Raw genomic sequence first — 114,346 nt, 5'->3', positions numbered from 1 at the left:
TGCCCACCGTCGCCAAAGTATTATCGACAATGTGCGGCAGCTTGATTTGAAAGGCAAACATCAGCAGCCCGACCAACATGGATAAGATGTTGATATTGGTAAAAATGGTTTTCCAAGCCACATTGCCTCGACCGCAAATCAACAGGCGCAGATGCGTCCAAAACAAAAACGTCTGCACCAAGATAAAACCAGTGGTGTAAATCACCCATTCCGGCCCAAAGACCGACATTACCAAAGGGATAATCAGGTTGCCCGAATTGCTGTACACCGTCGCCGCGTGTTCGAGCGCATCGAGTTTGAACAAGTGTTTAAACAACCTGCCTAAAACAATCAATACCACATGGAAAAACACCGCCAACATGACGGAAAGCTTCAGCCCTTCGATAATCTGCGGCGTATTGTCCATCTGAAAGGCATGAATCATGACAGACGGGCTGATCAAGTAAAGCGCGATGACCGAGAGCGTATAGCTGTTTTCCGATTTCAACAGCCCTGCCTTCACTAAGGCCACGCCCATCAAAACAATCAGCGTCAGCTCGGTAATTTTTCCGGCAAGCAGAAAAGAGGTTTCCATAACAAAAAAAGCGGCAAAAACGTTGATTTTACGCTTCTACCGCTTGGCATGCCAAATTCAGACGGCCTGAAGCCTTTTTCCAACAACCCGACATAATTTGCCCTACCGCAAAGCAAATCAATATAAATCTGTCCGTATATCCGCTATAATCAGCCATTTTCTTCAAACAGGAAACATCATGTCCCCCAGCCGTTTCAATCAAACGGGCCCCAAAATCGGCCTGAGCGTACGCCTTGCAGAAACCCAAGCTGAAATCGAAGCCGCCCAAAGATTGCGCTATCAGGTTTTTGCCCAAGAGTTAGGTGCGGAAATCGAAAGCGATGACGGCCGCGATGTCGATCCTTATGATGAACATTGCCACCACCTGCTCGCCTTTGACGATGCAACCGGCGAGGTAATCGGCTGCTACCGCCTGATTACCGAAGAAACCGCAAAAAAAGTCGGTGGCTGGTACAGCGAGCATGAATTTGATCTTGAGCCTTTGAAAGACATCCTGCCGCAAACCGTCGAACTCGGCCGCGCCTGTACCCACCCGGACTACCGCAACGGCGGCTTGGTCATGCTGTTGTGGACCGGTTTGGTCAAATTCATGAAAGACGAAAACCTGCGCTTTATGATTGGTTGCGGCAGTATCGAAATGCGTGACGGCGGCAACGATGCGGCCGGCCTGTATCATGCTTTGAAAGACAAATACCTCGCTCCGGCACAATGGTGTGTCAAACCGCTCAACCCGCTCAAATGGGACAGCATCACGCCGTCTGAAAATCCGCCTGTACCTGCCCTGATCAAAGGCTATCTCAAAGCAGGCGCGTGGTTCTGCGGCGAGCCTTGCGTCGATGAAGCGTTCAACTGCGCGGATGTGCTGATCATGATGGACATCAACCACCTTTCCGACCGCTACTTGCAGCGTTTTGCCCCTAAAGCCGATTCATAATAAAAGGCCGTCTGAAACTTCAGACGGCCTGCCTAATCTTTATAAAAACACACACAATGACCGCCAAAATCCGTTTTATCTTCCGTCTTCTCTGCATTGCCGGCTGCCTTTTATACGGCATGGCCGAAATGTTTTTTCTGTTTCCCTTTTACAGCAGCAAACGCAAACTGCGCGCGATCCAATTATGGTCGCTGCGCGTGCTCGCTTCCTGCGGCATGAAACTGCAAACTTTCGGCACGCCGCCGCAAGAAGATCGCGGTCAGCTGATTATCAGCAACCATATTTCATGGTTGGACATTATGGCGGTCAACGGTGCTTTCCCCGGCCGTTTTGTGGCTAAAGACGATGTGGCCAAATGGCCTGTGGTCGGTTATCTTGCCACACAGGCTCAAACGGTTTACGTCTCGCGCAACCGCGGCATCAAAGGCAATTCTGCCAAAATCGCCGGCGTAACCGAAGCGCTGAAAAACGGCGATACCGTCACCATTTTTCCCGAAGGCACCAGTACCGAAGGCCGTGAAATCCTGCCGTTCAAACCGAGCTTTTTTCAGACGGCCTATGATGCAGGCGTACCGATTATTCCGGCACTCTGCCGCTATCCGAATCCAGACGGCAGCAGCCCCAATCCGCACACTGCCTACTACGGCGACATCAGCCTCTGGCAATCTATCTGCATGGTCATCAGCCAGCCTTCCAACACGGTCGAACTGCATTTCCTCGATCCGATTGAAGCAGGAGAAGACCGCTACGCTACTGCGCTTCAAGTACACGCCCTGTTGAGCGAAAAGCAAAAACAGTTGGGTTGATCAAAAAAAGGCCGTCTGAATGTTCAGACGGCCTTTTCCATTATCTTATGCCTTAAGATGAATATTGAACCGAATCGCTACCGCTTTTCTTTTGAATAAATTCAATTTTGTAGCCATCTGGATCTTCAACAAACGCAATCACAGTCGTGCCGTGTTTCATCGGGCCGGCTTCGCGTACCACTTTACCTCCCATTTCTTTGACACGCTCGCACGCCGCGTAAGCATCATCGACTTCAATCGCGATATGGCCATAAGCATCGCCCAAATCGTAAGACTCGGTATCCCAGTTGTGGGTCAGTTCCAAAACAGTATGGTCCGCTTCATCGCCATAACCGACAAAAGCCAAAGTAAAACGGCCTTCGGGATAATCGCGGCGGCGCAGCAGTTGCATGTTCAATACGTTTTGATAGAAATCCAAAGAGCGTTCGAGATTGCCGACACGCAGCATAGTATGAAGCAAGCGCATGATTTTGTTCCTTTCTGAATTATGTTTGGTCATGGATTATAACACATCGGGCATTTACCCTCCCCAACTTAGAAAATGCTGATACTTAAACCTTGTGAAAATGAAGCGTATCCCTATCGCCAGTTGAATTTAATTTATTAACAAGCACACCGACTGACTAAATTGCTATAATCGCCACACTTACAACACAACACTTCAAACCGTCATGAAAACCTTTGTTCTTCCAGATACCCGCCCTTATCCGCAGAGCCCTATCAAAAACTACCTTCTGCTCAATGCCTATCAGCTGGCGCACAACTCCTCCTCCGCATCGCGCAAGCTTTCGGCCGGCCAACTGCAAACCGAAATCCGCACCATGCTCAGCCAAAACCATTACATCAACCTTTCATTGGCAATGACCATGGCGCCCGATGTCGGCACTTACACCAGCCTGATTCAAAGCGTAGGCGAAGTCCTGAAGGCAGAAAACGATAACGAAGCCCAATGGTTTGCCCTGCCTGTCGTTTTGGTCGCCGGTTGCAAAAAAGAACAAACCCTGCCGCTTACGCTGCCTACCGAAGCACTCTTCGCCTGCCTGCAAAACTACCCCAACCTGCGTACCCTCACGCAAAACACGCAATGGCTGCCTTACCTCGTCCAATCTACCGACTTGAGCAGCGTTACCCCGGGCGAGTGGTTCCAAGCCAAGCAAAACGATGAAGCGGCAGGCGCATTCCTGCAAAAATTCGAATACAAACCATTGACGCTGCCCGAAGGTCAATCCGTCCATGTTGTTTACGCGCTGGGCTACGGCAATAAAGACATTCAGACTGCCTTGGGCCTTAACCTGCAACAGGCAGGCCTGCCATTGATGCAGGTTTGGCAAGAGCATCTCGCCCTCGACGGCGTTACCCTCTTTACCAACCCGCTCTCGCCCAATACGCCGCTTGACGCGCTTACCGACGGCAGCCACACCCGCCAACGCATGGCCATGGACGTTTTTGCCACCAACGCCATCCGCGCCATCCGTATGCAAAGCCCGCGCGTCGGCGTTGTTGCCGCAGCGAAAGCGGACGGCAAGCTCCAGTTCAGCTTCAACGCGACAGACAGCGCGTTTGAAATCGTTCCGCAGACCTTCACTTGGGAGCTTGCATCAACCGACAATATCGCCATCGTTCAGCAAAACTTCCTCGACCTGATGGCCGAATGCCGAATCGAGCACCTCTACCTGCTGCACAACCCATTGGGCGAAAACGAGAACATCCCTACTTATGCCCAAGCGTTGAAACTAGAAGGCCATAATCCTTTCTTCAGCAATGTAAACTAAATTGAAAATGCAACACGCCAAGGCCGTCTGAAAACGGTTTAGCGTGTTGCATTGATTTTCAAACCTTACCGCTCATTTTCACGCATATGAAAACCCACAAAATCCTTTTCGTCTGCCTCGGCAACATCTGCCGCTCCCCTATGGCCGAATACGTCCTGCGCCACCGCGCCCGCAAAGCAGGCATGGGCAATGCCGTCATTACAGCCAGCGCAGGCACGTCAGGTTGGCACGACGGGGAAAACATGCACGAAGGCACGCGCCGTGTACTCAAACAACACGGCATCGACCCGTCAGGCTTTACCAGCAGCAAAATCAAACCCAGCGATGCCGAACATTTCGACTACATCATCGTGATGGACGACAACAACCTCAGAGAAACCGAAAAGCAGCTCGGCTTCCACCCCGGCAAAATCTTCAAACTGACCGACCTTATCCCCGATTCAGGTTACAACCACGTTCCTGATCCGTGGTACACGGGCGACTTTGACGAAACCTACCGTCTGGTCGATGCCGGCAGTTTTGCCTTGTTGGAAAAACTGAAACAGGCTTAAACCGACTTTAATAATAAAAGGCCGTCTGAACAGGTATTTGCAAAAGCCATGCTTTCGTGATTACCTGTTCAGACGGCCCTATTGATTACTGCAATCAACCTACACGATAAAACGCCAGGCTGCCCAATAAATTCGGCAGATGTTTAACCTGTCGGTTGCCCGTCATGACCGCACGCTCAAGCACGCGGATTTTGTTTTTGGCACACAGCAAATCAAAGTCTTTGAGGGTACACCAATGGATATTGGGCGTATCGTACCAATGATACGGCATCCGCTCGGAAACCGGCATATGGCCGCCAATGGCGATTTGAAAGCGGTTGCGCCAGTAGCCGAAGTTAGGGAAGCTGACAATAGCCTGCTTGGCCACGCGCATCAGGCAGCGCAGGATTTTTTCCGTGTTCTGCATCGCCTGAATGGTTTGGCTCAAGACAATCACATCAAAGCTTTGATCGCCAAAAGCCACCAAACCTTCTTCCAAATCGGCTTGAATGACGTTCACACCGCGGGATATGGCGGCAATCACGCTGTCGGTATCGATTTCAACACCGTAGCCGGTGCAATTTTTATGTTCCACCAACGCAGCCAACAGCTCGCCGTCGCCGCAGCCTAAATCGAGTACGCGGCTGCCTTCGGGTATCCAATCGTAAATGAGTTGCAAATCGTCGCGCAGATTCATTTTTGGCAGTCCTTGTAAACGTTGTTCATATAAGCGGCAACCGCGCGGATATAGGCTTCGTCTTCCATCAAGAACGCATCGTGGCCGTGATTGGATTTGACTTCAATGTACTGCACGGATTTTTGCGCGGCGATTAATGCCTTGACCAATTCATGCGAACGTTGCGGCGAAAAGCGCCAGTCGGTGCTGAAGCTGGCAACAAAAAACTTGGCCTGCACATTCTCCACAGCGCGCGTGAGGTTGTGGCCGTAATCGGCGGCCGGGTCGAAGTAGTCAAGCGCCTTGGTCATCAGCAGATAAGTGTTGGCATCAAAGCGGCCGACAAACTTGTCGCCTTGATAGCGAAGATAAGATTCCACTTCAAACTCAACGCCGTAACCATACTGATAACCGTCTGATTTTAAATCGCGGCCGAATTTTTTACCCAAGCCGTCTTCGGCAAGATAAGTGATGTGTCCCATCATGCGCGCGATACGCAAACCGCGTGAAGGAACGGTATGATGGCTGCGGTAATTGCCTTCGTGGAAATCGGGATCGGTCAAAATCGCCTGGCGGGCAACATCGTTAAACGCGATGTTTTGAGTGGAAAGTTTAGGCGCAGAAGCGATGACGAGCGCATGAGCAACGCGTTCAGGCAAAGAAATCGTCCATTGCAATGCCTGCATGCCGCCTAAGCTGCCGCCGACAATGGCCGCCCATTTTTGAATGCCGAGATAATCGGCAAGCATGGATTGGGACTTCACCCAGTCTTTGACGGTTACAACGGGGAAATCCGCGCCATATTCGCGACCGGTTTCAGGATTTTCGGATAAAGGGCCGGTACTGCCGTCGCAGCCGCCCAAGTTGTTCAAACCGACAACGAAAAAGCGTTCGGTATCGATAGGTTTGCCGGGGCCGACCATATTGTCCCACCAACCGGCGTATTTATCCTCCACGCTGTGCTTGCCGGCAACGTGATGATTGCCTGACAGGGCGTGGCAGATAAGAACGGCGTTGCTTTTGTCTGCGTTGAGCGTGCCGTAGGTTTCAATCATCAGGTCGAAACGAGGTAAGGTTTTGCCGTTTTCCAGAGCAAGCGGTGTGTCAAACGGGATTTTCTGGGGCGTTACAATGCCCACTGAGGCATTTGTTGTCATTTGTAATTTCCAAGTGAAGCGGCAAAAGGGGTATTATAACGTTTCGTCTTTGTTTTGTGCATGAGGCTTCAGACGGCCTGCCCTGATTAAAGGCAATATTTTTGGGAGAATGTGGAATGATAGGCAGGCTTTTGCGATTTTTTTTCTTTTGCGCCATAGCGGCATTGATTGTGAACCGTTTGTTCAGCCGTAAACAAAAGCGCACCATTCGTGAAATCGCCAAAATCAGCGCATGGGTATTGCTGGGCGCGGCGGCCGCTACGCTGTTTTGGTATCTGATGATGCTGTTTTTCAAGCATATTCCTAATTCTTATTGAAATAAAATATAAAAGGCCGTCTGAAAACCTTAATCCAACGTTTTCAGACGGCCTTTTGATGTCCAAATTTAAAACAGCTCTTCCGGAATCTTGCAAACCGGAATCGGGTTGACTTTGTGCTGCATGGCTTTGTGCAATCGGGTATAGATTGTCAAAACTTCGCGCTGTCTGCCTTCAAAATCTTCAGGCTTGTGGCTGTTGTACACGCTCATCGCCCATTCGAGTTCGGGATAAGATGCGCCCATTTGCTCTTCATCGGTACGCTCGATATCCCAAAGGCCGTCTGTCGGCACGGCTTTTTGAATGTCTTCCGATACGTCTAGCTCGGCTGCCAAAGCGTACACCTGAGTTTTGGTTAAATCGGCAATCGGGCTGATGTCCACGCCGCCGTCGCCGTATTTGGTGAAGAAACCGACGCCGAAATCTTCAATTTTGTTGCCCGTTCCCGCCACCAGCAAACCATGCAGCTGGCCGTAATAATAAAGCGTCGTCATGCGAAGGCGGCTGCGTGCATTGGCAAGTGCCAGCTGTTTGTTGGGAAATTCGGTTTCGCTGACATCAACGGTATCGGCAAACGTATCGAACGCCGGAGTCAAATCAACACTTTGCGCTTTTACGTTAGGATAACGCTTTTTCAGACGGCCCATGTGTTCTTGAGCGCGGTTGACTTGGTCAGATTTCTGACGAATCGGCATTTCCAACAACAAAACCGACAAACCGGTTTGCGCGGCAAGGGTGGAAACCACGGCAGAATCGATGCCGCCGGATATGCCGACGACAAAACCTTTGGCAAGCGCCTGCTCGGCGTAATCTTTGAGCCATTGAACAATATGGCGGATGATGGCTTGGGTTTGCATAGGGATAAATGTTCGCTTCAAATAAAACGAATGATAGCCTGATTTGCACTTGTCTGAAAGACGACAGGGTATAATACCCTTTTTATTTCTTGCACACACACCATGTCCAAACCCATCCTTCTGCGCTGGCTCGTCGTCTGCCTGATTCCGCTCGCCACCCTTTTGTGGTTTGCCCTCAACCCGCCCGAAGACAAAACGCAACACCTCATCAACGGCATCATCCTTGCCTGCGAAGCCACGTTCCTATTCAAGTTCGTCCTTTTTGACGTCATCAAACACCACCTCAAACAAGAGCCCGAATTGAAACGGCAAAGCATTTGGATGTTTATCCCGATTATTTTGCTGATTGTTTATTTATTCCACTATTTCGGCGCATTCTGATGTTTTCAGACGGCCTTGGGCATATTTTTCCATGAACACCACCCCACCTTATACCTGCTGGATTTTCTGCAACGTCATCGACAACTTCGGCGACATCGGCGTTTCATGGCGGCTGGCGCGTGTTTTGCAACGCGAACTCGGCTGGCAAGTGCATTTGTGGACAGACGACTTTCCGTCCCTTCAGGCACTCTGCCCTGACTTGGCCTCGATTCCCAATATCCATCAAGGCATCGGCATTCACGCTTGGCAAGCCGACTACGCCGAAGATACCGATACAGCCCCTACCCCCGACATTGTCATCGAAACCTTCGCCTGCGAACTGCCCGACAACGTTCAAACCATCATCCGCCAACACCAACCGCTTTGGCTCAACTGGGAATACCTCAGCGCGGAAGACAGCAACGAGAGGCTGCACTTAATGCCCTCGCCCCAGGCCGGCGGCATACAGAAATACTTTTGGTTTATGGGTTTCAGCGAAAAAAGCGGCGGCCTGCTGCGCGAACGCGATTACGCCGAATCGGCCGGATTTGATACGGAAGCCTTACGCCGACAACTCAAACTTCCCGCAAAAAACGCGTCCGAGTGGCTGCTTTTCGGCTATCAAAGCGATATTTGGGCAAAATGGCTGACTATGTGGCAACAGGCCGGCCAACCCATTACCCTGCTGCTTGCAGGTACACAAATCATCGCCAGTCTGAAAAACAGCGACCTAGTACCGCAAAATGCCCTGCTTGAAGACGGCGATGTGTATCAGAGCGAACACATTACCCTGATCAAAATCCCTTTTGTCCCCCAACAGGATTTCGACAAACTGCTCAACCTTGCCGACGGCGCTATCATACGCGGCGAAGACAGCTTTGTTCGCGCCCAGCTTGCCGGAAAGCCTTTCTTTTGGCACATCTATCCGCAAGAAGAAAATATCCATCTCGACAAACTGCACGCTTTTTGGGACAAAGCGCATCAGGTTTATCCGGATGTTGTCGCCACGGCACACCACCGCCTTTCCGACGAACTCAACAACGGTGATGCACTCAGCGACAGCCAGCGCCTGCAGGCATGGCAAACCCTGACTGCACACCAAAATGAATGGCGGCAAAGCGCGGCAAAATGGCGGGATGGACTTTTTGCTCAAAAAAGTGCCGTTGAAAAACTTGCCGCCTTTATTTCAAAGCACAAAAAAATACGCTAAAATAGCGCGTTTTATTACAACCGATTTGATTGGAAAACTACAATGAAAACAGCACAAGAACTGCGCGCCGGCAACGTATTCATGGTCGGCAACGATCCTATGGTCGTTCAAAAAACCGAATACATCAAAGGCGGCCGCTCTTCCGCCAAAGTCAGCATGAAACTGAAAAACCTGCTGACCGGTGCCGCTTCTGAAACCATTTACAAAGCCGACGACAAATTCGACGTCGTTATCCTGTCCCGCAAAAACTGTACTTACAGCTACTTTGCCGATCCTATGTACGTCTTCATGGACGAAGAATTCAACCAATACGAAATCGAAGCCGACAACATCGGCGACGCGTTGAAATTCATCGTTGACGGTATGGAAGACCAATGCGAAGTTACTTTCTACGAAGGCAACCCAATCTCCGTAGAATTGCCTACCATCATCGTTCGCGAAGTTGAATACACCGAGCCTGCCGTTAAAGGCGATACCTCCGGTAAAGTGATGAAAACCGCGCGTCTGGTCGGCGGCACTGAAATCCAAGTGATGTCTTATATCGAAAACGGTGACAAAATCGAAATCGATACCCGTACCGGCGAATTCCGCAAACGTGCTTAATCAGCCCGTAACACAAAAAGGCCGTCTGAATATTCAGACGGCCTTTTTATCAATCTACCTTATTGTTTCTTCAAGCCCTTGGCTGCAACAGTCGCAATCGTACCGTCAATGCCTTTGCTCTTAATCAGCTCGCCAAATTGGTTGCGGTATACCGTTACCAAGCTGGTACCGTCCACGCGGATATTGTAAATCTTATACGCACCGCCACTTTGGTAAAGCTGGTAGGCCACTTCATACTTGGTGCCTTTTTTGGTCTGAATTTCCGAGAAAACGTCAAACTTATTGCCGTTTGCCGTCATCTTCGGCAACAGGCGTACATTCGCATCCGCCGCACCAATCAGTGCAGAATGCGAGTACATCGCAATCACCATGTCTTTGAATGCACGGATAAAATCAGTTTTCTGTTTGGCAGAAAATTCACGCCATGGCGCGCCGACAGCCAAAGCCGAAATACGTTCATAATCCAAATAACGGTTGGCATACTGCTCAACCTGTTTCACACGTTGCGCTTCTGTCAAAGAAGTATTGCGTGCAATTTTCAGCACAGCATCAATATTCTGCTGCATCTGCTTTTGCGCAGGATGCGTTTCCGCCGCCACATAGGGCGCGGCAATCACCATCGGCGCGGCCACAATCAAAGTCTGAAGAAAACGGTTCATGACGATATCCATCCAAAATAAAACCGCATTTTAAAAACAATCTATTCCAAAAAACTTAATTCTTTGTAAAAGCAGTCATGAGCAATGAAAAATCCTGCAATCAAATTTCAGACGGCCTGATAAAAATAAGATAACATGTGAACACTATTTTAAAAGGAAAAAGCCATGCCCTACGTCAACATCAAAGTAACCGGCGGCAACGAAGCCCCGAGTGCGGAACAAAAAGCCGAATTAATTCGCGGCGTCACCGAATTACTCTCACGCGTTCTCAACAAAAATCCCGAGACGACCGTCGTCGTCATCGACGAAATCAATATGGACAACTGGGGCATAGGCGGTAAAAGCGTGACGGTTCGCCGTGCTGAAGCGCGCAATAAGTAAGCTTTGGACGTCTGAAGCTCTTTTAATTTACCCACAAAAAGAGTACATTTATCCCATTGTTAACAATTTTACGGAACACACATCATGGAGAAATTCCCTAAATCATCCAAACTGGATCACGTTTGCTACGATATTCGCGGCCCAGTTCACAAAAAAGCCCTGCAACTGGAAGAAGAAGGCAACAAAATCCTCAAGCTCAATATCGGCAATCCGGCTCCGTTTGGCTTTGAAGCGCCTGACGAAATTTTGGTTGACGTCATCCGCAACCTGCCGACTTCGCAAGGCTATTGCGACTCCAAAGGCCTTTACTCCGCACGCAAAGCCATCGTCCACTACTACCAAACCAAAGGACTGCTCGACGTTACCGTCAACGATGTTTACATCGGCAACGGCGTGTCCGAGCTGATCACCATGTCCATGCAGGCATTGCTCAACGACGGCGATGAAATCCTGATTCCCGCACCGGACTATCCTTTGTGGACCGCCGCCGCAACACTGGCAGGCGGTACCGTCCGCCATTATCTATGCGACGAAGAAAACAACTGGTTCCCCAACCTGGCCGATATGGAAGCCAAAATTACACCGAAAACCAAAGCCATAGTCATCATCAACCCCAACAACCCTACCGGCGCGGTGTACAGCAAAGAAATCCTGCTGGAAATCGCCGAACTGGCGCGTAAACACGGCCTGATTATTTTTGCCGACGAAATTTACGACAAAATCCTCTACGACGACGCCGTACACCACCATATCGCCGCACTTGCCCCCGACCTCCTGACCGTTACATTCAACGGTCTCTCGAAAGCCTACCGCGTTGCCGGATTCCGTCAAGGCTGGATGATACTCAACGGCCCGAAACATCATGCAAAAGGCTATATCGAAGGCTTGGACATGCTCTCGTCTATGCGCCTTTGTGCCACCACACCCATGCAGCACGCCATTCAGACGGCCTTGGGCGGATACCAAAGCATCAACGAATTCCTCCTCCCCGGCGGCCGCCTGCTCGAGCAACGCAACAAAGCATGGGAACTGGTCAACCAGATTCCGGGCATATCCTGCGTCAAACCCATGGGCGCATTGTATATGTTCCCCAAAATCGATACCGAAATGTACAGCATCCATGACGACATGAAATTCATCTACGACTTACTCGTACGTGAAAAAGTCTTGTTCGTCCAAGGCACAGGCTTCAACTGGATACGCCCCGACCACTTCCGTATCGTTACCCTGCCGCCCGTTCATCAAATCGAAGAAGCCATGGACAAACTCAAACGCTTCTTGCAAAACTACCATCAATAAACCTAAACAAAGAGGCCGTCTGAAAAAGCAAACCGCTGTTCAAACGGCCTTTTTAATCAAACAGCAACTTGGCAAAGCCTGCTGACATGCGTATAATCGACCTTACCTATCTGGGGGCGATCTTGGTTTCGACGGGGGTTGCAAAGCAGATGCGGGCATACCGGGGTCTCAGATTTCCCGTTAAACACTGAATTTAAATAGTCGCAAACGACGAAACTTACGCACTGGCCGCTTAAGGCCTGCCGTTGCAGCAGTTGGTCAATGGGCTGTGTAGCGCAAGCTACCGCAACGTCATTCTACATTGACTGGTTTTCTGTCGGGTTACTTGGCAGGAAACGAGATTTAAGGTAACTGGTTCTCTGAAGGCCTGTTGGTCGGCATGATGAGGACGAGATTCTAAATAGACACAACTAAGTATGTAGAACGCTCTGTAGAGGACTTTCGGACGGGGGTTCGATTCCCCCCGCCTCCACCAGATTTGAAGCGCAAATTTTTGATTTAAAAAGGTTTGCGCTTTTTTATAAACTTAAACAGGCCGTCTGAAACTTTTAAGACGGCCTGTTTTTGTCTCAAATATCTGAGTGAAAAAACTTTTTCTTTCGATACATTGCCAATAGTACTTTGCTTTAAAAAATTTCAGCCTTACATTTTTCTATCTGATTTCATATTCATTTTACGATGCGGCCTAACCGTTACACTCAATGGCAGATGATCTGACAAATGTTGCCAGTCTTTACTGTTGTGAATTTCAGAATCGATGACATCAAGATTGCGCGTATAAATGCGGTCGAGGCTGAGGATGGGCAGGCGCGAAGGGAAGGTTTTGGGGCGTTTGCCTGTATTATCGACAAATACTTCGTTCAAATCTAATGCACTGCCCAGCTCACGCGCTGATTTCTGCCGCCAGTCATTAAAATCGCCGGCAATAATCAAAGGGCTTTCCGGACGAATGTACCGGCCAACGTAGTCGCTGATGGCTCGGTATTGTTTGAGGCGGTCTGGCTCGCGCAGATTGAGGTGGACGCACAGACACACCAGCGGATCTTCCCAACCTTCGGGTACGACCTCACAATGCAACAGGCCGCGTTGTTCGAGTTTATTAACGCTGATGTTGAGGTTGTTTTCCGTTTTCAGCGGCAGGCGGCTGAGAATGGCGTTGCCGTGGTGTCGTTTGGGATAGACGGCATTTTTGCCGTAGCTGCGATGATAATCGAGGCTGTCGCCGATGATGTCGTAATGCGGTGCATCGGGAAAGTCGGTACGGCGGCTTCTGTTGAGATGTTGTCCTTGGACTTCTTGTAAAAACAAAACATCCGAACCCAATGCACCCAGCGCGTCAGCCATGCGGTTGACTTGCACTTTGCGGTTGAGCGCAGACATGCCTTTGTGCATATTGTAGGAAGTAATGGTAACTGGACGGGGAGACATGATGTGTGATGAAGCGGTTTATTTGTTTTAGTATAGCACCGGAGCGTGTGGTTTTACGGCAATTTTGGTTATACTTGTTTAAAAAATAAAACGGCGTTTTGACAGAGAATTTCCCAATCAAAACGCCTTCTGTTTTTCAGACGGCCTTGCGTCCGAATCAGTTGTTGATTACTTCAACATTGGTTTCAAAAGTAACAGTGTGTTGGTATTTAGATGCGGTTTTGCGTTTCGGATAAGGATATTTGGAAACGCTTTTCACTGCGCGTTCGTCCATTTCAGGATTGCCGCTGGATTGAATGATATTTACGCGGTCAACATCGCCGGCAGGTGTTGTGAAGACATCCATCAAAACGGTTTTAACGCTGCCGTTTTGCGCTTTCATGGCTTCCAGAGTTTCGGTATCGGCTGCTTGAGCAGTACCGAATACAGCGGCAAACAACAGGGCTGAGGCGAGGAGTTTAGTCGTTTTCATGTTTTAGTCCTTATTAGGGTTGTGATTAGGTTAAATATTTCAGACGGCCTGATTCGTCGTTATTTGAAATTCAAAATCGGCCAACCTTTTGCTTTGGCTTCTTTTTCCAGCTCGGCATCCGGATTGACGGCGACAGGTTCGTCCACAATACGCAACAAAGGCAAGTCGTTTTTGGAGTCGCTGTAAAAATAAACTTTACCGTAGCTTTCAAATGTCTCGCCACGCTCGGCAAGCCATTGGTTCAATCGGGTAATTTTGCCTTCTTTCAGGCTGGGCGTACCGACATAGTTGCCGGTATATCGGCCGTCTTCGCCGATTTCAAGCTGTGTACCGATAATGTTGTGAATGCCGAAAAGATGACAGATTGGAGTAATGATAAATTCGTTGGTCGAAGAAATAACCAACATTTCGTCACCCGCCATTTGATGGCTTTGCACCAACATACGCTGCATCGGAGAAATATACGGGACAATATATTCGGCCATAAACTCGCGATGAAACTCAGCCAATTCCTCCTTGCTGAAACGGGCTAAAGGCGCGAGATGGAATTTGAGGAAGGCATCGATATCAAGACAACCGTTTTGATAGTCTTGGTAAAACTTTTCATTTTGCGCCTCGGTTTCAGCCGCATCGACTATACCTTTTTTAATCAGGTATTGCGGCCAGGAGTGATCCGAATCGGTATTGATCAAGGTATTGTCGAGGTCGAAAATGGCAAGGTTTTTCATTGGGTTTCCTGTTGTTTTAAAAGCTGGCGCAAAAGCGGCAAAGTAATGCGCTTGCCCATCATAACGGCGTAGTTGTCGAGGGTATCGAGCATTTGCATCAGGCTGTCCATATCGCGCCGCCAATGGTTCAGCAGGTATTCGAAGATTTCCGGATCGATGGTTACCTGACGGGCGGCAGCCATGCTGACGAGCGCATCGATTTTTTCCCGGTCGGTCAGCGGTTTGACTTCGTAAACCAAGCAATACGCCATGCGTGTGCGCAGGTCTTCGCGGATAACGAGTTGCTGCGGCGTATATTCGGAACTCAAAAGCAAAAAGCCTTTGCCGCTGTTGCGGAAGCGGTTGAATATGGCAAACAGTAAAGCCTGTTCTTCATTATTAAGCTTTTCGATTTGGTCAATGGCAAGATATTCCGCATCCAATGCGGCTTCTGTCAGCGGCGTGGCGGCGGCATCAATATAGAGGGCATTTCGTCCGGCATCGAGCGCCTGTGCGACCCATGCCTGCAAGAGATGGCTTTTACCTGCGCCCTCTTCGCCCCAAACATAGATACATTGCCCATGTTTGTGCTGCAACACATACACCAGCTCGGCATTTTCTGTTCCCAAAAATTTGTCGAAGCCGGGATAATCATGGCTGGCAAAATCGAAGATGAGCTGGTTCACAAAGGCGCACCGGTTAGGTTGAAATCGGCTTTATTTTACGTTGTTTTGCCGTCCACCATCAAGGATAAAGGCCGTCTGAAGCCTATACCTGCAACATATCTGCACTTCTAAACATATCTTGACGCGCTTACGGCATTGGTTTTATTCCGCTTTGGTTTTACAATGTCGAACTTCTCGCCGAAACATTTGTCTGTTCTTTTTCAGACGGCCTTTTTATTTGGGGAACCCTAGTGATTTCTACCCTTATTGATTTCATCCTCCATATCGACCAACACCTTGTCCACCTTTCCTCCCAATACGGCCCGTGGATTTACGCGATTTTGTTTGTTGTGATTTTCTGCGAAACCGGTTTGGTCGTAACGCCATTTTTGCCCGGCGACTCGCTGCTGTTTGCTGCCGGCGGTATTGCGGCCATCGGCGGCATGAACATCCACGTCATGGTATTGCTGCTCTTAGCGGCCGCCATTCTAGGCGATGCGGCCAACTTTATGATTGGCAAATATTTTGGACAAAAACTGTTTGCCAATCCTGATTCCAAAATTTTCCGCCGTTCGTATTTGGAAAAAACCCATGCGTTCTATGAAAAACACGGCGGCAAAACCATCATCATTGCCCGCTTTGTGCCAATTGTGCGGACGTTTGCGCCATTTGTCGCCGGTATGGGCGATATGCACTACGCGACGTTTATCCGTTACAACATTATCGGCGCGGTGTTGTGGGTATTGTCGTTTTCCTATGCAGGCTACTTCTTCGCCAATATCCCCGTCGTCAAAAACAATCTGGGCTTAGTCATGGCGGCAATCATCGTGATTTCGATTTTACCTGCGGTAGTCGAAGTCATCCGTGCCAAACTTAACGCCAAAAAATAACAATCAATCGAAAAGTTTGAAAGTTTAAACACATCAAGGAATTGTCATGCCGTTGCTGTCTATTGAGTTTGCGGTATTCTTTATCGTATTTTTGCCCTTGTACTGGGCATTTGCGCGTTTGCCGCAAGTTCAAAACGTTTTACTTTTGGTTGCCGGGCTAGGCTGGCTTTACCGTATCGACCCTATTTTTGCCGCGCTGATTTTGGTTTACTCGTCTGTGGTTTACCTGGTCAGCGTACTGATGTTTTCTGAAAACGAGAATATCCGCAAATTTTGGCTGGGTTGCGGTATTTCGGCGGCATTGACTGTTTTGTGTTTCTTCAAATATTTCGACTTTTTCCGCCCGATTATTCAGCAATATACGGGGCAAAGCGCCGTCATCGATATCCTTTTGCCCTTGGGCTTGTCTTATTACACTTTCCAATCGCTGGCTTACTTAGTGTATTGCTACCGCAAGCCTAAAGGAGACCGTTTTGAATGGCACGAGCTCCTACTGCATCTGAGCTTCTTCCCCACCATCACATCCGGCCCGATTATCCGTGCGGCCGCTTTTAAAAGCATAGACGGCGAACAAGCGGGCGCATTGGCGCAAATCCGCACCAAACAAGCACGCCAGCTGATTTATCCGGCTTTGGCGGTCGGCCTGATTGTATTGGGCATTGCCAAAAAGTGGTGGCTTGCCGGCGTATTGGCAGAAGGCTGGGTATCGCCTGTTTTTGAAAATCCGGCCCAGTTCGACGGCTGGGGCGTGTTGTCTGCGATTTATGGCTACACCTTCCAACTCTTTTTCGACTTTTCCGGCTACTCGGATTTAGTCATCGGCTTGGCCATGCTGCTCGGCTTCCAGCTGCCGAAAAACTTTGCCGCGCCGCTTCGCGCCATCAACATCCGCGACTTCTGGGACAGATGGCACATCAGCCTGTCCACTTGGATTCGCGACTATATCTATATTCCTTTGGGCGGCAGCAAAAAAGGCTTCGGACGTACCCAACTCAATCTGATGATTGCCATGTTGCTTTCCGGCATTTGGCATGGCTACGGCTGGAGCTTTTTGATTTGGGGCGCGCTGCACGGTGCGGCTTTGGTATTCCTTAACTGCGGCGACAAAATCGTCGGCCGCAATGCCTTAGGCCGTCTGAAAATCGGCAAACCGCTCGCCTGGCTGTTTACCTTCCATTTCGTTTGTTTCGCTTTTGTCGTGTTCAACAGCGCAACGCTTGCCGATACGGAAATGCTGTTCAGCGCATTATTTGCCAATGACAAAGGTTGGAACGCGCCTCTGCCGACCGACCTCATGTTGCTGGGTACATTTGCGATGATGCTTTCGCTGTACCCGTATTTGCTTCGCTTATTTGAAGCATCGGTAAAAGGCTTGGACAAACTGCCTGCATGGCTGTGGTTTATTCCCATCACGCTTATCCTCGCCCTAATTATCATCTTCGCCCCGTCCGGCATTCCCGGCTTTATTTACGCCAACTTCTAAGGAGCAGAACATGAAACGCTTTATCTCCCTGTTTGTTTCTATTCTGCTCAGTGCGGTTGCGCTGACGTGGTTTGCCCAAAACTCCATCAATGCCTATTGGCAGCAGACCTATCATGAGAACAGTCCGCTTGAGCCTTTATCCGAATACGCTTGGTGGCGTATCGGTGCGGATTGGCAACAAAAAGCCTACGAATTTTCAGACGGCCTGAAAGCTTCACTGGAAACGGAAGACGCTTTGGCTTCGGAAGACTCTGGCATTGAAGCAACAAGGCCGTCTGAAAATACGGAAAACATTGAAGTATCCGACAATCAAAAAGACTCTGCTGCTTCCGATGCGACTAACAATACAGATACCACAGCCAGCGAGCCAAGCAATCAGGCTGATCAGTCGGCAACGCAGGTTGTATTGAAAAAAGGCAACAAAGTTTTCTTTGCCGGCGACTCGCTGATGCAGGGCGTTGCACCTTTCGTACAAAAACACCTCAAGCAAGAATATGGCGTACAATCGGTCAACCTCAGTAAACAAAGTACCGGTTTGTCCTACCCCAATTTCTTCGACTGGCCGAAAACCATCGAACAAACTTTGCAAAAAGAACCCGATATCCGCGTTTTGGTTGTATTCTTAGGCCCAAACGACCCTTGGGATTTCCCGATGGGTAAAAAATACCTGAAATTCGCCTCCCCCGAATGGGAGGCAGAATACCTCAACCGCGTCCGCCGTATTCTTGATGCAGCCTCCGCACATGATGTCCAAGTCATTTGGCTGGGCATTCCTTACATGAAAAAAGCCAAGCTCAATGAACAGATGCGCTACCTCGACAAAATCCTGTCGGGTACGGTGTCGCCTCAAGCCATTTGGTTGCCTACCGACAAACTGTTGAGCAATGGCGCAGAAGAATATGCCGACTCTGTCAAAGTAGATGGAAAAATCATCCGTTACCGCAGCAAGGACGGCATTCACTTTTCCGCAGAAGGCCAAAAACTATTGGCCGGAAAAATTATGGAAAAAATTAATTTTACACACGATACACAACCATGAAATTTAATAAAACCTTACTCCTCACGCTTCTCGCACTCCCTATTACCGCCTGCGCAACCAATGACGGCCTGTTAAGCAACTACGGCTCCAACCACCCTGCCTGGCTGAACAAACTGCAACAGCTCAACCATACTTCAGACGGCAAATTCCGCATTATCCAAGTCGGCGACTCCCACACCGCCGGCGACTATTTCACCGACCGCCTGCGCCGCCGTTTACAACAACAATGGGGCAACGGCGGCATCGGTTGGGTTTATCCCAACACCGTCAAAGGCCAGCGCATGGCAACCGTCCGTTACAACGGCAGCGGTTGGAACACCATCAGCAGCCGCAAATCATACAGCGATTTTTCTTTCGGCGGTATTGAAGCACGCGCCGATGGCGGCAGCGTTACCTTAAGCGCAGCCGACGGCAGCATGGATATGCAACAAATCTCCATTTTCGGCAAACCGGTTTGGTCAGAGCAAACCCTGACCGTCAACGGCCGCGAAATCCCTGCCACACAAAACGGCTGGCAACTGTTGCATACCAACGCTTCCCTGCCGATGACCCTCAGCAGCAGCATGCCTTGGCAAATCGGTTTCATTAATATCGAACGCCCCGGACGCGGCGTAACCGTTTCCGCCATGGGCATCAACGGCGCGCAGTTATCCCAATGGTCAAAATGGCGGCCGGGTATGTGGGAAGATTTGGCACAAACCAAAGCCGATTTAATCATCCTTGCCTACGGTACCAATGAAGCCTTTTCCGGCAATCTCGATATTTCCTCTACCGAACGGACATGGCGCAATTACATCCGTCAAATCAAAAACACCCTGCCCAACGCAGGTATCCTGATCCTCGGCGCTCCGGAATCTTTGAAAACCGCCTACGGCAGCTGCGGCAACCGTCCGGTCTTGCTCAGCGAAGTACAACAAATGCAGCAACGCGTTGCCCGTGACGAAAAAATCATGTTCTGGTCTTGGCAAGATGCAATGGGGGGCGCATGCAGCATGAAAAGCTGGATGGCTCAAGGCTTGGCAGCCAAAGACGGCGTTCACTTCTCTGCACAAGGTTACGAAACTGCAGCCGATAAGCTTGCCGACAGCCTGATCCGCTTTGCCCAATAAATTGGCCAAAGCCTAAGTATTTTTCATTAACAGTAAACAAAAGGCCGTCTGAAATTAATATTTCAGACGGCCTTTTGTGTATCACTTATTCAGCAAACTGCTTAATTTTTAAGCTAACATATTGCTGCTCATGCGTTGCGTTTGATTTTCCGTGAAACGAACCAATCCTGCCTGCTTGTCAAAGCCTAATGGCTTGGCGACAAGGCGGTTGGGCAGCTTGTTTAAATGATGGTTGTAACTTCCGGCTCTGCGGTTGTAAGTACGGCGTGCTGATGCAACTTCCGCTTCTGCTGCATCCAGCATTTCCATCAAACCCGCCAATTGCTCATCAGGATACTGTTTCAAAAGACCGTTGACGGCAGTTTGCAATTTTTTCAACGCATGATTCAATGCTGTTTCGGCTTCACACAGATGTTTGATTTTGGACTCGGAAAATGTTTTGGCAGTTTGCGCCAATGCAGTTTCGACTTCGGCACACATCTGCTGAACGTTTCGATCCGATGCAATGCCCTGCTCTTGCAGATGTTTGCTGTATGCATCCAATACATGACGGACGGCCTGATGTCGGCAGTCGAGCGCAATGCGCAAAGAGACAAAGGATTCGCGACAGTCTTTTTTGCGGTCTTTCAACTGTTGTTTGAAATACAATAAGACGGCGGCGATTGATACGAAGATAAGTGCAAGACTAATAATGCCCATAGTGAGTTCCCTAGTTATGATGCCACTCATATCGGTGGCTGATTTTATTAACATCGATTATAATCCAATTTCAATATTTTTTCCCAATTTTCATAAAAAAGGCCGTCTGAAATTCAGACGGCCTGAAGTTTATATTTCTATTTCAATGCTTTGACTTGATGTCAATAACCCACACTTCTGATTGCGAACCCAAACGCAAGGGAATGCCCCAGAAGCCGTAGCCCGAAGTGGTGAAGAAATGGCCGTTGCCGATCGCCTCATAACCGTAAGCAAGACGATAAAGCGTACGGACGATAAGGTTGGCAGGTGCAACTTGGCCGTTGTGGACATGGCCGGAGACCTGCACATCAATCGGCAGCCGGGCATGGGTTTCGATTGAAGTAGGACGGTGGTCCATCAATAAAACCGGTAATCGGGTATTTTGACCTTCTAAAAGCTGCTCCGCACTAGGACGCTTGCGATCCAAATCATCGCTCCGCCCTACCAGCAACACACCATTCACTTCCAAAACCTGATTGGCCAAAACCGTCAAGCCTGCAGCTTCCAATTCATGTTTGATACGCTTCTGATCGCGGAACCAGTCATGATTGCCCAAAGTGGCATAAACGCCCATCGGCGCAGTCAGCTTCTGCAAATGTGGTTTCATGTTTTCTTTAAGGTAGGCATCGACGGTATCGTCCATCAAATCGCCCGGCAGCAACACTATGTCGACTTTTTCCCGCTTCATGATGTCCGTCAACTTGTCCAATTGACGCGCGCCAAACAAAATCCCCAAGTGCAAATCGCTGGCCACGCCGATACGCAGCGGCTTATCCATTTTCTTATTGATGAATACAGTCTGATGGCGGACCACGGGCGTATAGGCGTTATACATCCCCAAACCGAGCAAACCGGCCACAAACAAAGGCGCAAACAGCCGCAGGCTTCGAGAAAGCGGTTGGCGTGCCACAAAACGGCGCAGCAAAAGATACAGGATAAATGTCACCAACGCGGCATACATCACAAACAGCAAGATTACCATCCAAAACGCCACCACGCGGAACATCATATGCCCCAACTCCAGCAGCAAGCCGATCAACAAGCCGTTTGTAATGAAATAGGAAATACCCATTAGCCAACGTCTGCCAACTTTGCCAATCCAAGGCGCAAACAGCCATTGCAGTGAACGCCCAAGCCCGAATGTAAACACTTGCAACAGAATGACGCTCACAAAAAACATCTTACCAAACATGACTTTCCGGCCCTAAAAAAATCAAAAGGCAGATTTTAGGCCGTCTGAAACTTTCAGTGTATAATCTCCCGCGTAAAAACCCATAATATTTTGAAAGGAATCATCATGAGCCACCCTCAATCAGCTATTATTCCTGATCACGCACAAGCCGGTATTTTTATCGAAGCAGACATTTCAGACGGCCGCAACGAAGACATCAAATCTGCCTGCCGCCTTTCTTTGGAATCCTTGGCCAAACTGAAAACCCGTTTTCCAAATGATATTTTGGGTTTGACCATTGCCTTTGGCAGCCGCGCATGGCAATCGTTCGGCCATACTGACGAAGGCAGCGAAATCAAACCTTTTCCTGAATTGGGCAACGGCCTCGCCCCCTCCACCCAACACGATCTCTATATCCACATTCAAGCCACCGAGCAAAAAGCCGCCTATGCCTTAGCTCAATCTGTTTTAGGCGCATTCGGCGACAGCATCCGCGTATCCACTGAAGAACACGGCCTGCGCCTGTATGAAGACCGCGGCTTGGACGGTTTTGTCGATGGTACGGAAAATCCGCAGGGCGATGACAATGTGCGCAATGTCGCCATTATTCCCGAAGGCAAGCCCGATACCGGCGGCAGCTATGTTTTGCTGCAAAAATACCTGCACGATTTAAAAAAATGGGATGCCGTCCCTACTGCCGAACAAGAAGCCAGCGTAGGCCGCAGCAAAGAAACCAATGATGAATTCAACGAAGACGTGCGCCTGCCCGACTCCCATCTCGGCCGCGTCAATGTCAAAGAAAACGGCGTTGACTTGAAAATTGTCCGCCGCAGCCTGCCCTTCGGCAAAATCAGCGGCGAACATGGTTTGATGTTCACTTCCTATTGCAACACGCTGCACAATATTGAAGTTCAGCTGCTCAATATGTTCGGCGATGCAGACGGCAAAACCGACTTACTGCTGAAATATTTGTCTAAAGCCGTATCAGGTGCTTACTACTACGCGCCTTCTGTCGAGCGTTTGCAAAATCTTTAACGGCTCACAGGCCGTCTGAAAAAACCTGCTTTTTCAAAGGCAGGTTTTTGTTATTTAAATTCCCTTAATATTTTTATGGTATTATCATAAAAATTTATCCCATTGTTGCTTAATAAACCCTGATTGCAGACAAGGATAAAAACCGATACGCCCCAAGCAGCTATTTTCGATAAAATAAACCCAATTATTATCCCTATAAAATTACGACACCATGTACAAATCCCGCCTTCTTCCCCTGCCCGTATTGATTCTCTCCGCGCTAAACGCCTATGCGGCCAATACACCGAATCCGCTTAATCAAATCGATAAAAACGTACCCAACCAATTCGACAAAGACTTCCGCGACAATCTCGATCAGATTCATTCGGTCGAAATCCAAAAACGCGAGCAGTCGGCATGGGATTTACAGAAAAAACAAGATAACGACACGGTTGCACAAGAGGTGCCGTCTGAAAACAATACCGAATGTTTGGATTACACCGGTATCGAACTTTCCGGCATTACGCTCATCGATTCCAAAAAGATTGAAGCCAAGCTCCCCAAATGCATCAATCAAAACAACATCAACCAACTGAACCGGGATATCGTTGCCGAATATATCGCTCAAGGCTATCCGCACACGCAAATCAAATTTGAAACCACGCCTGAGCGTGTTTTGAAATTAGCAGTCATCGAAGGCAAAATCCGTGAGATTACCGGCGGCTCCCGTACAGTCAACGTCGACACCCTCTTCCCCAATCATCAAGGCAAACCGCTGAACATTCAATACCTCGACCAAGGTATCGAACAGGCAAACCATGTTGCTGGCAACAACGTCAGCATCGATGTTTATCCGCATGATGACGGCACCGCCTCAATCCAACTCAACAACGATGCCGAAAAACATTGGGGCGGCAGCGTCACCATTGACAATAAAGGCAACAAACCCAATACCACGACACTGCGCGGCAGCCTGAATGTCGGCAGCCCGTTGGGATTGAGCGACTCCCTTTATCTAAACGGCTATACCAATCTAAACAACCACGACAGCCATTACAGTCGCGGCGGCAGTATGTTCTATCAAGTTCCTTATGGTGCATGGACATTCAGCACTTACGCCGCCGCGTCGCAATCGCAAAGCATCTTAACGCCCAGCGTAACACGTTATGCCTACCGCTCCCAATCCAAAGCGGCAGGAATCAAAGCAGACCGCGTATTCTCACGCAGTCAAAAACATATTACCTCCGCCTATATCGGCATCGATTATGTGAAACAGACTGCAAAATTTGCCGACAGCAAACTGGAATTGCAAAGCCCGGAAGTCTATTCGACACAAGTCGGCCTATCGCATACAGCCATCCTGCCAAACGGCATTTGGCTCAACAATATCGGCGTGGAACAAGGATTTGCGAAAAATACCGAACACACGCCATTCGACAAGCGTTATACCTCTGTATCCTTGCAGAGCAATTTGATTCAAAACCGTCCATTGGGTAAATGGATCGTGCGCAACCATCACCAAATAGACGCCCAATATAGCCCGCATGATTTGTTTGCCGCCAAAGAAATGGACATCGTCGGTTATCAAAATGTACGCGGTTTCCGTTCAACTTCTTTGAGCGCAAACAGCGCAGTCTTGTTGAGCAATACCGTTTATTTCCGCCGCAATACGCCCCACGGCATCTATATCGAGCCTTATCTGGGCGCAGACATCGGCGTTGCCAAAAACAATAACGAAGGTTCGCAACGTGCCATGGGCTTAGTGGCAGGTTTGAATTTGGGCAAGGCGGACAAATGGCAGCTTTCTGCCGACTACGGCAAAGGTTTTGCGCGCATGCCCAACCAATCAAACAGCGAAAAACAGGATCATGTGACTGTTTCTTTACGCATTCCATTTTAAAGTTATGTAAATATATATCCTTTTATCCAATATATAAACCGCCCATCTTACCGTTATTAATTTTCCATTAATATCAATGAGATGGGCGGTTTTTATTTGCATTTGAAATAGTGCACACAAGGCCATACTGGTGGTATGATTGTAAAAAAATTCATAACAATGTTAATACATTCAAAAATTTCCTCAACAGAAATCCAATACCCGATATGGGATTTCTGATTCAATCTCCATCACGATAAATAAGGATTAAAATCCATGAAAATCGACACTTTATATCAGCCTAAGCTCTCAGCTTCCGGCAAAGTAACTGTCGCCGTGTGCTTTGCATTCCTGGGAAATGCAGCGGTAGCCGCCAATATCGAAGCCATCGGCCAAACTTCGGTACAGCAGCAACACAATGTTGACATCGTCAACATTGCCGCACCGACGGCTCAAGGTCTTTCTCACAACCAATATAACAAGTACAACGTTTCCCAACACGGTGCCGTTTTGAATAACGCCCTGTCTGCCGGTAAATCCCAACTGGCCGGAAACCTGTCTGCCAACAAAAACTTCCAAGGTCAGGCCGCATCTGTGATCTTGAATGAAGTGGTCAGCAAAAACCCTTCCCTGATCTTGGGTCAGCAAGAGATCTTCGGTATTGCCGCAGACTATGTTTTGGCAAACCCTAACGGCATTACCCACAACGGCGGCAGTATCCTGAATGCCAACCGCGCATCCTTGGTTGTCGGTACGCCAACCGTTTCAGACGGCGCGTTGAAATCTTTCAATATCAGCGACAATGGCAAACAACTGCAAGTAAACGGCAATTTGAGCGGCAACCGCGTGGTTGACCTGCTCGCGCCGCAAGTGGTTGTCGGCAAATCAGCCAACGTTAATGCCGCCGACGCCATCAATGTTTCTTCAGGCAAAAGCAACTTCGACTACAAAACCGCACAAATCGAAGCATTGGACGCTGCTTCAAATGCGCCGGTGCTTGACGGTCATATTTTCGGCAGTATGCGCGCCGGTACCATCCGCATCCACGCGACCGACAAACGCGCCAAACAAAACATTCAAAATGCCGCCATTACCGGTACCCGCTACCTGAATATCGACAGCAAAGGCAACCTGAGCATCCAGTCCGCCAATCTGACCGGCGCACAAATGGAATTGTTTGCCCGCGATACCGACATCAAAGGCACGGTTACCAGCCATTCTGCCAACAAATCTTCCAGCGGCAAAGAGGCGCAAAATGTTCAGCACTTCCGTTCGGACCGCAACAAAACGGAAACCTTTACCGCCAGCAATATCAATGCATCCGAGTCATTGACTTTGAACAATAGCGGCAGCCTCAACCTGAGCGCAGCCAACATCAATGCCGGCGCGCTGACTGCTTCTGCCACAGGCAATATCAATTCTAACGCGGTAAAAACCACCAACCGTACAGAATCCGACCACACTCAAAGCAAAGGCCTTTGGTACAACAACAACCTGAGCTCCTCTGCTGACGAAAGCCTGCATCAAACCAAAATCAATGCCGGTTCTGTCAATATTGCCACCACCGGCAAAGTTCAATTGGATGCGACCGAACTGAACTCGGCTGCTGATGCACGCATTGCCGCCCAACAAGGAATCGTATTAAGCAGCAACAGCGAAACCGACAGCAGCTCGACTTATGTCAGCTTCAAAAATGAAACTGCTGCCCTGAAAACCGGTATCGCTACAAAATCTTCCAAAAACTCTACCGCCCATCAAACCAAAATCTCCGCAGCCGGTGATATCGGTTTGATTTCCGAAGGCGATTTGAGCACTTACGGCGCAAGCATTGCGGCAAACGGCAATGTCGTTACCGATGTCAACAACATCAACTTGGGTACTCAAACCACCATCAACACCAACAGCCTCGACGACCAGAAAAAATACTGGGGCGGCCTGTTCGGCGGTGAAAGCCAAGTTCAAAACAACCGTACCGAAAACCTGCACGGCAGCAGCATTACTGCCAACTCAAACATAGTTTTGGGTGCAAAAAACGGCGTCAACGTTTACGGCAGTACCGTTGAAGGCCAAGCCGGTACATTCGTCAGCTCCAAAGCAGGCAATGTCGATATTAAAAACGCCACCAGCACCGATACTTCCGCACAAAGCGCGCGTAAAGGTACGATTTTCAATATCACTACCTCTAAAACCAGCAGCAACAGCAGCATTGAAAAAGTAACCGGTTCTACCTTGGTTTCCAATGCCGACCTGACCGTTGTTTCCAACAAAGACATCAATGTGATCGGTTCTGCATTGTTTGCGGCACAAAAACTGCAACTTTCTTCCGCAGGCGATTTGACCATTGATGCTGCAAAAGCGGTAGAAAACAAACAGGTCAACGAGTATTCCATCAAAGGCTACTCTGGCACCGAAACCAATAAAGAAAACGGCAGCGTGACTGCCAAAGCCGGTATTAAATTCACCGATACCCACACCGACACCCACTCTGTCGGCCTGAACGGCAGCATTTTGACCGGTAAAAACACCCAGTTGTCTTCCAACTCAAACGTTACCGTCAGCGGTAGCCAAGTCAACGGCGAAGAATCTGTCAACATTTCCGCAGCCAATGACGTCAATGTTGTTGCATCCAAAGGCAGCAACACTGTGACCGAATCCGGACGCGTAACTGATTTGGGCGTATCTGCTACTGCATACGAAAAAAATAACGTTGCAGGCGTCGGCGTATCTGTCGGCATTACCAGCACCAAAACAGATGCAACTACCGTAACGAATACATCTCATGTATCCAACATCAACACCGGCGGCAACGCCACCATCACTGCAAACGGCAATATTAATCAAGAAGGTACAGTGATTAATGCGACCGGCAATGTGGTTGAAGCTGCCAAAAACGTTACCCATGCAGCGGCACACAGCGGTGCAAAATCCGATGTGAAACAAAACGGCGGCGGTTTGGTCGTTTCTGCCGGCATCAGTACCAACAAAGGCATCGGCGGTGAAATCACTGCACAAGGTCAAGGCAACTCCTCGACCCACAATGAATCCACTGCAACCGTAACCACCATCAACGCAGGCAATGCCATCGTTTTGGCAAATGACAAAGTGTCTGATGAAGGTACAAAATACGATGTGACCGGTGCGATTAACATTGATGCAGGTTCATACCACAACACTGCCGCCCACAACACCAGCAACAGCAGCAGTAAACAAGGCGGCGCTTCTTTGACTGTCGGCGCATACACCAAAGATGGTTCAAACGTTGATGTGAATGCCAACCTGAACGTCAACTACGCTGATGAAAACAAAAAAGAATCTACCGCCGTCAAAGGCGATATGAATGCGACCAATGTTGTCATCAACGCCAAAGACTCTGCTGAAATCGCATCCAACATTACCGCCAACAACAACGTCAACATTACCGCAGGCAACGGCGTAACCTTCACCGAGTCAGCCAATACTGCCTCCAACCAAGGTACAGCTGTTAATGTCGGTATCGGCGCTGGCGCGACAATCAATGTTGAAACCGGTGTTGCCGTTCCTCACGTCAACGGCTCTGTCGGCGTCAACAAAACCGATAACGCTTCTTCTACCGCCGCAGGCGCGAATGTAGCGGCCGGCAATGAGATTAAAATCAATGCCAACAACGGCGACGTCAACCTGCACGGTACCAACTTGGTATCCAACAACTCCGTTGAAGTAGAAGGCAACAAAGTCAATACTTCCGGCGCGATCAGCAGCGTTAACGAAAAAAATCTGACCATCAATGTCAACGGCAGCTACGCTTCAGGCAAACCAAACGGCGGCATCAACGCCAAAGGTAAAAACGAAGCCAACGTAACCAATACGGCAAACACCATCCAAAGCGACAATGTTGTTATTACTACCGGCTCTCCAACCGGTTTGAGCGTCAACAATACGACCATCAACGGTAATAATGTTGCGTACTACTATGACGACAGTAAAGCTCCTGCGGCGAACCGTTATACCTATCGTCCTCGCCAACCAAGCTACGCCAAACGCCGTTTGCGCTACTAAGATGCGCTATTGAAGTCATTTAATAGCCATTAAGACATGCCGTCTGAAAACAGAAAGTTTTCAGACGGCATTTTTATCATCAATGCAAAACAACACACTATCTCTGTTATGATAATGCCTCGCTAATATTATTCCGTTCCTACCATGTCTTCCGCCCTTCCTTTTGACGCGCTCACACTTTCCATCGACGGCACCAACCTTATCGAAGCTTCTGCCGGTACGGGTAAAACCTACGGCATTGCCGCGCTCTTTACCCGACTGATTGTTTTAGAAAAAAAAGACATCGAGAAAATTCTGGTCGTTACCTTTACCAAAGCGGCGACGGCAGAACTGAAAACCCGTTTGCGCGCACGTTTGGACGAAGTGTTGCAGGTTTTGAACGAAATCCAAACTTTGGGCGGCGAGCCGGAACATATTTCAGACGGCCTGAACAAATATTACGAAAAAGAGAAAAAATCCCCCGATGACTTTCTCAATCGCTTGATTCCTTTGGCTTTAGGCGAGCAAGACGGACAAGAAAGCTGCCATCGCCTGATTCTCCGCCTCAAAGCCGCGCTGAGCCAGTTTGACAACTCCTCTATTTACACCATCCACGGCTTCTGTCAGCGCGTCTTGCGCGATTACGCGTTTTTGTGCGGCGCACCTTTGGATGTCGAGCTGTCGGACGACTCGCGCGAGAGGCTGCTGATTCCTGCACAAGACTTTTGGCGGCAGAAAGTGGCAACCGATGCCACATTGGCACAATTGGTTTTTGACCGGAAATGCACGCCCGAAGAAATGCTTGCCGAAATCAAAAGCTATACCGGCCGCCCCTATCTGAAATTCAGACGGTCTGAAGGCGATTTGAAAGAAGCCCAAGCCAACCTTCAAGAAACATGGCAAAAAGTTTGCGCTCAGTTGGAAGACTTGGAAAAAGCATTTTGGGCAATTTTTCCCAAACTTAACGGCCAAACCTACAAAAGAAAAACCTTTGAAAATGTTTTTACCGATTTAAAAACAAACGCCGAATCCAACCGTCTGCCCCGCCTGAGCAAACAAACGCTAGAAAAATTAAGCCTCTTCAGTATCGACACGCTCAACAGCAAACTGAAAAAAGAATATAAAACCGATGCCGATATGCCGGAAATTATTCAGCTGCAAGCCTTGGCCAATCTCGGTCGTGATTTGCAGGCAATGGAAAGCGCGGAAGAAGCGGTCTTCATCCGCCTGCAACTCGACCTCCTTTCCCACATCAATCAGTCCATTGCCGAACAAAAAAAATCACGCCGCGAGCGCGTGTTTGACGATTTGCTGCTGGACGTCCATCAGGCATTGACCACCAATGAACACGGCAACGCGTTGGCAAAAGCGGCGGCGGCAAACTGGGAAATCGCGCTGATTGACGAATTCCAAGATACCGACCCGCTGCAATACGAAATTTTCCGCCAAATTTTTATCGAACAAGGCTGCCCACTGTTTCTCGTTGGCGACCCCAAGCAGGCGATTTACAGCTTTCGCGGTGCGGACATTTACGCCTATCTGCAAGCTGCGCAAGATGCGGACAGGCATTACACCCTCGCCGTCAACTACCGCAGCCATGCCAAGCTGATTAACGGCATCAGCGCCTTGTTCAAACAAAAAAAACACCCCTTCGTCTTGGAAAATATCGATTACAGCGATGTCTCCGCCAGCCGCGCCGAAAGCCGGCTGTCGCCACACCGTCCCGCCATCCAAGTACGCTGGCTCAACACGGACGATCAGACCAACAAAGAGATTTTGCGTGGCCGTGCCGCCGAATATTGCGCCGATGAAATTGCCTTTGCGCTCAATGAAGCAGCCGAAGGCCGTCTGAACTTCAAAGGCCGCGCGCTGGAGTCCGGCGATATTGCGGTTTTGGTGCGCACCAACAACGAAGCGGCGATGATTGCCGGTAAACTGAAACAGCGCCGTATCCAAAGCGTGTTGCTGTCGCGCCAGTCCGTTTTCGATTCCGCCGAGGCAGATTCGCTGTCCGCGCTGATCGGCTTTTGGCTCAACCCAAGGCAAACCGACTGGCTGCGCTTTGTCTTGACCGGCGTTTTATTCGGCTATACCGCCAAAGAGATTTACGAACTCAACCATAACGAACACCAGCTGCTGAAATGGCTAGAGTCATCTGCCCAAGCCATGGAAAAATGGCGGAAAGGCGGCATTTTTGCCGCCGTGCAGCAGTTTGCCGCCCTACATGACATCGAAACACGCCTGCTCAAAGGCGGCAACGAGCGCAGCCTGACCAACTACTACCAAATTCTGGAGCTTTTGGCCGAAGAAGACAGTCAAAGCCGCAACCCTGCCGCCCTGCATAAATGGCTGAACGAACAAATCAGCCGTGCACGCAGCGGCCATTTCCCATCAGACGCGCAAACCATCCGTCTTGAAAGCGACGAAAAACTGGTCAAAATCGTTACCATGCACGCGTCGAAAGGTTTGCAATATCCTTTGGTGTACTGCCCCTTCGCGTGGGATACCAAAGACAATTCCAAAGAAAACTGGAAAATCCTGCATACTGAAAGCCACGAAACCGAGCTACTGGCAAAATCGCAAACCTCGGAAGCAGAACTAAGCCATCTTGCCGACGAAAAGACGGCAGAAGATTTACGCCTACTTTATGTCGCCCTTACCCGCGCCGAAGAACAGCTCAATATCTACGCCGCCGCCAACAAAAACTGTACGCCAAACAATCCTTTTGCCTATCTGCTCGAAGGTTTGTCGGATGCCGGCCGCGAGAGCGTCAGCCAAAGCTATAAAAGCGCGACAGACGTTGTAGAAATGCTTAAAACCAACTGGCAACGCTTTATCAAAAACGCGCCTGAAAATACGGAGTTTGCCTTCACGGAAGAAGCCCCGCCGGAAACCGTCTATCAATACAGCCGCCAGCAAGACCAAGCTTTTAGCGCACATAGCATTAAACGCCGCGATTTTGACTTTATCCGCCACACCAGCTTTACCGGTTTGAGCCGGCACACCAAGTCAACCGACGAACAACACGAGCCTTTGCAACCTGCCATCGATCCGGCAGAAAGCGCAGACCGTGCCATGCCGTCTGAAAACCTGCCGCCCCCACTTTCAGACGGCCTCGATATCCACCATTTCCCCCGCGGCACCAATGCCGGCGTATGTTTGCATGAAATGCTGGAAAAACTCGATTTCGCCGCCTCTGCCGAGAGCCAATCCGAAATGATTGCCGAAGTTTTGCAACGCCATAGCTTTGAAGACAAATGGCTGCCGACGGTAATCACCATGCTCGATACCTGCCGCCTTACGCCTTTAATCAACGAGAGCCTGTCACAGATTCCGACGACCCGACGCCTGCCCGAAATGGGGTTCACCCTGTACATGGACGATTTCAAACTGGACGACTTGCGCCGTTGGTTTGCCTCAAGCGAAGCAAACCTGCCGCCCGAATGCGTCCAAGCCGCGCAACTGCTTGATTTCCATGATTTGCAAGGCTATTTAAACGGCTTTATTGATATGGTTTGCCAAGATTCAGACAGCAATGTCGTTTTAATCGACTACAAATCCAACCATTTGGGCAACGATGCAAGCGCCTACACGCAACAGGCGATGAACGAAGCTGTGGCGCATCATCACTACTACCTGCAAGCCCTGATCTACGCCGTTGCCATCGCGCGCTACTATGCCCTGCGCGGCAAGCCCTTGCCCCAAATCGCCATCCGCTACCTCTTCCTGCGCGGCATGGACGGCTCGGATCAAGGCATCTGGAAATGGGACATCGATACCGCCCTGCTTTCCACTTTTGTTGAACGAAAAGCAAATACTTGATAAATCATCTTGTTAAACCGTCAAAAAGGCCGTCTGAAACGTTTTCAGACGGCCTTTGATTATTTGTGCAAACCGCATTCCTTACTGTCTTTGCTTTCCCACCACCATCGCCCGGCGCGGATATTTTCGCCCAGCTTGACTGGACGCGTGCAGGGTTCGCACCCAATGCTGGGATAGCCTTGATGATACAGCGCATTAAGCGGAACTTGGTGCTCGTGCGCATATGCCCAAACATCCTGCTCTTCCCAATCGAAAATAGGATTGAATTTGGCGATGTTGCGGCCTGTATCCAGCTCTTCAAAATTCAATTCGCTGCGCGTTTCGGACTGGCTGCGGCGTTGTCCGGTCAGCCATGCAGGCGCGTTGTGCAAAGCGCGGTTGAGCGGTTCAATTTTGCGGATATGGCAGCAACGGCGGCGCAACTCGACACTGTCGTACATCGCGGTCGTACCAAACTCCGCTTCAAATTCGGCGGCGGTTTGTCGATTGGGATAAAACACTTCCAATTCGGTTTGATAACGCGCATTGGTTTCGGCAATCAGCGAGGCGGTTTCGGGATTGAGTTTGCCCGTATTTAGCGTGATGATGCGGATGGGCAGTTTCAGACGGCACACGGCATCGGTAATGACCATATCCTCAACCGCAAGGCTGGATGCGAAGACGGCTTGCGGATAGCGTGCGGCAATGTCTTGCAAACGGTGCTCCAAAGCGGCTGCCAACTCAGGCAGTTGGCGGCGTTCGGCATCGCTGATTTCGGGGATTTTCCAGAGTTGTGGGCGGAATAAAGACATGGCTGGTTGTTCCTAATAATTTTCAGACGGCCTGTTGAAACGGCTGCCGATATGGTTATGGAACAATATTGTCCAGCGCCCTATCTTCAAACGGAAAGAATGCTTTTCTATTTCTTTATAACCAAAGCGTCTGCTGCTGGTTTTTCGGCAGCAAATGGCTCACGCCGATACCGATCAGGCGGAAGGCGTCTTCACGTTGCGGAGGTATGCGTTGCAGCAAAGTATGCGCTGCCTGAAGCAGCGAGGCGCTATCGGGAAGGACGGAAGAATACGTCAGCGAACGCGTGATAATGCGGAAATCGTGGGTTTTGAGTTTGAGGGTAACGCCTTTGGCTTCGACGTTTTTGCGTTCGATTTGCCGCCAGAGGTCTTCGGCGAGGTGCGGCAAATGGCTTGAAGCCTGCGCCAAAGACAAATCTTCGGGTAAGGTGATTTCGGTTGAGATTTGCAGGCGTTCGCGTTCGGCTTTGACCGGCCGCTCGTCGATACCGCGTGCCAAATCGTAAAGGCGGTAGCCGTAGCGGCCGAAATGGTTTAAAAGTTCGCCGCGCTCAAAACGGCGCAAATCGCCGGCGGTTTGCATACCGAGGGCATTCATCTTTTTCAGTGTAACTTTGCCGACACCGGGAATCTTACCCAACGGCAGGCTCTCCAAAAACGCCATGATTTTTTGCGGCGGCAGCACAAACTGCCCGTTCGGTTTGCGCCAGTCAGAAGCGATTTTGGCCAAAAACTTATTGGGCGCGATACCCGCGGAGGCTGTCAAACCGGTTTCTTCAAAAATTTCAGCACGAATACGTTTGGCCACTTCGCTGGCGTACGGGATATTTTCAAAATTTTGGGTAACATCCAAATAGGCTTCGTCCAAAGACAAAGGCTCGATCAAATCGGTATAACGCCGAAACACGGCATGAATCTGCGCCGACACTTGACGGTACAAATCGAAATGAGGCTGCACAAACACCGCCTGCGGACACAGCCTTTTCGCCGTTGCCACCGACATGGCTGAGTGCAAACCGAATTTGCGCGCCTCATAAGAAGCGGCACAAATGACCGACCGCGTACCGTCCCACGCCACAACGACAGGCAGCCCTTTCAGGTGCGGCTGCTCGTGTAGTTCTACCGAAGCGTAGAATGCGTCCATATCGATATGGATGATTTTGCGTTGGGACATGGGAAAAGGTGGATAAGAAAAAGGCTTATTGTAACAAAAGGCCGTCTGAAGTTTCAGACGGCCTCTATGTTTAAGCCTTATTTTTTACTGGAAAGCTGGTCAAACAATCCGCCGTCGGCAAAGAATTTTTTCATGATTTCTTCCCACGGGCCAAATTTCTCATTCGGATTAAACGTCTCAATCTCAGGGAAATCGGCTTTGTGTTTCGCCAATACTTCGGCATTGCGCGGACGCAGATAAAGATTGGCGGCCAACTCTTGAGCCGGTTCGCTCCAGAGGTTTTGCAGATAGGCTTCGGCAGCGGAGCGTGTGCCTTTTTTGTCGACTACGCTGTCCACGACGGCAACCGGTGCTTCGGAAAGAATGGTGTAGCTCGGATAAACGATTTCAAACTGGTCTTGGGTCAGCTTTTTGCTGACGTAGTTGGCCTCATTTTCAAAGGTAACCAAGACATCGCCGATATTGCGTTGACTGAAGGTCGTCGTTGCCGCGCGACCGCCGTTTTCAAATACAGGCGTGTTTTTCAGCAATGCGGCCACAAAATCTTTGGTTTTGCCTTCATCGCCGTTATTCACTTTCAAACCATAACCGTACGCACCCAAAAAGGCGTAGCGGCCGTTGCCGGTGGTTTTCGGGTTCGCCAAAACGATTTGCACGCCGTCTTTGGCCAAATCGCCCCAGTCTTGGATGTGTTTTGGATTGCCTTTGCGTACCAAGAAAACGACGTTACTGGTATAAGGCACGGCATTGTCCGGCAGACGGGTGTTCCAATCGGCTTTGACCAAACCTTTTTTCACCAAAAGCTCGATATCGGAAGTCTGGTTCATGGTCACCACATCGGCAGCCAAACCATTGGCGACAGCCAAAGCCTGCTTGCTGGAGCCGCCGTGCGACTGTTGGACTTCAACCGTTGCACCGCCGTTTTTCGCAGCATATTCTTTAACAAACAAAGGATTGTATTCTTTATAAAAATCTCGTGCGACATCATAAGAGACGTTCAACAGCTTCACATTACCGCCCTTGCCTGCGGAAGCGGCATTGTCGGCAGATTGTTCGTTTTTGGGAGAGCAGGCACTCAACGCCAGCGCGGCGGTCAATGCGGCAAAAGAAAGGGTACGGATATTCATGGTCGGCTCCTATTAAAAGTATGGCGATACTTTATCGGGATCGGAGGCAAACGGGAAATAATGTTTGCTTTTGGGTTTATCAGTTTTGGTTATATAAACCGAGGCCGTCTGAAATCAAAAAATAATTATTTATAACTATAAAATCTAAACCATATTATTTACAAAGTTAATAAAAAAGAGTACCGTTCGTATTCGCCGAATCATTAGGCGTTTTATTCAATAATCGAAAGATGGAGTGTAGAAACTATGAAACAATGGATGCTTTTAGGATTGCTGGGATTGGGCGCAGTGGCACAGGCACACGATGTTTGGGTGGCCGCACCGACACATCAGCCTGCCGGCCAAATCCTGCATGCGGATTTGGGTTACAGCCATGACTTCCCCAATGTCGAAAAAATCGCCGACGACCGCGTGCATATTTTCAAACCGCTGCAATTGACCGACAGCTCAAAGAAAACCGTTGATTTGGTGAATAAGGGCGAAAACTATCAATACGTTTCCAAAGCCGCCCTGCCCGCAGGCTCCTACTGGGTCAGCGCGACCTACCAACCGACTTTCTGGTCGAAAAACCAAGACGGCTGGAAACAGCAAACCTTGAAACAGCTGGCCGGTGCCACCTATTGCGAACAATCGCAAATGTTCGGCAAGAGCTTTGTCCAAGTGGGCAACGGCGCAGTTGATGAAGCTGTATTGACCCGCCCTATCGGCCAAGAGCTGGAACTGGTTCCGCTGAAAAATCCGAACGAAGTCAAAGCCGGCGGTATTTTGCCGGTCAAAGTCCTGTACAAAGGCGAGCCTTTGGTTAAAGCCACCGTTACCGCCAGCTCGGACACTTTGGCGGAAATGGACTTGGAATCAACCCATGACCACCGCGAGCCTCAAGGCTTCTCCGGCAAAACCGATAAAAACGGCGTGGTCAATGTGATTACGCTGATTGACGGTTTGTGGAAAATCAAAGTCGTGAACGAGACCGATTACGGCGATAAAAGCGTATGTCAGAAAGATAATACTTACGCAACGCTGATTGTGCCTGTCGGCACCAAACGCGCAGCCGCACGCCATGCCCACCATCATCATTAACAACCATTAAAAAAGGCCGTCTGAACTTTCAGACGGCCTTCATTTATTCTAATTCATAACCCAAATTTCTAAAAAAACGGGAGAATGTTTCCAACTCATCACCATTTAATTGGGTAAAACGGATACGGTTGCAGCCGGTCAAGACCACACTTCCCATCCAGTGCGCCCCAAAGACGCGCTCTAAAGGGACATTCCTCATTCGATTGATAAACGGTACTTCTGAAGAAAATTGTGTCGCAATATTCGGAGGCGCGAATTTCAGACCCAAGTCCTGCAATGTATAACGGTGTTGCGCCGTCAAAAACATATCCTCGTGGTGCAGCCGCACCAGCCATTCCATACCGGCAATTTTTCCGTCTTTCGGCGGCAAAGGCGGCCGGATTTCTACATTTAAACCCAGTTGCCGAGGCATGGTTAAAAGCCGCTTGCTGCGCAGGCTGAAACCGCCGTTCTGCGGCTCGTCCAAATTCGGGGAAGTCTGAATCAGATGCTGTTTGGCCAAATATTGGTCGGTCCCCTTCAGGAAAAACTGCCCGTCGGCTTCGGTTTCCAACAAAATCGGCAAAGGTGCGCCGATGTAGTCATATTCCCGATAGGCATCCTGCCAGTTTTGACCGTTCAACACCCAACCGTCATTTTGAACAATCAAACAATAATCGGTTTCGATGTAATACATCAGTTGGTACAAAACAAACAGATTGTATTCCAGATAACCGAATGGACGGCAAGGCTGATGCAGGATATTTTCCGGCAAACCTTGCGGACGGCTCGGGCTGATCAGCAATCCACGGCTTCCGGGCAATTCGGCGCAACTGCGGGCAACGGCGTACATCGTGCCCTCGGTATAAGAATCTGCGCCGGTAATACCCACCACAGTAATGTCAACAAAACTCATTATATGTTTCCCCTGTTTCAGACGGCCTTTGCCTTATTTACGACACCTTGTTGCAGATTTCTTTCAAACGGTACAAGGCATCCAAGGCTTCGCGCGGCGTGAGGTTGTCGGGTTGGATTTGCGCCAACGCTTCGGCCAACTCATCGGTCTGGGCATGGCAAACCGGTTCAATGTCCGGCTCTTCCTCATCCGCCCTATTTTCAGACGGCATGGCGCTGAAAATATCCAACTGCGGACGGTTGGCGGCGGCTTGGGCTTCGAGTTCGTCCAGATGTTTTTGGGCGGCTTTGAGGGCGCGGTTGGGCAGGCCGGCGAGTTTGGCGACGGCGATGCCGTAGCTTTTGCTGGCGGGGCCGGGTTCGATGTGGTGGAGGAAGACGATGTCTTGTCCTTGTTCGAGCGCGGAAAGGTGCATGTTGACTGCCGTTGCGTGGGCTTCGGGCAGGCGGGTCAGCTCGAAATAGTGGGTGGCGAAGAGGCTGAAGGATTTGTTTTTTTGCAGCAGATGTTCGGCAATGGCGTGCGCGAGGGCGAGGCCGTCGAAGGTGGAGGTGCCGCGTCCGACTTCGTCCATGAGGACGAGGGATTGGTCGGTGGCGTGGTGGAGGATGTAGGCGGTTTCGCTCATTTCGACCATGAAGGTGGAGCGGTTGGAGGCGAGGTCGTCGGAGGCGCCGATGCGGGTGAAGATTTGGTCGATGGGTCCGATTTGGGCGGCATCGGCGGGGACGAAGCTGCCGGTGTACGCCATAAGGACGATGTGGGCGACTTGGCGCATGTAGGTGGATTTGCCGCCCATGTTGGGGCCGGTCAGGAGCATGAGGCGGTGTTTGTGGTCGAGGCGGGTGTGATTGGCGGTGAAGTGGCGCACTTGTTGCTCGACGACGGGATGGCGGCCGTTTTCAATATGGATGACCGGATAGTCGGCAAACTCGGGGCAGACAAAGCCGCGTTCGGCGGCAGTAGCGGCGAAGGTGGAGAGTACGTCGAGGGCGGCGGCGGCTTTGGCGGCTTTTTGAAGCTGCGGCAAGGCCGTCTGAATGTCTTTGAGGAGGGCTTCAAACAGGCGTTTTTCCAATGCCAATGCCTGCTCTTGCGCGGTCAGGACTTTGTCTTCGAAGGTTTTGAGTTCGGGGGTGATGAAGCGTTCGGCGTTTTTCAGGGTCTGGCGGCGTTGGTAGTCGGCGGGGGCTTGTTCGGCCTGGACTTTGGAAAGCTCGATGTAGAAGCCGTGGACGCGGTTGAACTCGACTTTGAGGGTGGAGAGGCCAGTGCGTTCGCGTTCGCGCGCTTCGAGGTCGAGCAGGAATTCGTCACCGTGATTTTGGATGTGGCGTAACTCGTCGAGTTCTGCGCAATAGCCTTGGTTGATGACGCCGCCGTCTTTGAGCCAGACGGCGGGTTCGGGCATTACGGCGGCTTTGAGGGTTTCGGCGACGGGCAGGGTTTCGGGGAAAACGGCTTTGAGGGTTTCTAAGAGACTGCTGCCCTCGGCGGACAATTCGATTTCGGATAGGGCAAACAGGCTGTCGCGCAGGGCGGCGAGGTCGCGCGGACGGGCGTTGCCGACGGCGATGCGGGCGGCGATGCGTTCGATGTCTGCGATGTTTTTCAGACGGCCTTGCAGGGTTTCGTATTGCGAACCCAGCGCGGCAACGGCTTCTTGGCGGGCGCGGATATGGGCGCGGCTGCGTAAGGGGTGGTGCAGCCAAAGTGCTAAGAGGCGGCTGCCCATGTGGGTGGCGCAGCCGTCGAGTATGGAAAACAGGGTCGGCGATTTTTTGCCGGAAAGAGTTTGCGTGATTTCAAGATTACGGCGCGTGGCAGCGTCCATGCCGATATATTGGCTGTCGGTTTCGAGCGAAATGCCGTCGAGGTGTTGCGGCATCAGGTTTTGCGTCAGGCGGATGTAGTTCAACAGCGCGCCCGCCGCGCCGACGGCGGCTTCGTGTTCTTTGCCGTCCAAACCGAAGCCGTGCAGGTCTTGGCAGCCGAAGTATTCGGTCAATAATTTCGCGCCCGCGTCGGCGGCAAACTGCCATGAATTCAGGCGCGTGATGTTGGCTGAGGTTGCCTGAAAACCATTAGGCAGGCTTTTGCCTTCGGGCAACAGGATTTCCGCCGCCTGCAAACGCGCCAGCTCGTCGGCGAGTTTATCTGCCGTCGTCAGCTTGGTTTTGAATTCACCGCTTTGTAAAGATGCCCACGCAATGGCGACGTGTTTTTTATCCGCGTTCACCGCCGCGATGCGGTTGGTTTCCTTGTCTTCCAAAAACGCCGCGTCGGTCAGCGTGCCGGGCGTCACAATGCGCACGACTTTGCGCTCCACCGGCCCTTTACCCGCGCCGACTTCACCCACCTGCTCGCACACCGCCACGCTTTTGCCCATTTTAACCAGTCGCGCCAGATACTGCTCCGCCGCATGAAACGGCACACCCGCCATCTTAATCGGCACGCCGTCCATCTGCCCGCGCGTGGTCAGGGTAATGTCCAACAGCTTTGCCGCCTCCACTGCGTCATCCAAAAACAACTCGTAAAAATCGCCCATGCGGTAAAACACCAGCTTGTCGGCGTGTTGCGATTTGATGGCGAGATACTGCTGCATCATCGGAGAGACGGTGGGTTTGGACATGGGAAAGCCTTAAAAACGCAAAAGTGTTATTGTAACAAAAGGCCGTCTGAAAACCTAAATAAGCTTTCAGACGGCCTTTTATGTATGCCAAATAAGATTAATCATAAACGAAAATAATGTCCAAGTCTTTCTTCGGCAGGAAATTTTCTTTGACTGCTTGGAAGCGGTTCTGCCCTACTTTGCGCAAGGATTTGTCCCAGCAGAGTGACAACACAGTATTGGGCTCGCGGTCTATGGTCAAAGTGAATTTACCGATAGGTTTTGCCCAGTTGGCACCTGTGGTCAGGACATAGCCCAAATGGTGATAGACCTTTGAACCTCCTTTCACATTTTTAAAGTTTTTAAGGAAGTTTTCATCCATGCAGTACTCATCTATGAATGCTTTGCTGTCTTTGGCTTTAAGCGAAGGCAGGAAGCTGCCGCCGACCAGCGGGGTGTATTGGTGTTTGATTTCGGTTACAGAGTTGGCTTTAAAGGTTTGCTTCCAGCTGTAAATAATCTGCGACGACCAATCGGGCAGTTCATCCGTCTGTTTGGGCAGCATGGATTGGACTTTGGCGGAGCGGCAGGCTCCGATTTTGCTGCCGATTTTTTCACCGTCTTGCTTTTTCGTCCATGGGTGCATCAGTTCCTGATCGCTCAAACCGCATTTTTTCAAATCGGCGGTCACGTCCACCAGCGAGCCGTTACGCCGTTCAAAATAGGCGCGGACGTGGGCTTGCGGGCGGACAGGTTTGCCGTCGGCGTAAATTCGGAAGCTGTCAACCAAGCCTTTGGTGTCGGCAAAGTCGGAAACTGTAGCCGCAGGAACGATGGGCAAAGGAAAAAGAACCGTCTCGGTAATGTCTTTCGCTGTAGTATTTTTAAACTTGTAATGTACGCGGATTTGCTTTTCGCTGATGTGCAAATCTTCGCTCTGCATATCGATATGCGGATTTTTCAGATATTTGATGCCGCTTGTGCTGACCGTACCCATACTGTCATTGGCATGAGCAGCCCCAGTCAGCAGAAGGAGCAAGATTAAAGCTTTTTGTTTCATGATTTAACCCCTTTGAAACATGCCGTCTGAAAAACAGGTTTCAGACGGCCTTTAACAGCAGCTTGGTTTTAAGCCAAAGCCACTTCCAAATTATCAATCAGGCGCGTGGTACCCAAACGGGCGGCGGCAAGCACCACCAATTCTTTATCGCCGACATGAGCTACTGCCAAGCTGTGTGCATGGCGGATTTCAACGTAATCTACCACCCAGCCGGCATCGCTCAAACGGCGGATACATTCGGCTTCAAGCTGGGCGTAATCCAGATTGCCGTTTTTCAGGGCGGCGGCAATATTTTGCAACTCTTGATGGAGGCGTGGCGCCTCTGCGCGCTCTGCTTCGCTCAAATATTGGTTGCGGCTGGAAAGTGCCAGGCCGTCTGAAGCGCGGCCGGTATCGACCGGGACGATTTCGATATTGAAATTCAAGTCTTCGACAAAGCCTTTGATAATCGCCAGCTGCTGATAGTCTTTTTTGCCGAAACAGGCGGTATCGGGTTGAACAATGTTGAACAATTTGGTTACAACGGTCGCAACGCCGCGGAAATGTCCCGGGCGGAATTTGCCGCACAATTCGTTTTGCAGGTGCGGAGGCTCGACATTGAAACGCTGTTCCACATTCGGATACAGCTCTTTTTCATCAGGCGCGAACACGACGGCAACGCCCTCACCTGCCAATTTGTCGGCATCTTGCTGCAAAGTGCGCGGATATTTGTCGAAATCTTCGCCTTGTCCGAATTGCAGGCGGTTGACAAAAATACTGACCACAACGTTATCGGCACGTTTTTTCGCTTCGCGCACCAGCGCAAGATGGCCTTCGTGCAAATTGCCCATGGTCGGTACAAATGCCACTTTTCCGGCAGTTTTGCGCCACTCGCGCAATTCTTTAATCGTATGAATGATTTGCATGGTTTGAAAAATCCTTTATCTTTTCCGCTGTTTCATCAACGGAAATCACGCGCCGATTATACGCTTTTATTCATTAAAAAGGCCGTCTGAAATAAGTTTCAGACGGCCTGGAGTTTATTTTATCCGGCAAACGTATGTTCGACAGATGGGAACGTTTTTGCTTTGACTTCGTCCACATAGGCTTTAACCGCAGCTTGAACGCTGTCTTTACCCTGCATAAAGTTCTTCACGAATTTGGCGGTTTTACCAGGGAAAATGCCGAGCATATCGTGCATCACCAAAACCTGACCGTCGCAATCCACGCCCGCGCCAATACCGATGGTCGGGCAAGAAACGGTCTCAGTCACTTTTTTCGCCAATTCCGCAGGAACGCATTCCATCAATACGATTGCCGCACCTGCTGCATCATGCGCTTTGGCGTCGTTGAGCAACGCTTCCGCCTTATCGCCTCGGCCTTGTACTTTATAGCCACCGAATGCAAACACGGATTGCGGGGTCAGGCCGATGTGGGCGCAAACAGGGATACCGCGCATTTGCAAAAATTCAGTGGTCTCCGCCATCCAGACACCGCCTTCGAGCTTGACCATATGCGCGCCGGCCGCCATCAACTCTGCCGCCGCCGCAAATGCCTGCTCTTTACTCTGCTGATATGCGCCAAACGGCAAATCGCTGACAATCATGGCATTTTTAGTACCGCGAGCCACACATTCAGTGTGGTAGCACATATCCTGCAAGCTCACCGGCAAAGTGGACTGACGACCTTGCACCGCCATACCCAAAGAATCGCCGACCAGCAACACATCCACGCCGGCATTGTCCATCAGCGCGGCAAAGCTGGATTCATAAGCGGTCAGCATGGCGATTTTTTCGCCCTCTGCTTTCATTTTTTGCAAAGTGTTTACGGTAATCATGGTGTTTTGTGTGTTCCGCCCGACGGGCAGCCCTTTGTTGTAATGGAAACGCGGTATTATAAGGTCTGCTTTTAAAATATCAAAGCATAAGCAAAAGCCCGACTGCTTTCACAATCGGGCTTTTAATTGGTGCCGGCACCAAGAGTCGAACTCGGGACCCCCTGATTACAAGTCAGGTGCTCTACCAACTGAGCTATACCGGCTTACTGAAATGCCTTGCAGCACCATCAGTCTTTAACTGGTGCCGGCACCAAGAGTCGAACTCGGGACCCCCTGATTACAAGTCAGGTGCTCTACCAACTGAGCTATACCGGCAAGGAAGTCGGCATTATGCCGATAAGTTCCCATCTTGGCAAGCATTTTAAAACAAAGTTACTCACGAAATTATAAAAACCAATGATTTTAAAGAAAATTAAATACACACCTTATTTTCCAATCCAATACGCTCAAAGGCCGTCTGAAAACCGCCCCAGCGCAAAACATCATTGTTTCTGTTAAAATAACGCCTTTTACATCTTTCGTCTGCACCCATGCCGCCCCGCCATCCTTACCGCCGCCTGCGCCCTGCCAAATCCCATCTGCCCGAAGTTGGCATTTCCGAAGAAGGCAATATCCGTTCCCTGCACTTGGGCAGCGACACCATTCAAAGCTCCATGAATGTCGATCATCCGTCCGAGCTGGTGTTGTCGTACAGCCGCGCCATGATGGGTTGGCTGCTGTTTGCAGAAACCCCGCCCAAACACATCACCCAAATCGGCTTGGGCGGCGGCTCGTTTGCCCGTTGGATAGACAGCTATCTGCCCGATACCAAGCAAACCGCCGTGGACATCAATCCGCAAGTCATCGCCGTGGCGCGCAGCCTGTTTGAATTGCCGCACGAAGGCGAAAATTTTGAAATTATCGAGGCAGATGGCGCGGAATATATTAAAGTGTTCCGCCACAATACCGATGTGATTTTGGTAGATGGTTTTGACGGCGAACAGATTATCGATGCTTTGGTGGAAGAGCCCTTCTTCCAAGACTGCCGCAACGCCCTCTCTCCAGACGGCGTATTTGTGACCAACTGGTGGAGCGGCGACCAGCGTTACCAACGTTTTGTCGAACGCCTGCTCAACGTCTTTGACGGCCGCGTGCTCGAACTGCCGGCCGAGAGCCACGGCAACGTAGCGGTCATGGCCTTCCAAAGCAGCCCCAAAGAACAAAATCTCGACAACTTAAAAAAACGCGCCGAAAAATTAAGCGAAAAATACGGCTTGGACTTCAAACGGATGCTTGCTGATTTGAAAGCCAACAATCAAAACAACGGCAAGAATTTTTATCTGTAAACCGCTTCAGGCCGTCTGAAAAAACAAACAAGGACACACTCATGCTCAAACCCGACATCATTCAAATCCCCGGCCCGGCCGGTTTGCTGGAAACCATCTACCTGCCAAGCACACAAGAATCCGCCTGCGGCGTCGCCGTCATCAACCACCCCAATCCCCTGCAAGGTGGCACCAACACCAACAAAGTCATCCAAACCGCCGCCAAAGCCTTATCGCAACTCGGCTTCCATTGCTACCTGCCCAATTTGCGCGGCGTAGGCAACAGCGAAGGCGAACACGACTACGGCCGCGGCGAAACGCAAGACTGCATTGCCGTTATCGACTACGCCCGCGCGCAACATCCAGACGCACCGCAATTCGCCCTGGCCGGCTTCTCATTCGGCGGCTACGTTTCCACCTTTGCCGCCCAAGAACGCACGCCTGATTTGCTGTTGCTGATGGGCGCCGCCGTCCATCACTACACCGACCGCCCGGAACCATCAGACGTTCCCAACGTCGCCAAAACATTGATGATTCATGGCGCGGAAGACGAAGTCGTTGAAATCAACAAAGCCCTGACATGGGCAGAACCACAAGGCCTGCCGGTTGTAACCATTGCCGGCTCGTCCCATTTCTTCCACGGCAAACTCATCGTTTTACGCGATACGATCACACGGTTTGCACCGGCTTTATTAGGCTAAAATACAGCTACAAAATAAAACAAGGCCGTCTGAAAGCTTTTTCAGACGGCCTTGTTTGTATGAAAACCTTATTATCAAATATCAGGCTCAAGTATTCAGAAATCCATCAAGGATTTTCTACTTAACATCTCAATTCTGAGTCAACCAATACTGCAAACCAATCAAAGTCTTACCATCTTTGATTTCATCGTTTACCAATGCATTACGCACCTCGTCCTTGCTCATCAGGACAGTTTCTGTAATTTCATCCTCATCGTTGCTCAACTCGCTGCCCAAACGCACGCCTTGCGCTTGGTAAAGATACATTTTTTCATCACAAAAACCGACTGCGGTATAAAAGGAGTACAACAGTTTGACACTGTCGGCGACATATGGCGTTTCTTCCGCCAACTCACGCAAAGCGCATTCGGCAGGATCTTCGCCTGCAATATCCAATTTACCCGCAGGCAATTCCAACGTCGCCTGATCGGCTGCATAACGCCATTGGCGCACCAAAACAACTTTGCCGTCTTCCGTTTCCGCCAATACACACGCAGCACCCGGATGGCGGATCACAACCCGTTGGCTTTCGTTGCCGTTGGGCAGGCGCACCCGATCGCGGCTGATGGTAACAAAAGAACCTTCGTAGATTGGCTCACTGCTTAATTTAGTTTCTTTCAAATCCATTTTTTACCTCATTTCCAAATTATTAAAATATTAAAGGCCGTCTGAAATCCTTTTTCAGACGGCATAGATAAGCCTTATTCCCGAGCGCGTTCAATTTCAATACCGACCTGCGCCACATCGGGCAAGATACCCGGTTTCACAATACGGACGCGCACTTTGGCCGCACCAAAATCATTTAAAATCAATTGGGCGATATATTCCGCCAAAGCTTCCAGCAGTAAAAAATCCTGTTCGGCAAGGCTGCGGCGTACGACTTCGCATACTTCGCCATAATGGATGGTATCGCCGATATCGTCGCTCGTGCCGGTACGCTCGGGAACACTGATTTCCAAATCCAAAATCAAAGTCTGTTTACGCTCGCGTTCCCAATCATATACGCCGATTAAAGTATCGGCCTTCATGCCGTACAAAAAGATTTTATCCATTTGCCTGTCCGTTTTTTTGATAGAATAACCGTTCCCATTTTAAGTAAAGCACCCAAAATGTTCAATGTACTCGCCATTATTGCCGCCTATCTTATCGGCTCCCTGTCTTTTGCCGTCATCGTATCAAAATATTACGGCATGGACGATCCGCGCACTTACGGCTCCGGCAACCCCGGTGCCACCAACGTCTTGCGCAGCGGTAAGAAAAAAGCGGCCGCACTGACCTTGCTCGGCGATGCAGTAAAAGGCTTGGTTGCCGTCATCTTGGCACGCTGTCTGCAAGATGCTTTAGATTTATCGGATGCAACGATAGCCCTGGTCGCCATTGCCGCATTGGTCGGTCATATGTGGCCAATATTTTTCAATTTTAAAGGCGGCAAAGGCGTAGCCACCGCATTGGGTGTCTTGCTCGCCCTCTCCCCTGCAACCGCCCTGCTCTGTGCCTTAATTTGGCTGGTCATGGCATTCGGTTTCAAAGTATCCTCCCTCGCTGCACTGGTCGCCACCGTCTGTGCCCCAATCTTCGCCTTCTTCATGATGCCACACGCCTCTTGGGCATGGGCAACCGTATTCATTGCAGCATTGGTGTTGTACCGCCATAAAAGCAATATTCAAAACCTGATTCAAGGCAAAGAAAGCAAAATCGGGGATAAAGCCGGAAAATCTTAAAAGTGTAGATGGCCGTCTGAAAATATATTTTTCAGACGGCCTTTATAGTTTTTATTCACGCATAATCAGTCAATCTTAATATATTCCACCGACAGAATCTCTATAACCTCACGCCCTTCCGGTGTATTCAAGACAACTTCATCGCCTTCGCGTGCTTTAATCAGGCTGCGCGCCAAAGGGGAAATCCATGAGATTTTGTTTTTAGCAGTATCGATTTCATCTACGCCGACGATTTTGACGGTTTGTTCACGACCGTCTCCGCGCAATAAGCCAACGGTGGCGCTGAAAAAAACCTGGTCCGTGGCTTCGCGCGCTTCAGGGTCGACGACAACGGCTGCTTCCAAGCGTTTGGTTAGGAAGCGGATACGGCGGTCGATTTCGCGCATACGGCGTTTGCCGTAAAGATAGTCACCATTTTCGCTGCGGTCTCCATTGCTTGCCGCCCAGTTAACGATTTGGACGATTTCCGGGCGTTCTTTGTTGACCAGGTGATAAAGTTCGTCTTTCAATGCCTGCCAACCGGTAGGCGTGATGTAATTTTTGGTTTCGGTACTCATGATGTGTTTAAAACATAATTAAAGGCCGTCTGAACGTTAATTTTCAGACGGCCTTTATTGTAAGTCAATTTACTTTATTCTTCATCATCATCGCTATCACTGATACTGATGCTGTGTTCCATTTTGCTTGGATGAACTTTCAAGCCGCCACAACCTGATTTTTCGGTAGAGAGACGGTTTAGATACACTTCATCGATATCGCCGGTTTGATAAACACCGTTGAAACATGAAGAATCAAAGGATTCGATTTTTGGATTGAGTGCTTTGACTACTGCTTCCAAGTCTTCTAAGTTTTGGAAGACGATGCCATCCGCGCCAATCTCGGTTGCGATTTCTGCTGCGCTGCGGCCGTTTGCAATCAGTTCTTCACGGGTCGGCATATCGATACCGTACACATTCGGATAGCGCACTTCGGGAGCAGCAGACGCAATGTAAACTTTGCGTGCGCCTGCCGCGCGTACCATTTCAACGATTTCACGGCTGGTCGTACCGCGCACGATGGAATCATCCACCAACAAAACGCTTTTGCCGTTAAACTCGGTTTCCATCGGGCTGAGTTTTTGGCGCACTGATTTTTTGCGTGTTGCTTGGCCGGGCATAATAAAGGTGCGGCCGATGTAGCGGTTTTTAATCAGACCTTCGCGGTAAGGTTTTTCGAGATGGACGGCAAGCTCCATCGCGCTGGGTCGGCTGGTATCGGGAATCGGCATCACGACATCGATATCATCGACAGGCAGCTCGCGTTTGATTTTTTCTGCCAAAGATACGCCCATATCCATACGGGACTGATAAACGGAAACGCCATCGATGACGGAGTCCGGGCGGGCAAAATAAACATATTCAAAAAGACAAGGGCTTAATTTGGCTTTATCGCTGCATTGACGGGAAATAATCGTGCCATCAAAACCAATAAATACGGCTTCTCCCGGCTGGATATCGCGTTCCAAATCATAGGCAAGTGCATTAAAGGCAACGGATTCGGAGGCAACGGCATAAGATTTTTTGCCGGATTCGTCAATTTGCGAACCCAAAACCAACGGACGGATACCGAAAGGATCCCGGAAAGCCAGCATGCCGTATCCTGCAATCATGGCTACTACGCCGTATGCGCCGCGCACCAAACGGTGCACTTCAGAAACGGCGTTGAAAATATTGTCGATAGTGAGTTGGTAAGAAACTGTATTTTTAGAGACTTTGCGGCGTAATTCGTGTGCGAATACATTGAGTAGGACTTCAGAATCGGAGCTGGTATTAACGTGGCGCAGGTGTTTGTTGCATACGTTTTCATAGAGCTCTTCAGTATTGGTCAGATTACCATTGTGTGCCAAAACAATGCCGAATGGGGAGCTGACATAAAACGGCTGGGCTTCTGCGCTGCTGCCCGCATTGCCTGCAGTCGGATAGCGGACATGTGCAATGCCTGCATTACCGACCAAGTCACGCATATTACGGGTACGGAACACTTCGCGCACCATGCCCTTGCCCTTGTGCATATGAAATATATTGCCTTCGGCAGTAACAATACCTGCTGCGTCCTGACCACGGTGTTGCAACATCTGCAAACCATCATACAACATCTGATTGACCGGTTCATGACTAACCAAACCTAATACACCACACATATCGTGCTTCTCCGAGTTTGAAGATTAAATGGGTAAGCCGTCATTATAAAATAATTTAGATGAGTTTGCTCAAATTGTTGACAATATGATGCTAAATTTACGCAAATAAAAACGGATTCAGACGGCCTATAGGCCGTCTGAATCCGTCAAACTCAATCATCCAATTCTTCTACTTCAGCCGCTTTACCAGAAAGATGGGGCATTGCGGTACCTTTTCTAGGCAGATAAGGCATCGCAGCATCAGCAAGTGATTCAAAATACGGAATCGTATGGGAACTTTGCCACTCTTCCGTCTTCGGCAAATCGGTATGCGAAAAAACCATCACAGCCAGTGTTACCAAAATCACACCTTTCACTGCACCGAATACGCCGCCAAGCAAACGGTTGATGCTTCCCAAACCAACGGCAGACATCAAACTGCTCAACAGCGATCGTGCCAGTTTCTGCAACAGCCATGCCAGAAAAAACACAGCGGCAAAACCCATGGCAACCCCCAAAGAATGCGGCTCAACCGATTTAAAGACCACATCGGCAAACGGAACGGCAAGCGTTCTGGCTGCAATAAACGATACCACCCACGCCACCATCGCCCCTGCTTCAGCAATAATACCCCGTGTCAACGAGATAATGATGCAGATGACGATGACAGCGGCAGCCAACAAATCGGCAACAGGCAAATTACTCACTGGTCACCTGACCGGCAATGCCATGTACACGCAATTTGTTCAAATCGCGCTCTGCATCGCGTGCATTTTTATAACTGGCTGATTTCACGCGATACACCTTACCTTTATCGGTCATCACTTCAGTAATGGTCGAATCGATACCTGCGGCTTTCATTTTACGTTGCAGGCTTTGTGCGCGTTCTTTTTCAGCATAACCAGCCTGAATAGCGGCCTTTTTAGCAGGTTTAGCTTCTGCTTTTTCTTTTTCAGCTTTAGGTTTGGCTTTTTCAGACGGCTTCTCGGCAGTTTTTACCTTATCGGCTTTTTCTGCTTTGGCCGTTTCTGGTTTAGCTTTTTCATTTTTTGGTTTTTCAACTTTGGCTTCTGCTTTCTTAGTAGGTTCGGCCTTGTCTTTTACGCTGTCTTTGCTGTTTTTGGCAGATTTACGCTCGGCAATGGCTTTCTCTGCTTTTTCCAATTGTGCTAATTTATTGCGTTCAGCAGCAGCTTCACGCTCTGCTTTTTCAGCACGCGCTTGAAGTGCACGTTTTTTAGCAGCCAATGCGTTTTCTTTTTCATCCGCTTCCTGTTGGGCTTGTGCCTTGCGTGCCGCAGCACGTTGTTCTGCCTGGCGTTGGCGGCGTTCTTCGGCTCGGCGCTCCGCAGCTTCGCGTTTGGCGGCCTCAGCTCGTTGAATACGCTCAGACTCTTCCAAACCTTTAATATTGCCGTCATCCAAAGTATCATTAATCAAAACCAACGGCTCGCCGACATCTTCGGGAGCAGACTCACGGTTTGGCTTCAATACTTCAACCGGCGCATTGTCTTCTTCGTCGCCGGCATTTTGAGGTTTGCTTTGCGCTTCGGCATCCGCATGGCGGGCTGCTTCTTCAGCCATCGCAACATCCTCTTTATTCGGCTCTAAAACAACGGCCTTGCTCGGCTCATCAGCCGTTTTGACTTGGCTCTGACCGACAGGTGCTTCTTTAAACGGTGAATTTTTATCGTCGCCGGAAGTCAGTGCCAGACCGAACAGCATACCCGATGCCACCACCAAGCCGGAGGCTAAGACCAAGCGACGGCGGTTGCGACGTTTGAGTTGTTCGTAACCGTCTAAATCGTATCCGTTTGGAGTTTCTTTTTGTTTATTGTCGGACATGATAATTTCCTCGTTAGTGTTCTTTCAAAACAGCCATTACATCGGCAACAGTATGGAATGAGCCGAAAACAACGATTCTATCATTTTCGGTTGCTTTAGCCAAAGCAGCGCGGTAGGCAGCAGCGACAGTTTCAAAAACATTTACATTGTCGATGCCGTGTTCAGCCAGTTTGGCCTGCAAAGCCTCTATCGTCATGCCGCGCGGTACATCTAAAGGCGCGATGTTCCACTCGTCAAACTGATCTTTAACGATTTCCAGCACGCCATCAATATCTTTGTCGGACAACATACTGAATACAGCAGTACGTTTTTGGGCAAAGGCAAGGTTAATCAGACTGCGGCGCAAAGCACGGGCTGCGTGCGGATTGTGGCCGACATCCAAAACCACCAGCGGACGGCCGGGCAAAACTTGGAAACGTCCAGGATTCTCAACCAACAGCAAACCGCGTTTAATCGCGCCGATATCAACCGGCAATTGTTCGTTCAAACACTCCAACACCGTCAATGCACACGCGGCATTGGACAACTGATAGGCACCGCGCAAAGCAGGAAACGGCAAGGAATTGCGGTTACGGCTTTGGCCGTCTGAAGATTGCGGATGGAAGCGGTAGTTCCACTGTACGCTTTCCATTGATGCAAAATCAAAATCTCGCTGAACCATCAACAGTTTTGCGCCAATTTCTTCTGCGTGTTTGACCAATGATTCAGGCGCAGGATTCTGACCGCACACAGCTGGTTTGCCACCACGGAACACTCCGGCTTTTTCAAAACCGACCTGCTCAACGGTATCGCCCAAAAATGCCTGATGGTCCAAATCCACGCTGGTAACGACCGAGCAGTCGCCGTCAAATACATTCACAGCATCCAATCGTCCGCCCAAACCGACTTCCAAAATCATTACGTCCACATTTTCACGCATGAAAATATCGACGGCAGCCAAAGCATTAAACTCAAAATACGTCAGCGAAATTTCGCCGCGTGCCGCTTCGATACGCTCAAATGAGGAAATAATCAATTCATCTGAAACCGGCTGAGTATTGATGGCGATTCGTTCGTTGTAACGCAGAAGGTGCGGACTGGTCAGCGTACCGACTTTAAAACCGGCTTCTTTATAAATATGCGACAAATAGGCGCATACAGAGCCTTTGCCATTTGTACCCGCCACCACGACGACAGGACATTGCGGCACCAAATTCATGCGTTTTTTCACTTCTCCCACGCGTTCCAAACCCATATCGATAAGGCCGGAACTATGGGCAGTCTCCAAATGAGAAAGCCAGTCTTGTAATGTTTTCATTGTATTTATCGCTTCAAAAGGCCGTCTGAAACGGCCGTTTAATCTATATCTGCCGCAAGTTCTGCTTTGTCTTCTTTTTCACGGCACCAGCGCGCCCACACTTTCAGACGGCGGTAGGCATCGCGGTCGGCCATATCGGGCAAGATGCAGTGTTTGACTATTTTCCCGTCAACATTCCATTGCAAAAACAAAGCATAAACCGTCAACATACTGCTGTCTTGCAAAACCGCACTTCTTCCCTCTGCCTCGTTATTCAAATAAACCGTCGCACGGTATTGGCGGTCGATGATGATTTTTCTGACCGCATTTTGAGTCTGAAAATTAACGCTGCGCCAAGCATAGGCAAAACTGCCGGCCAATGCCGCCAAACCCAGCCACATCATCCAGCCGTAAAACTCGACAAGGCATAAGGCCAACGCCGAAAGGTGTAAGGAAACAATCAGAATTTTCAAAGAACGCGAGGGCTTTAAGGCCGTCTGAAAACTTCTCACGGCTTTACATCATATTGTCGAAAACAGGCGTAATGTTCAATTCCGCCTCTTCCATATCCAAAACCATATCGTGGATTTCGGTATCGAAAAATTCCCAAAAAGCCTTCAAGCTCATGTCTTGCGGCCATTTGCTTTTATCAATGTCCCAGCCTGCCAATTCGGCTTCAAAAATCTGCTGGTAGCGTTCGTCAAAATAGGAAATGACGGATTCGGGTTCGTCAAATTGCGGCACAAGGAATACTGAGCAGTTGGTGCGCAGTTGCTCGACGGTCAGGTCGGGCATATTTTCATCGGCGGATTTCAGCCATTCCAAAAAACGGGCGGTCGGCTTCAGCACAACAGCAGTACGGTCAACAAAATACATTATTTTCAACTTTCAAAATCATTCAAACCGATCATGCCGTCTGAAATTTCAGACGGCCCGAGTTTAATGTGTCATCACCTGTTGCAGGAATTGTTTGGCACGCTCGTGTTTCGGATTGGTAAAAAATTCTTCCGGCGTTTCATCTTCCAGAATCTGGCCTTTATCGACAAAAATCACACGGTCGGCGACTTCGCGCGCAAAACCCATCTCATGGGTCACACACATCATGGTCATGCCGCTTTCCGCCAAGTCTTTCATCACTTTCAATACTTCGCCGACCATTTCAGGATCAAGTGCGGAAGTCGGCTCGTCAAACAACATCACGCGCGGCTCCATCGCCAAACCGCGTGCAATCGCCACACGCTGTTGCTGACCGCCGGAAAGCTGGCCGGGCAGCGCGTCTTTTTTATGCGCCAAGCCGACACGTTCCAAAAGCTCCATCGCTTTCTTTTCCGCCTCTTCACGGCTTTGGTTTTTCACTTTCATCGGAGAAAGAATAATATTTTCCAAGACAGTCAAATGCGGATACAGATTGAACCCTTGGAACACAAAGCCCACTTCTTCGCGCACTTTGTTCAAATCGGTTTTCGGATCAGCAACATTGATGCCGTCCACCCAAATCTCGCCGCTTTCAATGCGCTCGAGTTGGTTTACCGTACGAATCAGCGTCGATTTGCCACTGCCCGAAGGACCGCATACAACGACCACTTCGCCTTGTTTGACTTCCAGATTCACGCCGTTGATAACGTGCAAATCTTTAAAATGTTTGTGTACATTTTTGAATTTAATCATTATTTCTTTCCAAACTGCCAAAATTTTCGGGGCTTAAGTTTCGCTTGCCGCTGCCAAAGCAAAGGAATGGCCGTTTCAAGCCAAAAACGGCAGCTGACTATGCCGTCGGAGGTTCCACCTTGATTGTACCGATTGACTTTAAATTGCTCTTCCCTATCGAGACGATGCCCGGTCAATACCCAAACTGCGCCGATAATTGCCGCTTCAAAACGGTGCCGCTCAGGCGGCATATCCTTACCGGAAAAATACTGCGCCAACTTGCGCCACAAATATGAATTACCTAGAAACCCCCATTGAATAGGAGGTTGCTTAAAAATTGCCATCACTGTTTCAGACGGCCTTTTGAACCAGATAATTGCTCAATGCCACATATTTTTCAGCGGCAATGTGTTCTGCCCTGTCCTGCGGATTGATGCCGACTGCCTGCAAATCATCATCGCCGGCAAGTTCCTTCAAATTATTGCGTATGGTTTTGCGGCGTTGATGGAAAGCCAGTTTCACCAGTTTGGCAAAATGTTCAAAATCTTCCGCTTTACCAATGCGGTGTTTCACCGGAATCATGCGCACGACGGCCGAATCTACTTTCGGCGCAGGATCAAAGGATTCAGGCGGTACTTCAATCAACATTTCCATATCGAAGAAATATTGCAGCATTACGCCCAGACGGCCATAGTCGTTGGTTTTCGGCTGCGCCACCATGCGTTCGACCACTTCTTTTTGCAGCATAAAGTGCATATCGATCACATCGTCTGCCACTTCGCTCAATCGGAACAAAAGCGGCGTGGAAATATTGTACGGCAGGTTGCCGACAATTTTTTTCTTGCCTTCAATGCTGTTAAAATCAAACTGTAATACATCGCCTTCGTGTATCACCAATTTGTCTGCAAACGGCAAGGTTTTCAGACGGCGTACGATGTCGCGGTCGATTTCGCAAACATGCAGGCGGTTGAGTTTTTTCGCCAAAGGCTCGGTAATGGCTGCCAAGCCCGGGCCGATTTCAATCACGATATCATCGGGCTGCGGTCTGACCGCATTGACAATATCGCTAATAATCCGCGTATCCTGCAAAAAATTCTGCCCGAAGCGTTTCCGGGCCTTATGTTCTTTCATATCTTTCTTCAAGCAAGCTGTTTAAGGCAGTATTGTAACTGAAACAGGCGTTTTTGTCGGCACGCTTTCAGACGGCATTTGCCTAATTTTAAGCAAACGGCGGCGCTTCCAAACCCAAAGATTTCAGTAGTTGCGCGGTCTCATAAACCGGCAAACCCATCACGCCGGTAAAACTGCCCTGCAAATGCTCGACAAATACGCCGCCCAAGCCCTGAATCCCATACGCACCGGCTTTGTCCATCGGCTCGCCGCTGGCAACATAGGCTGCAATCTCCTCAGCCGTCAACGTTTTAAAGCGCACTTCGCTCGTCTGCACCACATCATGGCGCACGCCTCGCCAGTAAACGCATACAGCCGTCAGCACTTGATGCGTCCGTCCGGACAAGCGTTCCAGCATATCGACCGCATCCGCCTCGGATTCCGGTTTACCCAAAATAGCCGCACCATCCGCCACCGTCGTATCCGCCGTTAATACAGCAAACTCAGGCTCTTGATCATGAGCAGTAAACCATTGCGCTACCGCTACCTGATTTTTCTCGCAGGCCATACGGCGCACATACTCTACTGCGGCTTCGCCTTCTTTGGGGGTTTCATCAATATCCGCAGGAAGGCGGCGTACCGTGAAACCTAAATTCTCCAAAATCTCACGACGGCGCGGACTGCCCGAGGCCAGATAAATTGCGTTCATTGTATTGAACTTCCTTATTTTGAAATTTTATGCTGTCCGAACAGGCGGACATAATGCGCAGCCGAATACGTCAAAAATGCCTTTTCCTCATCCGTCAGCGGACGCACTTGTCTCACAGGCGAGCCGACGTATAAAAAACCGCTTTCCAATCGCTTGCGCGGCGGCACCAAACTGCCCGCGCCTATCATCACATCATCTTCGACAACCGTATCGTCCAAAATAATTGAACCCATGCCCACCAAAACACGATTTCCAATTCGGCAGCCATGCAGCATGACCTTATGCCCAATCGTCACATCATCGCCGATAATCAGGGGCGAACCGTCAGGCTTCGCCGCATTCTTATGCGACACATGCAAAACGCTGCCATCCTGCACATTGCTGCGCTTACCGATAGAGATACTGTTCACATCGCCGCGCAATACAGCATAAGGCCAAATCGATACATCTTCCGCCAGCGACACTTCGCCAATCACTACCGAAGTCTCATCTACAAAACAAGACTCATCAACCGACGGCACATAATCCAAAAACGCACGAATAGGGTTTGCCATTTCCAATAATCCTTTTCTCAAAACCAAAACTGATCAGGCCGTCTGAAAACACGGCGTAAAACGATTTTATACTACAACAATATGAAATCAAGCCAGAAAATCATCAAAAGGCCGTCTGAAACAGTTTTCAGACGGCCTTTCATCATAAACCCTTTATCTTGGCTTACCACTATTTATCATTAACGCCTCATCTGTCTTTTATGGAATAATCGTCTTCATTTAATTCTTGGAGAAGCCGATGAACACACGTTCAGGAAATTATGCAGCGCCCCTGCTAGTCGTCGGCTGCGTCGTCTTCGGCTTGGGCAGTTTGATCGTCAAATTTGTCGATGTCGGCTCTTACGCCATCGCATTCTGGCGCTTGCTGATCGCCGCCCCTATATTCTTCCTGCTCGGGCGTTTTTTCAGACAAAAAATGCCCACGAAAAGAAAAACAGTTGGCTACGCAGTCTTATCCGGCGTTTTCCTCGCATTCGACCTCGCTCTGTGGCATGAAAGCATTCACGCCGTAGGCCCCGGCATTTCCACCTTGCTCAACAGCCTGCAGATTTTCTTTTTAGCCGCCATCGGCTTCTTCTTTTATTCGGAACGTCTAAGCGCCCTGCAAATTTTAAGTTTGATATTGGCTACCATAGGCGTAGCCTTAATCGGCAGCCCAGAATTCGGTCATAACAACAATGCCGCATGGGGATTTGTCAGCGGCGTAGTGTCCGGTGCTATGCTGGCCCTGTCTATGGTTTTCGTACGCAAAACCCATGAACAGGAAAAAGTCGGTTTGTTTCCACTGATGATGATTTTAAGCTTTGGCGGCGCAATGGCGCTGGTCATCCCATCTCTGCTATTCGATGCCGCCCATCTTTACCCCAAAACTTTAAACGATGTGATTCTAGTCTCCATCTACGGCATCGTTATGCAATGCTTTGCTTGGGCATTGATTGCTTACGCCATCCCGCTTTTATCCTTGTCACTGACCGGCCTACTACTGCTCTCCGAACCAGTTGCCGCCATGTTGATCGATTATTTCTGGCTAGATAAACCGATTAACGCCGTCCAATGGAGCGGCGCTACTTTGACTTTATTGGCGATTTATTTAGGTTCGTTAAAAGACAAAAAATAGATACCAAAAAGGCCGTCTGAAAAATTTCAGACGGCCTTTTCATCTGTTATTGCTTATTTAATACTGGTACCGATACGGCTGAGTTCGCCAAAGTTCATCCAAACAAAGAAGGCTTTACCGACAATCAACTTGTCATCGACAAATCCCCAGTAACGAGAATCGGCGCTGTTGTCGCGGTTGTCGCCCATCGCGAAATAACGGCCTTCGGGAACTTTACAAATAAAGCCATTGCCGTCTTCTGCGTACTCACAATTTTCCAAACCGCTCGTTTCAAGCGAGTAATTGCTTTCAGGCATTACTTCGGAGGTGTATTTGTTCAATACGGCAATGGATACGGAAGGCTGACCGGCTTCTTTGACCACATCAAAGTTTTTGCCGTTCAAGGCCGTCTGAAAACGCTCAAGCGTATGAATCATAGACGGATCGGTATCATCTGCGTATTGATAATTGCCGTTTGGTTTTTCGGGAATAATTTCACCGTTAACAGTCAAAACCTTATCACGATATTCCACAACATCACCCGGAATACCGACGATACGTTTGATGTAATTCATCTCAGGCTGAAGTGGGTAATTGAACACCACGACATCGCCTCGGGCAATATTGCCGACAGGGATAATGACCTTATTCAAAATCGGCAGGCGGATACCGTAAGAAAATTTGTTTACCAAGATAAAATCGCCTTTGACCAAGCCCGGACGCATGGAACTGGACGGAATTTGGAACGGCTCAGCAATAAAGCTACGCAATACAAAGATAACCAAGATGATAGGAAAAAAGCCGCCCATGTAGTCGGTAAAATGTGCATTGTCTTCGCCGGTTTCGCTTTTTTTCAGACGGCCTTTATGGATTGCCCAAACAATACCGGTGAACACGACAAACACCAGCAATACGGCGGTAAAGCTCATAAATTCGGACAAAATTCCGAATACGCCGACCATGCACAAGAGATAACTCCATTGCAAGCCGGAGCTCCATTCGCCGTTTTCCTGACGCTCTTTGCTGCTTTTGAAGTTGAGGACCAAGCCGGCCAGCAGTACAACGATTGCGCCTAAAGTCAGATTTATACTCATTATTTATCACTCACTTGCAGAATCGCCAAGAATGCGCTTTGCGGGATTTCCACATTGCCCACTTGTTTCATGCGGCGCTTACCTGCTTTTTGTTTTTCAAGAAGTTTTTTCTTACGCGTAATATCGCCGCCGTAACATTTCGCCAAAACGTTTTTACGCAGGGCTTTGACGTTTTCGCGGGCGATAATCTGGCTGCCGATGGCGGCTTGGACGGCGATGTCGAACATTTGGCGCGGAATCAGTTCGCGCATTTTTGATGCCAGCTCTCGACCGCGGTGAACGGCGCTTTGACGGTGCACAATCAGGCTCAAGGCATCGACTTTTTCGCCGTTGACCATAATGTCGAGCTTAATCAAATCAGACGGTTGGAACTCTTTGAAATGGTAGTCCAACGAAGCATAACCGCGCGAAGTCGATTTAAGCTTGTCAAAGAAATCCATTACGACTTCGTTCATCGGCAAATCATAAGTCAGCATGACTTGACGGCCCATGTATTGCATATTGACCTGAACACCACGCTTTTGGTTACACAAAGTCATGACGTTGCCGACATACTCCTGCGGCACAAGAATGGTCGCAGTGATAATCGGCTCAAGAATAGTTTCGATGGTGCTGATTTCAGGCAGTTTGGACGGGTTTTCAACTTCGATTTTCTCGCCGTTTTTCAACACGACTTCATAAACCACCGTTGGCGCAGTGGTAATCAAGTCCATGTCGAACTCGCGCTCCAAACGTTCCTGCACGATTTCCAAATGCAACAGACCCAAGAAGCCGCAACGGAAACCGAAGCCCAATGCTTGGGAAACCTCAGGCTCAAATTTCAACGAAGCATCGTTCAGCTGCAATTTTTCCAAAGCGTCACGCAAGGCTTCGTAGTCGTGGCTTTCCACAGGATAGAGGCCCGCAAATACTTGGCTTTGTACTTCTTGGAAGCCGGGCAGCGGCTCAGAGGCAGGGTTGGCAACCAAAGTCACCGTATCGCCGACTTTCGCCTGACCCAATTCTTTTACGCCGGTAATCAAAAAGCCTACTTCGCCGGCTTTGAGTTCTTGTTTTTGAACCGATTTCGGCGTGAATACACCCAGCTGCTCAACCTGAGTTTCCGCCTTAGTGCTCATAAAGCGCACTTTGTCTTTCAGCTTGATGGTGCCATTTTTCACACGAATCAACATAACTACGCCGACGTAATTGTCAAACCACGAATCGACAATAACCGCTTGCAACGGCGCATTTTCATCACCAGTCGGCGCAGGGATTTTGGCAACGATCTCTTCCAAAACATCTTCCACACCAATGCCGCTTTTTGCAGAACATTGCACCGCACCAACGGCATCAATGCCGATGATGTCTTCAATTTCCTGCTCCACGCGATCGGGTTCTGCTGCAGGTAAGTCGATTTTGTTCAAAACAGGCACAACTTCCACGCCCAAATCAATCGCGGTATAGCAGTTCGCCACGGTTTGCGCTTCTACACCTTGAGACGCATCGACCACCAAAAGCGCACCTTCGCAAGCCGACAGCGAACGGGATACTTCGTAAGAGAAGTCGACGTGTCCCGGAGTATCAATCAGGTTGAGCTGATACACCTGCCCATCGCGTGCTTTATAGTTGAGCGCGGCGGTTTGCGCTTTAATGGTAATGCCGCGCTCTTTTTCGATGTCCATGGAATCGAGCACCTGCGTACTCATTTCGCGCAAATCCAAACCGCCACAGTATTGGATAAAACGGTCAGCAAGCGTAGATTTGCCGTGGTCGATGTGGGCAATAATGGAGAAATTCCGTATGTTTTTCATATTGTTATTAAGATAAATGCAATTAAAGGCTGAAAGGCCGTCTGAAAAAACAGGGATTCGGTTTTCAGACGGCCTTAGAATAAGGTTGAATCGTTCCGTATTCTAACGGAAATTCAACGCTTTTGCATGATTTTATAGCGATTTGACAATCTCGGTCACCATCTTCGCCGAGCTGACGGCAGCCGTTTTCAAAAACTCTTCAAAGCTAATGTCCGCTTTCTCATCTGCCGAATCGGATACGGCACGAATAATCACAAACGGCACTTCCAACTGGTGACAGGTTTGCGCAATCGCCGCAGCTTCCATTTCAACTGCTTTTACGTCAGGAAAATGACTGCGAATTTCCGCAACACCTTCGCTGCTGTGTACAAAACGGTCGCCACTGACAATCAGGCCTTGCGTTACGGCCGCACCTTCAAACACTTGCGCTGCCTTTTCTGCTTGACGAATCAGGTTTGAATCCGATACAAACACAGCAGGAAGTTGCGGTACTTGTCCCCAAACATAACCAAAAGCCGTTACGTCAACATCATGATGCGCCACAGTTTCGCCGATAACCACATCGCCAACCTTCAGACCTTTACCCAAACCGCCTGCACTGCCGGTATTGATGACGCAATCCGGTGCAAACTGATGAATGACCCAAGAAGTAGAAACCGCTGCATTGACCTTACCGATACCACTCAAAACCAATACCATGCGTTTTCCAGTCAATTCGCCTTCATATGCCGAGAATTTACCGAAGGACACATGCTTGACATTGGCCATACTTTCACGCAAAAGCTCGATTTCCTGTTCCATTGCGCCGACCACGGCAATTGTTTGTACTGACATCTCGTTACCTTTCCATTCACTAATCGAGCAACATTATAACAGCAGAATTTAAAATCACAGGGATACTGAAAAATCTGCTATATTCCCAACACGACACTCAATTTAAAACAGATTGCCGCTCTAGCGGGCAAAACAGCAAATAATGATTGCTTCTGTTATAATTATTCTCAATAAAATAACTCTATTTTAAATATCTAAATTCTTATGTTTGACGAAAATACTCCGGGCGCAAAAGAAGAATTGTTCGCTTGGCTACGCCATATGAACAAATACAAAGGCTCCGACCTTTTCATTACCACCAATTTCCCGCCTGCCATGAAAGTGGATGGCAAAATCACACGACTGAGCGATGAGCCGCTGAGTGCTGAAAAATGTATGGAAATCGCTTTTTCGATTATGTCTTCCAAACAAATCGAAGAATTTTCTTCCACCAACGAATGCAACTTCGCCATCAGCCTGCCCGATACCAGCCGCTTCCGTGTCAATGCAATGGTTCAACGCGGCGCAACTGCATTAGTGTTCCGCTCCATTACCAGCAATATCCCTAAATTTGAAACGCTCAATCTGCCACCGATTCTGAAAGACATCGCCCTCAGAAAACGCGGTTTGGTTATTTTTGTCGGCGGTACAGGTTCGGGCAAGTCCACTTCCCTCGCCTCCCTTATCGACTATCGAAACGAAAACAGCTTCGACCACATTATTACCATCGAAGACCCGATTGAGTTTATCCACCAACACAAAAACTGCATCATCACCCAACGTGAAATCGGTGTAGATACAGAAAATTGGCCGATTGCATTGAAAAATACCCTGCGCCAAGCGCCGGATGTTATCCTGATTGGTGAAATCCGAGACCGCGAGACCATGGACTACGCCATTTCCTTCGCGGAAACCGGCCATTTGTGTATGGCGACACTGCACGCCAACAGTACCAACCAAGCGCTGGACCGCATCATCAACTTCTTCCCCGAAGAGCGCCGTAACCAGTTGCTAACCGATTTATCGCTCAACCTGCAAGCCTTTATTTCGCAACGCCTGATTCCCCGTGAAGGCGGACGGGGACGCGTAGCGGCTGTCGAGGTTTTGCTCAATTCGCCCATTATTGCCGACTTGATTCGAAAAGGCGAAGTCCACAACATCAAAGAAATGATGAAAAAATCAACTGGCATGGGCATGATTACTTTTGACCAAGCCTTATATGATTTGTATGAAAACGGCGATATCAGCTATCAAGACGCCATTAAAAATGCCGACTCCGCCCACGATTTGCGCCTAGACATTCAATTACGAAGCCGTCGTGCGCAAAATGCCGGTCCAGATTTAGAATTGATTTAAAAGTAAAAGCTTCAAAGCATAGAAAAGGCCGTCTGAAACCTTACTATGAGTTTCAGACGGCCTTTATTCCATCAAATAATCAAGCCTGTTTCAATTTTGCATCGGCATCACGCAATGCAGTGCGCAAACCTTCCTCGATAACCGGATGGTAGAACGGCATATCCAGCATTTGCGGAATCGTCATCTTCATTTGATGCGCCCAAGCCATCAAGTGTGCCAAATGTTCGGCAGCAGGGCCGACAACTTCCGCACCAATGAAACGGCCGGTTGCTTTCTCAGCATACAAACGCATATGGCCTTTGTTTACCAACATAACGCGGCTTCGGCCTTGGTTTCGGAAGGAAACTTCGCCGATGACAAACTCGTCAGGTTGATATTTCGCTGCAACTTGCGCGTATTTCAAACCGATAGTGGCAATTTGCGGACTGGTAAATACCACGCCGATTACGCTACGGCGCAAACCGCCCTCAATATTCGGGAAAATAGCGGCATTATGACCGGCAATTTTGCCTTGGTCGGCAGCTTCGTGCAGCAGAGGCAGTTGGTTGGACGCATCGCCTGCGATAAAGATATGAGGAATGCTGGTTTGCATGGTCAGCGGATCAGCAACGGGCACGCCGCGCGTGTCTTTTTCGATATTGATATTTTCCAAACCGATATTATCCACGTTCGGACGACGGCCGGCGGCAGCCAAAGCATATTCGGCATGGAACACGCCTTTTTCGCCATCTTGTTCCCAATGAACTTCAACATTGCCTTCTGCGTCCAATTTGACTTCGGTTTTGGCATCCAAATGCAAAGTCAACTCTTCACCAAAAACAGTTTTGGCTTCTTCAGCGACAACAGGGTCGGAAATACCGCCAATAGCACCTGCCACGCCAAAAATTTCAACTTTTACGCCCAAACGGTGCAAAGCCTGACCCAACTCTAAGCCGATTACGCCGGGGCCGAATACGGCCACACTCTTAGGCAGGGTATCCCAAGAGAAAACATCATCGTTCACAATCAAGCGATCGCCCAAAACTTCCCATTGCGGGAAAATCACAGGGCGTGAGCCGGTGGCAATCACAAAACTTTTTGCAGTGATTTGCGTATGGTCATCGATTTGGACGGTGTGTTCATCAACAAATTTTGCCGTACCCATAATACGCTTGTCGGCAGGCCACTCTTCTACATCGCTGACTACAAAACCGACAAAACGGTCGCGTTCGGACTTCACGCGGTGCATGACTTCTTCGCCGTTTACCGTTACGCTGTCTTTATCCAAATGCACGCCAAACGGATCGGTATGCAAAGCATGATGGCGCGCTTCTGCTGCGGCAATCAAGAGTTTAGAAGGCATACAGCCCACGCGCGCGCAGGTCGTGCCGAACACATTATTTTCAATCAGGTAAACATTGTCTGTATGAAGTCGGGCATTGCGAAATGCGCCCATACCGGCTGTACCGCCACCCAGTACTACCACATCTGCTTGAATCTTTTTCATATTTTATCCTTACTGTCTATATCCAAACCGATATTGCCATCAGGTTATCCGTTTTCAGACGGCCTAAACTTCACAAACTATCAAAATTTAAAAATCAATAGCCAATACCTAAATATCGATTTAAAACAATAATCTCAAATTCTACTTGCGAATATAGAGTTATTCAGAACGCCGAATTGTAAACGCCGTCTGAATAACTCTATATTTTATCTTTCAGACGGCCTGTTTAAACCGTCTCAAGCATACAGGCGATTAGTTTTTAGCCAAGTAAGCTTCCAAGTCTTCGCTACCGCCGATGTATTTACCGCCGATGAATACTTGAGGAGCAGTCATCTTGCCGGTAATAGCGCGTACGGAAGTAACAGTTGCATCTTTGCCCAATACGATTTCTTCGTAAGACAAGCCTTTGTCTTGCAGAGCTTTTTTAGCTTTAGCACAGAATTGGCAGCCAGGTTTGGTGAAGATGGCAACAGACTCTTGAGCTTTCCAGTCAGGAGCAATGTATTTCAACATAGTGTCAGCGTCAGACACTTTGAAAGGATCACCTGGTTCTTCAGGTTCGATAAACATTTTTTCAACCACGCCGTCGTTAACCAGCATGGAATAACGCCAAGAGCGTTTACCGAAGCCCAAGTCTTCTTTGTCAACCAACATGCCCATGCCTTCAGTGAATTCACCGTTGCCATCAGGGATCATGTAGATGTTGTCGGCTTCTTCTTCAGCAGCCCAAGCGTTCATTACGAAAGTGTCGTTTACAGATACGCAGTAGATTGCGTCAACACCGTTTTCTTTGAACGCACCAAACAATTCGTTGTAGCGTGGCAGGTGAGAAGAAGAGCAAGTTGGAGTAAATGCGCCAGGCAGAGAGAACACGACTACTTTTTTGCCTTTGAACAAATCATCAGTAGAAACATCTTTCCAAGTGTCGCCAACGCGAGTGTGGAATACTACGGAAGGTACTTTTTGACCGGTACGATCTTGCAAAGCCATTTTTAAGCTCCTTAAAAATTCGGGTTTGAGAAATGAATCAATGCTTGCATTTTAATGCAGGCCTATCGATTTGTATAATTTATAGTTCAAATAATATTAATTACATCAAACTATCAATTCAATTAAACCGAAAACAGCTATTCCTCTAAATGAAGGCCATCTGAAATAAAACAAGTGCCTGACTGAAATTATTTTTTAGGTAAGGGCTGAACGGGCGAATCCGAAGCCACAATTTCGCCGATGGCTGTTTCCGCAATATCTTTCAAAGCATAGCGGTCTTTATCCGGCATATCTGTCGGTTTGTATTGAGGCGAGAAATCCAAACGGATACAGATTTTCTTCATCGAAACAATGCGCCATAAAGATTGAAACAGGTTTACCTCCGCATAAGACGGCAAGTCCGTCCGTTGTCCTTCGCCATCATAATAGCGCAAGGTCACTGCTTGAATCGGCGCTTTCGCATCAATCGCCGATTGAAACAGGGCTGCTTTAAACGGCAAAATACCCAAGCCGGAAGAAGTACGCGCTTCAGGGAAGAAGCTGACATTCTGTCCTGCTTTCAATGCCGCGCAAATCGCCTGGTTAATAGGCTCGATATCTCGGCGGGAATTGCGGTTGATAAACACCGTGCCGGCATTTTTACCCATTTTCCCCAAAACCGGCCAACCGCTGATTTCCTGCTTGGCAATAAAACTGCTCGGATAAACGGCGCTCATGGCAAAAATATCCAACCAAGAAACATGGTTGGCCACTACCAATGTACCGCTCACATTGCCTTGAGGCGGTACGCCGATTTCCAATTCAATATCCAAAGCATCCAATGCGCCTTTTCCCAAAACAACCACAGCATGATTGCGTTCCTCTGCATTATTGCCATCGATGGCACGCAAATTCCGGCCGGTTCGGAACAACCAAGCCGCCAAACGGCAAAGTCTGCCCAGTCGTTTAAAAAAAGGAGCTTTTTGTTTAGACATAAAATTTCTTCTGTATGGTATTCATTATTTTCAGACGGCCTCTGACATTTAAGGCCGTCTGAAACTATTTCTGGCAATTTGGACAATAAAACGTTCCACGCTGCCCCAAAGTTTCTTTAAAAATCAGCCCGCCACATTGGACACAAGGCTCATTGTGACGGCCATAGACCGTATATTCCTGCTGAAAGTAGCCGCTTTTGCCATCGCTATTGACAAAGTCCCGCAGCGTACTGCCGCCCGTTGCAATCGCCCTTTGCAGAACCGCTTTAACGGTTTCCACCAATAATGCGCATTCTTTCTTGGTCAGCTTATTTGCCGGATGCAATGGCGAAATACCTGCCTTAAACAGACTTTCATTCGCATAAATATTGCCAACACCAACCACCACCGCATTATCCATCAGCGCTAATTTGACTGCACGCTTTTGGGTTTTCAATTTCTGATACAGGTAATTTGCATCAAAATCGTCCGAGAGCGGCTCCGGCCCCAGTTTTTCCAACAGCGGATGATGCTCGGCAATACCCTCATACCACAATACCGCACCAAATTTACGCGGATCGTGATAACGCAATACGGTGCCGTCATCAAATACAAAATCTAAATGATCATGCTTATCCGGCGTGGCGATGCGCTCATCATCGGCGGTAAAAATCCGCAAACTTCCGGACATACCCAAATGAATAAGTAAAATACCCGTTTCAAAAGTAATAATCAAATACTTCGCACGCCGACTGCATGCCAAAACTTTGTGCCCAGCCAAAATTTGCGCCAAGTTTGGATGAATAGGCCATCTCAATTTAAACTGGCGAATAATGACTTTTTCTATCTTCTTGCCATCAATATGAGGCGCGATTCCGCGTAAAGTCGTTTCCACTTCAGGTAATTCAGGCATCGTTATTCTCCAAATTCATCATTAATATACAGGCCGTCTGAAAACTATTCGGCCAAACGTGCCGTACTTAAAGCAACCGTATTGCCATCAAATGCAGATTCCAATTCAGGCAAAGGATGGACACCAATCAAATGTTTCGTTAACACCATCCCATAAACCGCTGCACACTGCGGCCACCACCTATCCCCTGCCTTTTCCATAAACCGCCAAAACTTCAAAGCAGAAGGCGAATTCACAGCAGGCAGATAATCCATAAACTGCCCATATTCTATTTCAAAACCAATATCCGCAATTTTTCGTTTCAACTCAGCCAGAGCCAAGCATTGAGATTTCAAAGGCAGCTTTTCCCCATCAAACCAAGAGCTCAACCCCCACAAAGATTTAGGGTTGAACCCCGTCAAAATCAATCTGCCTTCAGGTTTTAATATCCTAAACGCCTCTTGCAACACCAAATCTGCAGATGAAACTTCCAAAAGATGGGGCATCAATAACACATCCACGGAATGCGTTTCAAATGCCAACATTTCAGCATCCATCCGCACATCGCGAGGCACTACAAGCATGTTTTCAGACGGCCTCTGCCATACACCGCCCAATTGAACCGCCACCTGCCTATTCAAATACTGCAAATGCCGTCTGAAAAAATCCGCCTCTTTTTGAGCAAGATATTGTCCCATTGGCGTTTGCATAAAAAAAACTTCCATTAAAGGCCCCCTATGCATCCCGACTTGTGTGACAGAATTTTAACACCACGGCCACATCACACAAGCAAATTCCCTGCTCGACTTGACGTTTAAATGCTGAAACGATACTATCAAAAAGACGAAATTTTATTATATATTTGATAACTTTATTTACTATGGCAAAACTAAAAACCATCGCTCTGACCGTTTCAAGCCTGTCGGCGGTTTCCGCCACAGCCTACGCACAAAACGCTACACCCAACCAAGTCGGCATGGCCATGATGCGCCTCAACTCCGCCCTGCTCGACCAAGCCAAAGCACAAACCTTCGGCTCCGGCAGCTTATGGGCATCGTTGCGTAAAGACTTCCGCATCAACGAAGTCAATACAGAACTGGTTCGCCGCCATGAAAACAAATTTGCTGCAAACAGTGCATATTTCGACCGCACCATCTCCCGCAGCAAACCTTATATGTACCATATTGCCAATGAAGTTAAAAAACGCAATATGCCCGCCGAAATCGCTTTGCTGCCCTTCATTGAAAGCGCATTCGTAACCAAAGCCAAATCACACGTCGGCGCATCCGGCCTGTGGCAATTTATGCCGGCTACCGGCCGCCACTTCGGCTTGGAAAAAACGCCTTTGTATGACGGCCGCCACGACGTTTACGCCGCTACCGATGCTGCATTGAACTACCTGCAATACCTGCACGGTATGTTCGGCGACTGGTCTTTGGCGCTTGCCGCTTACAACTGGGGCGAAGGTAACGTCGGCCGTGCCGTAAACCGCGCCCGTGCGCAAGGTTTGGAACCAACATACGAAAACCTGCGTATGCCGAACGAAACACGCAACTACGTTCCAAAACTATTGGCAGTACGCAATATCGTTGCCAATCCGCAAACCTTCGGTATGAATATCAGCGAAATCAGCAATCAGCCGTATTTCAAATCTGTCAGCATCGACAAACCTATTGATAACAGCACAATCGCTCGTTTTGCAAACATCAGCGAAAGCGAACTGTTGGCACTCAACCCAGGTTTCAATGCCCCGGTATTTATCCCTAAAAACAATCGTCGCCTGTTGTTGCCGGTTTCTGCGGTTTCTGCATTTGAAAAGAACTACCGCAATGCCAATCCAGATACCCTGATGTCTTGGGATATTTATACTTCTTTGGGCAACAAGAAGCTTAACGCCATTGCCAACGATACCGGCATGAGCGTAGCCGAACTCAAACGCCTCAACGGCCTGAGCGGTAGCGCCATTTCTGAAGGCCGCAGCATTTTGGTGGCTAAAAACTCAGTTACCCAAAGTCAAGACATTATTAACTTTATCGACAAAGACAATACGCCGGATACTTACCAATCCAATATGCCGGCTATGTCGCCGATTATTGCTTCAAGCGTAGCAGAACCGGTTAAAGTTGCTCAAACTACCGTGACCAATATTGTTGCTCCTGTTGTTCCACAGTCCAGCAAACCGGTTGACTTTATTGCACGCAGCAAAACTGAAAACGTTACTTCCGTAGCGGTAACAGAAACCAAGGCGCAGCCTCAAGTTGCAAGTGCGGAAGTAGCCGCCCCTATTGTAGCCATGACCCATATTACTGCTGAGCCTGCTGCCACAAATGTTGCTGAAGCACCAAAAGCAGCTATCCCTGCCGACTTGACTGCACCGACTGTTGCCGCAAACGATGTAGCCCCTACTCCAGCAGTTGAATCTGTTGCTGTTGCTCCGGTTCAAGAAGAGCATGATGACCTGATGGCTTTGGTACAAAGCCAACCTGCGGAGGAACCTGCAGCGACTGTTGCTGAAGCGACTTCTGAAGCCAAACAAGTTCAAACTGTTGTGACTGCCGAAAGCGCTCGTACAGCACGTATCGCAGCCAATACCGCTAAACAACAACGCATCAATGCGCGTCTTGCCCGTGTAAATGGCCAACAAAACACACAAACTGCAGCACTTGCAGCAGGCACACACCGTGTGGAAGATGGTGATACGTTGTTTAATATCTCCAAACGTTACAACTTGAGCGTAGCTGATTTGATTATTGCCAACAACATCAAAGGCAACAATATCAGAAAAGGCCAAATCCTCCGTGTTACAGCTACTCCGGCAAAAGTCCGCAGCAACCCGGTTCAAAACGTTTCCTACACTGTACGTAAAGGCGATACCCTGAACACCATCGCCAGCCGTTTCAATGTTGATATTAACGATATCCGCCGTTGGAACCGCAATACCCGTACCGTATCTCCCGGTCAACGTTTGAAACTGATTGGTAGCTAATATTATCTTTAAAACAAAGGCCGTCTGAAAGATTCAGACGGCCTTTTTCTTGATGATAGATAATCAAGTTAATGTTTGATAACAAACAGAATAGTCTTTACTTAAAGATAAAAATATTTTTTGAAAATTACTGTATAAAAAAAGAGTGTGCAAAAACACACTCTCTTCTTCAAACGAATTGTCGTCAAACCCTATGCTAAATACCCTTATCCAAACATATGAATTCCGTAAAATATATTCCTATGCCGGTGAAAAAGCATCACAGAAGAAGGCATCTTCCGGTAAAGCGCAATTTTGAGTCAGCAAACTTTGCGCACTCTCGGTCATAGCTGGTGACCCACAAGCATAAACTTCGTATTGGCTCAAATCAGGATAATTTTGTGCGGCAACATTTTGCACGTACCCATTCTCCCCTTTCCAATCGGAATCAGGCTTAGAAAGAACAGGCGAGAATTTCGCATTTTTCAGACGGTCTATTAATGCTTCTGCTTCTTCCAATGCGTACAAATCCTCCTGCTGACGTGCTCCCCAGTAAAAATGAACCTGACGTTCGCTATTCTGATGAATCAAATCAAGCAAGATGCTGCGGATAGGTGCGTAACCTGTACCCGTTGCCAACAAAACAATCGGTTTATTGCTGTCCTGTTGCAAAGTGAATGTACCTAATGGCCCTTTAACGCGGACAATGCCTTTTTCTTTGATTTTAGGCTCGGCACCAAAAATCATTTCTGAGCATACGCCGTTTTCACGTTTGCGGATATGCAGGTCCAAAACACCTTCTTGGTCAGGAGAATTGGCAATTGAATAGCTGCGGCTGATATTGCCGGGAAGCAGCAAATCAATATATTGTCCGGCATAAAATGCAAATGACGGCGCTTTAGGCAAAGCCAATCGCAACAAAGCAACATCATGTTTGATTTCAATCGTTTCAATGCGTACAGGCAAAGTGCGCACCGGCAAAGCATTTTGATTAAAACCCGGCACATTGATTTTGAGGTCGCTCTTTGCAGTGGTACAGCACAATAACACTTTACCTTGTGCTTTTTCTTCTTCACTGATGGCTTTATCAATATGTTTGCCCATTTCAAATTCGCCACTAATCAACTCAGCCTTACACTGCCCGCAGGCACCACTTTTGCAAGAATGAGGCAAATTTAAATTCTGACGGGTTGCGGCAGCAAGAACAGTTTCGTCCTCATTCGCCGTAAATGTAGTTTGATCTGGTAAGGTAATGGTATGTGTCATGGTATTTAGAATAAATTTATTATCAAAAACAAAGGCCGTCTGAAAATAAAACCTGTTTTCAGACGGCCTATCCTATCTATCAAGCCAATTTGGCTTTAATCAACTCTTGAACCTGAGCCGGATTGGCCTTGCCTTTACTTGCTTTCATCACTTGGCCGACAATCGCATTTAAGGCTTTTTCATTACCGGAACGGAATTGCTCAATGGCTTTCGCATTGTTTGCCAACACTTCATCCACCATCGCTTCAATTGCGCCAGTGTCAGTAATCTGTTGCAAACCATGTTTTTCGATGATTTCGGCAATACCTGCTTCAGGCTCAGCCCACATCGCTTCAAAAGCTTTTTTCGCCAATTTGCTGCTTAATGTTCCATCTGCAACTTTAGCAACCAACTCGGCAAGGCGTGGAGCTGTAATCGGGCTTTCAGCCAATTCCAAACCTTCTTTGTTCAAGGTAGCGGCAAGCTCGCCGTTCATCCAGTTCGCCGTCAATTTACCTTGGCCGCAGGCTTTGGCCGCTTCTTCAAAATAGGCAGCTTGGGCGCGGCTGGCAGTCAACAGGCGCGCATCATAGTCAGACACGCCGTAATCGGCAACAAAACGCGCCGCCATTTCATGCGGCAACTCAGGCATTTGCTCTTTGGCCTTTTGCAATTGGCCGTCTGAAATAATGACCGGCAGCAAATCCGGATCCGGGAAATAGCGGTAATCGTGCGCATCCTCTTTCAAACGCATCACACGGGTTTCGCCTTTTTCAGGATCAAACAGCATGGTTGCCTGCTGTACTTTACCACCATCTTCCAAAATTTCGATTTGCGCTTCCACTTCATAATTGATGGCTTGTTCCAAGAAGCGGAAAGAGTTGAGGTTTTTGATTTCACGGCGTGTACCGAACTCGGCCTGACCTTTTGGACGTACAGAAACGTTGGCATCAACACGGAACGAACCTTCCGCCATATTACCGTCGCAAATATCCAGCCAAGTCACTAAACCATGCAACGCTTTAGCATATGCCACAGCTTCGGCTGCGGAACGCATTTCAGGCTCGGAGACAACTTCCAACAAAGGCGTACCGGCACGGTTCAAGTCGATACCGGTAGCACCGTTCAAACCTTCATGTACGGATTTACCCGCATCTTCTTCCATGTGCGCACGGGTAACATTGATGGTTTTAACCTCGTCACCCACTACGATTTCCAATTTGCCATGCTCAACAATCGGCAAATCCAACTGACTGATTTGATAGCCTTTCGGTAAATCAGGATAGAAATAGTTTTTACGGTCGAACACGTTTTTCTGATTAATTTTCGCATCCAAAGCCAAACCGAGTTTGATGGCTTTTTCGACGACTTCGCGGTTCATTACCGGCAATACGCCCGGCAACGCACACTCAACCACGCTGGCATGGGCATTAGGTTCGGCACCGAATGCAGTGGATGCGCCGCTGAAGATTTTGGATTGGGTGTTGAGTTGGACGTGGATTTCCAGTCCGATTACGGTTTCCCAAGTCATAAGGGTCTTTCTGTCGAAAAAAAAGTTAATCGGTTAAATGAGTGATTCGTTTTTCAGACGGCCTGAATAAAAAACCATAACAGGCCGCCTGTAAGATAAGTTTATTTCCTGCGGCGTTGGAAACCGGGCAGTTGCCAATGGAAATGGTATGCAGTCAGACGGAACAACAATCCGCCGGCAAAGAGCAGGTTTAACGTAAAAATATTAATCCAGCCCAAATGCCCGAACAGATAAATCAGCCCGCCAATCAAAATAGCCACGCTGCCGTAAAGGTCGGTACGCAAAATCATCGGTACATCATTGACCAAAATATCGCGCGCAATACCGCCACCAACGGCAGTCACAAAAGCCAAAGAAATAACGCCGAACAGATTAAGCTGCAAAGCCATACCGATTTGTGCACCGGTAATGCTGAACGCTGCCAAACCAATGGCATCGGCAATAATAAAAGCAGCGGCCAAATAGGTGCTGCGATAACGTTGCACCCTTATCAACCATGCGATAGCAAGCGTAGCAAACACAACAATCAGCGCATCGGTTTGCAAAAACACTTGCGGAATCCGGCCAACCAAGCCATCGCGTATCATGCCGCCGCCGACAGCCGTCAGTAACGCAGTAATGACGACACCGAGCACATCCAACCGCTTGTTGTAGCCGACCAAATAGCCTGAAATGGCAAACGCAGCTGTCCCAATGATTTGAATGAAGTCGGTGGCTGTCATGTTTTTAAATATCTACAATATGCAGCACCTCAATACATTCAGGCGCTTTTATATGGTTTATTTTCAGACGGCCTTGAATCATCAAGGCCCTAAAACATTATTCCGGCGCTTTGGTGTGCCAATCGCTGCTCAGCTGAACCTGATGTGCGGCACCCAAAATTTTGGCTTCGGAGAAATAGTTGCCGATAAATTGCACACCAATCGGCAGGCCGTTTGCGCTGAAACCGGCTGGCAGAGTCAATGCGGGCAAACCGGCAAGGTTCACGGCGATGGTGTAAATATCGGACAAGTACATTTGTACAGGGTCGTGAATGTCGCTGCCGAGTTTTGGCGCGGCAGTCGGTGCAGTCGGCGCCAAAATGAAATCACATTGACCAAAGGCCGTCTGAAAATCATTGGCAACCAGACGACGCAGTTTTTGCGCTTTCAGATAATAAGCATCGTAGTAACCATGACTCAATACATAAGTACCGATCATGATACGGCGCTTAACCTCGCTGCCGAAACCTTCGGCACGGGTGTTACTATACATTTCTTCCAAATCGCCGAATTGCGCCGCACGGTGGCCATAACGTACGCCGTCAAAACGGGATAAGTTGGTACTTGCTTCCGCAGAGGCGAGAACGTAATAAGCAGGAATCGACAATGATGTTTGCGGCAGGGAAACTTCAACAGTCTCTGCGCCTTGAGCTTTGAGCAAATCGATAACACTTTGCAAGGCCGTCTGAACATCGGCATCCGCGCCTTCGCCGAAATATTCTTTAGGCAAACCGATTTTCAAACCTTTGAGCGGCTTGTCCAAATCACGGGTGTAGTCTTCTTTGTCGCGCTCCAAGCTGGTGGAATCGCGCTCGTCAAAGCTGGCCATGGCGTTCAACAAAATCGCGCAGTCTTCGGCCGTTTGCGCCATAGGACCGGCTTGGTCAAAGCTGGAAGCATAAGCAACCATACCAAAGCGTGAAACCGTACCGTAAGTCGGCTTGATGCCGGTAATGCCACAATGCGATGCTGGCTGGCGGATAGAACCGCCGGTATCCGAACCTAACGCAGCCGGTGCCAAACGCGCCGCAATCACAGCAGCCGAACCGCCTGACGAACCGCCGGGAACATGCTCAAGATTCCATGGGTTTTTGGTTGCGCCGTAGAATGAAGTCTCATTGGTCGAACCCATGGCAAATTCGTCCATATTGGTACGGCCGAGAGTCACCATGCCGGCATCCAACAGGTTTTGCACCACAGTGGCAGTATAAGGAGAAACAAAGTTATCCAACATTTTGGAGCTGCATGCACTGCGCCAACCTGTTTGGCAGAAAATATCTTTATAAGCAACCGGCACACCGGTCAAAGCCGTTGCATTGCCGGCTGCGATACGCGCATCGGCTGCTTTGGCCTCAGCAAGGGTCTTATCTTGATCGATGGTCACATAGCCGTTGATGGCAGGGTTTTTCGCAGCAATAGCGGCCAAATATTCGGTCGCCAATTCGACTGCGGAAATTTGTTTGGATTGCAGCAGGCTGCTGGCTTGTTTGAGCGTGTAAGCGGTCATTGTGCCGTACTTTCTATAAAACAGTTTTTGCTTTCAAAACAGATATTGAAAACATCCGTTTAAATCAATAAATCGGGCCGTCTGAACAAAGTATCCTTTCAGACGGCCTTGCAATAGGGGCTTGCCGATAAGCAAAGGCCATCTGAAACCTTATTCTTCAATCACTTGAGGAACGATATACAGTCGGTTGCGCACTTCGGGGGCAACAGCCTGATATTCTGCGGCATGATCGGTTTCAGTCACTTTATCTTCGCGCAGGCGCAAAGCGGCTTCGTGCGGATGCGCCATGGGTTCAATGCCGTCGGTATTGACGCTTTGCATGTTTTCAACCATGGCGAAAATGTCGTTCAACTCGGCAAGCGTTTTGTTTTTTTCTTCGTCCGTTAAAGTGAGGCGCGAGAGTTTTGCGATTTTTTCCACATCATTTAAGCTTAAAGCCATAAAAAATCCTTGTCTGATAGCAATGCCTCTTAGGTTTGGGGTATCATTGCATTTCGTCTTCTATGAAGCGAAGAATTATAACCGAAAACCAAACAGGTTGGCATGGTGTTTTAATTCAGACGGCCTTTTAAGGGGGCATTTATCCGTCTTAAACCGTGTACCTGTTTTTCTTATTTTAAATAATGCTAAACACATCCGGGCTGGGCCGGAATTTCAGGAATCCTATGTTTCGTCTTTTATCTCGTTTCCTCTCCAATGATATTGCCATCGACTTGGGCACGGCCAACACGCTGATTTTTGTACGCGGCAAAGGGATTGTTTTGGATGAACCGTCTATGGTTGCGATTCAATCCGGCGCAGGCAATAAAAGTAAAATTATGGCTGTGGGCACGGAAGCCAAAAAAATGCAGGGCCGTGCGCCGCGCAATATTGAAATCGTCCGCCCGATGAGGGACGGCGTGATTGCTGATTTTGTGATTACCGAGCGTATGCTGGGTATGTTGATTAAAAAAGCCACCGAAGGACGGTCTTTGGTTCCGCCTCGTGTGGTTATCTGTGTTCCGGGCGGCTCTACCCAAGTGGAACGTAAAGCGATTTTGGATTCAGCGTTTGCCGCCGGCGCGGCAAGCGTACATTTGATTGAAGAACCGATGGCTGCCGCTTTAGGCGCAGGCTTGCCGATTGAAGATGCGGCAGGTTCGATGATTGTCGATATTGGCGGCGGTACGACTGAAATCGGTATTCTTTCACTGGGCGGCATGGCCTATTCTGCTTCTGTCCGCGCAGCCGGCGATGAATTCGATAAAAGCATCATCCATTACCTGCGCCGTCATCGCGGTGTCTTGATTGGTGAAGCTACGGCAGAAGAATTGAAGAAACAAATCGGCTCTGCATCGGGCTTTGAAACCGAAACAGCCATGCGCATTAAAGGCCGTGATCTGGCTGAAGGCACGCCTAAATCCTTGGCGGTTACATCAAATGAAATCCGTGAAGCATTGAGTGAAACGGTAAATCAAATCATCCGTGCCGTCCGTCTGGCTTTGGAACAGGCTCCACCCGAACTGGCCGGCGACATTGCCGACCGAGGCATTATGCTGACCGGCGGCGGCGCGCTTCTGCACGGTATTGATACCGTCTTAGCCGATGCAACCGGCCTGCCCGTCGGTATTGCCGACCAGCCTCTGAACTGCGTTGCCTATGGCGCCGGTAAGGCTTTGGACTATATCGGCAAATGGGATACCGTATTCACGGAAAACCCATAAGGTAGATGGTTATGGAACGCTCTTCTTTGCGCTTTGACGAGGCAAAAGGCCCTAAGCTGTTGCCTCGTTTTGTCGTTTATATCACGCTGGCTGCCGGCCTGATGGTGGCCGATTACCGCTTTTCATTGATGCAGCCTGTACGTGCGGCAGTAATGCCCATGCTCTATCCTGTTCAATGGCTGGCGAATCAACCTGTTCAACTTTATCAATATTTTGCCGACCTCTCCCAGTCCAAATCTGAGCTCTTGGAACAGAACCGCCGGCTTTTGGAAGAAAATGGCCGTCTGAAAATCGATTTGCAGCGGGATAAAGTCAATACCGATGAATTGCGCGAATTGAAAAAACTGTACGGTTTGCAACAAAAAGGCATTCACAACGTTATCGGTGCGGAAGTCATTTCCAATGGTAAAGATCCGCTTTCCGAAAGACTGATTATCGGCAAGGGCAGCCAAGATGGCTTGAAAGTTGGCGATGCGGTCATCGATCAAAGCGGTTTGATTGGCCTGTTGACACAAGTCCACACACAAAGCGCGGAAATTGAACTGATCTCAAGCGGACAAAGCATTGTCCCCATAGCCGTCAGCCGTACCGGCGAACGCAACTTGGCATACGGCAATGGCAACGGTTTGGATTTGCACTATTTCCCAACCGGCTCAGACTTGAAACCCGGCGATATTCTGCTGACTTCTGGTTTGGATGGTACTTATCCGGCGGGGATTCCCGTTGCAACCGTCAGCAAGGTTGTTCGCGCATCGGGAACGCCTTATTACGATACGCAACTGACGCCTTTGGCCGCTTTACGCAGCAGCCGTTTTGTCTTGGTACTTTCTTCCGGCCCTTCTTCCCCACGCTGATTTCATGAACGATTTTGACGATTCTTACCGTGCAGTACCGCTGCACATCATGGCGGCCAGTCTCATTGTGATGATGATACTGGACTTTATGCCGTTTTCCTTTGACGGATTCTTCTGGCTGCCTGAAATGACGGCACTGATGTTACTGTATTGGGCATTGCACCAACCGCAACGCGCAGGCATGGGACTGGCTTTTGCCATCGGTCTGATTGTCGATGCAGCAACCGCCGCGACTTTGGGATTACATGCCCTGTCTTACGTCGTGATGACTTATTTCATCTTAAACCGCCGCCGCCAAATCATGCTTTACGGCCATATTATGCAATTGGCCGCTGTCTTGGCTGCGCTGCTTCTCAATCAGGCCGTCTTAACTGTTGCCCGTCTGTTCCTCAATCATCAGGTCATTACTTTGCAAGGCTTTGTTGCCCCATTTGTCGGCGCATTGCTTTGGCCGATACTCAGCCAGCTGATGCTGATTGTGACCCGTATTTACCGCTCCCACTGAAAAGATGAAACCGATTCTTCCACGCCGTCTTTCCGGTGGTCAACATACCAAAAAACCTTCTGCTCAGGCTGCACAAGCCGACGCTTTATTGCGCCTGCTCGTTGCTTTTGTCCTGATTGTCATCTTCTTTTCCATCTTGCTGGCGCGGTTCTTTTACTTGCAAGTGACTCAACACAATGAGTTTTCCGGTCAGGCATCGAGTAACCGCATCACCCTGATTCCAACTCCGCCCGTACGTGGCGAAATCGTCGATATCAACGGCGTTCCTTTGGCCAAAAACTATCCAGTCTTTTCGCTCGAAGTTATTCCCAGCCGCATCGAAGGTAAGATGGAAGATGTCATTGAAGCATTGAAAAAATACGTCGATATCACGCCGACAGATTTAAAACGCTTCAAAAAATACCGCGAAAGCTATCGAAAATTTGAAAATATCCCACTCAAGCTCAGGCTGACCGATGAAGAGGCAGCCCGTTTGTCCGTGCATCTGCGCGAATTCAAAGGCGTAGAGGTCAACTCACGCACATTTCGCGAATATCCTTACGGCAAGCTGACCTCCCATTTCTTAGGCTACATCGGCCGTATTAGCGATAAAGACAAAGAAATTCTGGAAGAAGAAGGCCTGACTGCCCTCTATCGCGGCAGTACGCATATCGGCAAATCAGGCTTGGAAAAATATTACGAACACCAGCTTCATGGCATCCCAGGCTATCAGGAAGTCGAAAAAGACGCTTACGGCAATATCGTCCGCATATTGAAAAATGTCCCGTCCAAAATGGGGCAAACCTTGCGCCTAGGCATGGATATCCGCATGCAGCAGGAAGCCGACCGCATCTTGGGCGACCGCCGTGGCGCATTGGTGGCCATCAATCCGCAAGACGGTACTGTTTTGGCATTTGTTTCCAAACCTTCCTTCGATCCCAACCTCTTTATTGATGGCATCGACAGCGACACTTGGAAAATGCTGAATGACGATTGGAAAAAGCCTTTGATCAACCGCGTTACCCAAGGCCTTTATCCGCCGGGTTCTACATTCAAACCCTTTATGGGCATGGCTTTGTTGGAAAGCGGCAAAATCACTCAAAACACCATCGTCCCCGCTCCCGGCGCATGGAGCATACCCGGCAGCCGCCATATCTTCCGCGACTCCGTCCGCAGCGGTCACGGCTCGGCCAACTTGAGCAAAGCCATTCAAGTATCCTCAGATACCTTCTTCTACCGTTTGGGTTACGAAATGGGTATCGATAAAGCCTCTCCGTATCTGGCGCAATTCGGTTTCGGCCAAAAAACCGGCATTGACCTGCCCAGCGAATACGCAGGCGTTTTGCCCAGCCGCGAATGGAAAGCCAAACGCTTTGCCAAATCTTCCGACCCTACCGCCAAAGAATGGCGCGCCGGCGAAATGGTTTCTGTCAGCATCGGCCAAGGCTACAACGCCTACACGCCTTTGCAAATGGCACATGCGACAGCTTCTCTTGCCAATGACGGTGTCGTCCATCAGCCGCATTTGGTCAAAGAAGTATTGGATTTCGGCGCACGCAAAATTACCCGTATCAACCCCAATCCCGAGCGTCAAATTCCGTTCAAAGCAGACAACTTCGAATACGTCAAACGCGCAATGGAAAAGGTATTGAAACCGGGCGGTACGGCGCACCGTATCAGTGGCGGACTCGCCTATACGATGGGCGGTAAAACCGGTACGGCCCAGGTCGTACAAATCAAACAGGGCGGCCGCTACAACGCCGTAGCCCTGCGCGAACAACACCGCGACCACGCATGGTTTATCTCGTTTGCGCCATTGGAAAAACCTGAAATCGCCATTGCCGTTATTTTGGAAAACGGCGGTTGGGGTGCGTATGCCGCGCCATTGGCTCGTGAAATGACTGATTTTTATATGCTTCACGTCAAGCCGCAACAGTTTTCAGACGGCCTTGAGTCAGATTTAGCCAAAACTGAAACAACGGACAAACATCAGCCTATTCCCAGCATTTTCCAATCTGCCTACGGACTGACGCCGACAAGCCCTGCCTCACAGCCGGAGGTTCATCATGAATAACACATCAGCGTGGAAAAATTTCAAATCCACCATTGCAGCCCCGATTGACCCTTGGCTGTTTTTTGCCATGCTCGCCATCTACATCATGAGCCTGTTCCTGCTCTATTCTGCAGACGGGCAAGAGTTCGGACAATTGGAAAACAAAACCATCCATACTGTTTTGGGATTTGCCCTTTTATGGATTATCGCCGTATTCAAGCCGCAAACGGCTGCCAAAGTCGCCCTGCCTGTTTACATTGTCGGCGTATTACTGTTGATTGGCGTCGAAGTCGCCGGCGTTACCGTCAACGGCTCGACCCGTTGGCTGAGTATCGGCTTTACCCGTATCCAACCTTCCGAAATCATGAAAATCGGTATTCCCATGACTGTCGCGTGGTATTTCCAACGCTATGAAGGCCGTCTGAAATGGATACATTATATTGTCGCCCTCGTGCTGATTCTTGTTCCTGTCGCCCTGATTTTGAAGCAGCCAGATCTGGGGACGGCCGCGCTGATTATGGCTTCAGGTATTTTTGTCATCTTCTTTGCCGGACTGCCTTGGAAAGCCATTTTTTCCGCTATTATTGCCTTTGTAGCCGCCTTGCCGCTCTTGTGGAATTACGGCATGCACGACTACCAGAAAACCCGCGTCCTCACCCTGCTCGATCCAACCAAAGACCCGTTAGGTGCAGGCTACCACATCATCCAATCCATGATTGCCATCGGCTCGGGCGGTGTATGGGGCAAAGGCTGGCTCAACGGTACGCAAACCCATTTGGACTATATTCCCGAATCAACGACTGACTTTATTTTCGCAGTATTCGGCGAAGAATTCGGCCTGATTGGTAATATCCTTTTACTGCTGGTTTACCTTATCATTCTGGCACGCGGATTGTGGATTGCCGCGCAAGCTCAATCCCTTTACAGCCGTACTCTGGCAGGCGCGTTGACCATGACCTTTTTCTGCTATGCCTTTGTAAACATGGGCATGGTCAGCGGTATTTTGCCCGTTGTCGGCGTCCCCCTTCCCCTGGTCAGCTACGGCGGTACAGCTACACTTTCCATCATGGTGGTACTCGCCCTGTTGATGGGTATTGCCAATGAACACAAAAACCTCCGCCGTCGTAATATAGACAACGACGACCTAACTGCAAGCAAGGAATAATATGGAATTAGGTGTAGAAATCGGCAAACTTCTCGTTGCACTTCTTGTACTGATCAACCCCTTCAGCGCGCTCTCAATTTATCTTGACCTGACACAAAACCACAGCACCAAAGAAAAGCGCAGAATCGCGCGTACTGCCGCATTGGCTGTTTTCATCGTGATTGTCGTCTTTGCACTGGGCGGCGGTATCTTGTTGAAAGTACTCGGCATCAGCGTCGGCTCCTTCCAAGTCGGCGGCGGTATTCTGGTTTTGCTGATTGCCATCTCCTTAATGAACGGCAACGATAATCCTGCCAAACCCAAAATTGATTCCCATTCAGAAGAACATCAAAGTGCGCAACAAGTCCGCCGCAATGAAAAAGCCATTGCCGTCGTACCCATTGCCATTCCGATTACCATCGGCCCCGGCGGTATCTCTACCGTCATTATTTACTCCTCTGCCGCCAAAAATTACAGCGATATTGCCCTAATTATCATCTCCGGCTTTCTGGTCAGCCTGATTTGCTATCTCATCCTGATCGTTGCCGGACGCATCAGTAAACGCTTGGGCACGACCGGCCTGACCATCCTCAACCGTATCATGGGCATGATGCTTGCTGCCATTTCCGTAGAGATTATTGTTGCCGGCTTAAAATCTATTTTTCCCCAACTGGTCGCTTGAAGTACAATTATCACAATAAAAGGCCGTCTGAAACATTTTCAGACGGCCTCATAAAAACATAAAAACAAAGGAGCCAACCATGTTTCACAGCACCCATGTCTTTACCGGTGAAACCATTTGCCGCCGACCGGCACAAAACTACACTGAATTTACCGACGAATTAAACCGCCTCCAAACCCTTCAGCAAACCTTCGCTCAATCAAGCATTACCGAGCGCACCGCCCTCTTACAGCAATTTGCCGACAGCCTTACCCAAAACCAAGAACGCCTTGCTGAAATGGTTTGCGAAGAAGTCGGACGCTGCCTGCACGAATGCCGTGCCGAAATCAATAAATCCATCGAGCTTATCCGCTACTACGTCCGTCTTGCCCCCGAACTGCTAGCCCATAAAACCATCGCTACCCAAGCCAGCCTCAGCCAAGTCCGCTTCGAACCTTTGGGTGTTGTTTTGGCGGTTATGCCGTGGAACTACCCTGTTTGGCAGATTTTACGATTTGCCATCCCTGCCCTGTGCGCCGGCAATGCCTGCGCAGTCAAACCTGCGCCCAGTGTCGCCCGCGTCAGCGAAACCCTATTCAGCCTTATCCCCGAAGGTTTGCCACTTATCGGCGCATGGTTAAGTCATGAAGACACGCTTAAAGCCATTGAAGATACTGATGCCATGGCATTTACCGGTTCAACCCATACCGGCCGCCTGCTGGCCGCCCATGCAGGCAAACATCTGAAAAAAACCGTCCTTGAACTGGGTGGCAGCAATCCGTTTATCATTCTGCCCGATGCCGATCTGCAACGCGCAGCCATCGATGCCTGCTATTCGCGCTTTCGCGATGCCGGACAATCCTGCAATGCCGCCAAGCGCATTGTTGTTACCCAAGATATTGCCGAACAATTTATTCCGCTCTTCCTTGCCGAGTGTGCCAAACTGCAAACCGGCAATCCCAAAGACTTGAACACCACCCTTGCCCCGCTTCACCGCCAAGACCTGCGTCAAACCGTTCACGAGCAGGTTCAAGATGCGGTTGCACACGGTGCGCAATGCTTGAGCGGCGGCTATATCCCTGAGGGAGAAATCTGGTTTTACCCTGCCACGGTATTGGATCAAGTCAATCCAAACTGCCGCGTTTGGCACGAAGAAGTCTTCGGCCCGGTTGCCATGATCTTACGCGCCGACAATCCGGATCACGCCGTTGCGCTTGCCAATGACACACCTTTCGGCCTCGGCGCCTGTATCTACACAGCCGACACGGCAAACGCATGGCAATATGCCGAAAAAATCCAAGCAGGCTCTGTCTTTATCAACCGCCACACCAGCAGCGACCTGCGCCTCCCCTTTGGCGGCGTCAAAGCTTCAGGTTATGGACGTGAGCTATCAGAATTCGGGCTGTACGAGTTCGTCAACGTCAAAACCTATTGGCAAAAATAAACCGTTTCATTAACTCAGGCCGTCTGAAAACCCAATTTCAGACGGCCTGATGTTGTTTAAAAAACTGGCAAAAATATTGTATTTAATCCCGTATAAACCCTGCAAAATCAAAGCCGCTCAAAAATAGAAACCTATCTTAAAAAGCAATCCATATTCCCCAGTCCATTTTGAAGCAGCAGATTATCATGTTCTTCATTCCGATTGCTGCATTAAGCCATTTCTAAAATACCCAATAAACAAAAATGCCGTCTGAAATACAACTTTCAGACGGCATTTTCAATCAAATACTACTTACCGGATTACAATTTCAAACCGGCCAGTTTAGCAGCATACGCATCCAAATCAGCGATTGGACGGGTAGCCACGCCGCTTTCCATTGCTGCTTTAGCAGTAGCCGTAGCAACGCGAGGCAACAGGCGGGAATCGAATGGGGTAGGAATCAGGTATTCCGCACCGAATTCAAATTTCTTACCGTAAGCGGCAACCACTTCTTCAGTTACCTCTTCCATCGCCAAATCAGCCAAAGCGTATACGCAAGCGCGTTTCATTTCTTCATTGATGGTGGTCGCGCCGACATCCAATGCTCCACGGAAGATAAATGGGAAGCACAATACGTTGTTTACTTGGTTCGGGAAGTCTGAGCGGCCGGTACCGATCACCACATCCGGACGGGTTTCTTTTGCCAAAGGAGGCAGAATTTCCGGATTTGGGTTTGCCATAGCGAACACGATTGGTTTTTCGTTCATGGTTTTCAGCATTTCAGGAGTCAGCAGGTTGGCACCGGACAGACCCAAGAAGATGTCTTTATCTTTAACGGCATCAGCCAATACGCGTTGGCCGTTATCTTCAATGGCATAGAACTGTTTGGACTCGTCCATACGGTCTTTGTCTTCGCGGGTTTTGTAAATCACGCCTTTGGAGTCGCAAACGGTCACGTTTTCGCGTTTCAAACCCAAATCCAGCAATTGGTTCAAGCAGGCAATCGCTGCGGCACCTGCACCGGAGCACACCAAAGTCGCTTCTTCAATTTTGCGGCCGGTATAACGCAAAGCGTTCAGTACAGCGGCAGCGGTAATGATGGCGGTACCGTGTTGGTCGTCGTGGAATACAGGGATTTTGCAACGTTTGCGCAATTCGCGTTCGATATAGAAGCACTCAGGCGCTTTGATGTCTTCGAGGTTGATGCCGCCGAAAGTCGGTTCCAAAGAAGCGATGATGTCTACCAATTTTTGCGGGTCTTTTTCATCGATTTCGATATCGAATACGTCAACACCGGCGAATTTTTTGAACAATACGCCTTTGCCTTCCATTACAGGTTTACCGGCCAATGCGCCGATGTTGCCCAAACCCAACACTGCTGTACCGTTGGAAATCACGGCAACCAAATTGCCTTTGGCAGTGTATTTGTAGGCAGTTTGCGGATCGGCATGGATTTCCATACAAGGAGCGGCTACGCCCGGAGAGTACGCCAACGCTAAATCTTTAGAAGTGGCCAGAGATTTGGTTGGGGTAACGGAGATTTTGCCCGGCACGGGGAATTCGTGGAACTGCAGGGCGGCTTCTTTTAATGAATTTTCCATTTATCGATCCTGTTTGCGAGAGAGATTTTACAGCGAACAAGTCTGAAACAGGCTGCTTCAGACGTTTAAAATTTCTAAAGTCGGGTTGTTAACAGACCGGCTTTGTAAGGGACCGTAATTTTATCATGTTCTTTTGGTGGCGCATACCGATATTTATTACATTTGTTTTGATATTTCGTTTTATTTAGTTTTATGTCTAAAAACTTCTGTAATAATATTTCTTCGCCACACTACCCTTCTTTCAGACGGCATTTTATTTAAACTTAAACATTCAATCCAAAATGACTGTCCAGCGCGGTTTCAATCTGATTTTTTACCGCGTCCAGACTTTGGCTGCTGTCGATGACGGCATAGCGTTCCGGCTGTTCGTTAGCACGTTGCAGATACACTTCGCGCACCCGATTGAAAAACTCGGCTTCTTCTTGTTCAAAGCGGTCTTTCTCACGCGTTTGGTTGATGCGCGCCATCGATACTTCCAAAGGCACATCCAACAGCAAAGTTAAATCTGGACGGAAATCGCCCTGCACCCAATGCTCAAGCGTGGCAATATCTTGCAAGGGAACACCGCGTCCACCGCCTTGATAGGCAAACGTTGCATCGGTAAAGCGGTCGGAAACGACATGCGTGCCGTTTTTCAGGGCAGGCAGAATGACTGTTTCCAAGTGTTGCTGCCTGGCTGCAAACATCAGCAGGGTTTCGGTACGCAGGCCGACTTGGGTGGCAGGGTTGAGCAGGATTTCACGCAATGCTTCTCCGGCCGGAGTACCCCCCGGTTCGCGCGTAAACAATACGGGCAGTTGGTGTTTCTCAAACCATGCTTTCATTACTGCGAGGTTGGTGGACTTGCCTGCGCCGTCTATGCCGTCAAGGGTAATAAATCTAGGTTTCATATGGATATCGTCAATTTAAAGGCCGTCTGAAACTGGGATTATAAATGTTTCAGACGGCCTATTCGGTTTATTTCTTCAAAATATATTTGCGCACGGCAGCGTTGTGTTCAGAAAGATTGTGGCTGAACTCGCTCAAGCCCGTACCATCCATTTTTGAGACGAAATACAGATATTTTTCATCAGACGGATGACCCGCTGCTTCAAGCGCGGCCTTGCCGGGAAGCGCAATCGGCGTCGGCGTCAAACCGCTGCGCGTATAGGTATTGTAAGGCGTATCGCGTTGCAGGTCGGCTTTGCGGATTCTGCCTTTATACGCATCGCCCATGCCATAGATAACGGTCGGGTCGGTTTGCAGGCGCATGCCGATATTCAGGCGGTTGACGAATACTGCGGCCACATGGGCGCGGTCGTCTTCGTGTGCGGTTTCTTTTTCAATCAGACTCGCCATAATCAGCATTTCGTACGGATTTTTATAAGGCAGGCCGCTTTGACGGTCGTCCCATGCTTCTTGCAGGTTTTCCCGCATTTTACGGTAGGCGATTTTGTAAATTTGAAGATCGCTGCCACCAGCATCAATTTCGTAACTATCCGGGAAAAACTGTCCTTCAGGATTGCTGCTCAAGGCATCGGGCGCCACTTCAGCCATTAGTTTTTCATTACTCCAACCGCGCGTATCGTGGGCAATGTCGGCAGTATTGTCGATAATACGGCGCATTTGGGCAAAACGCGCGCCTTCCAAAATTTGCACGCTGACCGAATCAGGACGGCCTTTTTTAATGCGTTTTAAAATGTCCCAAGCCGATACTTTGGCAGACAGGCGGTAAGAGCCGGCATTGAGTTGGTTGTGCACGCCCATCACATATGCGGCAGCTACCAGCACATAACGGTTATAAACAATGCCGTCTTGAGCCAGTTTGCGGCTGACGGAAGAGATACCTTGGTTTTTGGTAATGGTAATACGGTATGGTTTGCCGTTGTCTTTCGGAACAAACAACAATGCGGCAACCACGGCGGCAAATGCCGTCAAAAATACGGCCAGCCATTTCAACAATTTTTTCAACATGGTAGGATTCTTGGTTTGTGAACGTGTCGGGCAACAGTATAACCGAAAACAAGCACATTAAGCCTGCCACCTTCCCCAACGTATGTTTTCCTATCCCGAAAGGCCGTCTGAAACCATGAATTCCCCTTCAAAAAACACTTGGCAAAACGGCCGTTGGCTGAATGCACGCCAAACTCATTCGCCCAATTTCAGCCCGCGCGAACCGGATGAAAACGTCTCATTGGTTGTCCTCCACAATATTTCCCTCCCTCCTTTTGAGTACAACACAGGGGCAGTGGAAAAATTGTTTACCAACCAAATCAACCCTAACGAGCATCCTTTTTTCAGCATCATCCACACCTTGCGCGTCTCCAGCCATTTTTTCATCAGCCGTAAGGGCGAAACCGTCCAATTCGTTTCCTGCGACGACATGGCCTATCATGCCGGCGTATCGTCGTTTCAAGGCAGAGAAAAATGCAATGCCTTTTCCATCGGTATCGAATTGGAAGGCTGCGATTTCGAGCCTTTTACCGAAGCACAATACACCAGCCTACAAGCCTTGCTGACCGCCATTTCCGAGCATTACCCGATTCAGGCCGTTACCGGCCATCAAGACATCGCGCCGGACAGGAAAACCGATCCTGGGCATTTCTTCGATTGGCCACGCCTTCAAAAAGCAGGTTTCCCCATCCGGCGCGGATAACTTTCAGACGGCCTGAAATGATTGGCAGACATAATGCTGTCACAACCGTTTATTTTCGTTATAATTCAGCTATTCATTCGGACGCATAAAGTCCGGCTCCAACGAACTTCCCATGCAGCAAGATTCCGCACCCTGAAAAAGACGGAATGCTGCCTTTTTAAAAAGTGATTACTCCATGATTTTCATCGTCTTAGCCCTCGCCGCTCTTTTGGCGGTCATCGGTTACAACATGTACCAGGAAAACCAATACCGCAAACAAGTGCGCGAACAATTCGGCCATTCCGATAAGGATGCGCTTTTGACCAGCAAAACCAAGCACGTCCGCGACAGCAAAGAAACTGGCGGCCAAGGTTTGTTTATCAAGAAAAACAAAAAAACCGAAGAGGCATTACGCAACCTGCAAGAGCAAGATGAAATCTACGCGGCAAAAGCCAAACTGGCTCATCCTGCCCAACTTAAAACCGATGTCGAATTGACTGTGGAAGACGACTTTTCCGCAGAAGAAAAAATCCAACACACTGTTATCGGCTTAAACAACGAAATTACCATTAGCCCTGCCGAAGCCGCTTCTGCTCCGGTTGAAACCGCTTCCGAACCTGTGGTACAAGTACCATTGATCAGCTTGGACGAATTGTCGCAAGTCGAGTTGCCTTGGTTTGACCCGCGCTTCGACTACATGGCCTACATCTCCCTGAAACAAGCCCAAGAATTGCACGCCCTGCCGCGCCTTTCCGGCACACACCGCTTCCAAATCATCGGTTGCACTATGGACGACCATTTCCGCGTTGCCGAGCCGATTCCGGGCGTTTACTACCAAGGCTTCGTCATAGGCTTGCAAGCTGTCAGCCGCAACGGTTTGGCAGCGCGTGAAGAGCTGCAACACTTCGACCAACAGGTTGATGCTTTTGCCCAACTGATGGACGGCAAAGTTTTGCATACCGACTTGGATGCGTTCACCGAAGTCGCACAAGCTCTCGACCAATTCTGTGCGCGTGTTGACCAAACCATCGCCATTCACTTGGTTTCCCATTCCAACATCAGCGGCGTAGAATTGCGTGCCGCCGTGGAAGAAACCGGTTTCAAACTGGGTGAAGACGGCGCGTTCCACTTCTGCGACAACAACAACCCTCAATTGTTCTCCATCCATACTTTGGACAACAAACCGTTTACCAATCCTCTGTTGGACAACCAAGCCTACCGCGGCTTCAGCATGCTGTTGGATATTCCGCATGTTCCTGCCGGCGAAAAAACTTTCGACAAATTTATGGACTTGGCTGTCAAACTTTCCGGCCAACTCAGCTTAGATTTGGTTAACGACCAAATGGAAGAAGTTTCCACCCAATGGCTCAAAGACGTACGCAACTACGTTTTGGCCCGTCAGGAAGAAATGCTTAAAGTCGGTATCAAACCCGGCAGCAAACAAGCCCTGCGCCTGTTCTCTTAAACTTCCCCAATCAAAAAGCGGATATGCAATGACGGCATATCCGCTTTTTTCAGGTAAAATCCCTTCATCTTCAATATTCATCGATTTTCAGACGGCCTCTCTATCATCAGGCCGTCTGAAAACTCTATTTCGATTGCTCATGAATCCGACCGCACAACGTATCAAATACCTGACCGACCTCCTCAACCGCTACGCCTACGAATACTACACCCTAGATGCGCCCAGCGTACCCGACGCCGAATACGACAAATTGTTCCGCGAGCTCGAGGCATTGGAGCGAAACTACCCCGAGTTCAAACTGCCCGACAGCCCGACCCAACGTGTCGGTGGCGAGCCTTTAGCAGGCTTTGCCGAAGTACGCCACGAAATACCGATGCTGTCACTGACCAACGCCTTTTCGCCACAAGACGAAAACGGCGTGTTTGACCATGCCGAAATGTACGCTTTTGATGAACGCGTTCGTGGCGGATTAAACGGAGAAAAACCAGAATACGTTATCGAACCTAAATTTGACGGTCTGGCCATCAGCCTGCTGTACCGCGACGGCGTATTGACTCAAGCAGCAACCCGTGGCGACGGCACCACAGGCGAAGACGTTACCCAAAACGTCAAAACCGTATCCAACATCCCCCTGCGCCTGCATGGAGAAAACATTCCCGAGCTTATCGAGATACGTGGCGAAGTACTGATGCTTAAAGCCGATTTTGCCGCCTTAAACGCACGACAGGCTGAAAACGGACAAAAACCTTTCGCCAATCCGCGCAATGCCGCCGCCGGCAGTCTGCGTCAACTCGATTCACGCATTACGGCACAGCGCAAACTGCATTTCTTCCCCTATTCCATCGCCCGACAACAAGGCGGTTTTGTCGCGGAAGAACACCTGCAAGAGTTGAGCTACTGTAAAGAGCTTGGCTTCAGCCTGCCTGACGGTAATTTCGGCTGTTTCAAAAATATTGACGAAGTATTGGCGTTTTACGAGCAAATGCAGCAAAAACGCCCTACTCTGCCGTACGAAATCGACGGTATGGTGGTCAAAGTCAATAGCTTGGCGCAACAAGAAAAACTGGGGTTTATCTCACGCGCACCGCGCTGGGCCATTGCCCACAAATTCCCTGCCGAAGAAGCATTGACCATTGTCGAAGCCATTGATGTACAAATCGGGCGCACCGGCGCAGTAACCCCCGTCGCCCGCCTGCAGCCTGTATTTGTCGGCGGCGTTACCGTTACCAACGCCACCCTGCACAATCAGGACGAAGTATCTCGAAAAGACGTGCGCGTTGGCGACACAGTTGTTGTGCGCCGCGCCGGAGACGTGATTCCCGAGGTGGTGCGCGTAATTTTTGAACGTCGCCCAATGCAGGAAACCAATATTTCCGTTTCAGACGGCCTGCAAGACGATTTGTTTGCCGAAACACCTTCTGAAACCCAAGCCGAACCGCTTCACAAACCCTACCACCTGCCCACCCATTGCCCTATCTGTCACAGCGAAATCGAACGCGAAGAAGGCGAAGCGGTTGCCCGATGCAGCGGCGGTATGCTTTGCCAAGCACAACGCGCACAAGGTTTAATCCACTTCGCCTCACGCAAAGCCATGGACATCGACGGACTTGGTCAAAAACAAATCGAGCAGCTTGTCGCCCAAGACCTCGTCCGCCATTTCGCCGACCTCTACCGCCTCGATATTCCGACCCTGCAAAAAATGAAGGAAACAGCGGATAAAGCGTCAGCTAGTGAAGAAGAACCATCAAACAGTGAAATTGGAGACTTTGAAGGCGAGACCGGCAATACTCTGCTTGCCAAAAACAATAAAAAACAGCCGACCAAATGGGCAGAAAACATCCTTGCAGGCATAGAAGCCAGCAAAACGCCTGAACTTGCGCGCTTCCTTTTTGCCCTCGGCATCCGTCACGTTGGCGAACGCACCGCCAAAACGCTGGCACAGGCATTCGGCACACTGGAAAACGTCCGCCATGCACCAGAACCCATCCTCGCCTGTCTGCCCGATATCGGCACGGTGGTTGCTCGCTCCATTGCCCACTTTTTTGCCCAAGAAGCGCAACAGGCGATGATCGACGAGCTACTGGCTGTAGGTGTTGCCCCACAAAGCCAGGCTGTCACTATCTCGCCGCTGCGCCATGCCGAGCCACAACGCTGGATTGCCCGCCTGCCTGATTTTAAAATCAGCGAAACCAAAGCACTGGCCTTGTGGGAACTTGCCGGACAAAACATAGAAGGTCTGCAAACTGACAAAGCATTACCTGCCGATTGGCAGACATGGCGCAGTAAACCGCAAAACGCAGCCCTGCTTGAAAATATGAAAACTTTCTTTGCTCAAACGCTGTCTAATCTTCAAGATGAAACTATTTTAGACGGCATTAACGAGGCCATAGCAGGTAAAACCTTTGTATTGACAGGGACTTTACCCACGCTCAAACGTGACCAAGCCCAAGCCTTGATCGAAGCCGCAGGCGGTAAAGTTTCCGGCAGCGTATCCAAAAAAACCGACTACGTTGTCGCCGGAGAAGCTACAGGCAGTAAATTGGAAAAAGCCCAAGCTTTGGGCGTGGCCATATTAACCGAAGAAGAATTACTGGCGTTGCTGGGATAAGACAGTATCTATGACCAATTCTCCTTTTCAAACCGCCTGATACTTTATCATGTGGTATTATTGTTACATACGACTACATCTTTACACTTTTTGGGGTATAAACCCATAGTTAAAATAGGATAATAATATGAAACCCATTAAAAAATGCGTCTTTCCCGTTGCCGGTATGGGTACCCGTTTCTTGCCTGCGACCAAAGCCAGCCCCAAAGAAATGCTGCCTATCGTGGACAAACCTCTGATTCAATATGCAGTTGAAGAAGCGGTTGAAGCCGGCTGTACTGAAATGGTGTTCATCACCGGTCGTAACAAACGGAGTATCGAAGACCACTTCGACAAAGCATACGAGTTGGAAACCGAATTGGAATTGCGTCAAAAAGACAAACTGTTGGCGCACGTTCGCGATATCCTGCCTTCCAACATTACCTGCATGTACATCCGTCAAACTGAAGCATTGGGTTTGGGTCATGCCGTATTGTGCGCACAGGCTGCCGTTGGTAACGAGCCTTTCGCCGTTATTTTGGCAGACGATTTGATTGATGCGCCTAAAGGTGCATTGAAACAGATGGTTGATGTGTACAATCAAAGCGGTAACAGCGTTTTAGGCGTTGAAACCGTTGACCCTTCCCAAACAGGCTCTTACGGTATCGTTGAAGTTGAAAACCTGAAAAGCTATCAACGTGTAGTCAATATTGTTGAAAAACCAAAACCGGAAGAAGCGCCTTCCAATCTTGCTGTTGTCGGCCGCTACATCCTGACTCCGCGTATTTTTGACTTATTAACCAACCTGCCTCGCGGCGCCGGTAACGAAATCCAACTGACAGACGGTATTGCGCGCCTGCTCGACCATGAGTTTGTGTTGGCTCATGCATTTGATGGCAAACGCTACGACTGCGGCAGTAAATTGGGTTACCTTGAAGCAACCGTGGCTTACGGTTTGAAACACCATGAAACCGGCGAACAATTCAAAGAATTACTCAAGCAATACGCTTAAGCCCAGCCATTATAAAAAGGCCGTCTGAAATTTCAGACGGCCTTTTTCTCACACTTATTTCTTCCAATACGCCGGAGTAAACAAAATTAAAACGGTAAAAATCTCCAAACGTCCCAACAACATCACAGCCGTACACAGCCACTTCTGCACATCGCTCAGCGCGGCATAATTATGCGACGGACCGACAGCACCCAAGCCCGGCCCTGCATTGGTAATACAAGCAATGACTGCCGTAAAGGCGGATAAAAAGTCCAAGCCTGCCGCCATCAGTAAAAAGCTGAATACGATGACCGTCATAAAGTAAATAAAGATGAACGACATGACGGTCAACGCCATGCGATCCGGAATGGAGCGATTGTTGACCTTTACCGTACGAACCGCACGCGGATGCAGCAAAATCAACATTTCGCGCAAGCTGAATTTAAACAATACCAACGCACGCACGTTTTTAATACCGCCGCCCATAGAGCCTGAGCTTGCCAAGACGTTCGACAGGAAAAACATCCACAACGACACAATCAGCGGCCATTGTGCAAAGTCGGCATTGGAGAAACCGCTGGCCAATCCGATGGACACAAAGTTGAAGCTGACAAAACGCAAAGCTTCGCCAAGGCTTTGGTACACGTCCTGCTGCCACAGATACAATGCCGAAATCAAAATACTGCCCGACAAAACCAGCAGCATGGTGCGGCATTCTTCATCCTTCCAGTACACCTGCAAAGAGCGGTTGCCCAGCGCAGTAAAATGGCTGGCGAAATTGATACCGCCCCAGACAGTAAAAAACATCAACGTCCATTCGACTGCCACAGAATCAAAATAGGCAACGCTGTCATCATGTGTCGAAAAACCGCCCAAGGCCACTGCCGACATCGCATGGCACAAGGCATCAAACCAACCCATACCGGCAATATGCAAGGATACAAAGGCGGCAGCAGTTGTCAGCGCATAAGCAAACCACAGCCGTTTGGCCACTTGCGAAATGCGGGGCGCCATCTTACTTTCTTTATCCATACCCGGAATTTCCGCTTTGAAGAGCTGCGTCCCCCCCACGCCCAACATTGGCAAAATTGCCACAGCCAGCACGATAATACCCATACCGCCAAGCCAGTTGAGCATGTGCCGCCAAAAATTTACCGACGGATCCAGCGTATCCAAGCCGGAAATCACTGTTGCCCCCGTTGTCGTCAGCCCCGACATCGCTTCAAAAAACGCATCGGTGAAACTCATGGACGGCATATAGAAATAAATCGGCATCGCCGCCACGACGGCAAAGGCCAGCCACAGCATCAATACCAGGGTAAATCCGTCACGCGGCCGCAATTCACGGTTGAAACGCAAAGTCAGCACCCAAGTAACGCACGACACCAACAATACCGTCAAAGCCGTATAGGCAAACACGATAAACGCGCTGTCGTGATAAAAATACGACATCAGTGTCGGCACGGCCAACAGTAATGAAAACAACAGCCCCAGCTTGGACAATACATGGACAATCGGCATCACCTTGCTTACCGCACCGCCCAATCTGAAACCCTTATACAAATACATCATATCCCTATCATCAGAAAATAAAATATTCAGACGGCCTCATGAAAAAAAGGCCGTCTGAAACCGCATATTTTATCAAAATGCCGCAACCCCGTGATAAAGAAAAACCAAAAAACACTTGCCTGCTCTTTTTCTAAGAGTATAATGTTATACCATAACACTTACTGGAGAAAGAAATGAAACCCGATATCCACCCAGACAACTATCGTACCGTCCTGTTTTACGACAGCGGTGCAGACCAAGGATGGCTCATCCGTTCATGTGCCAATACCCACGGCAAAACCATGGTTTGGAAAGACGGAGTAGAGTATCCCCTCTTCTCTCTTGATACCTCTTCCGCGTCCCACCCCGTATACACAGGCAAACAACGCAACGTCAATATCGAAGGCCGCGCCAGCAAGTTCAACCAACGTTACCAATCCATGATGTCTTCCTTCAGAAAGGATAAATGATGCAAGTCCTCTCATCCCTGAAAACTGCAAAAAAAACGACACCGCGACTGCCAAATTGTCCGCCGAAAAGGCAAAGTGTACGTTATTTGCAAGAGCAACCCCCGCTTTAAAGCACGCCAGCGTTAAGCTGTCCTATCCTTCTTTCAATGTAACTCTCTGAATTTTCCGCACTTTCGTTTACCTCTAGCGCAAGTGCGGCTTTTTTTCAAACGGCATTAATCATTTATATCAAAACTACAAAGAATCCTGCCATACTCCCGGAAACAGGAAGAAAAAGTAAATAATGGTTATCCCTATTGTGAAGCCATAAAGATATTTATAACATGCCGCTACATTCTTCCTTCAACACTGACCATAGGAGTCAAAAATGAAAGTAAAAGCCCTGCTTGCAATTGCCGCCGCCATGAGCCTCGCTGCCTGTGCCGCACCCGAAGCCCATCAACATGACCATGGTCACCGTCACGAGCACAATCATGACCACGGCCGTACACACGATCATGATGCCCGTGTTCAATCATTCAGCTGCGAAAACGGCCTGTCTGTACAAATCCGCAACCTGAGCACCGATCAAGTTGAATTACGCCTTGACGACAAAGTTGCCACCCTGTCTTCTGCCGTTGCAGGTTCAGGCGAACGCTATGTTGCCAACCAAGGCCTGTTCGGCAAAGGCGCTGAATGGCATCAAAAAGGCAGCGAAGCATTCTTCGGCTTCACTGACCCATACGGCAACAAAGTAGAAACTTCTTGCTCTGCCCGCTAATTTCTACTTAGCAATAGAATAGCTAAAGGCCGTTTGAAACCCGGATTTCAGGTTTTCAGACGGCCTTTAATTTTATGGCTGATCGGGCTTGGGGGCTTGTTGGTTAATTTTTATCAGTTCCCGTACCCAATCGACTGTTGCAGTACTTTCCCAAGAGGTAAATTTTGCCGTGGGAGAGTTGTTCATACATACGCCTTCAAACAATAATCCGTTTAAAGCTAGGTTGGCGGTAACTTCTGGTTTGGAATGGGCATATTTTCTAAATTTCTTTGCATAGACAATATAATTTACCCCTTCATCCAAAATATCGAATGTTACGATAGGCATGGCATTTTTCTTAAGTTCTCTTTTCTGATGTTCGATATATTTGAGGCTTCCCGATAACCGCTGTTCGTTTGGAAGTTTTATTAAAGAAGGATTGAGTAGTTCCATACTCACTAAAAAACATGTTTTTTCAACCAAGCCCGGGGAACATACTTTCGTAGAGTAGCGTCCGCTTCCCCTTGTATTGCATGATGGTTCGGGATAAATATAATATGCCCTCGCAACCTTCCCTACTTGCTGAATCTGGTCGAAAAATTTTTTTACTTCTTGAAATTCTTTTTTTTCAAAATCAATCGGTACGCCATTTTGAGGAGTAATCACATTAATCGAAATATTGTGAACCTGGATTGTTTCCTGTAACGGTTCAACCGGTTGTTGTTGCTGATTATTGCAGGCAGACAATAGGCTTATGGCGAAAAGCAACATCCTCTGTTTCATCTTCATCTCCATTTTTGTCAAACAAAGGCCGTCTGAAAACCTATTTCCAAAGTTTTCAGACTGCCTTTATCTTAGACCAAACAATTAAGCGTAATGTCTTTCTTCGCCTTTACCGTCAACGTTTTCGGCACAACGTTTACAGATGGTTTCATGGCCTGCAACTGCGCCCACATCGTGGGTATAGTGCCAGCAGCGTTCGCATTTTTCACCATCGCTGGCTTTAGCGGTCACAGCAAGTTCATCACCTACTTTCACTTCTGCTTTAGACACCAGCAAAGCAAAACGCAATTCTTCGCCCAAAGTGTTCAGATAATCGGCAATTTCTTCCGGAGCCGTAATTTCGGTTTCGGCTTGCAATGAAGAACCGACGGTTTTATCCGTACGCAAAGGCTCGATGGCAGCAGTTACTGCTTCGCGTGCTTCGCGAATTGCCGTCCATTTTTTCACCAATTCGGCTTCGGCTTTTTCATTGATAGATGGAAACTCATGCCATGTATGGAAGAGGACGCTGTCTTCTTCGCCGCCACCGATGATGTCCCATGCTTCCTCGCCGGTAAAGCACAAAATCGGAGCAATCAGCAGAACCAAACTGCGTGTGATGTGATACAGGGCAGTTTGCGCGCTGCGGCGAGCATGGCTGTCTGCTTTGGTGGTGTAGAGGCGATCTTTCAGGATATCGAGGTAGAACGCGCCCAAGTCTTCCGAGCAGAAAGAAACAATGTCTTTTACGGCAAAGTGGAAGGCATAACGCGGATAGTAATCTCCTGCCAGACGCTCTTGCAGCTGACGTGCCAATACCACGGCGTAGCGGTCGATTTCCACCATGTCTGCCTGCTGCACGGCATCTTCAATAGGATTGAAGTCGCTGAGGTTGGCAAACAGGAAGCTCAAGGTATTGCGGATACGACGATAGCTTTCAGTTACGCGCTTAAGGATTTCTTTGGAAATCGCCAATTCGCCGCTGTAATCGGTAGATGCCGCCCACAGGCGCAGGATGTCTGCGCCGAATTCGTTGTAAACTTCTTGCGGTGCAACAACGTTACCGATGGATTTCGACATTTTGCGGCCGTTTTGGTCAACCACGAAACCATGGGTCAGCAGCTGTTTGTATGGTGCACGACCCATGGATGAGGCGCAACCGGTCAACATAGAGGATTGGAACCAGCCGCGGTGTTGGTCGCTGCCTTCGAGGTAGAGGTCGGCAGGCCAGTCTAATTCTTCGCGCTGTTTCAAGACGGAATAATGGGTCGAGCCTGAGTCGAACCATACGTCCATGGTATCGGAAAGTTTGTCGTAATTTTCGCAATCTTCCGCGCTCAAGAGTTCGCTCTTATCAAGAGAGAACCATGCTTCGATGCCTTTTTCTTCGATGCGTTGTGCTACTTTCTCCAAAAGCTCAGCAGAGTTCGGATGCAGCTCACCGGTTTCTTTGTGAACAAAGAAGGTCATCGGCGTGCCCCAGTAGCGTTGGCGCGAAACCACCCAGTCAGGACGACCTTCAATCATGGCTTCCAAACGCGCACGACCCCATGACGGGAAGAATTCAGTGTCATCAACGGCTTTGATGGCTTTGTCGCGCAGGGTTTTACCGTCAGCACCTGCTTTGTCCATACCGACAAACCATTGGCCGGTCGCACGGTAAATCAACGGCGTTTTGTGGCGCCAGCAGTGGGCGTAGCTGTGTTCGATTTTACTGCTTGCCAAAAGGTTGCCGGTTTCTCCCAGCCATTGCAGGATGACGGGATTGGCTTCCCAAACGCTCATACCAGCGACACGAGGTGTTTCGCTGATGTATTTGCCTTCGGCGTTGACAGGGTTGTAAAGCTCGATACCGTATTTATTGCAGACAGCGTAGTCTTCCAGACCATGCGCAGGCGCAGTGTGCACCAAGCCGGTACCGGCGTCGGTGGTAACGTGTTCGCCGTTGAGCATGAGGATATCGCGTTCGAGGAACGGATGGTTCATGTGCAGGTTTTCCAGCTTGTCGCCGGTGGTTTCTGCCAATACTTTCAGGTCGTCTGAAGCGAAGCCGTAGCGTTTGAGCGCATCTTCTGCCAAATCTTTGGCCAACACCAATTTGCCTTTAGGCGTATCAATCAATTGATACACCACGTCTGCGCCAGCTGAAACAGCTTGGCTCGCAGGCAAAGTCCAAGGCGTGGTTGTCCAGATAACGGCAAACGCTTTGCCTTCGATGTCGGACAAACCGAATGCGGCGGCAAGCGCGGCATTGTCTTTAAACGGATAGGCAACGTCAATCGCAGGCGATACTTTGTCTTTGTATTCCACTTCTGCTTCCGCCAGTGAAGAGCCGCAGTCCAAGCAGAACTGAACCGGTTTCGCGCCGCGGTAGAGATAGCCGGATTTGTAGATTTCGCCGAGCATACGCACGGTATCGGCTTCGGTTTTGAAATCCATGGTCAGGTAAGGATTGTCCCAATCGCCCAACACACCCAAGCGGATAAAGTCTTTTTTCTGACGGGCAATCTGTTCGGCGGCGTATTCGCGGCACAATTCGCGGAAACGGGCTTTGGGCATGTCTTTGCCGTGCAGCTTCTCTACCATCACTTCGATGGGCAGGCCGTGGCAGTCCCAGCCCGGCACATAAGGCGCATCAAAACCGGCTTGGGTTTTGCTGCGGATAATAATGTCTTTGAGAATTTTATTGACGGCATGACCGATGTGGATGTCGCCGTTGGCATACGGAGGACCGTCGTGCAGAATAAATTTCGGACGGCCTTTGGCGATTTCACGCAGTTTTTGGTAGCGTTTTTGCTCGTACCAGCTTTTCAGCCATGCAGGCTCGCGCTTGGCAAGATTGCCGCGCATTGGAAACGGGCTCTCGAGCAGGTTTACGGTTTTACTGTAATCGGTCATTTTCTAATCTCTATTGTTGCGGTATTTCGGTTTCAGACGGCCTGATTGCTCATTTTAAAAAGAACAGGCCGTCTGAAAGAATTCAAAGGACTTATTGTAGCCCAATTGTCTTGATTTTATAAGCGTATAGAAGCGTTTCTATGGTTTCCAAACCTTTGCATCTTCCATATCTTGCAAAATTTGGGTTTTCAATGCTTCGATACTTTCAAATTTTTTCTCGTCACGCAGTTTGTGCAGGAAGCGGACGAAGATGCGCTGGCCGTACAAATCGCCGTTGAAATCGAACAGGTGGACTTCCAACTTTTGCGAACGGTTGTTGCTGACAGTGGGGTTAAAACCAAAGCTGGCCACGCCCCGGCGCGTACCGAATGCGCCGTCAGCTTCGACGACAAATACGCCGCTTAGCGCATAATGATACGGGGGAAGCTGGACGTTGGCGGTAGGCGAGTTGATGGTGCGGCCGAGTTTTTGCCCGTGCTTGACCTTGCCGCTTAACACGTAATCGTGCCCCAACAGTTTTTTGGCGTATTCCAACTTGCCGTCTGAAAGGGCTTGGCGGACGGCGGTACTGCTGGTGCGGATGTCTTCAACGATAACGGACGGTGTGCACTCGGTTTGCATATCAGGCTGTTGTGCCAAAAGTTCGAAACAGCCTTCCCGACCCGCACCGAAACGGAAATCATCGCCAATCAGCAGATAACGCGTATTGAGCGTTTTTCGCAAAAGCCGGTCGATAAACGTTTGTGCGCTCATCTCGGAGAAAGTTTGGTTAAAGCGCAAAACCCAAATGGCATCCACACAGCCGGTTTCACGCAAAAGGCGCAATTTAGTACGCAGCGGACTGATGCGGTAAGGCAGCTTTTTCCCGGCTTTACGCGCAAAAAACTCTTTGGGCTGAGGCTCAAAAATAACAACGACAACAGGCAGACCGCGCCGGTCTGCCTCTCGTTTGAGTTTTTGCAGGATATGTTTGTGCCCGAGGTGTACGCCGTCGAAGTTGCCAATGGTTACGGCGGCTCCTTGCGGAAATTGGGGCGGATGTCGCTGTCCAAGCCAGATGTTCATGGGTAGTTGGTAGTGTGTTTGAATAGGCGGCTATTGTAAACGTTATTGCCGTTTCAATAAACCTTAGGCCGCCTGAAACCAATAAATATATGCTTTCTGACGGCCCTAAGGTTTGTTAATACCTTACCACCACCAAGGATAACGGCCAAACGGATAACCCCAATCGTCGTAATAGCGATAGTAGCGGGCTTCGCGCAGCTGTTCTTGGGAAATATAGTTTTGCCATGCCATTTTGTAGCAGGCTTGGAACATCGGGTCGGAAACTTTGTCGATATATTTGAGGCGGAAGGCTTTTTGTTCCGCAGTTGCCACACCGGGTTTGCCTTCTTCGTCAAATTTGCGGCGGATCAGTGCGGCTGTTTCCTGATCGCATTGGGCGGCAAGATTGACTTGAAGATCCTGCTCATAGCGTTTCTGCGCTTGGGCGCGTGCGGCTTTTTGCTCGGGCGTGGTGGCGCAGGCGGCCAGCAATGCAACGGCGCCAAACAATAAGGTCAGACGGATAGGATTCATCGGATGTTTCCTTATGTTTATATCTTTCTATTAATGTACGCCCTCATTGTGTAATGGGCAAGTGTGGCAACTTGGGAACACTTTAGATTATTTGTTCTTATCGGCAGACAGTTGCATATAAAATACACCCTGTATGAATGTTTAACTCCAAACCCACTCGATGAACGCTGACAAACCGCCCCACTCCTACCGATTGCGCCACCACAGGCAACACACGCCGCCGTTTTGGCAGGCGGACCGCCCTTATCTGCACGAGCACAATATTTCCGATGCCCGTTTCAGACGGCTGGGCTATATCATGGCCTTTCTTGCCGGTGCGATTAATGCGGGGGGATTTTTTGCTTTTGCGCGCTATATTTCCCACGTAACCGGCTCCATGTCTCTTTTGGCTGATGTGCTGTATCTCCAAGACTGGTGGTCTGCCGCGGTGACTTTCATCAGCGTGTTGTGTTTTGTTGCCGGTGCCGCGCATTCGGGTTGGGTAATTTTATGGACGCAGCAGATGCGTTTCCGTGGCAGCTTTGGGTTTTCCATGTGGCTGGAAGCAGTTTATCTGTTGATATTCGGCTGGTTCGGTATTGCTGCGATGGAGTGGGATTTTGGCGGCTCTGATTTTATTATGCCGTCTTTAGCATTGTTTTTATTATGTTTTATTATGGGTATGCACAATACGGTTATCACGCTTCTTTCCGGCGGCGCCATCCGTTCCACCCACATGACCGGCACGGCGACCGACTTGGGCATTGAAATCTCACGCGCGCTTTATTACTCCAAACAGCATCATCCGCGCCTACCGCACGTCCGAGTTAACAAACCGAAAATGTGGCTTTTAAGCGGATTGATGCTGTCGTTTTTACTGGGCGGCGTGGTTGGCGCATGGGGTTATCATCTGGTCGGCCATCATTTCGCCCTGCCCGTTTCCGCCGTTTTGCTCATACTGGGTGCAGGTTCAGTGGGATACGATGTCAAGGTCAGATTGAAATGGGCATTCGTCAACTGGTATCGCCGCAAGCAGAAAAAACGGAAGAAACTGTAAAAAACTTTGCTTGTTATTTCGCGACAAAACGGCCAAACTGTCGGAGAAATGCAGAAATGCTTCAGAATTATGTTAACTGGCAAATATTTTCGTAATATCGGGTTAAACCCATTCTTTTGCGTTTCGGATATTGAGTATCATAAATCCGTAATGATCCACGCGGTTTTTATTCATTTTTTCAGACGGCCCGGGCCGTCATCTAATAAAGAGGATACGACATGAAATTCTTGAAACCCCTGACCGTTATTGCCACTGCAATTCCTTTGGCGCTCACCGGCTGTGTAACTGATCCTGTTACCGGCCAACAATCCGCCAGCAAAACCGCTATGTACGGTTTGGGCGGTGCGGCTGTTTGCGGCATCGTTGGTGCACTGACCCACGGCGGTAAAGGCGCGCGTAACTCCGCATTGGCTTGCGGTGCAGTAGGTGCGGGTATCGGCGGTTACATGGACTACCAAGAGAAAAAACTGCGTCAAAGCCTGGCCAACACCAACATCGAAGTTGAACGTCAAGGCAACCAAATCAAACTGGTTATGCCTGAAAACGTAACCTTCGCTACCGGCAGCGCCGCCCTGAGCGGCCATGCTCAAAGCGCCCTATCTGCCGCTGCGCAAACTTTGGTTCAATATCCTGACACCACTTTGACCATCAACGGCCACACCGACAACACCGGTAACGACGCCATCAACGAGCCATTGTCTCGCAACCGCGCCGAATCTGTTGCCACTTTCCTGCAATCCCGTGGCGTAAGCAGCACCCGTTTGAGCACTTTCGGTTACGGCTCCCGTCAACCAATCGCCTCCAACGCTACTGTTGAAGGCCGCGCACAAAACCGCCGCGTTGAAATCTTGATCAACCCTGACCAACGCGCCATTGATGCCGCTAAAAAACAAATGTAATCCGACATCTGTCCGATTCCCATACTTAAGGCCGTCTGAAATTTCAGACGGCCTTTTTCTTTGTAGATTTTGTTTGCAATTTCGCCTCCTCAATCCAACCCATCATAAAATTTATTCCTTTATTAACAAGACTTTTCAATTTTTTCTTTAAAAAAACTGTATTAATACTCTAATTTTTACACTAACTTAGAGTATAATTCCTAAAATTTTAAAAACACGCCTCATGCCGTCTGAAAAACGGCGGCGAAAAACACACTTATTTATATACACATCAGCCCGTTATCCAATCCATTTCATAGGATTTCAGACGGCACTATCCAGAATCTATGAAGGAGCATCCATGCAAAACAACTTTGACCCATTGATTATCCGTGGCAAATCACTGATCCCCGTCGTACAAGGCGGTATGGGTGTAGGCGTTTCCGCATCAAAACTCTCTAGCGCGGTTGCGCGCGAAAACGGCGTAGGTACCATCGCCAGCGTCGATTTGCGCCACTTGCACGAAGATTTGCTGGCTGAATCAAAAATCGATTCCAGCGAAGAAAAATACACCCGCCTCAACTGCATCGCGCTTGACCGTGAAATCAAAAAAGCCAAAGCCGATTCAGAAGGCAAAGGCATGATCGCCGTCAACGTCATGAAAGCCGTCAAAGACCATGCCGCCTACGTCCGTCAGGCCTGCGAATCCGGTGCAGACGCGATTGTAATGGGCGCAGGTTTACCTTTGGACTTGCCGGAAATGGCCGAGGGCTATCACAAAGATGTCGCCCTTTTCCCTATTTTGTCCGAATCACGCGGTATCAACATCGTTTTGAAACGTTGGATGAAAAAAGGCATCTTGCCCGATGCCATCGTTATCGAACACCCAGCCCACGCAGCCGGCCACTTGGGTGCGGCAACCGTTGACGGCGTGAACGATGCCAAATTCGAGTTCAAACGCGTTATTGAAGAAACGTTTGAAGTATTCAAAAACTTGGGCTTGGAAAGCGAAAAAATCCCGTTGGTACTCGCCGGCGGCATGGCAAACTTTGAAAAAGTCAAAACAGCCTTGAAAAACTGGGGCGCGTCCGCCGTTCAAATCGGTACCGCGTTTGCCGTGACCGAAGAAGGCGATGCCCACATCAACTTCAAGAAAACGCTGGCCGGTGCGGAAACCGAAAAAGTGGTTGAATTCATGTCTGTTGCCGGTTTGCCTGCACGCGGCGTGCGCACCAAATTCCTCGACAACTACATCAAACGCGAGGCCAAATTGCAAGCCAACGCCAAAAACGATCCGCGCCGTTGCACCCAAGGCCTGAACTGCCTGACCAGCTGCGGCTTGCGCGACGGTTTGGCCAAAGCCGGTCAATTCTGTATCGACATCCAACTTTCCGCCGCATTCCGCGGCGAGGTCGATAAAGGCCTGTTTTTCCGCGGCAAAGACCCATTGCCGTTTGGCAACGCCATCCGTACGGTTCAAGAAACCATTCATTATCTTTTGAACGGTTCCCTGCCCGTCGTCCCTGCCAAATAAACGCATCAATTTGTTTTGTGGATGTGCAGGCTGCTTTTCGTTTCTCAGGAACTCCGTTTTAACTTCGTTGAAGCTGCGCTTTCAGGTAGCCTTTTTAGGTTTCAGGCAGCCTGCATCACTCCGCCGCCGCAAACACCTCCTTCGCTACAAACACCGCATTCAGCACCTTCGGAAAACCCAAATACGGGATACATTGGATAAACGCCTCCACAATTTCATCGCGCGTCAGCCCCACGTTCAGCGAAGCGTGGATATGCACGCGCAACTGGTTTTCACAGCCGCCCTGCGCCGCCAGAGCCGCCAGCGTTACCAGCTCGCGCTGCCGCACATCAAGCTGCGGGCGCTGGTAAATCTCGCCAAACGCGAAACCAATGATGTATTTGCCCAAATCGGGCGAAATATCCGCCAACGCCTGCCTCACCTTGTCGCCCTGCTCGCCGTCGATTTCGTTCAGCTTCGCTAAGCCGCGTGCCATTAAATCCTGATGATTCAACATTTTTCGTCTCCATACTCAAATTTGCAAAATTGCACGGACAGGTTAAACTATCAAGCGCACTTTATAGCAAGGAGATTTGATGCAGACCAAGGAATTTGCCGCGCAAACGGGTTTGTCCGCCGCCACGCTGCGCTACTACGAGCAGGAAGGGCTGCTGCGCCCCGAACGAAACGCCAACGGCTACCGCGAATACGGTGCGCGCGATTTGGAATGGGTGGGTTTCATCCTTCGGCTGAAAGACATGGGCGTGCCGCTGGCGCAAATCAAGGAATACGCGCGGCTGCGGCATTTGGGCGATGAAACCGTCCCCGAACGTTACCGGATTTTGCAGGAACATCAGGCGGCTTTGAAACGCAAACGGCAGGAATTGGACGCTCATTGGGCGTTTTTGGAGCGGAAGCTGGCGTGGTATCGTGAGAAGATGGGCGGGCAGGGATAAGCAGCCTAAAAGCGTGAAAAGCAGCCTGCACATTTGGGAAAGCCCAAGTGCAGGCTGCTTTTGTGTTCCAACTTCGTTAAAGCTCGCGCTTTCAGACGGCCTTATCGGGGCGAGCGTCCCAAAACATAATTATTACAATTCACACGCCATGAATTGCTGAGCGCCCAGTGATAATCGATGATGATGTCTTCCGAATTGGTGAAAAAGGTGCGGTCGCTGTGCTGGCCGTAGCAGACGTTGCTGTAATAGTTGGTGATGACGGGACCGTTTTGACTGCATTCAAAAGGCCGTCTGAAAACATTTAAACCCTGTTTTCAGACGGCCTTTTTGTCCCAATCTATCTAAAAAATGCTAAGATTGTTGCCTTAATTTATCGGCAGAAACATCATGAACCCATTATTGAACCACCTCAAACCCTATCCTTTCGCCCGCCTGCGTGAAGCCATGCAAGGCATTGATGCACCCGAAGGTGTGACGCCCATTCATCTGCAAATCGGCGAGCCGAAACACCCGACGCCCAAAGTCATCACCGACGCGCTGACCACCTCCCTGCACGAACTGGAAAAATATCCGCTGACCGCTGGCCTGCCTGAACTGCGCCAAGCCTGCGCCGAATGGGTGGCCCGCCGTTATGATGGTTTGAGCCTCAATCCCGACAATGAAATCCTGCCCGTATTGGGCAGCCGGGAAGCTTTGTTCTCTTTTATCCAAACCGTTTTAAATCCGGCTTCAGACGGCCCCAAACCGGTCGTTATCAGCCCCAATCCTTTCTATCAAATTTACGAAGGCGCGACTATTTTGGGCGGCGGCGAAATCCATTTTGCCAACTGTCCTGCGCCCAGCTTCAACCCCGATTGGAGCAGCCTGCCTGAAGACGTATGGCAGCGCACCAAAGTCCTGATTGTCTGCTCGCCAAACAACCCGAGCGGCAGCGTCCTGCAATTAGAAGATTGGAAAGAAGTTTTTGATTTGCAAGACAAATACGGCTTCGTTATCGCCTCTGACGAATGCTATTCCGAAATCTATTTTGACGACAACAAACCGATCGGCGGCCTGCAGGCTGCGGCGCAATTAGGACGCGGTACACGCAACATTATTATGTTCACCAGCCTGTCCAAACGCTCCAACGTCCCCGGTTTGCGTTCCGGCTTTGTCGCAGGCGATGCCGAGTTGCTCAAAAACTTCCTGCTCTACCGCACCTACCACGGCAGCGCGATGAGCATTCCCGTCCAACGCGCCAGCATTGCCGCTTGGAACGATGAAGAACACGTCATCGACAACCGCCGCCTCTACCAAGAAAAATTCGACCGCGTCATCCCTATTTTGCAACAGGCATTCGATGTCAAACTGCCTGACGCGTCGTTCTACATTTGGCTGAAAGTTCCCGATGGCGACGACTTGGCATTTACGCGCAACCTGTGGCAGAAAGCCGCTATCCAAGTGTTGCCCGGCCGCTTCCTCGCCCGCGATACCGAACAAGGCAATCCGGGCGAAGGCTACGTCCGCATCGCTCTGGTTGCCGATGTGGAAAGCTGCGTCAAAGCGGCTGAAACCATGGTTGCTTTATACCGCCGATAAAACAAAGGCCGTCTGAAATTTCAGACGGCCTTTTTATTAAATAATCGGGTAATTTATATGGTGAAGTCCAGAAGGTAGAAATCTTCTTTGCCTACGCCGCACTCAGGGCATTTCCAGTCGTCGGGAATGTCTTCGAACTTGGTACCTGCCGGCAGGCCATGTTCGGGGTCGCCGACATCTTCATCGTAAATCCAGCCGCAAGGGCCGCACATATATTGAGCCATTTTGTATTCCTTCTATTTTAAAAAGGCCGTCTGAAACCGTATTTTCAGACGGCCTTTCGTGTGTTTTATTGTTGATATTTTGAATTTATTGAGCTGCTTCCAAAGCGGCGATTTCTTTACGCAGGTGTTTGATGGCCGGTGTTACGATGGCGACAAACATGGCCTCGCGGACGCGGCGTTGCGCCGGACTGCGCATCAGATAGCCTTTCGCGCCTGCATGCAATGCGGCAGATTGAGTGGCGTTCAGTGCCAACACAGCAGCCGCTTCACGCAGTTTCAAGGTTGCCAGCGTGTCAGGTTTATTGTTCCACGCATCATCGGCAAGGCGTTCGGTTTCCGCCCATGCGCCGTCCAACGCAGCTTTCAACTCATCGTAACTGTGGTCGAGGTATGAGTTCACTTCTGCGTTCACCACATTGGCCATGCGGATAATGCCGAGCGCACCGTCAATCACACCGGCGCCGATACCTATTTGCAGCAAGATGAAACCGGCTTTAATGGTCGGGATATAAGACTGGAACTGCTCAGGCGAAGCGATCACATCTTCATCGGGAATAAACACATCTTTAAAATTCAGGCTGTAAGTGCGCGTGCCTTCCAAACCGCAGAACTCAGGGCAATCTTGCAGGGTAACGCCTTCCCATTGACCGCCGGTGATAAACATCACATAGCTGTCGCCGATTTGGGCGGTATTTGCCCAAATGTGGTCTTCTCCGATATTGGATACCCAAGGCAAAGCACCGTTGATTTTGTAGCCGCCTTCGACGCGTTCGGCTTGCAGATTGTGTTTTTCGATACCGGCAAGGTGTTTGACGGTATTGGACATGCCCGTACCGGCCAAGACTTTGCCCTGCAGAATATCGGCCAAATATTTGGCTTTAACCGCTTGGTTGGGGGATTGATGCAGATACCACGCGCAAGCCGCCTGACACCATGCGCTGAACGAAGTGGCGCCGCATTCTTTACCGATTTCGCGCAATACGGCGATTTGCGTTGCCAAACCCAAACCGTTACCGCCCTCTTCAACCGTACCGGTTGCGGCAAAACCGCCGATTTTGCCCAATTCCAGCATAAATTCTTTCGGGTACAGGCCTTTGCGGTCGATGTCGTCCACCAATGGTTTCAGCTTGCTTTTAACGAGTTCGGCAACATTGTTCAGTAAAGCTTCGCGTGTCATGATTTTTTCCTCTGAATAAGGTTTGAAGCGTAGATGGTTCTACTCATGAATTATTCTTGGCAACAAGGATATCCTTGCTTTTTACTAAAAGGCCGTCTGAATTTTCAGACGGCCTTTGATGAGATTAGGCAAATGCCTGCAATTCAGGGTTGATTTCAGTTTTGGCAAGGTTGTTGACGTAGTTGCACAAGGTTGCCAAAGCAACGCCCATAACTACTTCAACGGCTTGCTGTTGGTTGTAACCGGCATCGAAGAATGCTTTCAGCTCGTCGTCGGATACTGCGCCTTTTTTCGCCATAACGGCTTGGGTGAATGTCGCCAAAGCACTCAGTTTGGCATCGTCAAACTCACCCGCAGCCAACGCGCGTGCGGCTTTGATGGATTGTTCGGACAACAGTTTTTTCAGGGTAGCCAGTTTGGTGTGGCCGGCAACGCAGAAACCGCATTCGTTGGTACGGGCGGCGATAATTTGGACAACTTCGACTTCGCCGTCAGTAAGGCTGTTGGCCGCATTCAGCTTGCCAACTTCTTGATAAAACGCCAAAGCTTCAGGCGCATTGGCCAAAACGCCGATCAGGTTAGGAATAAAGCCGTTGTTTTTCAATACGGCTTCAATGCGTGGTTTGGCGGCTTCAGGAGCGGTTTCGACTGTGTGTATGGTCAAGCGGGACATGTGTATAACCTTCTTATCTGGTGAAATGAAGTGCACATCATAAGCCATCCGTCTCCATCAGAAAAAGACTTATTGGTTATTTACCGCGAACCAAAAGTTATAAGGCCGTCTGAACGGATTCAGACGGCCTTATCAAATGATTCAACTCATTATTTCATAAAGTTTTTCAGTAGCATAGAAGCGATGTCGTCCAAGCCGAAGCCATCCGCATCTTGAGCCGTGCCGTTAGGCGTCGCTTTATCGACCAAGTCTGGCAACACTTTTGCCAACAAATCGCCTGCTTGGCCGGCATCCACGCCGAATTTTTGCGCGATTTGGTTCACGGTATCGCTGCCCAAAGCATTTTGCAGATCGCTGCCGGACACAGGCAGGTTGCTGGATTGGTTGGAAACCCAGCTGCTCAGAGCATCGCCCAAACCGCCTTGTTGCAGTTGGTTGATCAGGTTGCCCACGCCGTCTTGCTGTTTCACTAAATCCATCGCCATATCGGTCAGAGAACCTTGTGCGCCGTTTTCGTTGTTGCCACCCAACATTTGAGTAGCCGCATTCAAAAGATTGTCCATGAGTGCCATGACTTTTTCCTTGTATTTGTGTCTAAAAAAAGAAAACGGAGTGTAGCAAAATTTGTGCTGAAAAAATCAGGATTAACCAAACTAAACCTCTTTTATCTCAAAGCCGTAACAAAACAAAGGCCGTCTGAAACCCATTTTCAGACGGCCTTTATAATGAATAATACTATTCTTCGCGGCCATTGAAATACTCAGCCGCGCCACCTTCAAAAAAGCCTTGTAAAATTGCCTGCGCCGCCACTTGGTCAAGTACGGATTTTTGTTTTCGGCCAAATACTTGCGCTTCAGCAAGCAGGCTTTCCGCGTATAGGGAAGACATCCTTTCGTCCACCCAATAAACCGGCAAGTTAAAACGTCCGTGCAAACGGCGGCCAAATTTACGGCTCAAACGGGTCAGCTCATGCTCCGTGCCATCGGTATGCGTCGGCAGTCCGACCACAAAATACTTGGGTTGCCATTCTTTGACTAGCTTGGCAATGGCCTCAAATTTCTCATCATTGCTGTTGCCGGTTATCGTCGCCAGCGGATGGGTCATACCCAACTCAGCATCGCCCTGCGCCACGCCGATACGCGCCTCGCCGAAATCAAAAGCCAAAACCGTGCCTTTTGGTGCATCAGGCATGGCCGACTCCTGAAACCAAGGCGTTCGGATTGATGCCTAATTTTTCAAAAGCGGCGGCATAACGAAGCTCGTAAGGCACATCAAACAGAATATGCTCGTCCGCAGGGACGGTCAGCCAAACATTTTCTGCCAGCTCGCGCTCCAACTGCCCTTTACCCCATTTCGAATAACCAATGCTGATCAAAGCCTTGTCCACTGCACCTTCTTTAGACAAGTTTTCAATCACATCGCGCGAAGAAGTCAGCGCCACATTATCAGTTACCACCATGCTGTTTTGCCAGCGCCCGATCGGCGTATGCACGACATAGCCGCGCTCAATCTGAACCGGCCCGCCCATCATCACGTTTTCATGTTGCAGGCGCAACGGGATATTGCGGTCGGCGGCGGCGAAAATCATGTCCATGGTAATCGGCGAAGGCTTGTTGATGATGATGCCCAGCGCACCTTCTTCATCGTGTTCGCACACATAAATGACCGTATCCGTAAAAAACGGATCGTCCATATGAGGCATGGCAATCAGGAAATGGTTGGCTAAATTCATATTCTTCTTAATATCTATAAGCTGATTTTATTATTTTTGTCCGTCGGTAACCGGCGCATCCACCACGCACGCACCGTAAACTGCGCCGCCTGCCGGTACCGGCGTATCGGTTTTCGCATGGGCAAAACACGATACCGCGCTCAAAGAGTTTTTCGGCGAACCTTGAACGATTTTATCGCTGTACACCAAATAAGCGAAAGACTTACGTTTCGGATCGTAGTAGCGGATAATCTGTTGGCTCTTAAATGCTATGCTGGCACTGCGTTTGAACACTTGTCGCGGTTTCAAAACCGCAGCCTCGTTATAACGGATGACTTCCGCACTTTGCACACAGGAAACGGATGCGTCGCTGGCATCTTCTTCCAGATTGACCGTTTCTTTCAAACCGCCTTTTTTTGCGTACGAAATATAACAGGCAATCCCCTGCACATCAGGATCGTCAAAACCTTCCACTTCAATACGGTCGTTTTTACCCAGCATATGAAACACCGTACTGGCGCGTCCGATTTTATCGGTATTGTCACCGCAAGCCGCCAAAACCATGGCGCCCAACACTACTAATAAATATTTTTTCATAATATCCTGTCGATGCAGACTGTCAGTTTCCAGGCAGACTAAACCCCGTCCGCCCACTCTATCGTTACTATATAAGACCGTTCGTCCATATTGCAACCCGATATTATTTTCAGACGGCCTGACAGACAGTATAATCCGTCCTATTGTTCCTACTTTGATAGCAAGATCGAACCATGCGTTACAAACCCCTCATTCTCGCCCTGTTGCTCAGCTTCTCCCTGCCAACCTATGCTGCCAAAGACGCGCCGAAAGAAAAAGCGACCGCCGTCAAAAAAGCTGCGCCCGTGAAAAAAGAGAAAGAAGCCGCCAAGGCAGATGTCAAAAAAGAAACCCCAAAAAAACAAGCCGTAAAAGAAAAAGAGGAAGGCAAAAAAGCGGTTAAAGCCAAAGTATCCAAAGAGAAGGACACCGCCGACAAAAACGAACGCGCTTCAGACAAAAACAAACCGGCTAAAGCCACCGAGGCCGCGGCTGACAATAAAAAGGCCAACCGCAAAGCAGAAGAGCCTAAAGAAACAGCCAAAGACAAAAAAGCTGCAGCCGCAAAATCCGGCAAAGCCAAAGAACAAGACAAGAAACCTGTTGAAGATAAAAAAGACAGCAAAGCCAAAGAACCCGTAAAAAAAGCAGACCCTAAGGAAACCAAAGCCAAAGAGCCTGCTAAAAAAGTAGCTGAAGATAAAAAAGACGGCAAAAAAACCAAAGAGCCCGTAAAAAAAGCATCCGAAGACAAAAAGGCCGAAGCTAAAGAGTCCGCCAAAAAAGCTGTCGAAGACAAAAAAGACGCTAAAAAAGACACAAAAGCCAAAGAGCAAAACAAAAAAGCCGAGCCTAAAGTTGAGCCTAAAGTCGCTTCTTCAGCCGACAACGATTTCAAAGCAGCCGTAACTGCCGCCGCCAACGATATGGAAACCAAGAAATCCTTTGCCAAACGCAATGAGGGTTTCATTATCCATGTCAATGCCACGCTCAAACAGCTGCAACAAACACGCAACAACCTCTCCGGCATCAACCGCAAACAACGCGACGCTTGGGAAAAATTCCAAAAACTCAATGCCGATGCCAACCAGTTAAAAGCCGAAGTTTCCAACACACGCGCCCAAATTTCGCGCTTTGTGTCCGGCAACTATAAAAACAGTCAGCCCAACGCGGTCGCCCTCTTTCTGAAAAACGCCGATGCCGGTCAAAAAACCCGCTTCCTGCGTTACACACGTTATATCAACAACGCCAACGACCAAGTTATGAGAGACTTGGAAAAACAACAGAAAGAGCTGGCGGCGCAAGAACAAAAAATCAACAATGAATTGGCTTACCTGAAAAAACTGCAAGCCAATATCCAAGCTTCGTTGCGTCAACAAGGCGTGACCAATACCGCCGAACAAGCCGAAAGCCGCCGTCAAAACGCGCAAATGGCCAAAGAAGCGCAAAAGAAAATCAACCACAGAGAAAACGAGCAGCGCCTCAATAATCTCTTGAAAGATTTGGAAAAACGCAAAGCCGAGCAACGCAAAGCCGAAGCCGAAGCGCGTAAAAAAGCCGCCGAAGCCCGTTTGGCCGCCGCTGAAAAAGCACGCAAAGAGCAGGCTGCCGCCCAACAAAAAGCCGAAGCCGAACGCGCCGCCATGTCTACGCTGACTGACGAAGACATGAAACTGCAAGCCCCGAACACCCAAGGCTTGACCGTCAGCAACGCCAACAGCTTCAGCCGTATGCAAGGCCGTCTGAAAAAACCAGTTAACGGTACATTGGCAGGCCTGTTCGGTCAAGACCGCGGCGATGGCGAAGTTTGGAAAGGCGTGTTCTACAATACCATTCCTGCTCCGGTCAGCAGCATTGCCTCAGGCACGGTTACTTTTGCCGGCGAGCTTGAAGGCTACGGCAAAGTAGTCGTCCTCGACCACGGCGACGGCTATGTCAGCATTTACTCCGGCCTGAACGAAATCGACATCTCCCAAAACTACGCCGTCAATGCCGGCAGCAAAATCGGCACCAGCGGCACTTTGCCGTCGGGCGAAACCGGCCTTTACCTTGAAGTCCGCTACAACGGACAAGTCATGAATCCGCTTTCATGGATTAACTGATGTTTCAGACGGCCTGAGTGAATTTTCCCCTTCAGGCCGTCTGAATTTTCATCATAAACTACAATAAAACACGATTTTCACGCCTGTTCAGCACATTAAACAACAAACTTTTACCTTAAACTTATTGTTCCAAGCGTTTAAATCACATAAAGTCAACGGGTTCAGAGAAAACAAAAACCACTTTGCTTACCGTACACAAAAAGAAAGTCAAACGAATGTCAACAAAATCTACTTTAAAAAAAGTTGCAATCTACACTCTCGGCGCATTTAGCGGCATCGCCCTCAGTCTGAGTGTACAAAGTTTTGCCGCCGAAAAAGACAAAAAAGACAACGAGGCCCTGCCCGTGCAAACCATCCGCACCATGGCAGAAGTGTACGGCCAAATCAAAGCCAACTATTACCAAGACAAACCCGATGCCGAGCTTTTTGAAGGCGCAATGAAAGGCATGGTGTCCGATCTCGATCCGCATTCCGAGTATATGGACAAAAAAGGCTATGCCGAAATGAAAGAATCTACCAGCGGCGAATTCGGCGGCCTGGGCATGGAAATCGGACAAGAAGACGGCTTCGTCAAAGTCGTTGCCCCGATTGAAGACACTCCGGCAGAACGCGCCGGCGTAAAAAGTGGCGACTTCATCGTCAAAATCGACAATACCTCTACGCGCGGCCTGACCGTCAGCGAAGCCGTCAAAAAAATGCGCGGCAAACCGGGTACCAAAATCACCCTGACCCTTTCACGCAAAAATGCCGACAAACCCATCGTCGTCAACCTGACCCGCGCCATCATCAAAGTCAAAAGCGTGCGCCATCATCTGCTTGAAAAAGACTACGGCTACATCCGCGTCTCCCAATTCCAAGAGCGCACTGTTGCCGCACTCAACGAAGCTGCGCAAGCCCTTGTCAAAGAAAACAAAGGTCCGCTCAAAGGCATCATCCTCGACTTGCGCGACGACCCGGGCGGCCTGCTCAACGGTGCAGTCGGCGTATCCGCAGCCTTCCTGCAACCTGACGTAACCGTTGTCAGCACCAAAGGCCGCAACAAAAAAGAAGGCATGGTACTCAAAGCAACTGCCGAAGACTACATCACCACCAGCGGCAAAGACCCGTTGGCAGGATTGCCTGCCGAGCTGAAAACCATTCCTATGACCGTCCTGATTAACGCAGGCTCGGCCTCCGCTTCCGAAATCGTTGCCGGTGCATTGCAAGACCACAAACGCGCCGTCGTCGTCGGCACACAAAGTTTCGGCAAAGGCTCAGTACAGACCCTGATTCCGCTTTCCGGCGGCAGCGCAGTTAAACTGACCACCGCCCTTTACTACACACCAAACGACCGCTCGATTCAAGCGCAAGGCATTGTTCCTGACGTTGAAGTCAAAGACAAAGACCGCGCTTTTGAAAGCCGCGAAGCCGATTTGGTCGGCCATATCGGCAATCCGTTGGGCGGCCAAGACGTCAACAGCAGCACTGAAACGCCTGCCAACGCAGAAACCAAAGCCGATAAAGACAAGTCCAAAAAAGACAAAGACGAAGACATCTCCAGCCGCCGCATTCCAAATCCGGCCAAAGATGATCAACTCCGCAAAGCCTTGGACTTGGTGAAAAATCCAGCCGAATGGCAAAAATCTTTGGGTTTGGCAGCGAAAAAACCTGCTCCGAAAAAAGATGCGGATAAAGACAG

Annotated in this window: 108 protein-coding genes, 2 tRNA genes, 1 other RNA gene and 1 pseudogene (1 of these 112 running past the window's edge); 47 read left to right on the top strand and 65 right to left on the bottom strand. The window is 49.3% G+C overall.

All coding sequences use genetic code 11. The features are described from left to right. A protein-coding gene (locus tag HMPREF2952_RS08545; RefSeq protein WP_049336531.1) for an AEC family transporter crosses the window boundary here: on the bottom strand, positions 1-574 show its 5' portion. The gene continues 359 nt to the left of window position 1, outside the view; the window shows 574 of its 933 coding nt (coding positions 1-574); the start codon lies at positions 572-574; its stop codon lies beyond the left edge, outside the window. A gap of 178 nt (positions 575-752) precedes the next feature. Between HMPREF2952_RS08545 and HMPREF2952_RS08540 the strand changes: the two genes are divergently transcribed. Further along, the gene (locus HMPREF2952_RS08540) at positions 753-1,508 is read left to right on the top strand and encodes a GNAT family N-acetyltransferase (RefSeq protein WP_004519852.1); all 756 of its coding nucleotides are present in this window, start codon (positions 753-755) and stop codon (positions 1,506-1,508) included. 56 nt (positions 1,509-1,564) lie between these two features. After that, on the top strand, positions 1,565-2,314 hold the full coding sequence (locus HMPREF2952_RS08535; protein WP_004519853.1) for a lysophospholipid acyltransferase family protein: 750 nt from the start codon (positions 1,565-1,567) through the stop codon (positions 2,312-2,314). Positions 2,315-2,366: 52 nt separating this feature from the next. On the opposite strand, the gene gloA is transcribed toward HMPREF2952_RS08535, so the two are convergent. Then, complete coding sequence (gene gloA, locus HMPREF2952_RS08530; protein WP_003685011.1) at positions 2,367-2,780, bottom strand: lactoylglutathione lyase; 414 nt, start codon at positions 2,778-2,780, stop codon at positions 2,367-2,369. A 205-nt stretch (positions 2,781-2,985) separates the two neighbouring features. On the opposite strand from gloA, the gene HMPREF2952_RS08525 reads away from it, so the two are divergent. Together HMPREF2952_RS08525 and HMPREF2952_RS08520 are read left to right on the top strand one after the other, a co-directional pair. Further along, complete coding sequence (locus HMPREF2952_RS08525; protein ID WP_003685151.1) at positions 2,986-4,086, top strand: hypothetical protein; 1,101 nt, start codon at positions 2,986-2,988, stop codon at positions 4,084-4,086. An 86-nt stretch (positions 4,087-4,172) separates the two neighbouring features. Continuing rightward, positions 4,173-4,637 carry a low molecular weight protein-tyrosine-phosphatase gene (locus HMPREF2952_RS08520; RefSeq protein ID WP_049344703.1) on the top strand — a complete coding sequence of 155 codons (465 nt, stop codon included), beginning with the start codon at positions 4,173-4,175 and terminating at the stop codon, positions 4,635-4,637. A 94-nt stretch (positions 4,638-4,731) separates the two neighbouring features. Here the strand turns inward: HMPREF2952_RS08520 and metW are convergent, their stop codons facing one another. Together metW and HMPREF2952_RS08510 are read right to left on the bottom strand one after the other, a co-directional pair. After that, entirely contained in the window at positions 4,732-5,313 is a 582-nt protein-coding gene (metW, locus tag HMPREF2952_RS08515) for a methionine biosynthesis protein MetW (protein WP_049329691.1), read from the bottom strand. Further along, complete coding sequence (locus HMPREF2952_RS08510) at positions 5,310-6,449, bottom strand: homoserine O-succinyltransferase MetX (protein ID WP_049336341.1); 1,140 nt, start codon at positions 6,447-6,449, stop codon at positions 5,310-5,312. The genes metW and HMPREF2952_RS08510 overlap by 4 nt, the downstream gene beginning before the upstream one ends. Before the next feature lie 116 nt (positions 6,450-6,565). On the opposite strand from HMPREF2952_RS08510, the gene HMPREF2952_RS08505 reads away from it, so the two are divergent. Beyond that, entirely contained in the window at positions 6,566-6,766 is a 201-nt protein-coding gene (locus tag HMPREF2952_RS08505) for a protein MIGRI (protein ID WP_003682450.1), read from the top strand. Positions 6,767-6,834: 68 nt separating this feature from the next. Here the strand turns inward: HMPREF2952_RS08505 and nadE are convergent, their stop codons facing one another. Then, complete coding sequence (gene nadE / locus HMPREF2952_RS08500) at positions 6,835-7,623, bottom strand: NAD(+) synthase (RefSeq protein WP_049336338.1); 789 nt, start codon at positions 7,621-7,623, stop codon at positions 6,835-6,837. A 102-nt stretch (positions 7,624-7,725) separates the two neighbouring features. Here nadE and HMPREF2952_RS08495 point away from each other — a divergent pair, with 102 nt between their 5' ends. The 3 genes from HMPREF2952_RS08495 to efp are packed head-to-tail and all read left to right on the top strand — an operon-like array spanning position 7,726 to position 9,796. Beyond that, on the top strand, positions 7,726-8,004 hold the full coding sequence (locus HMPREF2952_RS08495) for a hypothetical protein (RefSeq protein WP_004519862.1): 279 nt from the start codon (positions 7,726-7,728) through the stop codon (positions 8,002-8,004). A 31-nt stretch (positions 8,005-8,035) separates the two neighbouring features. Next, complete coding sequence (gene earP, locus HMPREF2952_RS08490) at positions 8,036-9,193, top strand: elongation factor P maturation arginine rhamnosyltransferase EarP (RefSeq protein ID WP_049336336.1); 1,158 nt, start codon at positions 8,036-8,038, stop codon at positions 9,191-9,193. A 42-nt stretch (positions 9,194-9,235) separates the two neighbouring features. Beyond that, on the top strand, positions 9,236-9,796 hold the full coding sequence (gene efp / locus HMPREF2952_RS08485) for an elongation factor P (protein WP_002213793.1): 561 nt from the start codon (positions 9,236-9,238) through the stop codon (positions 9,794-9,796). A 59-nt stretch (positions 9,797-9,855) separates the two neighbouring features. Here the strand turns inward: efp and HMPREF2952_RS08480 are convergent, their stop codons facing one another. Next, the gene (locus tag HMPREF2952_RS08480; RefSeq protein WP_039862173.1) at positions 9,856-10,455 is read right to left on the bottom strand and encodes an MlaC/ttg2D family ABC transporter substrate-binding protein; all 600 of its coding nucleotides are present in this window, start codon (positions 10,453-10,455) and stop codon (positions 9,856-9,858) included. A gap of 165 nt (positions 10,456-10,620) precedes the next feature. Here HMPREF2952_RS08480 and HMPREF2952_RS08475 point away from each other — a divergent pair, with 165 nt between their 5' ends. From HMPREF2952_RS08475 to ssrA, 3 genes are all read left to right on the top strand, one after another. Further along, a complete protein-coding gene (locus HMPREF2952_RS08475) occupies positions 10,621-10,836 on the top strand; it encodes a tautomerase family protein (protein ID WP_004519865.1) in 216 nt (71 codons plus the stop codon). 84 nt (positions 10,837-10,920) lie between these two features. Then, positions 10,921-12,135 carry a pyridoxal phosphate-dependent aminotransferase gene (locus HMPREF2952_RS08470; protein ID WP_004519866.1) on the top strand — a complete coding sequence of 405 codons (1,215 nt, stop codon included), beginning with the start codon at positions 10,921-10,923 and terminating at the stop codon, positions 12,133-12,135. A 112-nt stretch (positions 12,136-12,247) separates the two neighbouring features. After that, positions 12,248-12,610, top strand: a transfer-messenger RNA (tmRNA) gene (gene ssrA / locus HMPREF2952_RS08465). A 167-nt stretch (positions 12,611-12,777) separates the two neighbouring features. Here the strand turns inward: ssrA and HMPREF2952_RS08460 are convergent. From HMPREF2952_RS08460 to hda, 4 genes are all read right to left on the bottom strand, one after another. Next, positions 12,778-13,563, bottom strand: coding sequence for an endonuclease/exonuclease/phosphatase family protein (locus tag HMPREF2952_RS08460; RefSeq protein WP_039862165.1), 786 nt, complete (start codon positions 13,561-13,563; stop codon positions 12,778-12,780). A gap of 157 nt (positions 13,564-13,720) precedes the next feature. Next, positions 13,721-14,035: a TonB family protein gene (locus HMPREF2952_RS08455; protein WP_004519868.1), complete on the bottom strand. Its 315-nt coding sequence runs from the start codon at positions 14,033-14,035 to the stop codon at positions 13,721-13,723. A 59-nt stretch (positions 14,036-14,094) separates the two neighbouring features. After that, positions 14,095-14,763, bottom strand: coding sequence for a histidinol-phosphatase (locus HMPREF2952_RS08450; protein ID WP_004519869.1), 669 nt, complete (start codon positions 14,761-14,763; stop codon positions 14,095-14,097). Further along, complete coding sequence (gene hda, locus HMPREF2952_RS08445) at positions 14,760-15,428, bottom strand: DnaA regulatory inactivator Hda (protein WP_004519871.1); 669 nt, start codon at positions 15,426-15,428, stop codon at positions 14,760-14,762. Before hda ends, HMPREF2952_RS08450 begins: the two co-directional genes overlap by 4 nt. Positions 15,429-15,658: 230 nt before the next feature. Here hda and HMPREF2952_RS08440 point away from each other — a divergent pair, with 230 nt between their 5' ends. The 4 genes from HMPREF2952_RS08440 to HMPREF2952_RS08425 are packed head-to-tail and all read left to right on the top strand — an operon-like array spanning position 15,659 to position 19,928. After that, the gene (locus HMPREF2952_RS08440) at positions 15,659-16,297 is read left to right on the top strand and encodes a DedA family protein (protein ID WP_004519872.1); all 639 of its coding nucleotides are present in this window, start codon (positions 15,659-15,661) and stop codon (positions 16,295-16,297) included. A gap of 46 nt (positions 16,298-16,343) precedes the next feature. After that, the gene (locus HMPREF2952_RS08435) at positions 16,344-17,780 is read left to right on the top strand and encodes an MBOAT family O-acyltransferase (protein WP_049336334.1); all 1,437 of its coding nucleotides are present in this window, start codon (positions 16,344-16,346) and stop codon (positions 17,778-17,780) included. A 10-nt stretch (positions 17,781-17,790) separates the two neighbouring features. After that, entirely contained in the window at positions 17,791-18,819 is a 1,029-nt protein-coding gene (gene patB / locus HMPREF2952_RS08430; RefSeq protein WP_004519875.1) for a peptidoglycan O-acetyltransferase PatB, read from the top strand. Next, a complete protein-coding gene (locus HMPREF2952_RS08425) occupies positions 18,816-19,928 on the top strand; it encodes an SGNH/GDSL hydrolase family protein (RefSeq protein WP_004519876.1) in 1,113 nt (370 codons plus the stop codon). The genes patB and HMPREF2952_RS08425 overlap by 4 nt, the downstream gene beginning before the upstream one ends. 108 nt (positions 19,929-20,036) lie before the next feature. Here the strand turns inward: HMPREF2952_RS08425 and HMPREF2952_RS08420 are convergent, their stop codons facing one another. After that, positions 20,037-20,657, bottom strand: coding sequence for a LemA family protein (locus HMPREF2952_RS08420; protein ID WP_234395834.1), 621 nt, complete (start codon positions 20,655-20,657; stop codon positions 20,037-20,039). Between the two features lie 112 nt (positions 20,658-20,769). Then, a complete protein-coding gene (locus tag HMPREF2952_RS08415; RefSeq protein ID WP_070504789.1) occupies positions 20,770-21,858 on the bottom strand; it encodes a metallophosphoesterase in 1,089 nt (362 codons plus the stop codon). Between the two features lie 105 nt (positions 21,859-21,963). Here HMPREF2952_RS08415 and HMPREF2952_RS08410 point away from each other — a divergent pair, with 105 nt between their 5' ends. From HMPREF2952_RS08410 to recB, 4 genes are all read left to right on the top strand, one after another. Then, positions 21,964-22,872 (top strand): Dyp-type peroxidase, encoded by a 909-nt coding sequence (locus tag HMPREF2952_RS08410; protein WP_049343964.1) that lies wholly within the window; start codon positions 21,964-21,966, stop codon positions 22,870-22,872. 211 nt (positions 22,873-23,083) lie between these two features. Then, entirely contained in the window at positions 23,084-24,751 is a 1,668-nt protein-coding gene (locus tag HMPREF2952_RS08405; RefSeq protein ID WP_049343965.1) for a ShlB/FhaC/HecB family hemolysin secretion/activation protein, read from the top strand. A gap of 255 nt (positions 24,752-25,006) precedes the next feature. Next, positions 25,007-28,765, top strand: coding sequence for a hemagglutinin repeat-containing protein (locus HMPREF2952_RS08400; protein WP_070625422.1), 3,759 nt, complete (start codon positions 25,007-25,009; stop codon positions 28,763-28,765). Positions 28,766-28,909: 144 nt separating this feature from the next. Beyond that, on the top strand, positions 28,910-32,566 hold the full coding sequence (recB, locus tag HMPREF2952_RS08395) for an exodeoxyribonuclease V subunit beta (protein WP_070625424.1): 3,657 nt from the start codon (positions 28,910-28,912) through the stop codon (positions 32,564-32,566). Positions 32,567-32,625: 59 nt separating this feature from the next. Here recB and HMPREF2952_RS08390 read toward each other — a convergent pair whose 3' ends face one another. The 3 genes from HMPREF2952_RS08390 to HMPREF2952_RS08380 all read right to left on the bottom strand — a co-directional run bounded on the left by HMPREF2952_RS08390 (position 32,626) and on the right by HMPREF2952_RS08380 (position 35,652). Further along, a complete protein-coding gene (locus HMPREF2952_RS08390) occupies positions 32,626-33,357 on the bottom strand; it encodes a phosphoadenylyl-sulfate reductase (RefSeq protein ID WP_004521081.1) in 732 nt (243 codons plus the stop codon). 115 nt (positions 33,358-33,472) lie between these two features. Next, positions 33,473-34,531 carry a DNA polymerase IV gene (gene dinB / locus HMPREF2952_RS08385; protein ID WP_004521080.1) on the bottom strand — a complete coding sequence of 353 codons (1,059 nt, stop codon included), beginning with the start codon at positions 34,529-34,531 and terminating at the stop codon, positions 33,473-33,475. 77 nt (positions 34,532-34,608) lie between these two features. Then, positions 34,609-35,652 carry a sulfate ABC transporter substrate-binding protein gene (locus HMPREF2952_RS08380; RefSeq protein ID WP_191620581.1) on the bottom strand — a complete coding sequence of 348 codons (1,044 nt, stop codon included), beginning with the start codon at positions 35,650-35,652 and terminating at the stop codon, positions 34,609-34,611. Positions 35,653-35,904: 252 nt separating this feature from the next. Here HMPREF2952_RS08380 and HMPREF2952_RS08375 point away from each other — a divergent pair, with 252 nt between their 5' ends. Next, the gene (locus tag HMPREF2952_RS08375) at positions 35,905-36,738 is read left to right on the top strand and encodes a DUF4198 domain-containing protein (protein WP_049343971.1); all 834 of its coding nucleotides are present in this window, start codon (positions 35,905-35,907) and stop codon (positions 36,736-36,738) included. A 43-nt stretch (positions 36,739-36,781) separates the two neighbouring features. Here the strand turns inward: HMPREF2952_RS08375 and HMPREF2952_RS08370 are convergent, their stop codons facing one another. The 7 genes from HMPREF2952_RS08370 to HMPREF2952_RS08340 all read right to left on the bottom strand — a co-directional run bounded on the left by HMPREF2952_RS08370 (position 36,782) and on the right by HMPREF2952_RS08340 (position 43,435). After that, positions 36,782-37,633 carry a DUF5672 family protein gene (locus HMPREF2952_RS08370; RefSeq protein ID WP_070695515.1) on the bottom strand — a complete coding sequence of 284 codons (852 nt, stop codon included), beginning with the start codon at positions 37,631-37,633 and terminating at the stop codon, positions 36,782-36,784. A gap of 37 nt (positions 37,634-37,670) precedes the next feature. Continuing rightward, on the bottom strand, positions 37,671-40,265 hold the full coding sequence (gene mutS, locus HMPREF2952_RS08365) for a DNA mismatch repair protein MutS (RefSeq protein ID WP_070695513.1): 2,595 nt from the start codon (positions 40,263-40,265) through the stop codon (positions 37,671-37,673). Between the two features lie 97 nt (positions 40,266-40,362). Next, on the bottom strand, positions 40,363-41,304 hold the full coding sequence (locus HMPREF2952_RS08360; protein WP_070695511.1) for a DUF4424 family protein: 942 nt from the start codon (positions 41,302-41,304) through the stop codon (positions 40,363-40,365). 68 nt (positions 41,305-41,372) lie between these two features. Continuing rightward, positions 41,373-42,209 (bottom strand): pantoate--beta-alanine ligase, encoded by an 837-nt coding sequence (gene panC, locus HMPREF2952_RS08355; RefSeq protein ID WP_070695509.1) that lies wholly within the window; start codon positions 42,207-42,209, stop codon positions 41,373-41,375. Positions 42,210-42,328: 119 nt separating this feature from the next. Then, positions 42,329-43,120: a 3-methyl-2-oxobutanoate hydroxymethyltransferase gene (gene panB / locus HMPREF2952_RS08350; protein WP_049333454.1), complete on the bottom strand. Its 792-nt coding sequence runs from the start codon at positions 43,118-43,120 to the stop codon at positions 42,329-42,331. A 127-nt stretch (positions 43,121-43,247) separates the two neighbouring features. Continuing rightward, a tRNA-Thr gene (locus HMPREF2952_RS08345) sits at positions 43,248-43,323 on the bottom strand. A gap of 36 nt (positions 43,324-43,359) precedes the next feature. Then, positions 43,360-43,435 (bottom strand) — tRNA-Thr (locus HMPREF2952_RS08340). Between the two features lie 215 nt (positions 43,436-43,650). On the opposite strand from HMPREF2952_RS08340, the gene HMPREF2952_RS08335 reads away from it, so the two are divergent. Together HMPREF2952_RS08335 and HMPREF2952_RS08330 are read left to right on the top strand one after the other, a co-directional pair. Then, entirely contained in the window at positions 43,651-44,445 is a 795-nt protein-coding gene (locus HMPREF2952_RS08335) for a polyamine aminopropyltransferase (protein ID WP_070695507.1), read from the top strand. A 41-nt stretch (positions 44,446-44,486) separates the two neighbouring features. After that, positions 44,487-45,125, top strand: coding sequence for an alpha/beta hydrolase (locus HMPREF2952_RS08330; RefSeq protein WP_070695505.1), 639 nt, complete (start codon positions 44,487-44,489; stop codon positions 45,123-45,125). Between the two features lie 129 nt (positions 45,126-45,254). On the opposite strand, the gene HMPREF2952_RS08325 is transcribed toward HMPREF2952_RS08330, so the two are convergent. Together HMPREF2952_RS08325 and folB are read right to left on the bottom strand one after the other, a co-directional pair. After that, positions 45,255-45,791: an NUDIX hydrolase gene (locus tag HMPREF2952_RS08325; protein WP_004520157.1), complete on the bottom strand. Its 537-nt coding sequence runs from the start codon at positions 45,789-45,791 to the stop codon at positions 45,255-45,257. 74 nt (positions 45,792-45,865) lie between these two features. After that, positions 45,866-46,216: a dihydroneopterin aldolase gene (gene folB / locus HMPREF2952_RS08320; RefSeq protein ID WP_004520156.1), complete on the bottom strand. Its 351-nt coding sequence runs from the start codon at positions 46,214-46,216 to the stop codon at positions 45,866-45,868. Between the two features lie 57 nt (positions 46,217-46,273). On the opposite strand from folB, the gene plsY reads away from it, so the two are divergent. Beyond that, positions 46,274-46,885, top strand: a complete 612-nt coding sequence (plsY, locus tag HMPREF2952_RS08315) for a glycerol-3-phosphate 1-O-acyltransferase PlsY (protein ID WP_004520155.1) — start codon at positions 46,274-46,276, stop codon at positions 46,883-46,885. Between the two features lie 65 nt (positions 46,886-46,950). On the opposite strand, the gene greB is transcribed toward plsY, so the two are convergent. From greB to HMPREF2952_RS08255, 12 genes are all read right to left on the bottom strand, one after another. Continuing rightward, complete coding sequence (gene greB / locus HMPREF2952_RS08310) at positions 46,951-47,442, bottom strand: transcription elongation factor GreB (protein ID WP_004520154.1); 492 nt, start codon at positions 47,440-47,442, stop codon at positions 46,951-46,953. Between the two features lie 74 nt (positions 47,443-47,516). After that, positions 47,517-49,064: an amidophosphoribosyltransferase gene (purF, locus tag HMPREF2952_RS08305; protein ID WP_004520153.1), complete on the bottom strand. Its 1,548-nt coding sequence runs from the start codon at positions 49,062-49,064 to the stop codon at positions 47,517-47,519. Between the two features lie 152 nt (positions 49,065-49,216). Then, entirely contained in the window at positions 49,217-49,750 is a 534-nt protein-coding gene (locus HMPREF2952_RS08300; RefSeq protein WP_004520152.1) for a CvpA family protein, read from the bottom strand. After that, a complete protein-coding gene (gene ftsN, locus HMPREF2952_RS08295) occupies positions 49,743-50,888 on the bottom strand; it encodes a cell division protein FtsN (protein WP_049336513.1) in 1,146 nt (381 codons plus the stop codon). Before ftsN ends, HMPREF2952_RS08300 begins: the two co-directional genes overlap by 8 nt. A 13-nt stretch (positions 50,889-50,901) precedes the next feature. After that, positions 50,902-52,185, bottom strand: a complete 1,284-nt coding sequence (gene folC / locus HMPREF2952_RS08290) for a bifunctional tetrahydrofolate synthase/dihydrofolate synthase (RefSeq protein ID WP_004520149.1) — start codon at positions 52,183-52,185, stop codon at positions 50,902-50,904. Positions 52,186-52,223: 38 nt separating this feature from the next. Next, complete coding sequence (locus tag HMPREF2952_RS08285; protein ID WP_039862251.1) at positions 52,224-52,676, bottom strand: protein YgfX; 453 nt, start codon at positions 52,674-52,676, stop codon at positions 52,224-52,226. Between the two features lie 4 nt (positions 52,677-52,680). Next, positions 52,681-53,040, bottom strand: a complete 360-nt coding sequence (locus HMPREF2952_RS08280) for a hypothetical protein (RefSeq protein ID WP_003747228.1) — start codon at positions 53,038-53,040, stop codon at positions 52,681-52,683. 63 nt (positions 53,041-53,103) lie between these two features. After that, positions 53,104-53,832: an amino acid ABC transporter ATP-binding protein gene (locus tag HMPREF2952_RS08275; RefSeq protein ID WP_003747231.1), complete on the bottom strand. Its 729-nt coding sequence runs from the start codon at positions 53,830-53,832 to the stop codon at positions 53,104-53,106. After that, positions 53,832-54,155, bottom strand: coding sequence for a hypothetical protein (locus tag HMPREF2952_RS08270; RefSeq protein ID WP_004520147.1), 324 nt, complete (start codon positions 54,153-54,155; stop codon positions 53,832-53,834). Before HMPREF2952_RS08270 ends, HMPREF2952_RS08275 begins: the two co-directional genes overlap by 1 nt. 7 nt (positions 54,156-54,162) lie before the next feature. Beyond that, entirely contained in the window at positions 54,163-54,942 is a 780-nt protein-coding gene (gene rsmA / locus HMPREF2952_RS08265) for a 16S rRNA (adenine(1518)-N(6)/adenine(1519)-N(6))-dimethyltransferase RsmA (RefSeq protein ID WP_004520146.1), read from the bottom strand. A gap of 88 nt (positions 54,943-55,030) precedes the next feature. Continuing rightward, complete coding sequence (locus HMPREF2952_RS08260) at positions 55,031-55,630, bottom strand: Maf family protein (RefSeq protein ID WP_049336507.1); 600 nt, start codon at positions 55,628-55,630, stop codon at positions 55,031-55,033. A gap of 14 nt (positions 55,631-55,644) precedes the next feature. Then, a complete protein-coding gene (locus HMPREF2952_RS08255; protein WP_049336505.1) occupies positions 55,645-56,184 on the bottom strand; it encodes a gamma carbonic anhydrase family protein in 540 nt (179 codons plus the stop codon). Positions 56,185-56,422: 238 nt separating this feature from the next. Here HMPREF2952_RS08255 and HMPREF2952_RS08250 point away from each other — a divergent pair, with 238 nt between their 5' ends. Further along, on the top strand, positions 56,423-57,301 hold the full coding sequence (locus HMPREF2952_RS08250) for a DMT family transporter (protein ID WP_049336504.1): 879 nt from the start codon (positions 56,423-56,425) through the stop codon (positions 57,299-57,301). 53 nt (positions 57,302-57,354) lie between these two features. On the opposite strand, the gene lepB is transcribed toward HMPREF2952_RS08250, so the two are convergent. The 3 genes from lepB to HMPREF2952_RS08235 all read right to left on the bottom strand — a co-directional run bounded on the left by lepB (position 57,355) and on the right by HMPREF2952_RS08235 (position 61,001). Further along, the gene (gene lepB, locus HMPREF2952_RS08245) at positions 57,355-58,374 is read right to left on the bottom strand and encodes a signal peptidase I (protein WP_049336502.1); all 1,020 of its coding nucleotides are present in this window, start codon (positions 58,372-58,374) and stop codon (positions 57,355-57,357) included. Next, a complete protein-coding gene (lepA, locus tag HMPREF2952_RS08240) occupies positions 58,374-60,167 on the bottom strand; it encodes a translation elongation factor 4 (protein ID WP_049336500.1) in 1,794 nt (597 codons plus the stop codon). The genes lepB and lepA overlap by 1 nt, the downstream gene beginning before the upstream one ends. Positions 60,168-60,299: 132 nt before the next feature. After that, the gene (locus tag HMPREF2952_RS08235; RefSeq protein ID WP_049336499.1) at positions 60,300-61,001 is read right to left on the bottom strand and encodes a 5'-methylthioadenosine/adenosylhomocysteine nucleosidase; all 702 of its coding nucleotides are present in this window, start codon (positions 60,999-61,001) and stop codon (positions 60,300-60,302) included. 204 nt (positions 61,002-61,205) lie between these two features. Between HMPREF2952_RS08235 and HMPREF2952_RS08230 the strand changes: the two genes are divergently transcribed. Next, positions 61,206-62,336: a PilT/PilU family type 4a pilus ATPase gene (locus tag HMPREF2952_RS08230; protein WP_004520139.1), complete on the top strand. Its 1,131-nt coding sequence runs from the start codon at positions 61,206-61,208 to the stop codon at positions 62,334-62,336. Between the two features lie 79 nt (positions 62,337-62,415). Here the strand turns inward: HMPREF2952_RS08230 and HMPREF2952_RS08225 are convergent, their stop codons facing one another. The 5 genes from HMPREF2952_RS08225 to HMPREF2952_RS08205 all read right to left on the bottom strand — a co-directional run bounded on the left by HMPREF2952_RS08225 (position 62,416) and on the right by HMPREF2952_RS08205 (position 67,382). Continuing rightward, positions 62,416-63,822 carry a dihydrolipoyl dehydrogenase gene (locus HMPREF2952_RS08225; protein WP_004520137.1) on the bottom strand — a complete coding sequence of 469 codons (1,407 nt, stop codon included), beginning with the start codon at positions 63,820-63,822 and terminating at the stop codon, positions 62,416-62,418. 252 nt (positions 63,823-64,074) lie between these two features. Next, complete coding sequence (locus HMPREF2952_RS08220; protein ID WP_004520136.1) at positions 64,075-64,812, bottom strand: redoxin family protein; 738 nt, start codon at positions 64,810-64,812, stop codon at positions 64,075-64,077. Between the two features lie 188 nt (positions 64,813-65,000). Continuing rightward, positions 65,001-65,786, bottom strand: coding sequence for a 1-acylglycerol-3-phosphate O-acyltransferase (locus tag HMPREF2952_RS08215; RefSeq protein WP_049336498.1), 786 nt, complete (start codon positions 65,784-65,786; stop codon positions 65,001-65,003). Between the two features lie 64 nt (positions 65,787-65,850). Then, positions 65,851-66,678, bottom strand: coding sequence for a DNA-formamidopyrimidine glycosylase (mutM, locus tag HMPREF2952_RS08210; RefSeq protein ID WP_070504764.1), 828 nt, complete (start codon positions 66,676-66,678; stop codon positions 65,851-65,853). A 44-nt stretch (positions 66,679-66,722) separates the two neighbouring features. Next, on the bottom strand, positions 66,723-67,382 hold the full coding sequence (locus tag HMPREF2952_RS08205) for a class I SAM-dependent methyltransferase (RefSeq protein ID WP_049336494.1): 660 nt from the start codon (positions 67,380-67,382) through the stop codon (positions 66,723-66,725). Between the two features lie 155 nt (positions 67,383-67,537). Here HMPREF2952_RS08205 and HMPREF2952_RS08200 point away from each other — a divergent pair, with 155 nt between their 5' ends. Further along, positions 67,538-69,643: a LysM peptidoglycan-binding domain-containing protein gene (locus HMPREF2952_RS08200; protein ID WP_070695503.1), complete on the top strand. Its 2,106-nt coding sequence runs from the start codon at positions 67,538-67,540 to the stop codon at positions 69,641-69,643. A gap of 240 nt (positions 69,644-69,883) precedes the next feature. Here the strand turns inward: HMPREF2952_RS08200 and HMPREF2952_RS08195 are convergent, their stop codons facing one another. The 5 genes from HMPREF2952_RS08195 to gatC all read right to left on the bottom strand — a co-directional run bounded on the left by HMPREF2952_RS08195 (position 69,884) and on the right by gatC (position 75,107). Beyond that, on the bottom strand, positions 69,884-70,888 hold the full coding sequence (locus HMPREF2952_RS08195; protein WP_004520131.1) for an FAD-binding oxidoreductase: 1,005 nt from the start codon (positions 70,886-70,888) through the stop codon (positions 69,884-69,886). A gap of 79 nt (positions 70,889-70,967) precedes the next feature. Then, positions 70,968-72,398: an Asp-tRNA(Asn)/Glu-tRNA(Gln) amidotransferase subunit GatB gene (gene gatB / locus HMPREF2952_RS08190; protein WP_003685244.1), complete on the bottom strand. Its 1,431-nt coding sequence runs from the start codon at positions 72,396-72,398 to the stop codon at positions 70,968-70,970. Between the two features lie 101 nt (positions 72,399-72,499). Further along, positions 72,500-73,120: a trimeric intracellular cation channel family protein gene (locus tag HMPREF2952_RS08185; protein WP_049336490.1), complete on the bottom strand. Its 621-nt coding sequence runs from the start codon at positions 73,118-73,120 to the stop codon at positions 72,500-72,502. 97 nt (positions 73,121-73,217) lie between these two features. Then, positions 73,218-74,666, bottom strand: coding sequence for an Asp-tRNA(Asn)/Glu-tRNA(Gln) amidotransferase subunit GatA (gene gatA / locus HMPREF2952_RS08180; protein WP_049336489.1), 1,449 nt, complete (start codon positions 74,664-74,666; stop codon positions 73,218-73,220). A gap of 150 nt (positions 74,667-74,816) precedes the next feature. Next, on the bottom strand, positions 74,817-75,107 hold the full coding sequence (gene gatC / locus HMPREF2952_RS08175) for an Asp-tRNA(Asn)/Glu-tRNA(Gln) amidotransferase subunit GatC (protein ID WP_003685110.1): 291 nt from the start codon (positions 75,105-75,107) through the stop codon (positions 74,817-74,819). Between the two features lie 224 nt (positions 75,108-75,331). On the opposite strand from gatC, the gene HMPREF2952_RS08170 reads away from it, so the two are divergent. The 7 genes from HMPREF2952_RS08170 to HMPREF2952_RS08140 all read left to right on the top strand — a co-directional run bounded on the left by HMPREF2952_RS08170 (position 75,332) and on the right by HMPREF2952_RS08140 (position 83,009). Then, positions 75,332-76,369, top strand: a complete 1,038-nt coding sequence (locus HMPREF2952_RS08170) for a rod shape-determining protein (protein ID WP_039862245.1) — start codon at positions 75,332-75,334, stop codon at positions 76,367-76,369. Positions 76,370-76,380: 11 nt separating this feature from the next. After that, entirely contained in the window at positions 76,381-77,223 is an 843-nt protein-coding gene (gene mreC / locus HMPREF2952_RS08165; RefSeq protein ID WP_070695501.1) for a rod shape-determining protein MreC, read from the top strand. 4 nt (positions 77,224-77,227) lie between these two features. After that, positions 77,228-77,728 (top strand): rod shape-determining protein MreD, encoded by a 501-nt coding sequence (gene mreD / locus HMPREF2952_RS08160; RefSeq protein ID WP_049336486.1) that lies wholly within the window; start codon positions 77,228-77,230, stop codon positions 77,726-77,728. 4 nt (positions 77,729-77,732) lie between these two features. Continuing rightward, positions 77,733-79,781: a penicillin-binding protein 2 gene (gene mrdA / locus HMPREF2952_RS08155; RefSeq protein ID WP_049336484.1), complete on the top strand. Its 2,049-nt coding sequence runs from the start codon at positions 77,733-77,735 to the stop codon at positions 79,779-79,781. Next, positions 79,774-80,925 carry a rod shape-determining protein RodA gene (gene rodA / locus HMPREF2952_RS08150; protein ID WP_049336483.1) on the top strand — a complete coding sequence of 384 codons (1,152 nt, stop codon included), beginning with the start codon at positions 79,774-79,776 and terminating at the stop codon, positions 80,923-80,925. The genes mrdA and rodA overlap by 8 nt, the downstream gene beginning before the upstream one ends. A 1-nt stretch (position 80,926) precedes the next feature. Then, positions 80,927-81,586: a MarC family protein gene (locus HMPREF2952_RS08145; protein WP_004520122.1), complete on the top strand. Its 660-nt coding sequence runs from the start codon at positions 80,927-80,929 to the stop codon at positions 81,584-81,586. Between the two features lie 79 nt (positions 81,587-81,665). Then, on the top strand, positions 81,666-83,009 hold the full coding sequence (locus tag HMPREF2952_RS08140; protein WP_070695497.1) for an aldehyde dehydrogenase family protein: 1,344 nt from the start codon (positions 81,666-81,668) through the stop codon (positions 83,007-83,009). A gap of 299 nt (positions 83,010-83,308) precedes the next feature. Here the strand turns inward: HMPREF2952_RS08140 and HMPREF2952_RS08135 are convergent, their stop codons facing one another. The 3 genes from HMPREF2952_RS08135 to mltG form a co-directional block, all read right to left on the bottom strand. Further along, a complete protein-coding gene (locus tag HMPREF2952_RS08135; RefSeq protein WP_083314053.1) occupies positions 83,309-84,589 on the bottom strand; it encodes a malic enzyme-like NAD(P)-binding protein in 1,281 nt (426 codons plus the stop codon). Positions 84,590-84,852: 263 nt separating this feature from the next. Continuing rightward, complete coding sequence (tmk, locus tag HMPREF2952_RS08130; RefSeq protein WP_004520117.1) at positions 84,853-85,479, bottom strand: dTMP kinase; 627 nt, start codon at positions 85,477-85,479, stop codon at positions 84,853-84,855. A gap of 67 nt (positions 85,480-85,546) precedes the next feature. Continuing rightward, positions 85,547-86,542, bottom strand: a complete 996-nt coding sequence (mltG, locus tag HMPREF2952_RS08125; protein WP_004520116.1) for an endolytic transglycosylase MltG — start codon at positions 86,540-86,542, stop codon at positions 85,547-85,549. A gap of 115 nt (positions 86,543-86,657) precedes the next feature. On the opposite strand from mltG, the gene ampD reads away from it, so the two are divergent. The 4 genes from ampD (at position 86,658) to galU (ending at position 92,267) form a co-directional block, all read left to right on the top strand. Next, positions 86,658-87,224: a 1,6-anhydro-N-acetylmuramyl-L-alanine amidase AmpD gene (ampD, locus tag HMPREF2952_RS08120; protein WP_039862241.1), complete on the top strand. Its 567-nt coding sequence runs from the start codon at positions 86,658-86,660 to the stop codon at positions 87,222-87,224. A 175-nt stretch (positions 87,225-87,399) separates the two neighbouring features. Beyond that, on the top strand, positions 87,400-88,668 hold the full coding sequence (locus HMPREF2952_RS08115; RefSeq protein WP_070695495.1) for a cell division protein ZipA C-terminal FtsZ-binding domain-containing protein: 1,269 nt from the start codon (positions 87,400-87,402) through the stop codon (positions 88,666-88,668). 139 nt (positions 88,669-88,807) lie between these two features. Next, positions 88,808-91,276, top strand: coding sequence for an NAD-dependent DNA ligase LigA (gene ligA, locus HMPREF2952_RS08110; RefSeq protein WP_049336475.1), 2,469 nt, complete (start codon positions 88,808-88,810; stop codon positions 91,274-91,276). Between the two features lie 127 nt (positions 91,277-91,403). Further along, positions 91,404-92,267, top strand: coding sequence for a UTP--glucose-1-phosphate uridylyltransferase GalU (gene galU / locus HMPREF2952_RS08105; protein ID WP_049336474.1), 864 nt, complete (start codon positions 91,404-91,406; stop codon positions 92,265-92,267). A gap of 54 nt (positions 92,268-92,321) precedes the next feature. Here galU and HMPREF2952_RS08100 read toward each other — a convergent pair whose 3' ends face one another. Further along, a complete protein-coding gene (locus tag HMPREF2952_RS08100; protein WP_049336472.1) occupies positions 92,322-93,818 on the bottom strand; it encodes a TrkH family potassium uptake protein in 1,497 nt (498 codons plus the stop codon). Positions 93,819-93,991: 173 nt separating this feature from the next. Here HMPREF2952_RS08100 and HMPREF2952_RS08095 point away from each other — a divergent pair, with 173 nt between their 5' ends. The 3 genes and pseudogenes from HMPREF2952_RS08095 to HMPREF2952_RS08090 all read left to right on the top strand — a co-directional run bounded on the left by HMPREF2952_RS08095 (position 93,992) and on the right by HMPREF2952_RS08090 (position 95,027). Next, entirely contained in the window at positions 93,992-94,267 is a 276-nt protein-coding gene (locus HMPREF2952_RS08095) for a type B 50S ribosomal protein L31 (RefSeq protein WP_049328620.1), read from the top strand. Further along, positions 94,267-94,393 (top strand): annotated as a pseudogene (gene ykgO, locus HMPREF2952_RS11025) (type B 50S ribosomal protein L36). Before HMPREF2952_RS08095 ends, ykgO begins: the two are co-directional and overlap by 1 nt. A gap of 241 nt (positions 94,394-94,634) precedes the next feature. After that, the gene (locus tag HMPREF2952_RS08090; protein WP_004520107.1) at positions 94,635-95,027 is read left to right on the top strand and encodes an MliC family protein; all 393 of its coding nucleotides are present in this window, start codon (positions 94,635-94,637) and stop codon (positions 95,025-95,027) included. A 72-nt stretch (positions 95,028-95,099) separates the two neighbouring features. On the opposite strand, the gene HMPREF2952_RS08085 is transcribed toward HMPREF2952_RS08090, so the two are convergent. From HMPREF2952_RS08085 to HMPREF2952_RS08070, 4 genes are all read right to left on the bottom strand, one after another. Further along, positions 95,100-95,789, bottom strand: a complete 690-nt coding sequence (locus HMPREF2952_RS08085) for a hypothetical protein (RefSeq protein WP_141747901.1) — start codon at positions 95,787-95,789, stop codon at positions 95,100-95,102. An 84-nt stretch (positions 95,790-95,873) separates the two neighbouring features. Beyond that, positions 95,874-98,666, bottom strand: a complete 2,793-nt coding sequence (gene ileS, locus HMPREF2952_RS08080; protein WP_049336469.1) for an isoleucine--tRNA ligase — start codon at positions 98,664-98,666, stop codon at positions 95,874-95,876. A gap of 138 nt (positions 98,667-98,804) precedes the next feature. Beyond that, entirely contained in the window at positions 98,805-99,731 is a 927-nt protein-coding gene (ribF, locus tag HMPREF2952_RS08075) for a bifunctional riboflavin kinase/FAD synthetase (RefSeq protein WP_004520102.1), read from the bottom strand. 123 nt (positions 99,732-99,854) lie between these two features. Continuing rightward, entirely contained in the window at positions 99,855-100,244 is a 390-nt protein-coding gene (locus HMPREF2952_RS08070) for a hypothetical protein (RefSeq protein ID WP_004520101.1), read from the bottom strand. Positions 100,245-100,404: 160 nt separating this feature from the next. Between HMPREF2952_RS08070 and HMPREF2952_RS08065 the strand changes: the two genes are divergently transcribed. The 3 genes from HMPREF2952_RS08065 (at position 100,405) to HMPREF2952_RS08055 (ending at position 103,692) form a co-directional block, all read left to right on the top strand. Next, positions 100,405-101,280, top strand: coding sequence for a YoaK family protein (locus tag HMPREF2952_RS08065; RefSeq protein ID WP_003747306.1), 876 nt, complete (start codon positions 100,405-100,407; stop codon positions 101,278-101,280). Positions 101,281-101,498: 218 nt separating this feature from the next. Further along, entirely contained in the window at positions 101,499-102,179 is a 681-nt protein-coding gene (locus HMPREF2952_RS08060; RefSeq protein WP_004520099.1) for a YiaD family glycine zipper/OmpA-like lipoprotein, read from the top strand. 340 nt (positions 102,180-102,519) lie between these two features. Continuing rightward, on the top strand, positions 102,520-103,692 hold the full coding sequence (locus tag HMPREF2952_RS08055; protein WP_004520097.1) for an NAD(P)H-dependent flavin oxidoreductase: 1,173 nt from the start codon (positions 102,520-102,522) through the stop codon (positions 103,690-103,692). 115 nt (positions 103,693-103,807) lie between these two features. Here HMPREF2952_RS08055 and HMPREF2952_RS08050 read toward each other — a convergent pair whose 3' ends face one another. Further along, a complete protein-coding gene (locus HMPREF2952_RS08050) occupies positions 103,808-104,188 on the bottom strand; it encodes a carboxymuconolactone decarboxylase family protein (protein WP_004520096.1) in 381 nt (126 codons plus the stop codon). Positions 104,189-104,267: 79 nt separating this feature from the next. On the opposite strand from HMPREF2952_RS08050, the gene HMPREF2952_RS08045 reads away from it, so the two are divergent. Together HMPREF2952_RS08045 and dapC are read left to right on the top strand one after the other, a co-directional pair. Further along, on the top strand, positions 104,268-104,627 hold the full coding sequence (locus HMPREF2952_RS08045; protein ID WP_004520095.1) for a MerR family transcriptional regulator: 360 nt from the start codon (positions 104,268-104,270) through the stop codon (positions 104,625-104,627). 387 nt (positions 104,628-105,014) lie between these two features. Next, entirely contained in the window at positions 105,015-106,205 is a 1,191-nt protein-coding gene (gene dapC / locus HMPREF2952_RS08040; RefSeq protein ID WP_004520092.1) for a succinyldiaminopimelate transaminase, read from the top strand. A gap of 53 nt (positions 106,206-106,258) precedes the next feature. On the opposite strand, the gene HMPREF2952_RS08035 is transcribed toward dapC, so the two are convergent. The 7 genes from HMPREF2952_RS08035 to HMPREF2952_RS08005 all read right to left on the bottom strand — a co-directional run bounded on the left by HMPREF2952_RS08035 (position 106,259) and on the right by HMPREF2952_RS08005 (position 110,587). Further along, entirely contained in the window at positions 106,259-106,429 is a 171-nt protein-coding gene (locus HMPREF2952_RS08035; RefSeq protein WP_003747315.1) for a rubredoxin, read from the bottom strand. 85 nt (positions 106,430-106,514) lie between these two features. Continuing rightward, a complete protein-coding gene (locus HMPREF2952_RS08030; protein ID WP_049336464.1) occupies positions 106,515-107,606 on the bottom strand; it encodes an acyl-CoA dehydrogenase family protein in 1,092 nt (363 codons plus the stop codon). A gap of 124 nt (positions 107,607-107,730) precedes the next feature. Then, positions 107,731-108,279 (bottom strand): carboxymuconolactone decarboxylase family protein, encoded by a 549-nt coding sequence (locus tag HMPREF2952_RS08025; protein WP_039862234.1) that lies wholly within the window; start codon positions 108,277-108,279, stop codon positions 107,731-107,733. 149 nt (positions 108,280-108,428) lie between these two features. Beyond that, positions 108,429-108,851 carry a YidB family protein gene (locus HMPREF2952_RS08020; protein WP_070695494.1) on the bottom strand — a complete coding sequence of 141 codons (423 nt, stop codon included), beginning with the start codon at positions 108,849-108,851 and terminating at the stop codon, positions 108,429-108,431. Positions 108,852-109,014: 163 nt separating this feature from the next. Beyond that, the gene (gene ruvX / locus HMPREF2952_RS08015) at positions 109,015-109,470 is read right to left on the bottom strand and encodes a Holliday junction resolvase RuvX (protein WP_004520086.1); all 456 of its coding nucleotides are present in this window, start codon (positions 109,468-109,470) and stop codon (positions 109,015-109,017) included. Next, complete coding sequence (locus HMPREF2952_RS08010) at positions 109,463-110,011, bottom strand: YqgE/AlgH family protein (protein ID WP_004520085.1); 549 nt, start codon at positions 110,009-110,011, stop codon at positions 109,463-109,465. Before HMPREF2952_RS08010 ends, ruvX begins: the two co-directional genes overlap by 8 nt. A gap of 30 nt (positions 110,012-110,041) precedes the next feature. After that, positions 110,042-110,587, bottom strand: coding sequence for a CreA family protein (locus HMPREF2952_RS08005; RefSeq protein ID WP_070695492.1), 546 nt, complete (start codon positions 110,585-110,587; stop codon positions 110,042-110,044). 173 nt (positions 110,588-110,760) lie between these two features. On the opposite strand from HMPREF2952_RS08005, the gene HMPREF2952_RS08000 reads away from it, so the two are divergent. Beyond that, entirely contained in the window at positions 110,761-112,668 is a 1,908-nt protein-coding gene (locus HMPREF2952_RS08000) for a murein hydrolase activator EnvC family protein (RefSeq protein ID WP_070695489.1), read from the top strand. Positions 112,669-112,883: 215 nt separating this feature from the next. Continuing rightward, positions 112,884-114,346, top strand: a 1,463-nt coding sequence (locus HMPREF2952_RS07995) for a S41 family peptidase (RefSeq protein ID WP_070625488.1), incomplete at its 3' end; no start/stop codon positions are given.

Source organism: Neisseria sp. HMSC068C12 (genome assembly GCF_001814095.1).
GTDB lineage: Bacteria > Pseudomonadota > Gammaproteobacteria > Burkholderiales > Neisseriaceae > Neisseria > Neisseria perflava.
The sequence above is the reverse complement of the archived record's forward strand: the minus strand, read 5'-3'. Positions and strand labels throughout refer to the sequence as shown.

Bases quoted from the DNA above. Each gene is read 5' to 3' on its own strand.
- HMPREF2952_RS08540 (WP_004519852.1), top strand. From the start codon at position 753: ATGTCCCCCAGCCGTTTCAATCAAACGGGCCCCAAAATCGGCCTGAGC.
- HMPREF2952_RS08535 (WP_004519853.1), top strand. From the start codon at position 1,565: ATGACCGCCAAAATCCGTTTTATCTTCCGTCTTCTCTGCATTGCCGGC.
- gloA (WP_003685011.1), bottom strand. From the start codon at position 2,780: ATGCGCTTGCTTCATACTATGCTGCGTGTCGGCAATCTCGAACGCTCT.
- HMPREF2952_RS08525 (WP_003685151.1), top strand. From the start codon at position 2,986: ATGAAAACCTTTGTTCTTCCAGATACCCGCCCTTATCCGCAGAGCCCT.
- HMPREF2952_RS08520 (WP_049344703.1), top strand. From the start codon at position 4,173: ATGAAAACCCACAAAATCCTTTTCGTCTGCCTCGGCAACATCTGCCGC.
- metW (WP_049329691.1), bottom strand. From the start codon at position 5,313: ATGAATCTGCGCGACGATTTGCAACTCATTTACGATTGGATACCCGAA.
- HMPREF2952_RS08510 (WP_049336341.1), bottom strand. From the start codon at position 6,449: ATGACAACAAATGCCTCAGTGGGCATTGTAACGCCCCAGAAAATCCCG.
- HMPREF2952_RS08505 (WP_003682450.1), top strand. From the start codon at position 6,566: ATGATAGGCAGGCTTTTGCGATTTTTTTTCTTTTGCGCCATAGCGGCA.
- nadE (WP_049336338.1), bottom strand. From the start codon at position 7,623: ATGCAAACCCAAGCCATCATCCGCCATATTGTTCAATGGCTCAAAGAT.
- HMPREF2952_RS08495 (WP_004519862.1), top strand. From the start codon at position 7,726: ATGTCCAAACCCATCCTTCTGCGCTGGCTCGTCGTCTGCCTGATTCCG.
- earP (WP_049336336.1), top strand. From the start codon at position 8,036: ATGAACACCACCCCACCTTATACCTGCTGGATTTTCTGCAACGTCATC.
- efp (WP_002213793.1), top strand. From the start codon at position 9,236: ATGAAAACAGCACAAGAACTGCGCGCCGGCAACGTATTCATGGTCGGC.
- HMPREF2952_RS08480 (WP_039862173.1), bottom strand. From the start codon at position 10,455: ATGAACCGTTTTCTTCAGACTTTGATTGTGGCCGCGCCGATGGTGATT.
- HMPREF2952_RS08475 (WP_004519865.1), top strand. From the start codon at position 10,621: ATGCCCTACGTCAACATCAAAGTAACCGGCGGCAACGAAGCCCCGAGT.
- HMPREF2952_RS08470 (WP_004519866.1), top strand. From the start codon at position 10,921: ATGGAGAAATTCCCTAAATCATCCAAACTGGATCACGTTTGCTACGAT.
- HMPREF2952_RS08460 (WP_039862165.1), bottom strand. From the start codon at position 13,563: ATGTCTCCCCGTCCAGTTACCATTACTTCCTACAATATGCACAAAGGC.
- HMPREF2952_RS08455 (WP_004519868.1), bottom strand. From the start codon at position 14,035: ATGAAAACGACTAAACTCCTCGCCTCAGCCCTGTTGTTTGCCGCTGTA.
- HMPREF2952_RS08450 (WP_004519869.1), bottom strand. From the start codon at position 14,763: ATGAAAAACCTTGCCATTTTCGACCTCGACAATACCTTGATCAATACC.
- HMPREF2952_RS08435 (WP_049336334.1), top strand. From the start codon at position 16,344: ATGCCGTTGCTGTCTATTGAGTTTGCGGTATTCTTTATCGTATTTTTG.
- patB (WP_004519875.1), top strand. From the start codon at position 17,791: ATGAAACGCTTTATCTCCCTGTTTGTTTCTATTCTGCTCAGTGCGGTT.
- HMPREF2952_RS08425 (WP_004519876.1), top strand. From the start codon at position 18,816: ATGAAATTTAATAAAACCTTACTCCTCACGCTTCTCGCACTCCCTATT.
- HMPREF2952_RS08420 (WP_234395834.1), bottom strand. From the start codon at position 20,657: ATGAGTGGCATCATAACTAGGGAACTCACTATGGGCATTATTAGTCTT.
- HMPREF2952_RS08415 (WP_070504789.1), bottom strand. From the start codon at position 21,858: ATGTTTGGTAAGATGTTTTTTGTGAGCGTCATTCTGTTGCAAGTGTTT.
- HMPREF2952_RS08410 (WP_049343964.1), top strand. From the start codon at position 21,964: ATGAGCCACCCTCAATCAGCTATTATTCCTGATCACGCACAAGCCGGT.
- HMPREF2952_RS08405 (WP_049343965.1), top strand. From the start codon at position 23,084: ATGTACAAATCCCGCCTTCTTCCCCTGCCCGTATTGATTCTCTCCGCG.
- HMPREF2952_RS08400 (WP_070625422.1), top strand. From the start codon at position 25,007: ATGAAAATCGACACTTTATATCAGCCTAAGCTCTCAGCTTCCGGCAAA.
- recB (WP_070625424.1), top strand. From the start codon at position 28,910: ATGTCTTCCGCCCTTCCTTTTGACGCGCTCACACTTTCCATCGACGGC.
- HMPREF2952_RS08390 (WP_004521081.1), bottom strand. From the start codon at position 33,357: ATGTCTTTATTCCGCCCACAACTCTGGAAAATCCCCGAAATCAGCGAT.
- dinB (WP_004521080.1), bottom strand. From the start codon at position 34,531: ATGTCCCAACGCAAAATCATCCATATCGATATGGACGCATTCTACGCT.
- HMPREF2952_RS08375 (WP_049343971.1), top strand. From the start codon at position 35,905: ATGAAACAATGGATGCTTTTAGGATTGCTGGGATTGGGCGCAGTGGCA.
- HMPREF2952_RS08370 (WP_070695515.1), bottom strand. From the start codon at position 37,633: ATGAGTTTTGTTGACATTACTGTGGTGGGTATTACCGGCGCAGATTCT.
- mutS (WP_070695513.1), bottom strand. From the start codon at position 40,265: ATGTCCAAACCCACCGTCTCTCCGATGATGCAGCAGTATCTCGCCATC.
- HMPREF2952_RS08360 (WP_070695511.1), bottom strand. From the start codon at position 41,304: ATGAAACAAAAAGCTTTAATCTTGCTCCTTCTGCTGACTGGGGCTGCT.
- panC (WP_070695509.1), bottom strand. From the start codon at position 42,209: ATGCAAATCATTCATACGATTAAAGAATTGCGCGAGTGGCGCAAAACT.
- panB (WP_049333454.1), bottom strand. From the start codon at position 43,120: ATGATTACCGTAAACACTTTGCAAAAAATGAAAGCAGAGGGCGAAAAA.
- HMPREF2952_RS08335 (WP_070695507.1), top strand. From the start codon at position 43,651: ATGCCGCCCCGCCATCCTTACCGCCGCCTGCGCCCTGCCAAATCCCAT.
- HMPREF2952_RS08330 (WP_070695505.1), top strand. From the start codon at position 44,487: ATGCTCAAACCCGACATCATTCAAATCCCCGGCCCGGCCGGTTTGCTG.
- HMPREF2952_RS08325 (WP_004520157.1), bottom strand. From the start codon at position 45,791: ATGGATTTGAAAGAAACTAAATTAAGCAGTGAGCCAATCTACGAAGGT.
- folB (WP_004520156.1), bottom strand. From the start codon at position 46,216: ATGGATAAAATCTTTTTGTACGGCATGAAGGCCGATACTTTAATCGGC.
- plsY (WP_004520155.1), top strand. From the start codon at position 46,274: ATGTTCAATGTACTCGCCATTATTGCCGCCTATCTTATCGGCTCCCTG.
- greB (WP_004520154.1), bottom strand. From the start codon at position 47,442: ATGAGTACCGAAACCAAAAATTACATCACGCCTACCGGTTGGCAGGCA.
- purF (WP_004520153.1), bottom strand. From the start codon at position 49,064: ATGTGTGGTGTATTAGGTTTGGTTAGTCATGAACCGGTCAATCAGATG.
- ftsN (WP_049336513.1), bottom strand. From the start codon at position 50,888: ATGTCCGACAATAAACAAAAAGAAACTCCAAACGGATACGATTTAGAC.
- folC (WP_004520149.1), bottom strand. From the start codon at position 52,185: ATGAAAACATTACAAGACTGGCTTTCTCATTTGGAGACTGCCCATAGT.
- HMPREF2952_RS08280 (WP_003747228.1), bottom strand. From the start codon at position 53,040: ATGTATTTTGTTGACCGTACTGCTGTTGTGCTGAAGCCGACCGCCCGT.
- HMPREF2952_RS08275 (WP_003747231.1), bottom strand. From the start codon at position 53,832: ATGATTAAATTCAAAAATGTACACAAACATTTTAAAGATTTGCACGTT.
- HMPREF2952_RS08270 (WP_004520147.1), bottom strand. From the start codon at position 54,155: ATGGCAATTTTTAAGCAACCTCCTATTCAATGGGGGTTTCTAGGTAAT.
- rsmA (WP_004520146.1), bottom strand. From the start codon at position 54,942: ATGAAAGAACATAAGGCCCGGAAACGCTTCGGGCAGAATTTTTTGCAG.
- HMPREF2952_RS08260 (WP_049336507.1), bottom strand. From the start codon at position 55,630: ATGAACGCAATTTATCTGGCCTCGGGCAGTCCGCGCCGTCGTGAGATT.
- HMPREF2952_RS08255 (WP_049336505.1), bottom strand. From the start codon at position 56,184: ATGGCAAACCCTATTCGTGCGTTTTTGGATTATGTGCCGTCGGTTGAT.
- HMPREF2952_RS08250 (WP_049336504.1), top strand. From the start codon at position 56,423: ATGAACACACGTTCAGGAAATTATGCAGCGCCCCTGCTAGTCGTCGGC.
- lepB (WP_049336502.1), bottom strand. From the start codon at position 58,374: ATGAGTATAAATCTGACTTTAGGCGCAATCGTTGTACTGCTGGCCGGC.
- lepA (WP_049336500.1), bottom strand. From the start codon at position 60,167: ATGAAAAACATACGGAATTTCTCCATTATTGCCCACATCGACCACGGC.
- HMPREF2952_RS08235 (WP_049336499.1), bottom strand. From the start codon at position 61,001: ATGTCAGTACAAACAATTGCCGTGGTCGGCGCAATGGAACAGGAAATC.
- HMPREF2952_RS08230 (WP_004520139.1), top strand. From the start codon at position 61,206: ATGTTTGACGAAAATACTCCGGGCGCAAAAGAAGAATTGTTCGCTTGG.
- HMPREF2952_RS08225 (WP_004520137.1), bottom strand. From the start codon at position 63,822: ATGAAAAAGATTCAAGCAGATGTGGTAGTACTGGGTGGCGGTACAGCC.
- HMPREF2952_RS08220 (WP_004520136.1), bottom strand. From the start codon at position 64,812: ATGGCTTTGCAAGATCGTACCGGTCAAAAAGTACCTTCCGTAGTATTC.
- HMPREF2952_RS08215 (WP_049336498.1), bottom strand. From the start codon at position 65,786: ATGTCTAAACAAAAAGCTCCTTTTTTTAAACGACTGGGCAGACTTTGC.
- mutM (WP_070504764.1), bottom strand. From the start codon at position 66,678: ATGCCTGAATTACCTGAAGTGGAAACGACTTTACGCGGAATCGCGCCT.
- HMPREF2952_RS08205 (WP_049336494.1), bottom strand. From the start codon at position 67,382: ATGGAAGTTTTTTTTATGCAAACGCCAATGGGACAATATCTTGCTCAA.
- HMPREF2952_RS08200 (WP_070695503.1), top strand. From the start codon at position 67,538: ATGGCAAAACTAAAAACCATCGCTCTGACCGTTTCAAGCCTGTCGGCG.
- HMPREF2952_RS08195 (WP_004520131.1), bottom strand. From the start codon at position 70,888: ATGACACATACCATTACCTTACCAGATCAAACTACATTTACGGCGAAT.
- gatB (WP_003685244.1), bottom strand. From the start codon at position 72,398: ATGACTTGGGAAACCGTAATCGGACTGGAAATCCACGTCCAACTCAAC.
- HMPREF2952_RS08185 (WP_049336490.1), bottom strand. From the start codon at position 73,120: ATGACAGCCACCGACTTCATTCAAATCATTGGGACAGCTGCGTTTGCC.
- gatA (WP_049336489.1), bottom strand. From the start codon at position 74,666: ATGACCGCTTACACGCTCAAACAAGCCAGCAGCCTGCTGCAATCCAAA.
- gatC (WP_003685110.1), bottom strand. From the start codon at position 75,107: ATGGCTTTAAGCTTAAATGATGTGGAAAAAATCGCAAAACTCTCGCGC.
- HMPREF2952_RS08170 (WP_039862245.1), top strand. From the start codon at position 75,332: ATGTTTCGTCTTTTATCTCGTTTCCTCTCCAATGATATTGCCATCGAC.
- mreC (WP_070695501.1), top strand. From the start codon at position 76,381: ATGGAACGCTCTTCTTTGCGCTTTGACGAGGCAAAAGGCCCTAAGCTG.
- mreD (WP_049336486.1), top strand. From the start codon at position 77,228: ATGAACGATTTTGACGATTCTTACCGTGCAGTACCGCTGCACATCATG.
- mrdA (WP_049336484.1), top strand. From the start codon at position 77,733: ATGAAACCGATTCTTCCACGCCGTCTTTCCGGTGGTCAACATACCAAA.
- rodA (WP_049336483.1), top strand. From the start codon at position 79,774: ATGAATAACACATCAGCGTGGAAAAATTTCAAATCCACCATTGCAGCC.
- HMPREF2952_RS08145 (WP_004520122.1), top strand. From the start codon at position 80,927: ATGGAATTAGGTGTAGAAATCGGCAAACTTCTCGTTGCACTTCTTGTA.
- HMPREF2952_RS08140 (WP_070695497.1), top strand. From the start codon at position 81,666: ATGTTTCACAGCACCCATGTCTTTACCGGTGAAACCATTTGCCGCCGA.
- HMPREF2952_RS08135 (WP_083314053.1), bottom strand. From the start codon at position 84,589: ATGGAAAATTCATTAAAAGAAGCCGCCCTGCAGTTCCACGAATTCCCC.
- tmk (WP_004520117.1), bottom strand. From the start codon at position 85,479: ATGAAACCTAGATTTATTACCCTTGACGGCATAGACGGCGCAGGCAAG.
- mltG (WP_004520116.1), bottom strand. From the start codon at position 86,542: ATGTTGAAAAAATTGTTGAAATGGCTGGCCGTATTTTTGACGGCATTT.
- ampD (WP_039862241.1), top strand. From the start codon at position 86,658: ATGAATTCCCCTTCAAAAAACACTTGGCAAAACGGCCGTTGGCTGAAT.
- HMPREF2952_RS08115 (WP_070695495.1), top strand. From the start codon at position 87,400: ATGATTTTCATCGTCTTAGCCCTCGCCGCTCTTTTGGCGGTCATCGGT.
- ligA (WP_049336475.1), top strand. From the start codon at position 88,808: ATGAATCCGACCGCACAACGTATCAAATACCTGACCGACCTCCTCAAC.
- galU (WP_049336474.1), top strand. From the start codon at position 91,404: ATGAAACCCATTAAAAAATGCGTCTTTCCCGTTGCCGGTATGGGTACC.
- HMPREF2952_RS08100 (WP_049336472.1), bottom strand. From the start codon at position 93,818: ATGATGTATTTGTATAAGGGTTTCAGATTGGGCGGTGCGGTAAGCAAG.
- HMPREF2952_RS08095 (WP_049328620.1), top strand. From the start codon at position 93,992: ATGAAACCCGATATCCACCCAGACAACTATCGTACCGTCCTGTTTTAC.
- HMPREF2952_RS08090 (WP_004520107.1), top strand. From the start codon at position 94,635: ATGAAAGTAAAAGCCCTGCTTGCAATTGCCGCCGCCATGAGCCTCGCT.
- HMPREF2952_RS08085 (WP_141747901.1), bottom strand. From the start codon at position 95,789: ATGAAACAGAGGATGTTGCTTTTCGCCATAAGCCTATTGTCTGCCTGC.
- ileS (WP_049336469.1), bottom strand. From the start codon at position 98,666: ATGACCGATTACAGTAAAACCGTAAACCTGCTCGAGAGCCCGTTTCCA.
- ribF (WP_004520102.1), bottom strand. From the start codon at position 99,731: ATGAACATCTGGCTTGGACAGCGACATCCGCCCCAATTTCCGCAAGGA.
- HMPREF2952_RS08070 (WP_004520101.1), bottom strand. From the start codon at position 100,244: ATGAATCCTATCCGTCTGACCTTATTGTTTGGCGCCGTTGCATTGCTG.
- HMPREF2952_RS08065 (WP_003747306.1), top strand. From the start codon at position 100,405: ATGAACGCTGACAAACCGCCCCACTCCTACCGATTGCGCCACCACAGG.
- HMPREF2952_RS08060 (WP_004520099.1), top strand. From the start codon at position 101,499: ATGAAATTCTTGAAACCCCTGACCGTTATTGCCACTGCAATTCCTTTG.
- HMPREF2952_RS08055 (WP_004520097.1), top strand. From the start codon at position 102,520: ATGCAAAACAACTTTGACCCATTGATTATCCGTGGCAAATCACTGATC.
- HMPREF2952_RS08050 (WP_004520096.1), bottom strand. From the start codon at position 104,188: ATGTTGAATCATCAGGATTTAATGGCACGCGGCTTAGCGAAGCTGAAC.
- HMPREF2952_RS08045 (WP_004520095.1), top strand. From the start codon at position 104,268: ATGCAGACCAAGGAATTTGCCGCGCAAACGGGTTTGTCCGCCGCCACG.
- dapC (WP_004520092.1), top strand. From the start codon at position 105,015: ATGAACCCATTATTGAACCACCTCAAACCCTATCCTTTCGCCCGCCTG.
- HMPREF2952_RS08035 (WP_003747315.1), bottom strand. From the start codon at position 106,429: ATGGCTCAATATATGTGCGGCCCTTGCGGCTGGATTTACGATGAAGAT.
- HMPREF2952_RS08030 (WP_049336464.1), bottom strand. From the start codon at position 107,606: ATGACACGCGAAGCTTTACTGAACAATGTTGCCGAACTCGTTAAAAGC.
- HMPREF2952_RS08025 (WP_039862234.1), bottom strand. From the start codon at position 108,279: ATGTCCCGCTTGACCATACACACAGTCGAAACCGCTCCTGAAGCCGCC.
- HMPREF2952_RS08020 (WP_070695494.1), bottom strand. From the start codon at position 108,851: ATGGCACTCATGGACAATCTTTTGAATGCGGCTACTCAAATGTTGGGT.
- ruvX (WP_004520086.1), bottom strand. From the start codon at position 109,470: ATGCCTGATGCACCAAAAGGCACGGTTTTGGCTTTTGATTTCGGCGAG.
- HMPREF2952_RS08010 (WP_004520085.1), bottom strand. From the start codon at position 110,011: ATGAATTTAGCCAACCATTTCCTGATTGCCATGCCTCATATGGACGAT.
- HMPREF2952_RS08005 (WP_070695492.1), bottom strand. From the start codon at position 110,587: ATGAAAAAATATTTATTAGTAGTGTTGGGCGCCATGGTTTTGGCGGCT.
- HMPREF2952_RS08000 (WP_070695489.1), top strand. From the start codon at position 110,761: ATGCGTTACAAACCCCTCATTCTCGCCCTGTTGCTCAGCTTCTCCCTG.